General features: G+C 52.1%; 105 protein-coding genes and 1 pseudogene (2 of these 106 only partly in view). 54 read left to right on the top strand and 52 right to left on the bottom strand.

The annotated features are described in order from the left end of the window. The 3 genes from IAE30_RS09610 to IAE30_RS09600 form a co-directional block, all read right to left on the bottom strand. Positions 1–1,909 carry the 5' portion of a carbon starvation CstA family protein gene (locus IAE30_RS09610; RefSeq protein WP_200679399.1) on the bottom strand. The gene continues 158 nt to the left of window position 1, outside the view, so the window shows 1,909 of its 2,067 coding nt (coding positions 1–1,909); it begins with the start codon at positions 1,907–1,909; its stop codon lies off the left edge, out of view. Between the two features lie 184 nt (positions 1,910–2,093). Then, entirely contained in the window at positions 2,094–4,028 is a 1,935-nt protein-coding gene (locus IAE30_RS09605) for an exoribonuclease II (RefSeq protein ID WP_200679397.1), read from the bottom strand. A 126-nt stretch (positions 4,029–4,154) separates the two neighbouring features. Next, positions 4,155–6,464 carry an FdhF/YdeP family oxidoreductase gene (locus IAE30_RS09600; RefSeq protein ID WP_200679395.1) on the bottom strand — a complete coding sequence of 770 codons (2,310 nt, stop codon included), beginning with the start codon at positions 6,462–6,464 and terminating at the stop codon, positions 4,155–4,157. Between the two features lie 248 nt (positions 6,465–6,712). On the opposite strand from IAE30_RS09600, the gene IAE30_RS09595 reads away from it, so the two are divergent. Further along, on the top strand, positions 6,713–8,302 hold the full coding sequence (locus IAE30_RS09595) for a PTS transporter subunit EIIC (protein ID WP_200536836.1): 1,590 nt from the start codon (positions 6,713–6,715) through the stop codon (positions 8,300–8,302). A 252-nt stretch (positions 8,303–8,554) separates the two neighbouring features. Further along, positions 8,555–9,451 carry a LysR family transcriptional regulator gene (locus tag IAE30_RS09590; protein WP_045832185.1) on the top strand — a complete coding sequence of 299 codons (897 nt, stop codon included), beginning with the start codon at positions 8,555–8,557 and terminating at the stop codon, positions 9,449–9,451. On the opposite strand, the gene IAE30_RS09585 is transcribed toward IAE30_RS09590, so the two are convergent. The 8 genes from IAE30_RS09585 to pspF form a co-directional block, all read right to left on the bottom strand. Continuing rightward, a complete protein-coding gene (locus tag IAE30_RS09585) occupies positions 9,448–10,569 on the bottom strand; it encodes an oxidoreductase (protein WP_200679393.1) in 1,122 nt (373 codons plus the stop codon). The genes IAE30_RS09590 and IAE30_RS09585 overlap by 4 nt on opposite strands. Positions 10,570–10,856: 287 nt before the next feature. Then, entirely contained in the window at positions 10,857–11,645 is a 789-nt protein-coding gene (gene fabI, locus IAE30_RS09580) for an enoyl-ACP reductase FabI (protein ID WP_007892455.1), read from the bottom strand. Positions 11,646–11,785: 140 nt separating this feature from the next. After that, positions 11,786–12,589 carry a putrescine export ABC transporter ATP-binding protein SapF gene (gene sapF, locus IAE30_RS09575; RefSeq protein WP_038650074.1) on the bottom strand — a complete coding sequence of 268 codons (804 nt, stop codon included), beginning with the start codon at positions 12,587–12,589 and terminating at the stop codon, positions 11,786–11,788. Positions 12,590–12,591: 2 nt separating this feature from the next. Next, positions 12,592–13,587 (bottom strand): putrescine export ABC transporter ATP-binding protein SapD, encoded by a 996-nt coding sequence (gene sapD / locus IAE30_RS09570; protein ID WP_045814412.1) that lies wholly within the window; start codon positions 13,585–13,587, stop codon positions 12,592–12,594. After that, positions 13,587–14,477, bottom strand: a complete 891-nt coding sequence (gene sapC, locus IAE30_RS09565; RefSeq protein WP_200536838.1) for a putrescine export ABC transporter permease SapC — start codon at positions 14,475–14,477, stop codon at positions 13,587–13,589. Before sapC ends, sapD begins: the two co-directional genes overlap by 1 nt. Continuing rightward, complete coding sequence (gene sapB / locus IAE30_RS09560) at positions 14,464–15,429, bottom strand: putrescine export ABC transporter permease SapB (RefSeq protein ID WP_038646729.1); 966 nt, start codon at positions 15,427–15,429, stop codon at positions 14,464–14,466. Before sapB ends, sapC begins: the two co-directional genes overlap by 14 nt. Positions 15,430–15,431: 2 nt before the next feature. Then, positions 15,432–17,054: an ABC transporter substrate-binding protein SapA gene (gene sapA, locus IAE30_RS09555; protein WP_200679390.1), complete on the bottom strand. Its 1,623-nt coding sequence runs from the start codon at positions 17,052–17,054 to the stop codon at positions 15,432–15,434. Between the two features lie 672 nt (positions 17,055–17,726). Beyond that, the gene (gene pspF / locus IAE30_RS09550; RefSeq protein ID WP_200537134.1) at positions 17,727–18,725 is read right to left on the bottom strand and encodes a phage shock protein operon transcriptional activator; all 999 of its coding nucleotides are present in this window, start codon (positions 18,723–18,725) and stop codon (positions 17,727–17,729) included. A gap of 163 nt (positions 18,726–18,888) precedes the next feature. Here pspF and pspA point away from each other — a divergent pair, with 163 nt between their 5' ends. The 7 genes from pspA to tyrR all read left to right on the top strand — a co-directional run bounded on the left by pspA (position 18,889) and on the right by tyrR (position 24,719). Then, complete coding sequence (gene pspA, locus IAE30_RS09545; RefSeq protein WP_038646734.1) at positions 18,889–19,554, top strand: phage shock protein PspA; 666 nt, start codon at positions 18,889–18,891, stop codon at positions 19,552–19,554. A gap of 60 nt (positions 19,555–19,614) precedes the next feature. Beyond that, complete coding sequence (gene pspB / locus IAE30_RS09540) at positions 19,615–19,842, top strand: envelope stress response membrane protein PspB (RefSeq protein ID WP_034821383.1); 228 nt, start codon at positions 19,615–19,617, stop codon at positions 19,840–19,842. Next, positions 19,839–20,186: an envelope stress response membrane protein PspC gene (pspC, locus tag IAE30_RS09535; RefSeq protein ID WP_045814418.1), complete on the top strand. Its 348-nt coding sequence runs from the start codon at positions 19,839–19,841 to the stop codon at positions 20,184–20,186. The genes pspB and pspC overlap by 4 nt, the downstream gene beginning before the upstream one ends. Before the next feature lie 57 nt (positions 20,187–20,243). Continuing rightward, the gene (gene pspD / locus IAE30_RS09530) at positions 20,244–20,492 is read left to right on the top strand and encodes a phage shock protein PspD (RefSeq protein WP_038646738.1); all 249 of its coding nucleotides are present in this window, start codon (positions 20,244–20,246) and stop codon (positions 20,490–20,492) included. Beyond that, complete coding sequence (locus IAE30_RS09525; RefSeq protein WP_038646740.1) at positions 20,473–21,870, top strand: YcjX family protein; 1,398 nt, start codon at positions 20,473–20,475, stop codon at positions 21,868–21,870. The genes pspD and IAE30_RS09525 overlap by 20 nt, the downstream gene beginning before the upstream one ends. Continuing rightward, positions 21,867–22,940: a YcjF family protein gene (locus IAE30_RS09520; protein WP_200679388.1), complete on the top strand. Its 1,074-nt coding sequence runs from the start codon at positions 21,867–21,869 to the stop codon at positions 22,938–22,940. Before IAE30_RS09525 ends, IAE30_RS09520 begins: the two co-directional genes overlap by 4 nt. A gap of 213 nt (positions 22,941–23,153) precedes the next feature. Next, the gene (gene tyrR, locus IAE30_RS09515; protein ID WP_034821366.1) at positions 23,154–24,719 is read left to right on the top strand and encodes a transcriptional regulator TyrR; all 1,566 of its coding nucleotides are present in this window, start codon (positions 23,154–23,156) and stop codon (positions 24,717–24,719) included. A 76-nt stretch (positions 24,720–24,795) separates the two neighbouring features. Here tyrR and tpx read toward each other — a convergent pair whose 3' ends face one another. After that, a complete protein-coding gene (gene tpx, locus IAE30_RS09510) occupies positions 24,796–25,299 on the bottom strand; it encodes a thiol peroxidase (protein ID WP_038646744.1) in 504 nt (167 codons plus the stop codon). 153 nt (positions 25,300–25,452) lie between these two features. Here tpx and ycjG point away from each other — a divergent pair, with 153 nt between their 5' ends. Next, on the top strand, positions 25,453–26,439 hold the full coding sequence (ycjG, locus tag IAE30_RS09505; RefSeq protein ID WP_200679386.1) for an L-Ala-D/L-Glu epimerase: 987 nt from the start codon (positions 25,453–25,455) through the stop codon (positions 26,437–26,439). Here ycjG and mpaA read toward each other — a convergent pair. Continuing rightward, positions 26,408–27,121: a murein tripeptide amidase MpaA gene (gene mpaA / locus IAE30_RS09500; protein ID WP_045814423.1), complete on the bottom strand. Its 714-nt coding sequence runs from the start codon at positions 27,119–27,121 to the stop codon at positions 26,408–26,410. The genes ycjG and mpaA overlap by 32 nt on opposite strands. A 210-nt stretch (positions 27,122–27,331) precedes the next feature. Here mpaA and IAE30_RS09495 point away from each other — a divergent pair, with 210 nt between their 5' ends. Together IAE30_RS09495 and zntB are read left to right on the top strand one after the other, a co-directional pair. Further along, on the top strand, positions 27,332–28,951 hold the full coding sequence (locus IAE30_RS09495) for an ABC transporter substrate-binding protein (RefSeq protein WP_038646750.1): 1,620 nt from the start codon (positions 27,332–27,334) through the stop codon (positions 28,949–28,951). A gap of 213 nt (positions 28,952–29,164) precedes the next feature. After that, entirely contained in the window at positions 29,165–30,148 is a 984-nt protein-coding gene (zntB, locus tag IAE30_RS09490) for a zinc transporter ZntB (RefSeq protein ID WP_038646752.1), read from the top strand. 22 nt (positions 30,149–30,170) lie between these two features. On the opposite strand, the gene IAE30_RS09485 is transcribed toward zntB, so the two are convergent. Beyond that, positions 30,171–30,308: a hypothetical protein gene (locus IAE30_RS09485; RefSeq protein WP_200679384.1), complete on the bottom strand. Its 138-nt coding sequence runs from the start codon at positions 30,306–30,308 to the stop codon at positions 30,171–30,173. Between the two features lie 146 nt (positions 30,309–30,454). On the opposite strand from IAE30_RS09485, the gene IAE30_RS09480 reads away from it, so the two are divergent. Further along, positions 30,455–30,601 (top strand): hypothetical protein, encoded by a 147-nt coding sequence (locus IAE30_RS09480; protein ID WP_200679382.1) that lies wholly within the window; start codon positions 30,455–30,457, stop codon positions 30,599–30,601. A 52-nt stretch (positions 30,602–30,653) separates the two neighbouring features. Here IAE30_RS09480 and ttcA read toward each other — a convergent pair whose 3' ends face one another. Both ttcA and IAE30_RS09470 read right to left on the bottom strand, forming a co-directional pair. Then, complete coding sequence (gene ttcA, locus IAE30_RS09475; protein ID WP_038646755.1) at positions 30,654–31,589, bottom strand: tRNA 2-thiocytidine(32) synthetase TtcA; 936 nt, start codon at positions 31,587–31,589, stop codon at positions 30,654–30,656. A 48-nt stretch (positions 31,590–31,637) separates the two neighbouring features. After that, entirely contained in the window at positions 31,638–31,868 is a 231-nt protein-coding gene (locus tag IAE30_RS09470) for a tyrosine-type recombinase/integrase (RefSeq protein WP_234465297.1), read from the bottom strand. Positions 31,869–31,974: 106 nt separating this feature from the next. On the opposite strand from IAE30_RS09470, the gene IAE30_RS09465 reads away from it, so the two are divergent. Next, positions 31,975–32,346 carry a cupin domain-containing protein gene (locus IAE30_RS09465; RefSeq protein ID WP_200679380.1) on the top strand — a complete coding sequence of 124 codons (372 nt, stop codon included), beginning with the start codon at positions 31,975–31,977 and terminating at the stop codon, positions 32,344–32,346. A 171-nt stretch (positions 32,347–32,517) separates the two neighbouring features. On the opposite strand, the gene IAE30_RS09460 is transcribed toward IAE30_RS09465, so the two are convergent. After that, positions 32,518–32,856, bottom strand: a complete 339-nt coding sequence (locus tag IAE30_RS09460) for a DUF4440 domain-containing protein (RefSeq protein WP_370585540.1) — start codon at positions 32,854–32,856, stop codon at positions 32,518–32,520. A 152-nt stretch (positions 32,857–33,008) separates the two neighbouring features. Between IAE30_RS09460 and IAE30_RS09455 the strand changes: the two genes are divergently transcribed. The 4 genes from IAE30_RS09455 (at position 33,009) to IAE30_RS09440 (ending at position 35,468) form a co-directional block, all read left to right on the top strand. Further along, positions 33,009–33,548, top strand: coding sequence for a VOC family protein (locus IAE30_RS09455; RefSeq protein WP_200679378.1), 540 nt, complete (start codon positions 33,009–33,011; stop codon positions 33,546–33,548). A 684-nt stretch (positions 33,549–34,232) separates the two neighbouring features. Continuing rightward, positions 34,233–34,541 (top strand): hypothetical protein, encoded by a 309-nt coding sequence (locus IAE30_RS09450; RefSeq protein ID WP_200679376.1) that lies wholly within the window; start codon positions 34,233–34,235, stop codon positions 34,539–34,541. A 248-nt stretch (positions 34,542–34,789) separates the two neighbouring features. Continuing rightward, positions 34,790–35,044 carry a biofilm development regulator YmgB/AriR family protein gene (locus IAE30_RS09445; protein ID WP_200536849.1) on the top strand — a complete coding sequence of 85 codons (255 nt, stop codon included), beginning with the start codon at positions 34,790–34,792 and terminating at the stop codon, positions 35,042–35,044. Between the two features lie 133 nt (positions 35,045–35,177). Next, complete coding sequence (locus tag IAE30_RS09440) at positions 35,178–35,468, top strand: hypothetical protein (protein ID WP_200679374.1); 291 nt, start codon at positions 35,178–35,180, stop codon at positions 35,466–35,468. Between the two features lie 534 nt (positions 35,469–36,002). On the opposite strand, the gene IAE30_RS09435 is transcribed toward IAE30_RS09440, so the two are convergent. Continuing rightward, positions 36,003–36,263, bottom strand: coding sequence for a hypothetical protein (locus IAE30_RS09435; protein ID WP_200679373.1), 261 nt, complete (start codon positions 36,261–36,263; stop codon positions 36,003–36,005). Positions 36,264–36,834: 571 nt separating this feature from the next. On the opposite strand from IAE30_RS09435, the gene IAE30_RS09430 reads away from it, so the two are divergent. Beyond that, complete coding sequence (locus tag IAE30_RS09430; RefSeq protein WP_200679371.1) at positions 36,835–37,995, top strand: diguanylate phosphodiesterase; 1,161 nt, start codon at positions 36,835–36,837, stop codon at positions 37,993–37,995. Positions 37,996–38,089: 94 nt separating this feature from the next. On the opposite strand, the gene IAE30_RS09425 is transcribed toward IAE30_RS09430, so the two are convergent. Further along, the gene (locus IAE30_RS09425; protein ID WP_052059404.1) at positions 38,090–38,335 is read right to left on the bottom strand and encodes a hypothetical protein; all 246 of its coding nucleotides are present in this window, start codon (positions 38,333–38,335) and stop codon (positions 38,090–38,092) included. Between the two features lie 240 nt (positions 38,336–38,575). Between IAE30_RS09425 and IAE30_RS09420 the strand changes: the two genes are divergently transcribed. The 3 genes from IAE30_RS09420 (at position 38,576) to IAE30_RS09410 (ending at position 39,561) form a co-directional block, all read left to right on the top strand. Beyond that, positions 38,576–38,881, top strand: a complete 306-nt coding sequence (locus IAE30_RS09420) for a hypothetical protein (RefSeq protein ID WP_200679369.1) — start codon at positions 38,576–38,578, stop codon at positions 38,879–38,881. A gap of 142 nt (positions 38,882–39,023) precedes the next feature. Next, complete coding sequence (locus IAE30_RS09415; RefSeq protein ID WP_038646771.1) at positions 39,024–39,284, top strand: hypothetical protein; 261 nt, start codon at positions 39,024–39,026, stop codon at positions 39,282–39,284. Between the two features lie 79 nt (positions 39,285–39,363). Beyond that, positions 39,364–39,561, top strand: coding sequence for a hypothetical protein (locus tag IAE30_RS09410; RefSeq protein ID WP_200679367.1), 198 nt, complete (start codon positions 39,364–39,366; stop codon positions 39,559–39,561). A gap of 216 nt (positions 39,562–39,777) precedes the next feature. Here IAE30_RS09410 and IAE30_RS09405 read toward each other — a convergent pair whose 3' ends face one another. From IAE30_RS09405 to IAE30_RS09395, 3 genes are all read right to left on the bottom strand, one after another. Further along, entirely contained in the window at positions 39,778–40,044 is a 267-nt protein-coding gene (locus IAE30_RS09405; RefSeq protein ID WP_200679365.1) for a biofilm development regulator YmgB/AriR family protein, read from the bottom strand. Positions 40,045–40,565: 521 nt separating this feature from the next. Then, a complete protein-coding gene (gene ycgZ, locus IAE30_RS09400; protein WP_039328007.1) occupies positions 40,566–40,808 on the bottom strand; it encodes a regulatory protein YcgZ in 243 nt (80 codons plus the stop codon). Between the two features lie 269 nt (positions 40,809–41,077). After that, positions 41,078–41,332 carry a hypothetical protein gene (locus IAE30_RS09395; RefSeq protein WP_038646781.1) on the bottom strand — a complete coding sequence of 85 codons (255 nt, stop codon included), beginning with the start codon at positions 41,330–41,332 and terminating at the stop codon, positions 41,078–41,080. A gap of 1,680 nt (positions 41,333–43,012) precedes the next feature. On the opposite strand from IAE30_RS09395, the gene IAE30_RS09390 reads away from it, so the two are divergent. Beyond that, positions 43,013–43,252 carry a biofilm development regulator YmgB/AriR family protein gene (locus IAE30_RS09390; protein ID WP_071845612.1) on the top strand — a complete coding sequence of 80 codons (240 nt, stop codon included), beginning with the start codon at positions 43,013–43,015 and terminating at the stop codon, positions 43,250–43,252. Here IAE30_RS09390 and IAE30_RS30025 read toward each other — a convergent pair. After that, positions 43,242–43,553: pseudogene (locus IAE30_RS30025) on the bottom strand (hypothetical protein). The gene IAE30_RS09390 and the pseudogene IAE30_RS30025 overlap by 11 nt on opposite strands. 333 nt (positions 43,554–43,886) lie before the next feature. On the opposite strand from IAE30_RS30025, the gene IAE30_RS09385 reads away from it, so the two are divergent. The 5 genes from IAE30_RS09385 (at position 43,887) to IAE30_RS09365 (ending at position 46,787) form a co-directional block, all read left to right on the top strand. Next, entirely contained in the window at positions 43,887–44,093 is a 207-nt protein-coding gene (locus IAE30_RS09385) for a hypothetical protein (RefSeq protein WP_038646785.1), read from the top strand. Positions 44,094–44,747: 654 nt separating this feature from the next. After that, complete coding sequence (locus IAE30_RS09380; protein WP_200538628.1) at positions 44,748–45,071, top strand: hypothetical protein; 324 nt, start codon at positions 44,748–44,750, stop codon at positions 45,069–45,071. 521 nt (positions 45,072–45,592) lie between these two features. Continuing rightward, positions 45,593–45,826 carry a YgdI/YgdR family lipoprotein gene (locus IAE30_RS09375; protein WP_039334005.1) on the top strand — a complete coding sequence of 78 codons (234 nt, stop codon included), beginning with the start codon at positions 45,593–45,595 and terminating at the stop codon, positions 45,824–45,826. Between the two features lie 13 nt (positions 45,827–45,839). Then, on the top strand, positions 45,840–46,067 hold the full coding sequence (locus tag IAE30_RS09370; protein ID WP_038646791.1) for a YgdI/YgdR family lipoprotein: 228 nt from the start codon (positions 45,840–45,842) through the stop codon (positions 46,065–46,067). 495 nt (positions 46,068–46,562) lie between these two features. Next, positions 46,563–46,787 (top strand): hypothetical protein, encoded by a 225-nt coding sequence (locus IAE30_RS09365; RefSeq protein WP_156102794.1) that lies wholly within the window; start codon positions 46,563–46,565, stop codon positions 46,785–46,787. Between the two features lie 146 nt (positions 46,788–46,933). Here the strand turns inward: IAE30_RS09365 and IAE30_RS09360 are convergent, their stop codons facing one another. Both IAE30_RS09360 and IAE30_RS09355 read right to left on the bottom strand, forming a co-directional pair. Next, a complete protein-coding gene (locus IAE30_RS09360; RefSeq protein WP_156102795.1) occupies positions 46,934–47,203 on the bottom strand; it encodes a hypothetical protein in 270 nt (89 codons plus the stop codon). Positions 47,204–47,697: 494 nt separating this feature from the next. After that, complete coding sequence (locus IAE30_RS09355) at positions 47,698–49,473, bottom strand: GGDEF domain-containing phosphodiesterase (RefSeq protein WP_038646795.1); 1,776 nt, start codon at positions 49,471–49,473, stop codon at positions 47,698–47,700. A gap of 333 nt (positions 49,474–49,806) precedes the next feature. Here IAE30_RS09355 and IAE30_RS09350 point away from each other — a divergent pair, with 333 nt between their 5' ends. Further along, positions 49,807–51,180 carry a methyl-accepting chemotaxis protein gene (locus IAE30_RS09350; RefSeq protein WP_038646797.1) on the top strand — a complete coding sequence of 458 codons (1,374 nt, stop codon included), beginning with the start codon at positions 49,807–49,809 and terminating at the stop codon, positions 51,178–51,180. A gap of 68 nt (positions 51,181–51,248) precedes the next feature. Here IAE30_RS09350 and IAE30_RS09345 read toward each other — a convergent pair whose 3' ends face one another. Then, the gene (locus tag IAE30_RS09345) at positions 51,249–51,458 is read right to left on the bottom strand and encodes a DUF3606 domain-containing protein (protein WP_045814373.1); all 210 of its coding nucleotides are present in this window, start codon (positions 51,456–51,458) and stop codon (positions 51,249–51,251) included. 292 nt (positions 51,459–51,750) lie between these two features. On the opposite strand from IAE30_RS09345, the gene IAE30_RS09340 reads away from it, so the two are divergent. After that, the gene (locus tag IAE30_RS09340) at positions 51,751–51,978 is read left to right on the top strand and encodes a hypothetical protein (RefSeq protein WP_038650089.1); all 228 of its coding nucleotides are present in this window, start codon (positions 51,751–51,753) and stop codon (positions 51,976–51,978) included. A gap of 56 nt (positions 51,979–52,034) precedes the next feature. On the opposite strand, the gene amyA is transcribed toward IAE30_RS09340, so the two are convergent. Both amyA and IAE30_RS09330 read right to left on the bottom strand, forming a co-directional pair. Continuing rightward, a complete protein-coding gene (gene amyA / locus IAE30_RS09335; RefSeq protein WP_200679363.1) occupies positions 52,035–53,525 on the bottom strand; it encodes an alpha-amylase in 1,491 nt (496 codons plus the stop codon). 2,779 nt (positions 53,526–56,304) lie between these two features. Then, entirely contained in the window at positions 56,305–56,517 is a 213-nt protein-coding gene (locus IAE30_RS09330) for a DUF2116 family Zn-ribbon domain-containing protein (RefSeq protein WP_038646805.1), read from the bottom strand. A 379-nt stretch (positions 56,518–56,896) separates the two neighbouring features. Here IAE30_RS09330 and IAE30_RS09325 point away from each other — a divergent pair, with 379 nt between their 5' ends. The 3 genes from IAE30_RS09325 (at position 56,897) to IAE30_RS09315 (ending at position 59,324) form a co-directional block, all read left to right on the top strand. Next, the gene (locus IAE30_RS09325; protein WP_200679361.1) at positions 56,897–57,130 is read left to right on the top strand and encodes a DNA polymerase V; all 234 of its coding nucleotides are present in this window, start codon (positions 56,897–56,899) and stop codon (positions 57,128–57,130) included. Between the two features lie 1,241 nt (positions 57,131–58,371). Next, entirely contained in the window at positions 58,372–58,743 is a 372-nt protein-coding gene (gene umuD / locus IAE30_RS09320; protein WP_200679359.1) for a translesion error-prone DNA polymerase V autoproteolytic subunit, read from the top strand. Between the two features lie 50 nt (positions 58,744–58,793). Continuing rightward, positions 58,794–59,324 (top strand): DUF4113 domain-containing protein, encoded by a 531-nt coding sequence (locus tag IAE30_RS09315; RefSeq protein ID WP_200679358.1) that lies wholly within the window; start codon positions 58,794–58,796, stop codon positions 59,322–59,324. Positions 59,325–61,211: 1,887 nt separating this feature from the next. Here IAE30_RS09315 and IAE30_RS09310 read toward each other — a convergent pair. Beyond that, entirely contained in the window at positions 61,212–61,604 is a 393-nt protein-coding gene (locus tag IAE30_RS09310) for a YgiW/YdeI family stress tolerance OB fold protein (RefSeq protein ID WP_038646813.1), read from the bottom strand. Between the two features lie 615 nt (positions 61,605–62,219). Between IAE30_RS09310 and IAE30_RS09305 the strand changes: the two genes are divergently transcribed. Then, positions 62,220–62,420, top strand: coding sequence for a DUF2767 family protein (locus IAE30_RS09305; RefSeq protein ID WP_034821329.1), 201 nt, complete (start codon positions 62,220–62,222; stop codon positions 62,418–62,420). 37 nt (positions 62,421–62,457) lie between these two features. On the opposite strand, the gene nifJ is transcribed toward IAE30_RS09305, so the two are convergent. Both nifJ and IAE30_RS09295 read right to left on the bottom strand, forming a co-directional pair. Continuing rightward, a complete protein-coding gene (gene nifJ, locus IAE30_RS09300) occupies positions 62,458–65,985 on the bottom strand; it encodes a pyruvate:ferredoxin (flavodoxin) oxidoreductase (RefSeq protein ID WP_200679356.1) in 3,528 nt (1,175 codons plus the stop codon). A 136-nt stretch (positions 65,986–66,121) separates the two neighbouring features. Then, positions 66,122–66,778 (bottom strand): MgtC/SapB family protein, encoded by a 657-nt coding sequence (locus IAE30_RS09295; RefSeq protein ID WP_045833339.1) that lies wholly within the window; start codon positions 66,776–66,778, stop codon positions 66,122–66,124. A gap of 188 nt (positions 66,779–66,966) precedes the next feature. Between IAE30_RS09295 and IAE30_RS09290 the strand changes: the two genes are divergently transcribed. Continuing rightward, positions 66,967–67,239 (top strand): DUF333 domain-containing protein, encoded by a 273-nt coding sequence (locus IAE30_RS09290; protein ID WP_200679354.1) that lies wholly within the window; start codon positions 66,967–66,969, stop codon positions 67,237–67,239. A 16-nt stretch (positions 67,240–67,255) separates the two neighbouring features. Here the strand turns inward: IAE30_RS09290 and IAE30_RS09285 are convergent, their stop codons facing one another. Further along, positions 67,256–68,248 carry a 2-hydroxyacid dehydrogenase gene (locus IAE30_RS09285; protein ID WP_200538635.1) on the bottom strand — a complete coding sequence of 331 codons (993 nt, stop codon included), beginning with the start codon at positions 68,246–68,248 and terminating at the stop codon, positions 67,256–67,258. Positions 68,249–68,413: 165 nt separating this feature from the next. Between IAE30_RS09285 and IAE30_RS09280 the strand changes: the two genes are divergently transcribed. From IAE30_RS09280 to IAE30_RS09270, 3 genes are read left to right on the top strand one after another with little or no spacing between them, the layout of a single operon-like run. Beyond that, a complete protein-coding gene (locus IAE30_RS09280) occupies positions 68,414–71,032 on the top strand; it encodes a YdbH family protein (RefSeq protein ID WP_200679352.1) in 2,619 nt (872 codons plus the stop codon). Continuing rightward, positions 71,029–71,217 (top strand): YnbE family lipoprotein, encoded by a 189-nt coding sequence (locus IAE30_RS09275; protein WP_013509194.1) that lies wholly within the window; start codon positions 71,029–71,031, stop codon positions 71,215–71,217. The genes IAE30_RS09280 and IAE30_RS09275 overlap by 4 nt, the downstream gene beginning before the upstream one ends. Before the next feature lie 11 nt (positions 71,218–71,228). Continuing rightward, positions 71,229–71,549, top strand: coding sequence for a YdbL family protein (locus tag IAE30_RS09270; protein ID WP_200679483.1), 321 nt, complete (start codon positions 71,229–71,231; stop codon positions 71,547–71,549). 102 nt (positions 71,550–71,651) lie between these two features. Here the strand turns inward: IAE30_RS09270 and azoR are convergent, their stop codons facing one another. Beyond that, a complete protein-coding gene (gene azoR, locus IAE30_RS09265) occupies positions 71,652–72,251 on the bottom strand; it encodes an FMN-dependent NADH-azoreductase (protein WP_200679351.1) in 600 nt (199 codons plus the stop codon). A gap of 255 nt (positions 72,252–72,506) precedes the next feature. Here azoR and hrpA point away from each other — a divergent pair, with 255 nt between their 5' ends. Beyond that, a complete protein-coding gene (gene hrpA, locus IAE30_RS09260; protein ID WP_200679349.1) occupies positions 72,507–76,403 on the top strand; it encodes an ATP-dependent RNA helicase HrpA in 3,897 nt (1,298 codons plus the stop codon). A gap of 109 nt (positions 76,404–76,512) precedes the next feature. Here hrpA and IAE30_RS09255 read toward each other — a convergent pair whose 3' ends face one another. The 5 genes from IAE30_RS09255 to rstA all read right to left on the bottom strand — a co-directional run bounded on the left by IAE30_RS09255 (position 76,513) and on the right by rstA (position 81,669). Continuing rightward, complete coding sequence (locus IAE30_RS09255) at positions 76,513–77,319, bottom strand: serine protease (protein ID WP_038646829.1); 807 nt, start codon at positions 77,317–77,319, stop codon at positions 76,513–76,515. A gap of 278 nt (positions 77,320–77,597) precedes the next feature. Then, positions 77,598–77,966 carry an acid resistance repetitive basic protein Asr gene (gene asr / locus IAE30_RS09250; RefSeq protein ID WP_200679348.1) on the bottom strand — a complete coding sequence of 123 codons (369 nt, stop codon included), beginning with the start codon at positions 77,964–77,966 and terminating at the stop codon, positions 77,598–77,600. Positions 77,967–78,136: 170 nt separating this feature from the next. Next, positions 78,137–79,624, bottom strand: a complete 1,488-nt coding sequence (locus IAE30_RS09245; protein WP_038650095.1) for a carboxypeptidase M32 — start codon at positions 79,622–79,624, stop codon at positions 78,137–78,139. Positions 79,625–79,636: 12 nt separating this feature from the next. Further along, positions 79,637–80,947 carry a two-component system sensor histidine kinase RstB gene (gene rstB, locus IAE30_RS09240; RefSeq protein ID WP_045833346.1) on the bottom strand — a complete coding sequence of 437 codons (1,311 nt, stop codon included), beginning with the start codon at positions 80,945–80,947 and terminating at the stop codon, positions 79,637–79,639. After that, on the bottom strand, positions 80,944–81,669 hold the full coding sequence (rstA, locus tag IAE30_RS09235) for a two-component system response regulator RstA (RefSeq protein ID WP_038646832.1): 726 nt from the start codon (positions 81,667–81,669) through the stop codon (positions 80,944–80,946). The genes rstB and rstA overlap by 4 nt, the downstream gene beginning before the upstream one ends. A gap of 176 nt (positions 81,670–81,845) precedes the next feature. Here rstA and IAE30_RS09230 point away from each other — a divergent pair, with 176 nt between their 5' ends. Beyond that, complete coding sequence (locus IAE30_RS09230) at positions 81,846–82,259, top strand: hypothetical protein (protein WP_038646835.1); 414 nt, start codon at positions 81,846–81,848, stop codon at positions 82,257–82,259. Here the strand turns inward: IAE30_RS09230 and IAE30_RS09225 are convergent, their stop codons facing one another. Together IAE30_RS09225 and ydgH are read right to left on the bottom strand one after the other, a co-directional pair. Beyond that, positions 82,260–83,651 (bottom strand): basic amino acid/polyamine antiporter, encoded by a 1,392-nt coding sequence (locus IAE30_RS09225; protein WP_200679346.1) that lies wholly within the window; start codon positions 83,649–83,651, stop codon positions 82,260–82,262. A 211-nt stretch (positions 83,652–83,862) separates the two neighbouring features. Next, entirely contained in the window at positions 83,863–84,819 is a 957-nt protein-coding gene (gene ydgH, locus IAE30_RS09220) for a DUF1471 family protein YdgH (RefSeq protein ID WP_038646839.1), read from the bottom strand. Positions 84,820–85,358: 539 nt separating this feature from the next. Between ydgH and pntA the strand changes: the two genes are divergently transcribed. Both pntA and pntB read left to right on the top strand, forming a co-directional pair. Next, complete coding sequence (gene pntA, locus IAE30_RS09215) at positions 85,359–86,891, top strand: Re/Si-specific NAD(P)(+) transhydrogenase subunit alpha (protein WP_038646842.1); 1,533 nt, start codon at positions 85,359–85,361, stop codon at positions 86,889–86,891. Positions 86,892–86,902: 11 nt separating this feature from the next. Continuing rightward, entirely contained in the window at positions 86,903–88,291 is a 1,389-nt protein-coding gene (gene pntB, locus IAE30_RS09210; protein ID WP_038646844.1) for a Re/Si-specific NAD(P)(+) transhydrogenase subunit beta, read from the top strand. 47 nt (positions 88,292–88,338) lie between these two features. Here the strand turns inward: pntB and uspE are convergent, their stop codons facing one another. Together uspE and IAE30_RS09200 are read right to left on the bottom strand one after the other, a co-directional pair. Next, positions 88,339–89,295 (bottom strand): universal stress protein UspE, encoded by a 957-nt coding sequence (gene uspE / locus IAE30_RS09205; RefSeq protein WP_034830915.1) that lies wholly within the window; start codon positions 89,293–89,295, stop codon positions 88,339–88,341. A 118-nt stretch (positions 89,296–89,413) separates the two neighbouring features. Continuing rightward, positions 89,414–90,166 (bottom strand): FNR family transcription factor, encoded by a 753-nt coding sequence (locus tag IAE30_RS09200; protein WP_034830913.1) that lies wholly within the window; start codon positions 90,164–90,166, stop codon positions 89,414–89,416. A gap of 296 nt (positions 90,167–90,462) precedes the next feature. Between IAE30_RS09200 and smrA the strand changes: the two genes are divergently transcribed. Further along, complete coding sequence (gene smrA, locus IAE30_RS09195; RefSeq protein ID WP_045814206.1) at positions 90,463–91,029, top strand: DNA endonuclease SmrA; 567 nt, start codon at positions 90,463–90,465, stop codon at positions 91,027–91,029. Here smrA and IAE30_RS09190 read toward each other — a convergent pair whose 3' ends face one another. Then, on the bottom strand, positions 91,030–91,950 hold the full coding sequence (locus tag IAE30_RS09190; protein WP_038650097.1) for a LysR substrate-binding domain-containing protein: 921 nt from the start codon (positions 91,948–91,950) through the stop codon (positions 91,030–91,032). Between the two features lie 310 nt (positions 91,951–92,260). Between IAE30_RS09190 and IAE30_RS09185 the strand changes: the two genes are divergently transcribed. Both IAE30_RS09185 and IAE30_RS09180 read left to right on the top strand, forming a co-directional pair. Beyond that, the gene (locus IAE30_RS09185) at positions 92,261–93,595 is read left to right on the top strand and encodes an aromatic acid/H+ symport family MFS transporter (protein ID WP_200679344.1); all 1,335 of its coding nucleotides are present in this window, start codon (positions 92,261–92,263) and stop codon (positions 93,593–93,595) included. Between the two features lie 88 nt (positions 93,596–93,683). Beyond that, on the top strand, positions 93,684–95,021 hold the full coding sequence (locus tag IAE30_RS09180) for a VOC family protein (RefSeq protein WP_038646850.1): 1,338 nt from the start codon (positions 93,684–93,686) through the stop codon (positions 95,019–95,021). Positions 95,022–95,090: 69 nt separating this feature from the next. Here the strand turns inward: IAE30_RS09180 and IAE30_RS09175 are convergent, their stop codons facing one another. Further along, entirely contained in the window at positions 95,091–95,525 is a 435-nt protein-coding gene (locus IAE30_RS09175; protein ID WP_200538640.1) for a DoxX family protein, read from the bottom strand. A gap of 192 nt (positions 95,526–95,717) precedes the next feature. Here IAE30_RS09175 and IAE30_RS09170 point away from each other — a divergent pair, with 192 nt between their 5' ends. Both IAE30_RS09170 and IAE30_RS09165 read left to right on the top strand, forming a co-directional pair. Further along, complete coding sequence (locus IAE30_RS09170; protein ID WP_200679342.1) at positions 95,718–97,235, top strand: carboxylesterase/lipase family protein; 1,518 nt, start codon at positions 95,718–95,720, stop codon at positions 97,233–97,235. A 213-nt stretch (positions 97,236–97,448) separates the two neighbouring features. Beyond that, positions 97,449–99,125, top strand: a complete 1,677-nt coding sequence (locus IAE30_RS09165) for a methyl-accepting chemotaxis protein (RefSeq protein WP_200679340.1) — start codon at positions 97,449–97,451, stop codon at positions 99,123–99,125. Here the strand turns inward: IAE30_RS09165 and IAE30_RS09160 are convergent. Continuing rightward, positions 99,083–99,964, bottom strand: a complete 882-nt coding sequence (locus tag IAE30_RS09160; protein ID WP_200679338.1) for a LysR substrate-binding domain-containing protein — start codon at positions 99,962–99,964, stop codon at positions 99,083–99,085. The two genes, IAE30_RS09165 and IAE30_RS09160, sit on opposite strands and share 43 nt — an antisense overlap. A 126-nt stretch (positions 99,965–100,090) precedes the next feature. On the opposite strand from IAE30_RS09160, the gene IAE30_RS09155 reads away from it, so the two are divergent. After that, positions 100,091–101,257, top strand: coding sequence for a methionine aminotransferase (locus IAE30_RS09155; RefSeq protein ID WP_200679336.1), 1,167 nt, complete (start codon positions 100,091–100,093; stop codon positions 101,255–101,257). 14 nt (positions 101,258–101,271) lie between these two features. Next, a complete protein-coding gene (locus IAE30_RS09150) occupies positions 101,272–102,051 on the top strand; it encodes a transporter substrate-binding domain-containing protein (RefSeq protein WP_200538641.1) in 780 nt (259 codons plus the stop codon). Positions 102,052–102,216: 165 nt separating this feature from the next. Here IAE30_RS09150 and pepT read toward each other — a convergent pair whose 3' ends face one another. Next, on the bottom strand, positions 102,217–103,443 hold the full coding sequence (gene pepT / locus IAE30_RS09145) for a peptidase T (RefSeq protein ID WP_200679334.1): 1,227 nt from the start codon (positions 103,441–103,443) through the stop codon (positions 102,217–102,219). A 113-nt stretch (positions 103,444–103,556) separates the two neighbouring features. On the opposite strand from pepT, the gene IAE30_RS09140 reads away from it, so the two are divergent. Then, positions 103,557–105,152: an ABC transporter substrate-binding protein gene (locus IAE30_RS09140; RefSeq protein ID WP_200679332.1), complete on the top strand. Its 1,596-nt coding sequence runs from the start codon at positions 103,557–103,559 to the stop codon at positions 105,150–105,152. A gap of 54 nt (positions 105,153–105,206) precedes the next feature. On the opposite strand, the gene IAE30_RS09135 is transcribed toward IAE30_RS09140, so the two are convergent. Continuing rightward, positions 105,207–106,133, bottom strand: a complete 927-nt coding sequence (locus tag IAE30_RS09135; protein ID WP_038646865.1) for a LysR family transcriptional regulator — start codon at positions 106,131–106,133, stop codon at positions 105,207–105,209. A 148-nt stretch (positions 106,134–106,281) separates the two neighbouring features. Here IAE30_RS09135 and IAE30_RS09130 point away from each other — a divergent pair, with 148 nt between their 5' ends. Together IAE30_RS09130 and IAE30_RS09125 are read left to right on the top strand one after the other, a co-directional pair. Continuing rightward, positions 106,282–107,703 carry a M20 family metallopeptidase gene (locus IAE30_RS09130; protein WP_200679330.1) on the top strand — a complete coding sequence of 474 codons (1,422 nt, stop codon included), beginning with the start codon at positions 106,282–106,284 and terminating at the stop codon, positions 107,701–107,703. Continuing rightward, on the top strand, positions 107,700–108,974 hold the full coding sequence (locus IAE30_RS09125; RefSeq protein ID WP_200538645.1) for an MFS transporter: 1,275 nt from the start codon (positions 107,700–107,702) through the stop codon (positions 108,972–108,974). Before IAE30_RS09130 ends, IAE30_RS09125 begins: the two co-directional genes overlap by 4 nt. Positions 108,975–109,132: 158 nt before the next feature. Here IAE30_RS09125 and aldA read toward each other — a convergent pair whose 3' ends face one another. The 3 genes from aldA to IAE30_RS09110 all read right to left on the bottom strand — a co-directional run bounded on the left by aldA (position 109,133) and on the right by IAE30_RS09110 (position 111,203). Then, positions 109,133–110,569, bottom strand: coding sequence for an aldehyde dehydrogenase (gene aldA / locus IAE30_RS09120; protein WP_200538646.1), 1,437 nt, complete (start codon positions 110,567–110,569; stop codon positions 109,133–109,135). Positions 110,570–110,766: 197 nt separating this feature from the next. Continuing rightward, positions 110,767–110,865 (bottom strand): YoaK family small membrane protein, encoded by a 99-nt coding sequence (locus tag IAE30_RS09115; RefSeq protein ID WP_141399000.1) that lies wholly within the window; start codon positions 110,863–110,865, stop codon positions 110,767–110,769. 14 nt (positions 110,866–110,879) lie between these two features. Then, the gene (locus tag IAE30_RS09110) at positions 110,880–111,203 is read right to left on the bottom strand and encodes a hypothetical protein (RefSeq protein WP_038646873.1); all 324 of its coding nucleotides are present in this window, start codon (positions 111,201–111,203) and stop codon (positions 110,880–110,882) included. Positions 111,204–111,569: 366 nt separating this feature from the next. On the opposite strand from IAE30_RS09110, the gene rhaT reads away from it, so the two are divergent. Continuing rightward, a complete protein-coding gene (rhaT, locus tag IAE30_RS09105; protein ID WP_038646875.1) occupies positions 111,570–112,607 on the top strand; it encodes an L-rhamnose/proton symporter RhaT in 1,038 nt (345 codons plus the stop codon). Between the two features lie 43 nt (positions 112,608–112,650). Here rhaT and rhaR read toward each other — a convergent pair whose 3' ends face one another. Further along, complete coding sequence (gene rhaR / locus IAE30_RS09100) at positions 112,651–113,517, bottom strand: HTH-type transcriptional activator RhaR (protein ID WP_200538647.1); 867 nt, start codon at positions 113,515–113,517, stop codon at positions 112,651–112,653. Positions 113,518–113,531: 14 nt separating this feature from the next. Next, positions 113,532–114,353, bottom strand: a complete 822-nt coding sequence (rhaS, locus tag IAE30_RS09095; protein ID WP_200679328.1) for an HTH-type transcriptional activator RhaS — start codon at positions 114,351–114,353, stop codon at positions 113,532–113,534. A gap of 289 nt (positions 114,354–114,642) precedes the next feature. Here rhaS and rhaB point away from each other — a divergent pair, with 289 nt between their 5' ends. Further along, on the top strand, positions 114,643–115,343 hold the beginning of the coding sequence (gene rhaB / locus IAE30_RS09090; RefSeq protein ID WP_200538648.1) for a rhamnulokinase. It continues 781 nt past the right edge of the window; 701 of the gene's 1,482 nt are visible here — the first part of the coding sequence; its start codon is at positions 114,643–114,645; its stop codon lies off the right edge, out of view.

Raw genomic sequence — 115,343 nt, 5'->3', positions numbered from 1 at the left:
TAAACACGATAGTTTGCATGTCCGACACGGTTTTCGCCGGGGCGATAATCACACCCTCATCAATTCCTTTACGGAACTTGTTGGCTTGCGCAAGGAAGCCAATGGAGGGCTTCTCGTGGAAAATCTTCTGCCAACCTGCGGTCATGGAGGTCACAAACAGCCAGGCGGTCGGTAAAATCGTCACCCACGCGTAACGCTGCTTCTTCATTTTAAACAGCACTACGGTGCCGAGTATCAACGCCATCGAGGCCAGCATCTGGTTGCCAATGCCAAACAGCGGCCAAAGGGTATTGATGCCGCCCAGCGGATCGACCACACCCTGGTAGACAAAGAAGCCCCATCCGGCAACGGCCACCGTGGTGCCCGCCATATTGCCCAGCCATGAACGGTTGTTGGCCATGGAAGGCACCACGGTGCCGACCAAATCCTGCACCATAAAGCGACAGGCGCGGGTACCGGCATCGACCGCCGTCAGGATAAACAGCGCTTCAAACAGGATGGCGAAGTGATACCAGAACGCCATCATTACCCGGCTGTTAAATACCTCGGTGATGATGTGCGCCATCCCCACGGCAAAGGTCGGTGCGCCTCCGGCTCGGGAAAGTACGGTACTTTCACCCACATCGCGCGCGATGCCGCTCAACATCTCCGGCGTGACGACAAAGCCCCAGCCGTTAATCACCTGCGAAGCGCTCTCAACGGTGGTGCCGATCAGTGCTGCGGGTGAGTTCATCGCAAAATAGACGCCCGGATCGAGCACTGAGGCGCAAATCAGCGCCATGATCGCCACAAAAGATTCCATCAGCATCGCGCCATAGCCGATAAAGCGGATGTGACTTTCGCGCTCAACCAGTTTTGGCGTAGTGCCGCTGGAGACCAGCGCGTGGAAGCCAGAGATGGCGCCGCAGGCGATCGTGATAAACAGGAACGGGAACAGTGCACCGGAGAACACCGGCCCGCTACCGTCGATAAATTTGGTCACCGCCGGCATTTTCAGTTCCGGCATGGCGAACAGAATCCCAACCGCCAGCCCGATAATGACACCGATTTTCAGGAAGGTTGACAGGTAGTCACGCGGAGCCAGCAGCAGCCACACAGGCAGCGACGAGGCGACAAAGCCATAGATCACCAGCACCCAGGTGAGTTCAGTGCCTTTTAGCGTGAACAGTGGTCCCCAATAGGGATCGGCTGCCACATCGCCACCGTAAATAATCGCCGCCATCATCAGCACAAAGCCGATAATCGACACTTCAGCAATCTTGCCGGGGCGCAGATAGCGCATATAGACGCCCATAAACAGCGCGATCGGAATGGTGGCGGCGATGGTAAACAGCCCCCACGGACTGTTGGCTAGTGCTTTCACCACCACCAGCGCCAGCGCCGACAGGATGATGATCATCACGCCGAGTGCACCGAGCATGGTGACCACGCCCGCAAACGACCCCAGCTCCTGACGTGCCATTTCGCCGAGCGAGCGACCATCACGACGCGTAGAGATGAACAGGATCAGGAAATCCTGCACCGCACCGGCCATCATCACGCCGACCAGAATCCAGATGGTGCCGGGCAGGAAGCCCATCTGCGCCGCGAGGATCGGCCCAACTAAGGGACCAGCACCGGCAATCGCCGCAAAGTGGTGACCGAACAGTACCCATTTATTGGTCGGCACATAATCGAGACCATCATTGAGCCGCTCAGCAGGCGTGAGGCGACGGTCATCCAGTTCGAAAATACGTTTAGCGATAAACAGGCTGTAGAAGCGATAAGCAATGCTGTAGCAGGCAACGGACGCAATAACCAGCCAGACGGCGTTGACGTGTTCGCCACGGCTGAGGGCCAGCATGGCAAACGCACCCGCACCAATTAACGCCACCGCTAACCAGATCAATCCGGTTTTGACGTTGTTCATGAGTTAACTCCTTGTAGAGACCGGGAAAATAGGCGATCGGATACAACAAGTTAAAAGTAATGTAATGAATTGTTAACGACAGGGAATCGAATCAGAAGTGTGAAGCGGAAGGCAAATTTAACATCAGATAAAACGTAGAAGGAAAAATGCGGGATAACGGCTGTTATCCCGCAGATATTCATGCTCAGGCAGCAGGGCGCGCCACAACGCTACGGGTTTCCATACGCACTTCGGCAATGGTCACGTCGATAATGTCGGTCACACGATAAACGACTTCGCCTTTAATCTGCACGGTGCCGCTCTCTTGTGAGCACACCAGCTCATCACGCACCGCGTGGATGAACGGGGCAGGGATAAAGGCAACGGCGCCGTTCTCCAGCAGACGTACGCGCATACCACCACGAGACACATCGATGATCTCGGCGCTGAATTTGCGATCGGTCCCGGCAGATGGCGCGAGGAAGCGCGCATACAGCCAGTCACCAACATCACGTTCAGCCATGCGGTTCAGACGACGGCGCTCACTCATAATGGTGGTGAACTCGTCTTTTGGACGCGCAATGCTGTCGCCGCGCACAATGGCTTTCAACAGGCGATGGTTGATCATATCGCCGAATTTACGAATCGGCGATGTCCAGGTCGCATAGGCTTCGAGACCCAGACCAAAGTGTGGACCCGGTTCGGTGCCGACTTCAGCGAAGCTCTGGAAGCGACGAATACGGCTGTCGAGGCACTGAGTTGGCTGGGCATCCAGCTCACGACGCAGCTGGCGGAAACCTTCCAGCGTGGTGATCGCCTGTGGATCAACGTTGATACCGTGACCAGCAAGCACGCCAGCGGCTTGCTCCGCGTTGGCCAGATCGAAACCGGTATGCAAGTTATAGATACCGAAGCCCAGCTTCTCCTGCAGCACTTTGGCCGCGCAGACGTTAGCCAGAATCATCGATTCTTCAACGATGCGGTTGGCGATGCGACGTGGCTCAGAAATGATATCCAGCACTTCGCCTTTGTCACCCAGCACAAAGCGGTAATCAGGGCGATCTTTAAACACCAGCGCATGAGTTTGACGCCACTCGCTGCGCGCCAGGCACACACGATGCAACAAGCGAATCTGCCCGGCAATCGCCTCATTCTCAGGCTGCCAGCTCCCGGCGTTTTCCAGCCAGTCTGACACTTCGTCGTAAACCAGCTTGGCTTTGGATTCGATCCAGGCCGCGAAGAACTCCACTTCTCCCGCTACGCTGCCATCTGGCGTGAGCGAAACGCGGCAGGCCAACGCCGGACGACGCACGTTTGGACGCAGTGAACAGATGTCATCAGACAGTTCGCGCGGCAGCATCGGGATGTTGAAGCCAGGTAAATAGTTAGTGAAGGCGCGTTTAGAAGCCAGTTTATCCAGCTCGCTGCCTTCTGCCACGTAAGCGGTCGGATCGGCAATAGCGATGGTCAGCTGCAGATTGCCGTCAGCCTGCTCTTCAACATATAGCGCATCATCCATATCTTCGGTGCTGGCGCTGTCGATGGTGACGAAGTTGAGCGCGGTAAGGTCTTCGCGCTGCAAGTGCTCATCCAGCATGTCGCCGAAGCCCACTTTCGGGGCTTCGCGCTCCAGATTATGGCGCGACAGGGTGACCCACCACGGCGCAAGATGATCGTCGGCCGTGACAATGAATTCGGTCAGTTCAGCGTAGAATCCGCGATCGCCTTTCAGCGGATGACGGCGCATTTCAGCCACGGCCCAGTCGCCATTCTGAAAATCATGGGTCACATCACGGGCAGCGCGGCACTGAATCGCCTCTTTCAGCAGTGGATGGTCAGGCACAATCGACAAACGATCGTCCTTCTTCTGCACGCGGCCGACAAAGCGGCTCAGGAATGGCTCAATCAGGGTTTCCGGCTCGGCGCTCTCGCGATCTTTATCAGTGTGGATCACCGCAGAAATACGGTCACCGTGCATCACTTTTTTCATCTGCGGAGGGGGAATGAAGTAGCTTTTTTGAGCATCGACTTCAAGGAAGCCAAAGCCTTTTTCCGTGCCTTTCACAACACCTTCGGCGCGCGGGGTTTGCGCGTGAAGCTTCTCTTTCAGCTGCGCGAGCAGCGGGTTATCCTGGAACATAATATATTTAGTTTCGTGGCCTAAGAGCGGTGGACAGTTTTACGCGAATCAGGGGCGCGCGGCAAGGCCAAAACAGGCTAAAAAGCCGCATTACGCGGCTTTTTACCTTCTGATAACGCTGAGGACTCAGGCGATACGTTGGGTCGGTACGGCGGCGGTTAACGCCAGTTTGACCGGTACCGATTTCGAGGTCGGTGTCCCGCTGCCATCACCGTAGCTGGAGAGCGGCACCAGTGGGTTGGTTTCCGGATAATAGGCCGCGAGATTTCCACGCGGAATGTTATACGGCACCAGCTTAAAGCCACTGACACGGCGCGTCAGGCCATCATTCCACAGCGTTTCGATATCCACTAACTGGCCTTCACTGAAGCCAAGTGACGCCATATCATCCGGGTGGATAAACACCACTTCACGCTGGCCATAGACACCGCGATAACGGTCATCGAGGCCGTAAATCGTGGTGTTGTACTGGTCATGTGAACGCAGGGTCTGCAGTGTGAACGGCACTTCAACATCATTACCCAACTGCGGGAACAGTGAAGCTGGCAAGGCCGCCGCGCTGAATTCCGCCCGTTGACTTGGCGTATTGAAACGCAACTCTGCCGCCGCGCTACCGAGATAGAACCCGCCCGGAATATCGCATTTGTTATTGAAGTCGGCAAAGCCTGGAATGGTGGCGCCGATGTGATCGCGGATCACATTGTAATCATCGGCCATGCCCAGCCAGTCAATCTTGTCGCTGCCCAGCGTGGCGTGTGCAATGCCTGCCACAATCGCCGTTTCGGAGCGTTGGGTGTCTGCCAGTGGAATGCCCACACCTTCTGAGGCATGCACCATGCTGAAAGAGTCCTCAACGGTGATGAACTGGTTACCGCTGGCCTGACGATCGCGCTCTGTACGGCCCAGCGTTGGCAGAATCAACCCCTCGTGGCCCGGCACTAAATGGCTGCGATTGAGTTTGGTGCTGATGTGAACGGTCAGACCGCAATGCTGCAATGCTTCCTCTGTCACCGGTGAGTCGGGTGCAGCAGCAGCAAGATTGCCACCCAGGGAGATCAGCACTTTCACTTCATCACGCAACATCGCGCTGAGTGCTTCAACGGTGTTATGGCCGTGTTCACGCGGCGGTTCAAAACCGAAATGCGCGCCCAGAGCATCGAGGAATGGCTTATTGGGTTTCTCATCGATACCCATGGTGCGGTTACCCTGCACGTTACTGTGGCCGCGCACCGGACACAGGCCGGCGCCTTTTTTACCCAGCTGGCCAAACAGCAGTTGCAGGTTGGTGATTTCGCGTACGGTATCAACAGAATGCTTATGCTGGGTCACACCCATCGCCCAGGTAATGATGACGCGCTCAGCACTTTGGTAGATCGCTGCCGCTTCCCGAATCTGCGCTTCGCTCAATCCGGATTGACGCACGATGTCTTCCCAGCGCGTGTTATCCACGGCAGCCAGATACCCCTCAATGCCATGGGTATTGGCATCAATAAACGCCTGGTCGAAGATCCCCGGTTCACCGACCGCCAGACGCTCACGCTGGACTTCCAGCAGGGTTTTCACCATGCCGCGAATGGCCGCCATGTCACCGCCAAGATTGGGCTGGTAATAGGCAGAGCTAATCGTACCTGCTTTAGAGGTAACGATTTCCAGCGGTTTTTGCGGATCGGCAAAACGTTCCAACCCGCGCTCGCGCAGCGTGTTGAATGTCACGATTTTCGCCCCGTGATCGGCCGCGTGGCGCAGGCTGTGCAGCATACGTGGATGGTTAGTTCCCGGATTTTGACCGATAACGAAAATCGCATTGGCGTGGTCAAAATCATCGAGACGAATGGTGCCTTTCCCGACGCCGATACTGCGCTTCAAGCCGGTGCCGCTGGCTTCATGGCACATGTTGGAACAGTCAGGGAAGTTATTGGTGCCCATCACGCGGCCAAACAGCTGATAGAGCCATGAGGCTTCGTTACTGGCGCGCCCGGAAGTATAGAGCTCCATCTGGTCGGGATGATCCATCGCCTTGAGATGACGAGCAATCATCGCTAGCGCATCGTCCCAGCTGATCGGTTCATAGTGATCGGTGGTGCTGTTATAGCGCATCGGATGGGTCAGGCGACCCTGATACTCCAGGAAATAGTCGCTCTGTTGATACAGGGTGCTCACGCTGTGTTGGGCAAAGAATTCAGGTTCCACTACGCGGCGGGTCGCTTCCCAGGTCACCGCTTTGGCGCCGTTCTCACAGAAGCTGAAGGTACTTTTATTGTCATCACCCCACGCACAACCTGGGCAGTCAAAGCCACGCGCTTTGTTCATGCGCATCAAATTGCGCATGTTTTTCAGCGCGGCTTTACTATCAAGGACGAAACGAGTGGTGGCTTCCAAAGAGCCCCAGCCGCCAGCAGCGGCACGATAAGGCTGAATTTTACGTTTAAATTTCATAGTCGTTGCAGGCTTATTGTTTATGAATTGTTATCAGAATATGACTTCTGTTGTGGGAAAGTGTGCGACTGACAGCAAAAGTTGTCTAATTGATTGGTTTAATGGTGCGATAGGCGGCGTTTATCGCGCTCAAGCTGGCAGAAGCGTGATGCAGTTCAAATTTTACCCGCTGGCAGGACCGGGCTGCGACGTGAGAATCCAATAACTGGCTAATAATTGCTCTTTCCATCGATGAAAGGGCGCGCACCATGAAGAATCTTGCCAGCCAAATTCATGCCTTCGGTAAAGCATTAATGATGCCGATCTCCGTTATTGCCGCTGCCGGTATCTTTCTCGGCTTGGCTGCCGCGATGCAGAATCCCGCGGTCACCGGCGATGCCTTTGCCCATCTGCAGGTACCACAACTGATTATTGGCTTTATCCGCAAAGTGGCGGCGGCCTTATTTGCCAATCTGCCCGTGTTCTTCGCCGTTGCCAGCGCCATTGGTCTGGCGAAAGCGGAGAAGCCTACTGCGGCTTTTGCGGCAGTCATTGGCTATGTCGTGATGAATGTGGGCATCAGTGCTACGCTGGCGGCCAAAGGGCTGACGGCGGCTACCACTACCCCAGAAGCCTTGCAGCAAGCAGGCCTGGATCAAACCACGGCGATGATGACCTCGGCAGAGTACATCGAAATGCTGGGCATCTTTACTTACAACATGAGTGTGCTTGGCGGCGTGATTGCCGGGCTGGTCACCGTGGCACTGCATAATCGCTTTTACACGCAACAATTGCCGACGGCGATTAGCTTTTTCGGCGGGCGGCGCTTTGTACCCATCGTCACCGTTATCGTCTTGCCGCTGATTGGCGTGCTGCTGGCGCTGATCTGGCCCACGATCGGCGAAGGCATTGCCTGGGTCGGCAAGATGATTGGGAAAAGCGGCCAGTACGGCGCGTTTCTGCTGGGAACCGGCGAACGCCTGCTTATCCCCACGGGTTTGCACCATATCCTCAATGAAACGGTGCGTTTCACCCCCATCGGTGGCATGGCGACGGTAGACGGGCAAACCATTGTCGGTGCACTGAATATCTTCAACACTTCGCTCACCAATCCGGGCGCTATACCTGATGAGACGGTGCGCAGCGCCACCCAATTCCTGGCTCAGGGTAAAATCCCGGTGATGATGTTCGGCTTGCCTGCGGCTGCACTGGCGATCTACCACACCGCGCGCCCGGAGCATAAACAGCGGGTTAAAGCGCTGGTGATGGCAGGTGCGTTGACCTCCTTCACCACCGGCATCACTGAACCGCTGGAGTTCTGTTTTATCTTTGTGTCACCGGTGCTTTATATCCTGCATGCGTTGTTGACCGGCCTGTCATTTATGCTGATGTCGATGCTGCATTTAATGATCGGTAACGTGCAGGGCGGCGCGATCGATCTGGTGGTGTTCGGTATTCTCGGCGGCAGTAAAACCCAATGGTGGTGGACGGTAGCGCTGGGGGTGATTTATGCACCGATCTATTACTACGGCTTCCGTTTTGTCATCACGCGCATGCGAGTGGAAACGCCTGGACGAGAATCGGATGAGGAGCCGCAAAATGCGCAGGTGACAGCGGATGAACGCACTCAGGTGATCATCAGCGGGTTGGGCGGCGAGGCCAATATAGAGGACGTCGATTGCTGTTTCACACGCCTGCGGGTGCGCGTGAAAGAGATGAAAGAGGTGGTGGATCAAACGCTGCTGACCACCGGCGCTAACGGGATTAACCGCGTCAGCGAGCACGATGTGCAGGTGATTTATGGTCCGCAGGTAGAGAAAATTGCTAACGAAGTGAAAAGCGCACTAGGCGTGGCGTAATACATTTAGTTACCAGGCTAATAATAAAATGAGCAATCAATGTTAAATGCCGTTTGCCATAATTTGCGAAGATGCATTTGCCCCTTCAAGAGCTAAGCCATTAAGAGTGCCGGAGATAAGCGCCGGGTGGGGCATTAACTTTCAATCGAAGGCTGCCGCAGGGCGGCCTTGGTGCTTTTTGCGCCGTGAACAAGATAAAGCGGTGCGGGTTTGCTACCATAGCGCGATCGTGACTTTAAGGTGGATGCCAAAATCGACATCAAGCAATTGATATATCTCTGTAATTTAGAGCGTGAGCGCCATTTTGGCCGCGCGGCAGAGGCCAGTTTTGTCAGTCAGCCGACCTTATCCATGCGGTTAAAAAACCTTGAGCGTGAGCTGGGTTTATCGCTGATTAACCGCAGCAACAACTTTGACGGCTTTACGCCAGAAGGGGAACGCGTGTTGACCTGGGCGCGAGAGATCGTTTCGGTCTACTCGGGCCTGAAGCTGGAAGTCGAATCGCTGAAGCATGGCGTCAACGGCACGCTGCGCCTGGGCGTGATGCCGCAGTGCAGTGTCGCCTTGCCGGCGTTATTAAAAGCGGTTGAAACGCGTTATCCGCAGCTGGATTATCGCGTCTCCGCCATGAGTGCGGACCAACTGCTGGAAGCACTGAATAGCCATACTGTGGACGGTGGCATTGGCTTCTTCGAACTCACCGCTCTGCGAGAATTACACTTTCAGACCGCGCTGTTAAAAGACCCCGGCGTGGAGGCGATTTTTAATCCTCAGCACTTCCCGGATTTACTTCAACACGAAACGGTTTCACTTTCGCAACTGGCGCAGCAACCGCTGTGTCTTGCCGAACCCACGCGCTATTTCCGTCGTTACGTGGATAGCCAACTACGCGAAACTGGTTTGTTACCGCGAGTGATTGTGGAAAGTGCCTCGATTATGCAGCTATTACAGAGCGCGCAGGTGGGATTAGGCGTGATGGTGTCGCCGCGCGGACATTTACTGCCGGAGATGCTGCAAAATCTGGCGCGGAGGCCGATAGAGATGGCGCCCATGGGACGCCAGGCCGCGTTAGTGATTGCTGAGCCGGGCAGGGCATCGCCGCTGGCTCAACATTTCTTTGACGAAGCGCGGCGCCATCTGCCGGATTAACGTGTTTCACCCAGCGCCATCCATAACCGATCCTGCCAGCTGGCAAACGCCACTGTCTGCAATAGCGTAAAAATGCGCTCGGTTCCCCATCCCGCATTCAGCAATGGCTGCAGGTGTGCTGCGCTAAAGCGCTCTGGCATGCGAACCAGCTGAGCGCTAACGCCAATCACCGGCTGCACTTCTCCCGCTTTATCAACATCTGCAAGCAACGCGTCGCGCTGGCTAGCGGCATGGCGCGTGAACGGACGCTGACAACCCAGGATGCGCGCGCTGGTTGCCAGCGCCAACGCGGATTGCTCGTCATGATGTTCGCCGATGCGCTGTTGCAAAGTCGCCCAGCCATACAGCGCCTGCGCGTCATGCACCAGCAACCAAATCGCGTCCTCTAATCCTTCGATGCCCTGACAAAAGGTTATCGCCGCCAGTTGATCGGCACTGGCATAGCGCAACTCAACCGGTTTGAGCGCGTGCTGCCATGCGGTGTCGCGGTCAAAAAGCGCCGGATCGGCATCCGAGGGTGGTGATACGCCGGGTATCCAGCGTACCGGCAAGCCCATCATGGCCTGCAGTGCCGCGACGACTCGCGCCTGATAGCTGACGAATCCCACCAGTTGGTTGAGAGTGACGATATCTGGTTCTGTGAGCCCGACGGCATCCAGGGCGCTGATACCCGTGGCATTGATCAGTGCCGGTTGCATCGCCAACTGACGCGCGTACTGGGTGATTTGCGTCAGGCGGTTGTTACTCTCGCGGGAGGAATCCGGGCCCGGCAGCGGATTGAGGCGCGCGGAGTAGTGATTGCACAGGCGCTGCACACCGGCAACCTGCGCCACCGTCAGCGCGGTACTGAGACGATCGTAGAGCGTTAAGGTATGCGTGAGCGAGTTGCTCAGCGTATCCGGCAGCAAAATCTGGCTCAGATCGCGCGCGGCCAGTAACGCCGGCTGGAAGCGAGTAAACAGGGGCTGAAGAGCAGTGGCTTCCTGTTGCAGACCTAATAAAAACCGATCTTCGAGATAGGCGGCTTCGGGCACTAATGGCGCGGTGGCCTGGGTGTGCGGGCGAGTCTGGCTTTCATAAAACCAGTGGTCATGGCCGGGAGAACGGCGTTGTTCCATGGTCATTCCTTGCGCAAAAAACGGTCTGGGTACGCGACGGGCAAATCTGAAAAGCGCATCGCCACCAAAAGGCTAGCTTATCGTCGCTGAAGCACTGGCTGTGGCAAAAGAATGAAGGGGAATAATTAAGATCGAATGAATCTATACGCCTGAAATTTCAAGCGGTAGCTAGCAGGGAGAGGTGAGTTTGCGGGAGCAGTCAGGCGAAAGTGAACAGGGCGAAAATCGGTCAGGACAGCCGAGACTTCGCTGAGAAAAAAGGCGAGCACCAGGCTCGCCTTCAGAACTTATTTCAGTTCCAGCTCGTTCATCGCGGCAATGCTGAAGCCGCCATCAACATGTACCACTTCACCGGTGATACCACCCGCCAGATCAGAGCACAGGAAGGCCGCAGAGTTACCTACGTCTTCGATGGTGACAGTACGGCGAATCGGGGTAACGGCTTCACAGTGAGCCAGCATCTTACGGAAATCTTTGATGCCTGAAGCTGCCAGGGTACGGATTGGACCCGCGGATACGGCGTTAACACGCGTACCTTCAGGACCCATCGCGTTCGCCATGTAACGCACGTTGGCTTCCAGAGACGCTTTAGCCAGACCCATCACGTTGTAGTTCGGGATCGCGCGCTCTGCACCCAGATAAGACAGGGTCAACAGGGCTGAATTCGGGTTCAGCATCGCACGGCACTCTTTCGCCATCGCAACGAAGCTGTAGGCAGAGATGTCGTGAGCGATTTTGAAGCCTTCACGGGTCACGGCGTTCACGTAGTCACCATCCAGCTGATCGCCAGGTGCGAAACCAATTGAGTGAACAAAACCGTCAAATTTTGGCCAGGTTTTTGCCAGTTCGGTGAACAGCGCAGTGATGCTCTCGTCTTCTGCCACATCGCAAGGCAGAACAATGTCAGAACCCAAATCTTTAGCGAACTCTTCCACACGACTTTTCAATTTGTCGTTCTGGTAGGTGAAAGCCAGTTCTGCGCCCTGTTTGTGCATCGCCTGTGCAATACCGTAGGCAATGGAGAGTTTACTGGCAACGCCAGTAATCAGAATGCGCTTACCGGAAAGAAAACCCATAGCTGTAATCCTTATGGTCATTGTTGTTGGCGGTCGCAATGATTAAATAGTAGGCGACCGACGTTAATCGACGTGCGGATTCTAGCACGTCTGTCTCAAATGCGGTAAATCGCACCGCGTTTTCGCGATGTGATGAACAATCAACGAACTTTGCGCCAGGCTTCGGCGGTTAAGGCTTCGCCAAAATGGCTGGTGATCAGCCGTTTAGTGAGGTCATGCAGTGGTGAGGCCAGCACATCCGCTGTGCCGCCGCGTTCCACCACTTCACCCTGATGCATCACCAGTACCTGATCGCTAATGTGCTTCATCATGCCGATATGTTGCGTCACATAAATATAGGCGATGCCGTGCTTCTCCTGCAGTTCCAGCATCAGATTCACCAGCTGCGAACGCATCGTCATATCCAGTGAGGCGAGCGCTTCATCCGCGACAATGACCTTCGGTTGCAAGATGAGTGCACGAGCCAGTGCCAGACGTTGTTTCTGGCCGGGGGCCAGCATATGCGGATAGTAACCGGCGTGATCGCGCAGCAAGCCCACCTGACGCAGCGTGGCAATAATGCGCTTCTCCCGCGCTTCATCATCCAGATCGGTATTCAGGCGCAGCGGAAAGTCGAGAATCTGACTGACGCGCTGACGCGGGTTGAGTGAGGTCGATGGATCCTGAAAAATCATGCGAATACGCTGACTGCGATAACCGTAATCGCCATACTCCAGCGGATGATCGTCAATCAGCATCTCACCTTCCGTCGGGGCCACCATGCCGCTCAACATTTTCGCCAGCGTGGATTTCCCTGAGCCGTTCTCACCAATGACCGCCAGGGTCTGCTTCTCACGCAAGGTGAAGCTTACCCCTTTCACCGCCTCAACATGCTGTCGGCGAAACAGGCCGGTGCGATAGCGATAGGTTTTACTCAGGTTGCGCACTTCCAGCAGGGTTTCCATGCTCATTGCCCCTCCACATTTAACGGGAAGTGACAGGCAAACAGATGCGATTTGGTACCGGTGAGACGCGGCGTCTCAATACACTTACGCTGCGCATAGGGACAGCGTGGCCCTAGTCGGCAGCCAATCGGCAGATGTTCAAGCGAAGGAATGGCACCGGACAGTGTATTCAGGCGGCTTTTATGCGGCAGTGCACTGCCAAAGTCGGGCATTGCGCGGATCAGCGCCTGGGTATAGGGATGATGCGGCGTATCCATTAAATCTTCACTCTGCGCGGTTTCAACGGTCTGTCCGCAGTACATCACGTTAATGCGATCCGCCCACTGGCTCATGGTGCGCAGGTCATGACTGATCAGCAAAATCGTGGTGTTGTTATTTTGGTTGAGGCGGCTCAACAAGCGGAATATTTGTGCCTGCGTGGTCGGTTCCATAGCATTGGTCGGCTCATCGGCGATCAGCAGACGCGGCTGATTGGCCAGCGCAATGGCGATCATCACTTTCTGGCATTCACCTTCCGTCAGTTCATACGGGAAACTGCGCATGATGTCTTTGTGGTCTTTAATGCCCACGCGGTGCAACAGCTCGATGGCCCGCGCTTTGCGCCAGAACCACAAACGCTGATACCAGCGCCCTTTAAAAGTCCAGCGTGGGATCGCCTGCATCAACTGGCGGCCGATGCTTTCAGAGGGATCCAGACAGGATTGCGGTTCCTGGAAAATCATCGACACGTTATGGCCGACAATGCGGCGTCGTTCGCGCGGCGACAAACGCAGCAAATCGATATCATCGAACACCATACGATCGGCGGTGACGCGCCAGTTATCTTTGGTTACGCCGCAAATCGCTTTCGCAATCAGGCTTTTGCCAGAGCCGGATTCACCCACCAGCCCACGCACTTCACCTTCACTGAGCGTCAGGTTAATGCGATCAACGGCTTTCACCGGACCTTCTGAGGTCATGAACTCGATAGTGAGATTACGAATATCCAGTAACGGCATTATTCAGCTCCCGCTTCTACGGCGCGACGGATGCCATCGCCCAGCAGGTTAACGATCAACACACTGACCATCAGCGCGACGCCGGGCAGCATCACGGTCCAGGGCGCGACATAAATCAGCTCCAGCGCATCGCCCAACATCGCTCCCCATTCAGGTGAGGGCAGCTGTGCCCCTAAATCGAGGAAACCGAGTGCGGCAATGTCGAGAATGGCCATGGAGAGTGAACGCGTAAATTCCCCGACCAGCAGCGGCAGGACATTGGGCAGCACGGCGTTCCACAGAATATTCAGATTGCGCGCGCCATCCAGACGCAGCGCCACCACATACTCTTTTTCCATCTCGTTATGTACCGCAGTATAGATCTCCCGCACCAGGCGCGGAATGATCGCCAGCAATACCGCCAGCATGGCGTGTTCAAGGCGTGGGCCTAAAAAGGCCACCACAATGATTGCCAGCAGCAGCGAAGGGATGGAGAGCAAGGTATCCAGCACGTGGTTCATGACCGCAGAGCGCAAACCGTGGGTAATGCCAGCCAGCACACCCAGGATCAGAGCACAAATCGCAGCTAAAACCGTCACCATGATGGCCGAACCGACAGTAGGCGCGACGCCGCTCAGCAGGCGGCTCAATACATCGCGGCCCAAATCATCGGTACCGAGGAAGAAGGAGACATCCCCGTAACGCGACCATGAAGGGGGTAACAGCTGATAGCCGAGGAACTGCTGATCGATGCCATAGGGCGACAATAAGCCGCCAAACAGGCACAAGAATAGCAGGGTACCAAAGCCGTACAATCCGATCATGCCACTGGTATCACGATAAAAACGCTGCCAGAACAGACGAAACGGGCTGGGCAGCCGCTTCTCTGCATAGATATCATCGTAAGGCATACCATTCCTTGTGTTTCAACGGATTAAGCGCCGCACCCAGAATATCTGACAGCACGCTGACCAGAATCACCAAACCGCCTACCACCATCACACCGGCAGAGATGGCCGCATAATCCTGCTGACGAATGGCGTTGATCAACCAGCGGCCAATGCCCGGCCAGTTGAACACCACTTCCGTAATCATCGCCAGCGTCAGCATGGTGGAAAACTGTAAACCCAGACGCGGGATGACGGGCGGCAGCGCGTTGTGCAGCACATGGCGGCGAATCACGGTGAAGCGAGATAACCCGCGCGTGGCCGCCGCTTTCACATAGTTTTTATCCATCACATCGCTGGTGCTGCTGCGCAGTAAACGAATCACCTCAGTGGTCGGTGCGACGGCCAGTACCACCACCGGCAAAATCATATGAGTCAGGGCACTCATCAACATCTCATGGCGCCACGGTGAAGGACTCAGCCAGGCATCAATCAGTGCAAAGCCAGTCACGTTTTGTACCGGGTAGAGCAGATCAAAGCGTCCGGAAACCGGCAGCCAGCCCAGCGTCAGGGAGAAGAACAGGGTGAACAGCAGTGCCAGCCAGAACACGGGCATCGAGAAGCCGAGCAGAGCCAGTGCGCTGATGGCTTTATCCTGCCATTTTTTGCGCATCACACCCGCGCAAATTCCCAGCGGAATACCCACCAGCAGCGCCAGCATGAAGGCCAGTATGCATAGCTCCAGCGTGGCGGGGAACACCTCGCGCAGTTGCAGGTCGATCAGCTGGCCGTTGGTGCTGGAAACACCGAAGTCGAATTGCAGCAGGCCTCTAAACCAGAACCACCAGGCATCGAACAGCGAGGCACCTTCCAGCGGCGCATTCGGCGTAAAGTAGCTCAGACTGAAACTCACCAGCGACAATAAAAACAGGGTGATCAGCAGCAACAGCAGGCGACGCAGTATATAGATGATCATGCTTATTCCTCGCTGCTCTCATCACGGTAAACCCCGGCAAACGAGGCATTCCCAAACGGACTGAGCACCAGACCTTTAATATCATGGCGATATGCCTGTAAACGCAACGATGACGCCAGCGGCAATACCGGTAATTCCTGCGCCAGAATTTGCTGTGCCTGATCGTAGCTGTCGATGCGCGCCGAAAGCTGCTGCGACAACAACGCCCGTTGCAATGATTCATCAAAGGCCGGTGAACACCAGTGCGCAAAGTTGGTCTGCGAGCGGATGGCTGCACAGCTCAACAGCGGCCGGAAGAAGCTATCCGGGTCGTTACTGTCTGTCGCCCAGCCGGTCAGCGTCAGATCATGATTCATCGCCATCAACTGCGCTTCCTGGAAACGGCCCTCCACCGGAGCGATGGTGACGCGCACGCCAACCTGAGCCAAATCGGCTTGCAGCAGTTCAGCGGTTTTCAGTGGGCTGGGGTTCCAGGATTGTGAGGTGGTAGGCACCACCAGTCGCAAGTGCAGATCTTCCAGCCCGAGCGCTTTCAGCGCTGCACGGGCTTTCGCCGGATTGTATTCGGTGACCCGTGCATCATTATCATACGCCCAGGACGCTCGCGGTAAAATGGAGGCGGCGGTTTCAGCGGTGCCGTAATAGATCGATTCCATCAGGCGTTCGTTATTAATGGCCAGTGCCAGCGCGTGACGCACTTCGGGGCGATTCAGTGGCGGTTTACGCGTATTGAACGCTAAATAGGCGATATTCATGCCAGGACGCAGCGTCATGCGCAGACGGGGGTCATCACGCAAAATCGAGAGCTGGCTGGCCGCCGGATAAGCCAGCACATCGCATTCACCTGTGAGTAACTTCGAAAGACGTCCTGTTCCACCAACGCCAAGATCGATCACCACCTGTTGCAGACGCGGCACACCTTTCCAGTATTGCGGATTACGTGCCAGGCGCAGATATTGCCCGGTACGGTACTCGCTCAACTGAAACGGCCCGGTGCCCACCGGCTCGCGATCCAGGCGCTCCTGCTGGCCTTTCGCCGTCAGCTTGTCGGCGTATTCCTGCGACAGTATCGGCGCGTAATGCGTAGCAATGTGCCAGAGGAAAGAGGCATCCGGACTGTTGAGACGGATTTCTACCGTATCGTTGTCCAGTTTTTTAACGCTTTGTACCGAGTCAGAGAACTGCAAACTATCGAAATAGGGGTAGCTGCCGCCGTTGACGTTATGCCACGGATGCTGACGATCAAACATGCGCGCAAAGCTGAACACCACGTCATCGGCATTCATTTTGCGTGTGGGTTTAAACCAGTTGGTGTGCTGGAAAGAGACATCTTTGCGCAGATGAAAACGGTAAGTGGCGCCGTTATCGCGTACTTCCCAACTCTGTGCCAGGTCAGGAATCAGGCGATAAGTGTAAGGATCCACATCCAGCAGGCGGTCATAGAGCTGTGCCGCCAGCGTATCCACCACAAGGCCGCTGCTGACCATTTGTGGGTTAAAGGTATTGACCGTGCCATTGACGCAATAAACAAAACCGCTATTACGGATGTTATTGGTTGGCGCGGCCAGCGCAGACGCACTCAATACGCTGAGACCGAGCAGCAGCGAGGAGAATAATTTTGGCATAGAACTCAACGATTCTGAGGCAATAGCGTGAGTGTATCGCAAACGTCACGCACTCCCCAAATTCATGATGGTTCTGCGTTGTTTTTCGCCAATCTGGCGAGGAGGTAATCACAATTTTAGTGTGGAAATGAGAAAAATTCTCAATTAGGGCTTTACAGATGATAATAAGAATGATTATTATTCTTCTGCGCTTCGACGGTGGCTCTACCGAAGAAGAGCACGACATTGCTCACATTGCTTCCAGTATTAAGTTGCCCGCATCTAATGCGGGCTTTTTTTTGTGTGTCGTTTTTCCCGTCATCTTTTGCGCTGCTGCTGCGTTGGCTGCGCGCGCTAACCCCGGTCACATACTGATGTATGCTCCCGGGGATTAGCGCACTTGCCGCCTTGCATCAGCACAAAAGCTATAGGGAAAACCGACCCACACCTGAGCTGTCTTTAAAAGCACTTCGATAGGTAAAACGATGATGTGGTGAGTAACTGTTAGCAGCGAAGCAACAAAGCAACGAAGTGCTCCCAGATAATCACCAGGCTACGCTTTTTCATCTCATGTAGCTCAGGCTAATCCTCATCACGTGCCGGATGCGGTGTTTTTTCATGATGGCGCTCAATTGATGGTAGGAAATGCGCAGTCACTCTGCGGCACGGCGTTTGCAGCTCTCGCTTTGTCGTTCAATCCTCATCCCGTGCCTGGATGCCGTGCTTTTTCATCATGGCGCGTAACTGATGGTAGGTGACCCGCAGTAACTCGGCGGCACGGCGTTGGTTGTATTTTGCCTGTTGCAAGCTGGCTTCGACCAAATCTCGCTCCTGCTGGTTTTGCCACTGGCGCAGATCGAGTGGTAGGGCGGGTAAGCCGCTGGTGCTGGGTTCGGGGGGGATTTCAGGCGCGGCGCTGCGCGGGGCGAACGGGTTGATGATGATATTATCCAGTTCCTGCTCTGCGCTGTGATGGCGATACACCGAGCGTTCCACCACATTCTTCAATTCACGTACATTACCGGGCCAACTGTGGGTGAGTAGCGTGAGCTGAGCACGCTCGCTGAAGCCGGGAAACAGCGGCAGGCCGAGTTCGCGGCACATCTGGATAGCAAAATGCTCGGCCATCACCAGAATATCGCTGCGACGTTCGCGTAACGGTGGGAGTTGCACCACATCAAAGGCGAGACGATCGAGTAGATCCGCGCGGAATTTTCCTGCCGCAGCCAGTGCGGGTAAATCTTCATTGGTGGCACACACCAGACGCACATTGACCTGCAAGGACTGATTGCCCCCCACACGCTCCAGCTGACCGTACTCGATGACGCGTAGCAATTTCTCCTGCACCAGCATCGGCGCGGTCGCCAGCTCATCGAGGAATAAAGTGCCGGCGTCAGCACGCTCAAAGCGGCCAAGATGACGTTTTTGCGCGCCGGTAAACGCACCGGCCTCGTGGCCAAACAGTTCAGAATCCAGCAGGTTTTCATTCAGTGCCGCGCAGTTAAGCGACACAAAGGGCCCTTGCCAGCGATCGGAGAGATAGTGCAAGCGGCTGGCAATCAACTCCTTGCCGGTACCTCGCTCGCCTATCACCAATACCGGTTTTTCCAGCGGCGCGAGACGGGAAACCTGCTCCAGCACCTCCAGAAAGTTGTTTGATTCGCCCAACAGGTTGTCACTGCCATTTGCCATGATGAATTTCGCCACTGGTTAATCAATTTCACTACATTAATGGATGCTTACTCGAATGTAAAATATGCAAACTCTGTAAAATCAATAAATTAAAAGTTGGCACGCCATTTGTATTAAGAAACCGTGCACCGCACAACCACATGACAATCAGAGGAACATCATTATGGGTATTTTTTCTCGTTTCGCCGACATCGTGAACGCTAACATCAATTCCCTGCTGGAACGCGCCGAAGATCCGCAGAAACTGGTACGCCTGATGATTCAGGAAATGGAAGACACGCTGGTGGAAGTTCGCTCCACGTCAGCGCGCGCGCTGGCAGAAAGGAAACAGTTGCTGCGCCGAATTGAGCAGGCCGAAGTTCAGCAGGCTGAATGGCAGGAAAAAGCCGAGTTGGCCATCAGCAAAGAAAAAGAAGATTTGGCGCGCTCTGCGCTGATTGAAAAACAGAAACTGACCGATCTGATTGCAGCACTCAAGCAAGAAGCCATTCAGGTTGAAGAAACATTAGATCGCATGAAAGGTGAGATCGGTGAGCTGGAGAAAAAACTCAGCGAAACCCGCGCACGTCAGCAGGCATTGATGCTGCGTCATCAGGCCGCGTCTTCTTCCCGCGATGTGCGCCGTCAGTTGGACAGCGGCAAGCTGGATGAAGCCATGGCGCGCTTCGAATCGTTTGAACGCCGCATTGATCACATGGAAGCAGAAGCGGAAAGCCAGCGTTTTGGTAAGCCAAAAGGCCTTGACCAGGAGTTTGCCGAGCTGAAAGCTGACGACGAAATCAGCCAGCAGCTGGCGGCGCTGAAAGCCAAAATGAACCGCAGCGAGTAAATGGGCGTGGGGCTCTACGCTGAGCCCCGTGACCAGGGTGTTAATGATTAAGGAGAGTCAATGAGCGCACTTTTTCTCGCCATACCCCTGACGATCTTCGTGCTCTTTGTAGCGCCGATCTGGTTATGGCTGCACTACAGCAACAAACGCAACGGTGGCGCGGAATTGTCATCAGGCGATATGCAACGTCTGCAACAGTTGACCCAGGACGCGCGCCGCATGCGTGAACGCGTGGAAGCACTCGAAGCGATTCTGGATGCAGAACATCCGAACTGGAGGCAACCATGATGAATGGCCGCAAATTGTGGCGCATCCCGCAGCAGGGGAAAATTCGCGGTGTTTGCGCCGGTCTGGCCGAGTATCTCGATATTCCGGTGCGCCTGTTGCGTGTGATTGTGGTGCTGTCACTGTTCTTCGGGCTGTTTATGTTTACCGTGCTGGCGTACTTCATCCTGGGCTTTGTGCTGGATGAAAAGCCCGCGGATGCGCCCGATCAACACACGCCAACGGCACGTGATTTGCTGGATGAGCTGGAAACATCGTTGAAAAGTGATGAGCGCAACGTGCGAGATATCGAGCGTTACGTCACTTCCGAGACCTTCAGCGTGCGCAGTCGCTTCCGCCAAATCTGATTATTTCCGCCGGGCCCACAGCGGGTCCGCTTCATCGCATATTCTTAAGGAGTGGAGATGTACAATCCGCGTATGACTGCTCTGCGCCGCCGCGCAACACCTGCGTTGAAGTCGGCGGGGAAATTCATCATCATCAGTGCAGTAACCTATGGTCCCGGCGGGTTAGCTGGCTGGGCAGTGAAATCGGTGGCGCGTCGCCCGTTGCGCCTGCTTCTGGCGGCCGCCCTGGAACCGTTGCTGAGTAAGGCATTCAAACGCCTGTCCTCACGTTTCGTCAGGGAGATGGATGAAAAGACTGCAAAATGAACTGGCCGCGTTGATGAACCGCGGTGTTGACCGTCACTTACGCCTTGCCGTAACCGGCCTGAGCCGCAGCGGGAAAACCGCGTTTATCACCTCGCTGGTGAACCAACTTCTCAATGTACACAGCGGCGCCCGTTTGCCGCTGTTTTCCGTGGTGCGTGAAGAGCGCCTGCTCGGCGTCAAACGTGTGCCGCAGCGGGAACTGGGCACGCCGCGTTTTACCTATGACGAAGGGCTGGCGCAACTCTACGGTACGCCTCCCGTCTGGCCAACGCCGACGCGTGGTGTCAGCGAAATGCGTCTGGCGCTGCGCTATCGGCCTGAACAATCGCTTTTGCGCCATTTCAAAGATACCGCCACGCTGTATCTGGAAATCGTCGATTACCCTGGTGAATGGTTGCTCGATCTGCCGATGCTGGCGCAGGATTATCTCAGCTGGTCACGACAGATGATGGGGTTGCTGCAGGGCGATCGTCAGCAGTGGGCGTCATACTGGCACAGCTTGTCACAGGATCTCGACCCCTTTGCCCCCGCGGATGAAAATCGTCTGGCGGAGATCGCTGCTGCCTGGACTGATTATCTGCATCAGTGCAAAACCGAGGGATTGCACTTTATCCAGCCAGGTCGCTTTGTGCTGCCGGGCGATATGGCAGGCGCCCCGGCGCTGCAATTCTTCCCGTGGCCACAGGTCGATGAGATTCACGCCAGCAAGCTATTGCAGGCTCCTGCAGGCAGTAACTTTGCCGTGCTGCAACAACGTTTTAACTACTACTGCCAGCACGTGGTGAAAGGTTTCTATAAAAATTATTTTCTGCGCTTTGACCGCCAGATTGTGCTGGTGGATTGTCTGCAACCGTTAAACAGCGGACCGCAGGCGTTCAATGATATGCGTCTGGCGTTAACCCAATTGATGCAGAGCTTCCATTACGGGCAGCGCACGCTATTCCGTCGTCTGTTTTCCCCGGTCATCGACAAACTCTTGTTTGCTGCCACCAAAGCTGACCATATCACGGCCGATCAGCACGCCAATATGGTGTCTCTGTTACAACAGTTGGTTCAGGATGCCTGGCAAAACGCGGCGTTTGAAGGGATCAGCATGGATTGTCTTGGGCTGGCGTCAGTGCAGGCCACCGAAAGTGGGCTGGTGGATCATCGTGGTGAAAAGCTGCCCGCGCTGCGCGGTCATCGTCTTCATGACGGCGAAGCGCTGACCTTCTATCCCGGCGAAGTGCCGCCACGTTTGCCCGGACATCAGTTCTGGCAACAGCAAGGATTTCAGTTTGAACAGTTCCGGCCGCAGCAGTTTGATGTCGATCGGCCGCTGCCGCACATTCGCATGGATGCCGCGCTGGAATTTTTACTTGGAGATAAATTGCGATGAGCGACGAAACCCCTTTAAAACCGCGCATTGATTTTGCACGACCGCTCGAAGCGGAGGCGCAGCAACCGCTGCGGGCGGCACACACTTTCAGTGAGGAAAGCGAGGGCGCGTTTCATGCTACCCAAGAGTCGGAGCCGCTGGCAGAGGGCGAAGGTGAAAAAGTGGTTGAGGCCGCGCTGCGCCCCAAACGCAGTTTATGGCGCAAGTTGGTAGGTGCGGGTCTGGGGATTTTTGGCATCAGCGTAGTCGCGCAGGGCGCTCAGTGGATGCATGATGCCTGGATCACGCGCGATTGGTTTTCGCTCGGCACCGGTGTGGCAGGAAGTCTGATTGTGGTCGCCGGAGCCGGGGCATTGATCGGCGAATGGCGTCGACTTTACCGGCTGCGCCAGCGAGCAGAAGAAAGGGATATTGGACGAGAGTTGCTACACAGCCACGGTATCGGTAAAGGGCGCGCTTTTTGCGAAAAGCTGGCCCAACAGGCGCAGCTCGATCAGGCGCATCCGGCACTGCAGCGCTGGCATGCGGCGCTGCATGAAACCCACAATGACCGTGAAATCGTGATGCTTTACGCGCAACTGGTGCAACCGGTGCTGGATCGTCAGGCGCATCGTGAGATCAGCCGCCACGCTGCGGAATCCACGTTGATGATTGCGGTGAGTCCACTGGCGCTGGTGGATATGGCATTTATCGCCTGGCGCAACCTGCGACTGGTCAATCGCATTGCGGCTATTTATGGCATCGAGTTGGGGTACTTCAGCCGCATCCGCCTGTTTCGTTTAGTGTTGCTGAATATGGCCTTTGCCGGCGCCTCAGAGTTGGTGCGTGAAGTGGGGATGGATTGGATGTCGCAAGACATCGCCGCACGGCTCTCAGCCCGCGCCGCTCAGGGCATTGGCGCCGGTTTGCTGACCGCACGTCTGGGTATCAAAGCCATGGAACTGTGTCGCCCGCTGCCATGGCTGGAAGATGATAAGCCGCGTCTCGGAAATTTCCGTCGGGAACTATTGGTTCAGTTAAAAGAATCCCTGTCTAAGAGTGGGGGTGAAGCAGGGCAGACTGCTAAATAATGTCCTGTTGCTCACCTTTCACGCTGTCAATCAGGTGGAAGGTGAAATTATCTTTGTTAAATGTGATATTTGGCGGGATTATTGTGGGTTGTTCCGCTACACTTCTTCGCGTCACCTGCCTCAAGCTGTCAACTTTTCATGACAGGCCTCTTCTGAGGCGCTGCAAGTTAGCGTATTATCTCTAAAATCAAAACCTGACTAAGGCTCATCGCAATGCGTTTGGAAGTTTTCTGCCAGGACCGCATCGGTCTGGCGCGCGAGCTACTCGACCTGCTGGTTGCGCGCAACATCGACCTGCGCGGTATTGAAATTGCGCCACTCGGTCGCATCTATCTCAACTTTTCTGCCCTTGAATTCGAACCCTTCAGTACGCTGATGGCGGAAATCCGTCGTACACCGGGCGTAACAGATGTGCGCACCGTAAGCTACATGCCCTCTGAACGTGAACATCGCGCGTTGAGTGCACTGCTGATTGCTATGCCGGAGCCGGTGTTCTCTATCGACCTTAAATGCAAGGTGGAACTCGCCAACCCGGCAGCGCAGAACCTGTTTAATCTCGATGAACAGAAGCTGCGTAATCAGAACGCCGCAACCCTGATCACCGGTTTCAATTTCCAGCGCTGGATCGAGAATGAGCGTGTGGAAGCCCAGGCACATCACGTTGTTATTCAGGGACGTGATTTCCTGATGGAAGCCCGACCGATTTATCTGGCAGAAGAAGAGGGGCAGAGCGATCAGCCCGTCGGCGCAATGATCACGCTGAAATCCACCGCCCGCATGGGCCGCCAGCTGCAAAATCTCACCGTGACGGATGAGTCGGAATTTGACCACATCGTGGCAGTGACGCCGAAAATGCGTCAGGTGATCGATCAGGCACGTAAACTGGCGATGCATGATGCGCCGCTGCTGATTGTCGGCGATACCGGCACCGGCAAAGATATGCTGGCACGCGCCTGCCATCTGCGCAGCGCACGCGGTAAAAAACCCTTCCTGGCCCTTAATTGTGCGTCTCTGCCGGATGATGTGGCCGAGAGCGAGCTTTTTGGTCACGCGGCGGGCGCTTATCCGAACGCGCTGGAAGGCAAGAAAGGCTTCTTTGAACAGGCCAACGGCGGCTCGGTGCTGCTGGATGAGATTGGTGAGATGTCACCGCGCATGCAGACAAAACTGCTGCGCTTCCTCAACGATGGGACTTTCCGTCGCGTGGGTGAAGAACATGAAGTGCATGTGGATGTGCGCGTCATTTGTGCCACGCAGAAGAACCTGATCGAGCTGGTGCAACGGGGTGAGTTCCGTGAAGACCTGTTTTACCGCCTTAATGTACTGACGCTCAATTTGCCGCCGTTGCGAGAGCGTCCGCTGGACATCCTGCCGCTGACGGAGATGTTTGTGGCGCGCTTTGCCGATGAGCAGGGGCTGCCGCGTCCGCGTTTGTCACCGCAGCTCGCGCCGTTCCTGACGCGCTATAACTGGCCAGGTAATGTGCGGCAGCTGAAAAATGCGCTGTATCGCGCACTGACGCAACTGGAAGGCTACGAGTTGCGTCCTCAGGACATCATTCTGCCTGAGCAGGCATTAGATGTGACGTTGGGCGAAGAAGCGATGGAAGGTTCGCTGGATGAGATCACCAGCCGTTTCGAGCGTTCGGTGCTGACGCGTCTCTATTTGTCTTATCCCAGCACGCGCAAACTGGCAAAACGCCTGGGGGTGTCGCATACCGCGATAGCCAACAAATTGCGCGAATACGGTTTAGGGCAAAAACGTGGCGAAAGTGAATGACCTGCTAGCGCATAGCTCGCAGCGATAAAAAAGGGCGCACTTCACAAAGTGCGCCCTTATCACATCATCTTAATACTTACTTCAGTGCAGCCAGTGCCGCATCATAGTTTGGCTCTTCGGTGATTTCGTTCACCAATTCGCTATAAATCACTTTGTCGTTTTCATCCAGCACCACCACAGCACGTGCAGTCAGGCCTTTCAGTGGGCCATCAGCGATTGCCACACCGTAATCTTCTTTAAATTCTGCACCGCGCAGCGCTGACAGGGTCACGACGTTGCTCACGTTTTCTGCACCGCAGAAACGAGACTGGGCAAACGGCAGATCGGCAGAGATGCAGAGCACCACAGTGTTGTCGGATTCGCCGGAACGCTCGTTGAACTTGCGCACTGATGCCGCGCAGACGCCGGTATCAATACTTGGGAAAATGTTCAGAACTTTGCGTTTACCTGCATACTGAGAAAGGGAGACGTCACTCAGGTCCTTTGCGACCAGACTAAAAGCTTTAGCCTGTTCGCCAGCCTGCGGGAAGTGACCTGCAACCGGGACCGGATTACCCTGAAAGTGAACATTCTGAGACATACGATTTCCTTTTAGCGATGAAAAAGTCTGGCATTAAGCCTGCCAGAGCAGATATAGCGTTTGTTTATGACATAATTTTGAAGGGTTTACGAGCGCATTTCGTCGCGATAGCAGAAGCACATCGCAATTAAGCCACGGATTTAAGGAGAATTAATGAGAACAGTGAAGAGTTATCCAGAGGCCTGGCCGTTGCATTCGCCGTTTGTTATTTCACGCGGGAGCAGGACGGAAGCGCATGTTGTAGTGGTCGAGATTGAACAGGATGGTCTGAAAGGCGTGGGTGAAGCCACGCCTTACGCACGCTATGGCGAAAGTGAAGACTCGGTGCTGCAACAAATCGCCACGCTGTTGCCCGCTATTCAGGACGGTATGACACGTGGCGAATTGCAACAGGCATTAGCGGCGGGTTCCGCGCGTAATGCCCTCGATTGCGCCTTATGGGATCTGGAACGCCAGCAACAGAATAAAAGTTTGCAGGCGATGTGTTGTGTTGAGTTGGCAGAGGAAATCATCACTGCACATACGGTGAGTATCGATACGCCGGAAGCGATGGCCAGCAGCGCGTTAGCCTTGTGGCAGCATGGTGCGCGTTTGCTGAAGATCAAACTCGATCATCATTTAATCAGTGAGCGCCTGGTGGCAATTCGCACTGCCGTACCAGAAGCGACGCTGATTGTGGATGCCAATGAATCCTGGCAGGCCGAAGGGCTGGCGGCGCGCTGCCAGTTACTGGCAGACCTGAACGTCGCGATGCTGGAGCAACCGCTTCCGGCGGCGGAAGATGCTGCGCTGGCAAACTTTGTGCACCCACTTCCCATCTGCGCAGATGAAAGCTGCCACACACGGGAGAATCTGGCGCAGCTGAAAGGGCGCTATGAGATGGTCAATATCAAGCTGGATAAAACCGGAGGATTGACCGAGGCGCTGGCGTTGGCTACCGCGGCGCGTCAGCAGGGTTTTACGGTGATGTTAGGCTGTATGTTATGCACCTCACGGGCGATTCGCGCCGCGCTGCCGCTCACGCCACTGGCAAAATTCGCCGATCTTGACGGCCCAACCTGGCTGGCTGCGGATGTTGAGCCGTCGCTGCATTTCTCACACGGCGTGCTTAAACCTGCGGCTGCCAGCGAAGCAGGTTAATCATCGCATCAAGATAAACCTCGGTGGCTTCATCTACCGAAATAGGCGGCATCTCGGCGGTTATGCACAACAAGCCGAGATCGTCGCACCAGCTGCCAAAGGATCCCGGCGTGGCATAGCCCACGCTACTCACCACCGGTAATTGCGTTTGTTCAGCCAGCCACTGCGCGAGGTGACTGTGGTGTGGATCATCAATACAAGCCAGTGGCTCATGCCAGGACACCACCCAACGCGGCTTAATCTGATGAATCAACTGGCAGAGTGCGCGTGTTTCCGGTTCAGAAGCGGGGCTGCTGCCCGTCGACAGCACCACATCACGTTCGTCCGCTGCGCTGTTCCAGCGATAGACCGTGTCGCCATTTTGCCAGTTGGCGGCCGGGAAATTGCGGTTGAGATCGACCCCGTTCGCATTGGCACGCAGCCCCAACTGGCAACCATCCGGATTCACCGCCAGCACCACATGATGACGGCGCAGTGGCTCCGGCAGCGTGCGCATTGCACCGGATAGCGTCGCGACGGCGGCATTTTCATCACCGTGCGTGCCGGCAATGATCAACCCACTGTCGGCATCGGCCGCCGGGGCCGGGAACCACAGCAGCGGTGCACCGAGCACCGATTGTCCATATTGTTGCCAGACCGCGTCGAGTTTGCCGCGCAGCGGGCGGGGATGATGTGACGACATGACATTCCTCTCTGAAATCGTGCAATGAGCGCCAGGATGGCCAGGCGCTTCAGGATTAAAAATGTGACCGACAATTCAGCCTCAACATAACGGTAAACAGCAGACAGGGAAATAGCTATATATCAATCAGCAATTTGCGATAGAGTCACCAAAGACGCTGGCGACGCAGACCTCTTCGCAGTCGCCATTTTTTTGGGTAAAGGAGTGGTGATGAAATTAACTTTCCGCAAGACGCTGGCCGCCGTAATGATTGCTGGTGTTTTCTCACCGGTGTTTGCCGCTAATGTGCCAGCGGGCGCACAGTTAGCGCCAACACAGGAAATTGTTCGCCATATTAAAGACGAACCTGCTTCGCTGGATCCAATGAAAGCCGTGGGTCTGCCAGAAATTCAGGTCATGCGTGATCTGTTCGAAGGGCTGACCAATCAGGACGCACACGGAAAAATCGTGCCGGGCGTGGCCGAAAGCTGGCACAGCAACGACAACAAAACCTGGATTTTCACGCTGCGTAAAGATGCGCGCTGGTCAAATGGCGAACCGGTGACAGCGCAGGACTTCGTCTACAGCTGGCAGCGCCTGGTGGAGCCGAAAAACAGTTCTCCCTTTGCATGGTTTGCCGCGCTGAGCGGCATCGAAAACGCGGATGCCATTACCAAAGGGCAGATGAGTGCCGATAAGCTGGGCGTGACAGCCACTGATGCTAATCATCTTAAGGTGACATTGTCACGTCCTGTGCCATGGTTCCCGAGCATGGTCGCGAATGCCGCGATGTATCCCGTCCCGCAAAAGGTGATTGAGCAAAACCCTGATAGCTGGACGGCCCCGGGAAAACTGGTGGGCAACGGCGCCTATCAATTGCAGGACCGCGTGGTGAACGAAAAAATCGTGTTGGTGCGTAATCAACACTACTGGGATAATAGCCACTCTGTCCTGACCAAAGTGACCTTCATCCCTATTAACGAAGAGTCCAGCGCCACCAAGCGTTACCGCGCGGGCGATATCGATATCACCGAATCCTTCCCGAAAAATATGTATGCGCTGCTGAAAAAAGAGCTGCCAGGCCAGGTGTATACGCCGGATCAGTTGGGCACCTATTACTACGCCTTTAACACGGAAAAGGGCCCGACCGCAGATGTGCGCGTGCGTAAAGCGCTGTCATGGAGTATCGATCGCCGCATCATCGCCGAGAAAGTGTTAGGAACGGGGGAGAAACCGGCCTGGCACTTTACACCGGACGTCACCGCAGGGTTTACGCCACAGCAAAGTTATCTGCAACAGCACAGCCAGCAGGAGTTGAACGCACAGGCAAAAGCGCTGCTGACCTCCGCTGGCTACGGTCCCGGCAAACCCTTGCATTTGACGCTGCTGTATAACACCTCGGAAAGCCATCAGAAGATCGCCATCGCCGTGGCGTCAATGTGGAAAAAGAACCTTGGAGTGGACGTTACGCTGCAAAACCAGGAGTGGAAAACCTACATCGACAGCCGCAACAGCGGTAACTTTGACGTGATTCGTGCGTCATGGGTCGGGGATTACAATGAACCTTCCACGTTCCTGAGTTTGCTGACTTCAACGCACACCGGCAATATCGCCCGTTTCCACAGCGCGGATTATGATGCGGTGCTGACCAAAGCCAGCATGGAAACCAGCGTGGCTGCACGCAATACCGACTACAACAAAGCGGAGCAGATCATTGCCGATCAGGCGCCGATCGCCCCGATCTATCAATATACCAACGGGCGCTTGATCAAACCGTGGGTCAAAGGTTATCCGATCACCAATCCCGAAGATGTCGCATACAGCCGCGAACTGTGGATCGAAAAGCACTGATTTAACGACGCTAATCAGCAGAGTGGCGTGATGGTGTGCGTCTCCTTAACCGGTGCAACGGATTAGGGAGGCGCATCCAGTGACGTTGTTGCCGCTCTCGCTTTCAGCGGATGCTCACCTCTGCCTTGTCATCTTTGCTCACAGCCTGATGATTGCAACTCGTCGCCGCCACGCTAGACTGTATCGTATTGATTTTGATAGTGAGGCGAGTCAGTGAACGTCATTGAAGGAAAAGCGCTAAAAGTATCGGATGCGATTATCTCCTGCCAGCTGGACGGCAAAGGCGGGATGATTCCGATTGAAGATAAAGATGTGATCAACTGTGAGCGCCCGTGCTGGTTGCATCTGAACTACACGCAACGGCAAAGTGCCGAGTGGCTGCAAAATACCCCCTTGATCCCCGATTCCGTGCGTGATGCGCTCGCGGGCGACAGCATGCGTCCACGTGTCACTCGCTTAGGCGATGGCTTTATGATTGTGCTGCGCAGCGTGAACCACAATGCCGATTCACGCCCCGATCAACTCGTCGCCATGCGCGTGTTTATCAACGATAAAGTGATTGTTTCCACGCGCCGGAGAAAGGTGTATGCCATTGATGAAGTGCTGGCCGATTTGCAAAACGGTAACGGCCCGGTGGATGGCGGCAGCTGGTTAGTGGATGTCTGCGATGCGCTGACCGATCACGCCAGCGAATTTATCGAAGAGATGCACGACAAAATCATCGAGCTGGAAGATGCGCTGATGGATCAACAGGTCCCGGCGCGCGGTGAGCTAGCGCTGCTGCGTAAGCAACTGATTGTGATGCGTCGTTATATGGCGCCGCAGCGTGATGTTTATGCCCGTCTGGCGAGTGAAAAACTGCCATGGATGAATGATGACGATCGCCGTCGTATGCAGGACGTTGCCGATCGTCTGGGACGCGGCCTGGATGACCTCAATGCAGGCGTAGCGCGAACGGGGATACTGGCCGATGAAGTGGCGTCTTTGCTGGCAGAATCAATGAACCGCCGCACCTATACCATGTCGCTGATGGCGATGATTTTCCTGCCTGCGACATTCCTGACAGGATTGTTTGGCGTCAACCTTGGCGGTATTCCGGGTGGTAGTTGGCCGCTGGGCTTTACCGCGTTCTGCGTACTACTGCTGGTGATGGTGGTGGGCGTGGCGATATGGCTCAAACGACGCAACTGGTTGTAATGTAAGGCTCAGGTTATAAGCGTTAACCCGCTGTTAAATAAAGTGCTGCAAGCAAAAAAGCGGAAAAAACCTGATCGATATCAATAAGTGGATCGCCTAACAGGGGCAAACTCTCTCTCGCAGGTGAATGCAACGTCAAGCGATGGGCGTTGCGCTCCATATTGTCTTACTTCCTTTTTTAGAATTACTGCATAGCACATTTGATTCGTACAACGCCGGCTAATCCGCCGGCTTTTTTTTGCCCGCTTGGCTTGGCCGCGCTTCATTACCTATGCTTTAAGGACATTCAGCAATAAGGAGCAGGGCATGCAAGAACTCATTGCGAGCGATCCCATTCCAACCGATCCGCCACCGATTCCAGAACCGATTCCTCATCCGCAGCCGATTCCGGAACCTGATCCTCCCTACGACCCCGAGTTTCCACCTATCACCGATCCGCCACCCCATCGGTAACAAAAAAGGCGCAGAGCCGAAGCGCTGCGCCTGTTTTTAATTCGTCTGTCAATTACTTAATTTCTAATACATCCAGACGAACGCTCATTTCCGGCGCGTCTTCTTCGTCCGGCTGCCAGCCCGCAGGTTTCACCGGCAGTGTTTCGCGATCAAAGCCAATATCGCCGCCGTCGACCACTTCATCGCCGTGCTGGATGCCTTTAAAGTCGAACAAATTAATGTCCGCCATGTGCGAAGGCACAATGTTCTGCATCGCACTGAACATGGTTTCGATACGGCCAGGATAGCGTTTATCCCAGTCACGCAGCATATCCGCAACGACCTGACGCTGGAGGTTCGGTTGTGAACCGCACAGATTGCAGGGAATGATCGGATACTGGCGCGCTTCAGCAAAGCGGATGATGTCTTTTTCGCGGCAATAGGCCAGCGGACGGATGACAATATGTTTGCCATCATCACTCATCAGTTTTGGTGGCATGCCTTTCATTTTGCCGCCGTAGAACATGTTCAGGAACAGGGTCTGCAGGATATCGTCGCGATGATGGCCTAGCGCAATCTTGGTACAACCCAGTTCAGTGGCGGTGCGGTAAAGAATCCCGCGACGCAGTCGTGAACAGAGCGAACAGGTGGTCTTGCCTTCCGGAATTTTCTCTTTAACGATCGAGTAAGTGTCTTCATCAACGATTTTATACTCAACACCCTGTTCTTCCAGATACGCGGGCAGAATATGCGCCGGGAATCCTGGCTGTTTCTGGTCGAGATTAACCGCTACCAGTGAGAAGTTAACCGGCGCGCTCTTCTGCAAATTGCGCAAAATTTCCAGCATGGTATAGCTGTCTTTACCGCCAGACAGGCAGACCATGATGCGATCGCCTTCTTCAATCATGTTGAAATCAGCAATGGCCTCACCCACGTTGCGACGCAGACGCTTCTGAAGCTTGTTGAGATTGTATTGTTCTTTCTTTGTTACTTCTTGATTTTCTTGCATTATTAACTGTCTCAGAAAACAAAAGGGGCATGCAATGGGCAAGTCATTTCAGATCGCCAGTTTGCTGTTGAGCATATCTACCTGCTCGCCATTCATCTCTTCAATCCATGTCGCGTAGATTTTACACACCATCTGCGCGTTCTCATGTCCCATCTGATTCGCTATGAAAGACGGGTTTACGCCTGCCGTCAAAAGCCAGCAGGCAAAAGTATGTCGCGTATGGTACGGATTACGGCGACGAATTCCAGTTCCAATCTGATTATTAATATGAATTTTCAATGTCCGGCTCTGGAGCTGTTTTGGCGTTGAGCTTAAAAAGCAATCTTTCTGCCTCTGCTAAACTTTTGTCTGAAAACATGAAAATACACGATTAAAAGGATAGACAATGGCAAACGCAGAGCTGATCCCAAATAAAGGTTCGGATAAGATCGAACATAAACTTGTTCTACAGAGTGGGGCAGCATGGAATAAGCAGTCTTATGAAGCGTATCCCAAAGGCAAGCCACTCATATCGGTTATGCGTATGTCTCTACCTCCTGATACCGAACTGCCCTGGCATACACATGCCATACCTAACACGGCCTACGTTCTGTCGGGACAGTTGACGATTGAAAACAAGAATACAGGCGTCACATATCGCGCTAAAGCGGGTGAGGCGATTAATGAAACGGTAAATAGCGCACATCGCGGGTATACGTCCGAACTGGGGGCTGAACTGGTAATTTTTTACGCAGGAGTTGAAGGTCAGGAGCTTTAAGAACCTCTGCCTGGAGAGAAACCTGAATATTAGGCCCTGATTTAAAAGACCACAGTATTCAGAATGTTATCCTACATTTTGGTGAGGGTTGTGTTGCACCGACCCGTCGAACTCATTTCATATTCGAACGTGCCGGGCATCACACCAGAACATAACAGTGCTGTTAATTCACTAAGCACCAGTTGCTATAGGCGTACCCTGATGGAAAACCAGAGACCACTGGCCCTCTTTCGAAATTAGCCAGTAAGAGGAACGTAATGCGGGTCGGCTCCCGTCAGCATCAGACGTATGGTAAAGAAGTATTACGCAACTTTCACTTATTTCGATTAGCCGGAAATTGCTGCTTATGATTGGACTTGAAGTTTTCTCGCTCTTCAGCGACATGATCGTGTCTGAGCGATCGACCATCATGCCTGAACGTGTAATCTCCAGGAATTCAGGATGAAGAAGATGCTCGAGCCAATTCCGGTCGTTGCGTTTTTCACCGTGAAGGCTGCATTCAAGCAACATGAGCTTTTCAAGGAGCATTGTAATTGACCTCTAATGATTTGGCAGGACGTTTTTTTGAATTGAGAGGGTGCCAATGAGTTATGGCGCCGCTCACTGGGCAGAAAAGTACTACTCTTTGTAGAAGTTATCATAATTTTAACTGGAGAGTATGTATGGAAAATATACCGACGCGCGCGCCAAGCAGGGGCATAAACCATGTAGGGCTTACCGTTCCTGACCTGCAAAAGGCAACTGAATTTTTACAGAAGGCGCTGGACGCGAGGTTTGTCTATGACGGCCTAACAGACCATGATCATCCACGACAGGGGGCAGATACAGAGAAACAATTAGGCCTAAGTTCTGGGTCAATGATTATCAAGCAGCGCTTGTTACGGATTGGTAATGGTCCAAATCTTGAGCTTTTTGAGATAAAAAGTGAAGAACAGGAGCAACCTTTAAGGCTGCAGGATATTGGCTGGAATCACATCTCTCTTTACGTGGACGATATAAATTATGCGGTGGAAAGGGTCAGAGCAGCGGGAGGAAGGCTTCTTTCAGAAATACATGGGAACTCCCGTCATGAAGATACAGAAAATAATGCCAGCGTATACTTTCAGGCTCCGTGGGGCAGCCTGATTGAACTTCAATCAATACCGAATGGTTACTATTATCCCGATGATAGCGAAGCAGAGACATGGATACCTACACCGTAGTTATCATCTCAGGTAAGGGTGCTTGACTAAACCGGCTCCCACTCCCGCAGTTCGTGTCTGAAAACTAGCAAACACTTAACCATAGCTGGCTTATGCACTGCGTCAGCTATGTAGTCAGCCCCTCTTTCTCTCACCATCAGATGTCTCTTCTGAGTTATTCTCAGATTAAACAGACTATTGACTCACTTTCCCAGAACCGGTAATTAAAGTGAAGACTGGATTTCTTTCACAGAACTTTAGTACCAATAAGGGAATATTAAGTACGAGGAGGGGCAGTTAACCTTGCATTGCTATTACAACGCGTTATTAACTTGCTTTTGCTTATGCTAGTTAAGACTTTATTAGGGTAGTCACCTCATCATTAATGATGCCAGGCATTTATTTAAGTTGTTTACATATGAGTTGAGAGGTTTCGGTCCCTTAACGTCATAAATGATTGTTATAAAATAGAAAGATCTCAATTACCGCCTATCTACCATTATTATAAATAAATGATGACATTGTTACATGCAACAATAATAATTCATATATTTCACCTATTTAAAGAAATTAAGAAAAGTTCCTTCATGAGTTGCATCTTTAAATAGGCGTAACCTATCGGGTAAATAATATAATTAGGGAGGTTAATGCTATAATAATAGTGTAGTTAATAATGTTCTTTAATTTATTAAGCGAGGTGTAAACGTGTTGTACAGCGAAGACATGACCGGTCACGCAATTATTGGTGAAGCAGCAGTCAATCTAGCCGTGCGTGACCAGGATATAACCGTCGATGCGCTTATCTCAGAATTGGCCGCGATGCTTAAGGCGGACAGTATTCACTCGAGAGACCAGGCAATCAGGGGAGCCATTAAGTGGTTGCGAGGACACCGTAGTATGAGCGCTAAATCAACTGGCGAAGATAGCTGGCTTTTACCAGATGCAGGCCATTCAGGCACTACATCGCAGGAAAGTACCATCCGCTTGATGGCAGATGACGATGACTTAAGATAACTACACACTGTGGCGGCAGGTACGGTTATGCCTGTCGCTTTCGTAAGTGTCAGTGCCAGGATTTTACTTACCCATATAGCCGCTTATTCTGAATCTGTGCTTGCTGGTTCCGCAATACATTTACTGCCATATACTTAACCTTAGCGGCAGTATTTGTGACTGCAAGGCTATAATCTTTAACTTTTTATCCAGACAATGCGTAATTTAAACCAACGCGAATCGCGCGAGCATTCAGGGATCATCACAGCATGAGAGAAACCAATACGGTTGCACACATACAGGCATGCCTTATGGTTAAAGGTGACCGTTATGCATTACAGAAAGAAGCGCTGGATAACATGATCCGCAGCCTAATTTACATAGGGGTACCGGTGAATAACAGAACCATTATGCGGCGTATCATGAATCAGCTCTTGGTTGAAACTAACGCCGAAAGGCAGGAAACTCTGCGCGTCCTGCTCCAATTGGTCGTGAGATTTACGCCGGACGATCCCGGTGTCTGAAAGCGGCTGGCGCCGCATAATTTCAATTGAGTTTTTTTGCCAGTAACCTGATGGCCCGCTCACAGGAGTCGCGCGTTATTTTGTCCGGGGTGGACTCCTTCAGGCGCCAGAGGGCAGCGATGAGTTCATGCACATGTACGGCCCCGTTTGGACGCAGAAGTTGTTTCAGCGCGACCGCCACAGCCTGATGCATAAGATCATCTATTTCATTTCCGTTTTTCAGATGCGCTCCGCTTATTGGGGATATATACAGTATATCGCGATAAGCGGTGCTGATAAACATGCGGGAAAAAAACAGCCTGATGGCAGTTCAATTAGTAAGGGGATATACGGTCAGGTGGAATATCATGATTGCCGCCAGGTGCTTCGTCTTCATGACCTGGCAGCGGTATGGCGACATCATGAATACAATGTTCTGACATGATTATTCCCGTCATCTTTAAATACACGACATTAAGTTTAGCTGCGTTACTTTACCGAGCGTGAATCATTATCGGGAATGTGACTTAGGATTAAAAGAGTTCAACGCGCATGAAGTGTGAGCGAAGAGTCCCGCGTATCGGACATACTGTCATCGATGCACAAACGACAGATGGAGGCCCATACATTCAGACGTTGCGATGCAATCTGATAGGCGTGCCTATAGGTGAGCGCAGACCCCAGAAATTGACGCTCCGGATGATCTTCCAGGCATACGCATCCTCTGGCGTGTAACTGGTAATGCTGTCCTGCATTGAGAAGGTAATAAAACTGGGGCATACGTTTTTCCTTCCGGTTAAAAGAGATACTGTATGCTGGGATGTCAGGTAGTTAAATTCATTTTTTAAAGCGATATAAGTCGGAACTACCGGAGGGTGTCGTCCTTGACAGGTTCTCCGGCCGGTGCACGCCTTGGCGAGACCGGTGAGGTCATCTTCATCGTCGTCTTCCGGCCAGAGCCGGACTACGTCCTTTGGCGTCAGTTCTTCTCGTCGTTCAGGTCTGCAGAAGTCTGCAGGTACGGCAGATACCGGACGGCCTGATCAGGCTCATGGAAGCTTTTCAGCCAAGTTCTGGCTTCCGATATTTCCGTGAGCCGTTTATCGCTGCCGCCGGCTTGTGCCATGCTTCCAAGCTCAGCAATAAGCGATTGTACGCTTATCTCTTTTTCACCCAGCGCAAGGCTCAATGCCGCTTCGCCAATAATGACGTGCCCTTTCCCGTCGTGATGATTAGACAAATTAACTACCTCCATTTCACGTTGATGACAGCCTCACGTCACACTGTAGTCGCAGATGGTGAAAGTGCCCGTAGGTAATTCTGAAAAAAGCTATATTCGTAATAATTTGTATCAATTGCTGAGTTTATTGGACCCTTCATGCAAAAAATCTACTTACGTAATCCACTAAGAATTAACCGTGGCCTGATGAATTGATTCGCTGATAATTAAATCAGGCTGTTCTGTCCATCAGATTTTGTCTGCATGAATGTGGGGGGTGTGCTGCCCGTAACCTTGAGTCTTTCGCGGCGCGCAGATTCAGTACTGTTGATTAGGATTTGAGGTAAACGCATGCCGGAGGCGCTCAAATCGAAAGATATTACTTTGTGTACATATGCTTTGCTGTTGTACGTACTGGCTTTGCGAAGCGCGGCACCCTCATGAATTAATGCCGGTGTTGAGGACAAACAGGCTTAATGATGTCTAGGTCGTTGAAGTCGCGGTGTGGTGAGGGTGACTACCGGTCCGGTTTGAGAATGGTCAGCCAACTGCTATGGTGCCTGTGACAATCTGCGGTAATATGGAGCCAGAAATGCTTACAACAATTATTTACCGAAGCCATCTCGCCGATGAGGTACCCATCAACATCCTGCCGGGTATGGTTGAGAAAGCCAGCCTGCTCAACGCACGGCATCAGGTCACGGGGATCCTGCTCTTTAACGGCACGCACTTCTTTCAGATTCTTGAGGGCCCGGAGGAGGGCGTGCAGGACATCTATGGTCGTATCTGCGCCGACCGGCGTCACCACAATGTGGTTGAGCTGATGCGCGACTATTCACCGTCGCGCCGCTTCGGCAACCATGGTATGGAGCTGTTTGACCTGCGCCGCCATGACAGCGGCAGTGTGCTGCAGGCGGTGCTTGACCGCGGCACGTCTAAATATCGTCTGACATACGACGATCGGGGCCTGCAGTTCTTACGCACCTTCGTGGAAGCCCGTGAGAAAGAAAACTACTTCGAGGTTTTGCCCGCTGACTACTGGGACTTTGTACCGGATGAGAACGGTCCTTCGTTCCCGGCTGTGGGCGTCACCTTCCTCCCGGTGGTTGATCCTCTGGGTCGTGAAGTCACAGCCATCGAGGCCATACCCGATGACGCCCCGGATGGACTAACCGGCGAAGCGCTGTATGCGTATAACCTAAGCGTCGTCACAGAGGCACTGAACAAGGCAGGCAGATCGTGTCCCGACGACATCATGTTATACGTCAGCATATTGCCCATGACGCTGGTTAACCTTCCAGATGCCGTCAGCCGGCTCATTAACGCAATTGACCGTGCTGAGCTGGTGCCGCAGCAAATAATACTCGGCGTCAGTGAAACAGAGGTTATCTCTCAGCTGGAATCATTCACTCAGGCGGTACGCCAACTGAAGCAAGCGGGTATCAGTATCTCTATCGACAACTTTGGTGACGGTTCGGCAGGACTGTCTCTGCTGGCGCACGTCCAGCCGGACCGCGTGCGCATCGGCGCAGCGATCGTGCGCAATATTCACCGCAGCGGTCCCCGTCAGGCGGTGGTACACGCGGTGCTTCGCTGTTGTTCAGCGCTGGAGATAAACGTCATTGCTGCGGGTATCGAACAGCCGGAGGAGTGGATGTGGCTGGAGGCAGCTGGTGTCACTGATTTCCAGGGTGCCCTGTTCACTGCAGAAGGCGCGGCTGTTGCCTGGCCGGAGACCCGAGAGGCTGTTTGAGATACAGGAAAGAAAAGGGCCCAAAGCGGGCCCAACAGGATTAGGAGGATGCGGTAAGGTTGGTTGCTGGCTGCTCTGCCATTACAGCCGGTATTTAAGCCTTTTCATACCGCAGAGTTCTGCCACGATTCGCTTTTTCAAGCCAGGTAATGAAATGCGTCATCATTGCGGACGCGTGTTGTGTATCGGGCGTGCGGTAAATAAGCAGCCGGCTTTTGGTCTGGTTTGTGCAGTCGATGGCATAAATCTCAATACCGGTATCACGTTGCTCGCTTTCAATTGCTGTGAAATGCATGCGAGGCCAGCGGTTTAACCTCAACATAAACTCACTAAGAATCATCTTTTTCGCCTTTGTTGTTTTAGAGTTGGAAGACTTTTTTCACTGGTCTGCCCAGCGTAGAACTGGTTGCGGACTCTGCAAGCTATCGGCACATTATTATTCGTAAAAATTTCGTAAAGGCAGCGGGTTAGAACACTTATCAGCACCGCAGATGTCTTTAGCATGAACCTGTGGTGCGTATCCGACAATCCGCTGGCAGGCTATCAGTGCAAGAGGGAATAACTGAGAGGGGAGTCAATAATGCTCAGTGAAGATCGTTTGAATCAAATCGCAGAAAATCCGGGCAACTATGAAGCGGAAGCTGTGGCCATGGCGCTGGAGATCCTACAGCTGCGGCGTATGCTGGGGGCGCCCTGGGCCGTGGTGCAACCGCTGGGCGAGCTTTACGTTGAGGACGGGAACGCGGCGATGATCTGGCCGGCAAGCCTGGCGGAGCGCGGCGACATCTGCCTGTACCGCCTGGATAAGCCTTCACAGGTGGCGGCAGCCTCATCGCCCGCAGCAAAGCAGCGCGTCCGCAGAAACAAATCACCGGCGCTGGAGTAAGCTACCTTCAGCACAACATCCCTAACGTGACCCGTATTAACACTGCCGTGTAAATGTTTTCTATAGGTATCCTTCCCGTTAATGTTCGGGCCAGCTGCGCTGTGGTAAGCTCTGCGCCCAAAACCTGCTGCCGGATAACCCCATGAAAAATGATTTTGAAGATAAAATGGCCGACATTATGCTTGGCGAGGCCGTCACGGCGCTGCTGGATGAGGACGTGGCCATTAGCTGGGCGGCACTGACGGATCGCTTACGGTCGGCCATTGAAACTGAAACCGACGAAGATCGGATTCGCGCAGGTCTGCGCGCTATTGAAGAAGTAAGGCGGGAAATGCGTATTCGCAACGGTGAAAAGACCGGAGGGAAAAGGGTCACAGGACTAACAGAGCAGAAGCTTCACTGACTGCCTAAGGGGCTGCGGTATCTGACACTGCCCCTTTCTGTTATACTGTACACTCATCCACCTTACGGACGGAGGTCATATGAATGATGACACCACCGCCGAAGATATCTACGCCGTTATTGGAACGGTCGTGGCTCGCCTTCTTAAGCCGGACCAGCACCTCTCTCTTCACGAGATTACCAGCGCCCTGCACAGCATGAGTGAATCAGTCGACAATGCCGGAATGCGCGTAAGCTGCGAACGCGCCATCAGGCTTCTGGCTGAGCAGATGCACTGACTTTCGGATTCCCCCTGTTCTGACATACACCCTGGCGCACTGACGGTGACGTGCCACACTAAGAAGTGTTGAACTTTTAAGCCGGGAGAAACCTGTGAAATTCTGGATTGCTGTAAGTCTTACCGCCGCCATCAGCTGCTCCGTGTGGGCTTCGCGGGGCGGATTTGATTCCCCAGCAGCAATGGCCGCCGCGCACGTCACGCAGCAGAATTAGTCTCAAAAACCTTCGTCGTCAGGCGTTTTGCCCACCACAATTTCCAGCACGCTGCGTAGTATGTCAAGCTCAACCACATCTGTCGTGCTCTCCAGCTCGGCGATCAGGTAAAGTATGATCGCTTTGCTGGTTACCTTTTTACCATGAATGACGATGTCGCGGATAACAGCGTCTAGCACGGCAGTTTCTGCGGCCAGCTTGTCGCCGCCGCTGCGAAAGTGCTGAATGATGCTTGCTTCTGTAGAGGTGTTTTGTTCATTAAGCTGCATAGTGTTATCCGTCAGGCCCTACGGGCTAAAGTGACCAGGCTCATAGCCTGAAAAAAACGGCTACCCCCTAGGTAGCCGCGTCCTGCGGGCGTCCTGCCGCTCTCCGGTAAATACGGAGATTCGTCCTGAGGTTAATCAGCGACTACTATTTCTTTGTGCTACTACTCGGTCCATTAAGGGCACCCAATGCCAGCACTGCTGCATCAAGGCCTTCCCGGGACTGTATAAATTCCGTCTGCACCTCACCCAGCGCCAGGACTATAGCTTCTCGCCTGTCCTTAGTAGTCTCACTGCTACCCATAGCCCTGAGCTGTCGAGCCACGCTATCTGCGCTAATTCCGTCATCGATGCTCAGCAGGGCTACCACGGCCTCACCCAGGACGACGTCGGCGAGGCGTTTTAAATCGTTATTTTTCATACCCGCATCTTCAGGTTAATGCCCTCCAGGCAGGGTGGCAGGACAACTATTCCGGGCGGTCCTGAATGCACGCTGCGGGCATCAACTGCTTACAGCGAAAAACTCAGCGTTCAAACAGCATGCCGATTAGTGTTTGATAATGACGCTCTTCTTCCTGATTCGCCGCCACTTCAAGGCGGCGCAGCAGTTTAGTACAGATAGCCTTACGGTTAAGGTTCTTGCCTGCGCGCAGGATTTCAACGACAATCTGTCCCAGCGTTTCCTGCTGGGTCGGCGCCGATGCTTTACTGAAGTAATGCGCAATATCGCTGGCGGAGTCCGGGAATTTCGTAACGTTCTGACGCATGGTGAACCTCTCAATGGTTAAAATGTAGTCGGCTCTGTCTGACGATAAAGTTATACAACCAAATCAAACTTGTACAGCAATTGTGTTGTTGTACAACTTTTCTTTTTGTGCAAAAAATGCTTACATCTATTATTCAGTAAGTTAGGTTGATACCTGTGCGCAAATAGTGAGTGAGTAATTCAATGGAATGGTTGTACAACAGGCTGGCTATTTAGTTAAGAGGTCAGGGAAGATGCCTACCCGGTTTGTCCCGGACAGGCTTAAACTATTCAGTGCACTGAGCTGCGGCCCGCTCCGGTGACCCATCTCAGCTCGTCCCGGTTACCCGGTAATGATTTAAACCCGCGAAGCCAGCGCTTTGCCCCTCTTATCTGCACGCAGCGCAAAGGATCTTTTTCAGCTGCGGCCATATCAGCCAGTTCCCGGATAAGTGAATTAACGGTAATATCCGTATTATTCATCGCCAGGTGAACCGCAGCCTCGCCAATAATCAGCTGGTTTCCGTTATGAAAATCTTCAGACATGTTCAGCTCACTCTCAGTCTCGTTACGGTGTTTCAGTGTAGTGGTTTAATGAAATCAAGTCCGCTTCCATATCATTATTTTCAGCGCATTATCCCCTCAGCCTGAAATAAAAGTTTCCGTCAGAAGATAAAAACAACCTGAATTCAGATGCCTGGCAGCTTATAGGGGTTAAGCATCGGAAAATACTGAATAATCCTTAAGTGTAAAATGAAATCGATTTCAGCTTAGGAATCGGGCTGAGAAGAGATTTAATCTCAAACGAGGATTTAACACATTACGAAAAGTTCTCCCCGGTCAGTCTGTGAGGTAACACTGTGAAAGTGCGAATCGGGCGGGTAAATCACGGAGTAAAACGTGAAGATTATTGTGCAGCAGAATCGAAAATATTTAGGAAATGTAAATTCCCTAATTGAGCACTCCGGGATGAAATATTACCTTCGGCGCGCGTCCGTAAAGCTTAATTAAATTCAGGTTTTGGACCCCGGGCGGCCACGCGTGCGCGGTCGGGACAGTTTTTAAAGTTGCCGTCACTGGCGGCGGCGCCTTTGCTGCTCGCTTCAGAGGCTAGTGACGGGTCGGCCGCAAAGTTTCCGGCACCACCGCGTCTTGATGTTGTCGTGATGTGTTCCTCAGTTAAAAGATGTCCTGTATTTCAGGCAGTTAAATTATGACCCGTCCGCACAGGACTACCCGCGTTCGGCACAATTTTTCAGAGAAATGACGGCGGACGCGTGTTACAGGACGGCTGAATCTGAAACGCGGGCCTAACAGCACTTGCGGCTTGCCATTTCATTGGGATGCGTCAGGATTTATGCGCGGAACGGCACGTGACAACCCTCCGGTGGAGAGCTGTTCTGCGGCCGTGCCGTTCCGCAACTGCGTCAGTTCTGCGCAGCGTTAGGGGCTGTGAGCTAATAACACCCGTCTCCGCAGATGACTTTAAGGCTCGACGCCCCCAGTAGAAGGCGGGTCAGTGGACTCAAAATGCCAGCCAGCTGCGCATCGGGTGCAGGCAGCCTGATTCACCTGTGCCGTCCCACTCGTACACGCGGTGCTTCGGGTCGCGCAGCGCACAGGCTACAATTCCCACCCACATCCCTTTTGCCGCGTTGGTCTGCGCGCTGTCGATAATGATGAACGATCAGTGATGCAGCAAATAGCAGAAAATCGTCGCGTCAGGCCGTACACCGCATTCTAATGCAGCGGCTGGCGTGTGCGTCATACCTCACCTGTATGCTGGCTTGCTACGGCGAGGTGTAGTCTTCAGTGTCATCCAGTCACCGCATAGACGGTTTCCAGCAAGGGCACCTGTGCGAACAGCCTGAACTGCCGTTCTGCTGCGTACTGCCATAGGGTGTAGCCGAACGGCATTAATAGGGCAGCGTAAAGGCTTTGCATCGCCGGCAAGAAATACCCGGGTATTGGCCCGGATAGTGTCTTTCGGATTGAGTAACTGACTGAAGATGTTATCGGGCAGGATAATGGGCATGCTGTCGTCCGCCGCTATTATGCTGATCAACGAGCTTCCCTTATAACCGAAGCGTTAATTTAACTTTATGAATTTAATGAAGTAATGCCAAATTTTGCTTAAAGAATTTAGCGCCGCCGGATTACTGCTGTACACGCGCCATTACATCGGTTATTTTGCGCCCGAACTTATTCACTCCACACGGGTATTTCATGCGACAGGACGGACTACCACCTGAAAAAGATGCCGGGCTCACCGGTTACTTTAGCCAGGTTACCCACCCCTGCCAGATTGCGCTGCTGGGCCGCATTACCGTTGAAATCCTGCGAAAGGAGCGCCGGCTGACGCGGACTGCTGTGTGCCTGAAACTGATAGCGCGGCTCGACGCGACCAGCGATGAAACCGAGGCGGCACACCTGATGGATCTGCTCAGGATGCTTTTTAATCGCTGAGTCTGGGGGCTGCCGACAGGGTGTTTGTATAGATAAGTTCGCCCAAAAAGGAGAGTGGCAACCGGAATGCCGTACAGTCCCGGCGCATAACAACAGTTCTAAGATGCCGGTTTCAAACACACCAGACTTCATCGCGACCGTTGGAAAGAATGAAATGGGCGTCCGACGTTTCCGACGGGTTAAAGCACCCTAGCGCCCGACAGGCGGTAGTTAGGCTGAACCCGCCCAGCATCGGCAGCGGCCGCGGGCCGCCCGGCAACTCTTCCCCCCTCAGATACAGACCCTGTTCCTTCCAGAGCATGGCCACCTTCGTAGCGCAATCCCATTCTTCAATAATAGGTAATTTCCCTGATGCCTCCCGGTGACCCCAAAAGCCGCAATCCGAATCGCTTAAGCCCGTCAAATGCGTTTAGCGGGGCGCCTTAGTCAAACGGATTCACGATATTATGATCATCACACCCATGGCGACTTTGTTTTTGCAGTGAACGAGATTTCCCTACACGATCTGGTCGGCCAACATCTGCCGAAACCACGAAAATCAGACCTCAGTTTTCCGTTTATCTTAAAATTGACTTTGGCTTTGCGGTAAGGCGAAAAGCAGTCCATATTTTAAGCCAGCAAAAATGGAGAATGTATGAGCTGGATTGATTATGAAGTTGAAAAGCCCGCAGACGGTCAGGTAGTTGCAATATGTACGGATGAAGGGGTAGGTAGCGGAAAATATGAGGCATCATTTGAAAATTTTACCCATATTCTTATGCCGGGGGACGCTACATTCAGGCAATATCGCGTATCTCACTGGTTTCCTTTACCAGACAGCTATGGAGTGGGTAAAAAATAGCCACTTTTTAAGTGCAAAAAAAATCCCGGGACAATTCCCGGGAAAAAATTCAGCTTCCATTTCACCCCAAGCCGTAACAATTCCAAGCCCGATTAAGCTAGACCAAAATACTGGTTTGTCCAAAAAATATTTGTCCTGATTGGCATTTATCTTTAAAAGTAAGCGAGAGCACTCCATTCACATATTATTTGTATAATCCTCATATAGTCTGCATAAGAATCACCCTAATCTGCCGGGCCATAATCATTGCGGGCATTTAGATTATAAAAAATGGGTGTGGAATGAAGCAGTTATAGGGCTTAACTCTTTCAGGTAAAATTCACGATTCAGCGCTTATCAGAAGTGCGTCATAGACGCCGAGATTAGTGGGTTATGACTAGAGTTGGGATGTGCACAATAGTTTTTTAACCCTTTCAAAAAGGACTGTATGCTTACAACGAATGAGATTTTACACACTTATTAGAGTGGGTAGGGCAAGTGTTTAATACAAGTGATTGATTAAAAAAACACCATAAAGAAGAATAGGGGTGGATAGAATCAAAAAAATATTCTAAACATATAGTTAAACATATCGTGCCGGGTGAATACTCGTCAACGAGTTCATAAATATTACTATTCGCACCTGAGTGATTGATACAAATGAACGTTATTCCTATGTCTTACAGCACCAGTACGGTTTACCGTCGTTTTGAAATGCTTGGCAACATTGAGCATGAACCGGGTCATATGTGGATCCTGTTTGATGAGAAGCTCTATTTTTCTGCAGTCGTATGTTCTGTACCTACGATGCAGGGTAACGTCGCCCGGCACAAAATTATAGCAACGATGGATTGTACATGTGATCTGACAGGCAGGCTCACACTCGAACGCTATTGGCAGTCTGAAAAACTGTCCAGCGAAGTCGATCTTTCTGAACCAATCATCAGGGCTCTTTCAGAAAAGAAAGGTCTGTGGATGAAGCCAGTGAGCGCAGCCTGAATTACATCACTGAAGACTGGTTGCTCCTCGTTTTTACTAATCTACACTATTAGTCCCTAAACCCTAGCGTAGGTTAATTTTTTTGCATTCTAAAATTCGACATCTTCATCCTGAGATCCAAACAATATGAGAATGATCACCCATTAGCACATGAATCAGGATATAAATATGCTCATAATGGAAAAATCAAATTTTCGAACAGGTTAGTGTCACGACTTGCCCTCTAACTCAACTCTGGTAGTCTCTTACTCAACCAACAGCTAACGTCCGGCGTATCAGACCTGCTTAAAGCTCACTAAGACGAACCACCGCCAGATGCAAGTTAAAGTACTATCAGAATTTGATGGTACTTTAATGTATTGAATGCAGACCGGATCGTGAAAAAGATAAAAAACGGACACCATAGTCTGCATATCTCTTTTGCATATCGTGGGGTATGAGCACAATACTGACGCAGATTGCTGAAAACCATCTATTATTGAACAGTTAGAATCAACTTTTTTCAAAAAGAGGGATAAGTAATGAATAAAAAAGGCATAGGTTTCCTGTTAATTGCTTCAGCTTTCGCAGTTTCAGTTACGGGCTGTTCTTCAAATCAGGCTATTAAGACTACAGACGGTCGTACCATCGTGACAGATGGTAAGCCTCAAATCGACAGTGATACGGGCTTAGTATCTTACAAAGATGCCCAGTCAGGACGAACTGAACAAATCAACCGCGATAAAATCACCAACATGAGTGAATTAGATAATTGATAAGGAACAGTCTATGAAAAAAATCACTTTCTCAATGTTAGCCGCGCTTATCGCGCTGTCGGCTTTAACTGGCTGTACCCGGACAAGTTATGCCATTCATACTAATGATGGTAGAACAATTGTCAGCGATGGTAAGCCTAAAGAGACTGAAGCAGGATTGCTAGGTTACACTGATGCTAACGGCGTTAAGCAACAGATTAATAAGCAGGAAGTCAAAGAAGTATCAGAAATACCACATTAATCAAAAACACCGCCAGAAGTGGCGGTGTTTTTACATTCCAGGTTACAACGTTAAAGCACTTCTTAGGTTATAAAAAAATTAAGCCTTTCCGACAAAGGATTTAGTTCAAAGCTGAATAAGGTATTAATGTTGCTAAAGATGCTTTAAAGCAATGCATAGAGGAGATTTGTAGGAGTTAGCTCAACTGGAACTTGCTAAAGTTACTTAAAAAAGATTTGAAGTGAAACTAGCATTGTAATGTTAAGTTCAGATAATAATTTTTGTGGGCGAATACTAAATTTAATCAATTAAGCATTCATGTTTCGATTATTCAGTGGTTAAATAAGAGGTGGCTTTTGTTTGATTGGTGTAGGATGAATTTAATTAATCAATCGAAAATCTGTGAGGTATGTCAATTATTTAAAATTTAATTAAATATGACCTGATTTCAGTAAGGCCACTCTGGGCATATGAACTATAGTATATGAACTATTAATTAAGTTTCTTGGAGGTGAGATGAATATTCATTATCTTGATGAAAGCGATAAAAATAGTCAAAAGGTAGTGTTGCCCTCTACAGAAATTATGGTTGGTGAACTGGTGCATGAATTGCTACGTGAGCGCCGTTGTGTCAACAGACGTGCCATGATATCGCGACTATTGTTAAGGCTTGAAAATGTCACATGTCCAATGGAAGCAATATATTATGCAGAAATTCTTAATATGTTTGAGCAAAAATAGCTTGTTGTTATTCTCGATAGTTTTTAGTTAGTATGATTTCTGGAGACGTGTTTACGATAATCGGTACTACCTTACTGGTATTTAACTATTAAGGGGAGTGTATGACTATCTTTGAATACTTGATGAAATACATTGATCAATAACTTTTAACTGGACTTACGTTTTCCCTGACAGGTACTTTTAAACGCATTTTCAGCCAGACTAAGGTCATAATCATCCAGTATTTCTCTCCCGCGCGAAGTAAGTTTGTATCGCTTTTTTTCACGCATCCATTCATCGCCCAAAAGAAACTCAACAAGCCCCATATCTGACAACTCTTTTCTCACAACGGGTTTGACAGAAGAGGGGACTGATCCTCTCTCTTTGATTATTGATAACAATCTAAAGTGTTTCTGAGCAAGTTTCATATCAGCCATCCTTCGCAATAAATCCTTAATAATTTAACCAGTGCTTTGGTTACATGCAATGAAATTTTTCATTGTGTCGCACCTTCAAGCAACAAAGGAGGGTAAAAATAACAGCTATATGCAAACTCGAATTTTCATGCTGTTAAATAATATTTTAATTTCTTTTGTTCTTTCAGTCGTCAATCATAAGATTCAGTTAAAAAATACGAATTGTGTGATTAAGTTAAAATTATCTTGAAGTTTTTTACGACCAAGAAAAAACCCGCAATAGCGGGTTGAAAGCTGGATTTAAAAGTTGGTTTGATGACCGATCCTTAAAGTTTACTCATCCCCCTGGGGGGTGCTTAATTATCTGTATTAAGCGATAAAATTATAGTGCGCTTCGGTGATGAAAACGATTAGGATGAATCTCATAATCTCTCAAAATGAACATTAGCAACACTGTTAATGGAGTCACGCGCTGCTAAGTCGGAGCAGGCGCATTGTTAACTGGACTTGTGCTTTCAGTTCCTCAAGCGTCTGTGAAGCCATATGTCCAGTTCAGGATCAGATAGCGGCTTAGCAAAAAAATACCCCTGAGCCTGGTCGCAACCGAAATCACTAAGAAGAGTGGCTACTTCAGCGTCCTCTACACCCTCCGCGAGCACCGTATAATCAAGTTCTTTTAACATTTTGATAATACTGCGCGCTATGATGAGCGATGAGGCATCTTTGAGTACACCTGATATGAGTGAGCGATCAAGTTTTATTACATCTAGCGGCATACGTCGCAGGTAACTGATGTTACTGTAACCTGTCCCAAAATCATCCAGAGATATGTTAAACCCTTTTTCATAAAGTCTATGCAAGCCGGATAGTGCCTGTGCATTTTCAATAATTCGCTCAGTTTCAAGGCATTCAATTCCCAGTAGGTTATTAGGTAATCGGGCCTCAAGCATTTTCGATTCCAGTAGATCTGCAAAATTGCTTTTTGCGAAATCGTTCAGGCTGACGTTTATTGTGACGGGCAATTGAATATTTTGTCGATTGAGTCGCTTAAGGCAGGCTATCGTCGTGTCAATCACCCATTCTGTCATCTCATGCAGTAGGTCCGTTTGTTCAGCCATTGGTACAAATGCCGCGGGTGAGAGTTCACCTCTGACAGGATGTGTCCAACGTATCAGCGCCTCAAGGCCGACGGGCTGACCCGATTTGAGGCAAGTTTTAGGCTGATATACAAGGTACAGGCCCTTATCAAAACGTATTGCATCAGAAAGCTCATTCATAAGCGTAAAATCATTCGAACGTTTTATTTCTTCTGACTCTTTATAAATGACTGAAGGTAAGTTTTTATCGATCGCTTCCTCAAGTGCAGCCGAAGCACGGCGAACGACATCATAGGCTTTGGATGAAATTGCCGTAAAATCCGTTTGGCCCGCATGGGAAGTGAGGGTAATTGATATCCCATTACCTAATTCTGCACAGATGCCTTCCATACGCCCGGCAATCCACGAGGCGTCCAGGCGGCTTTCGTCGCGAACCAGAATGGCGAAGCGTCCCGTGGAAATCGCATAAATCATCTCACCGTTTTGAGGACTTAACCGGCGAGGCAATTTTATAGCTATATCCCTGAGAAGTTCTTCAACCGGCATCATTCCAACTGTTTTAGCTAAGTCATAAGCATGTGCCATTTTCAGGCAATCAATAATAATCAGACGACGCTTGAACTTATCTCCCTCTGCAGCGAGCGACTGCATATCGCTGATTAATCGTGAGCGGTTAGGCAAGTGAGTAACAGGGTCATTAAAACCGGTGGCATGCCAGGCTTCCAGAAATGACATTACTAACTCAGCAAGCTGTTTAAGCGTTGCGAGCTGCGTATCGCTGAAGGGATGTGGTTCCCGATCAGTCACACAAAAAGTACCTAATACTTGGCCTTCTCGATCTTTAAGCGGAACGCCAGCATAAAAACGAATGTAAGGTTCACCAGTAACAAAGCGGTGGGTTAAGAAACGAGCATCAAGCCATGTATCTGAAACGATGAGTGCACTGTCGCCATCAACAACATGTTGGCATAAAGACTCTTCTCTTTTTGAGTGTTTCAGTGAGAAATTATGCGAGGCCCGTATGTATTGAAATTCCTCATCTAAAACTGAAATGAAGCTCCCAGGGATACCCAGCGCCTGATTGGCTAAATGTACAAATTTCCTCAGGACATTGTCCCTTTCTTCATCAGGGGCGAGAAGGGCTTCAAGCGCACGCTTATGACGTTCATTAATAGCATTTAAATTTTTATTCATAAATCCCCCGTGCCGGGTCTAATAACCGGAACGTAAAAGTGAAAGAAAAAAACCGACCGGAAGGAGAAGCTATAAACTGAGTGAAGATTAAGCATTTTGTTGTCTCTTTCACCATCATAAGACGGTCACTCGAGTACGTCCTGTTTTTTTTAGTTTAATTAAAAGGGTCTATCTGTTAGAGAAAAATATTTCTTGCTGGAATATTTCCTTTTTTTTAAATGCCTGCCAGACTCTAACTGAGAACGCACTTGCGCGCAATCTAATAGCACGCTACGAAAATAATTTTTATGGTTACTATTTTTTCCTAAATTAATCACAACACCAGGTAATTAAATGAAATTTCTTACAAACTTTACTATTCGCCGGGTAGTGCAGTGCATTCTTGTTGCCGCTTTTATTGTTGTTGCTCTTGCTGGTTTATATGGTTCAGAAATCTTAAGAGATCTACATAAACAAACGCAGCGTGAAGGAAAGTTGGTAGCTGAACTTATCTTTCTGACCCGAGCAGGTAATGTGATGAATTCAGGTGACGATTCCTTGAAGAGAACCCTGGCAGGAGAAGTTCCTGCTACACCAGACTGGAATGAATTTCGAACAGCCTTGACAGGTTCTGATATAAATTTTAATTCAGTATCAAAAGAGCGTTTGGAATTCCTCCGGGAGAAACTGGCTGATAAAGAGAATGCATTCAATGATGATCGTCAAAAACTCGAGTTAGCTTTCACCGTTGCCTCATTATTTATCATTGTGTTACTGGTGTTCTGCGACCGTTTTCTGGTCGTGCACCTCGTTGAGCCTCTGACAACCTTAAGGGAACATTTCAGAGGAATTGCTTCCGGCGAACTGACTAATCCATTGCAAGATTTGGGTAGAAATTGTGTAGGGCAGCTGGTACCACTTGTGAAAACCATGCAAGACAGTCTTTTGTTAACTGTACTTTCCATCAAGAAAAATACGGACCTGCTGAAGCGTGAGGCTGAAGACATCGAAGCGGGCAATACTGACCTCTCTGGCAGGACTACTCAACAGGCATCTTCCTTAGAGCAGACAGCCCATAGTATTACCCAATTGAGTGCAAACGTTCAGCAAAATGCATTAAGTGCTGATGAAGCAAGCAGTCTTGCAGAGAAAGCGGCATACATAACCGGAGAAGGCGAAACGCTGGTGAACTCAGTTGGGCTCATGATGAATGGTATTACCGAGGAAGCCGAAAAAATACGGCAGTTTACCGCCACAGTTAACAGTATCGCATTTCAGACAAATATACTGGCGTTAAACGCTGCCGTTGAAGCAGCACGGGCAGGAGAACAGGGCAGAGGATTCGCTGTTGTTGCTACAGAAGTTCGTACACTTGCTCAGCGCAGCGCAAGTGCAGCCAAAGAAATTGAAGGGTTAATCAATGCAACTCTCTCTCGTGTGAATGAAGGCAAAGAGGTCGCAGATCGTGCCGGGAACACTATGGAAGCGTTGACCCAATGCGTTTTTTCAGTTGATGAACTCATCAGGAAAATATCTTATGCTTCAAATGAACAGAGCAAAGGGATCATTCAGGTGACGCAGGCAGTAACCGATCTCGAACGGGTCACACAGCAAAATTCCACATTGGTCAGGCATGTTGCCAGCTCAGCCGTAAGGCTCAATAGCAGAACCGAAGACATGGCTAAGACCATCATTCATTTCGCATTACCGGCAACCAATCAAGTGTAAGACACATTAACCTACGCCATGGGATAACTGATTTAATTGCTAATAAAATCTCATTTAATTACAGATAATTAAATCATGGTCTTGGGTGTTATGAGAGGGGGATGATCCCTGAGCCATGCACGTATCTGTTCTGTATTTGAACCTACTTCCCTGATAGCTCTGGTCAGCCTTTCCTGAGTGGTTTGGAGCGTAAGAGTCCAGTAGGTTATTTGCCAGTGCTCGTTAATTATTACCTGCGTCAAATCATGGGGGATGCGACGTTGAATCGGGTCTTTCATGACTAACCTCATATGAAAAAAATTTTCTGATTTAATTGGGGCCAATTGGGGGTCAGATTCTGAATGATTTGATTAAACTAAAAAGCAGAATATTCCCTAATAAATGTCTAAAACTATTTATGGGATGTTTCTGATATAGAGACGGGAAGTAAGCGAGGCGGGTGAAAATATAAGCGAAGCGTTAATTTTCCATAACTAGATTTATGAGCATTAAATATTTGAAAGTGGAGTTTTTTATAAAGTTTCTTTGACCATTACACACACCAAAGACCAACGCCAGAGATAAGTTATGATGAAAAACAACTTTGTACCGGTAATGTCCGTCCAGCATGATATTCGAAGCTTACGCATTGAAGCGGGTATGACACAGGCTAATGCAGCCGAAAGATTTAATCTGAGTCTGAGAGTGTGGCAAATGAAGGAGTCGCTTTCGAAACCTGCTCAACTCAGTCAGGGAGAATACGAATTTTTACTACTGCTGGCAGGAAAACACCCTGAATATCAGCTTTCTACCAAATAAATTTTGCCGGCAGTATGAATTCTGCCGGCACATTAATTAAGGGTGTAAACAGCGTATCAGGAAGTAAATTCTTCGAGTACCCAAACACTTACACTACCCGCTTTACATCTAAACACGCCTTCTCCCGATTCATTAGTATTAACAACTTCACCGGAATTACAAAGATAATCTCGCCAGACCCGATTAGCCAAGGATTCACCAAGATTAAGCGTTTTCTCCCCGTCATCACCATTTGACATTATCACAACGCATCCTGGTTGTTCCGCCGTACCACTCCGGCTGAATGCAATGCAGTTTGGATGATCAAACCAGGACGTCTGAACACCATGCGCGAATTGCTGACGTGCCAGCAGTAGCTTATCGAGTTTATCTATGACTGGCATGTCAACACGATGGGTTTCACCATCATTACCCGTATCTTCATAGTCTGCTCCAAAGAGGTCCGGGTAAAATACTGAGGGAACGCCATTTTCTCTCAATAAGATAAGCGCATACGCCAGTGGCTTAAACCAGGCTTCAACCGGGGCTTCTAGAGACTGAAGGGGCTGAGTATCATGATTCGCAACCAATGTGACCGCATGAAAAGGGTCGGCTTCAACTAATGTGCCTTCAAAGATTCGACTCAAATCATAATCACTACCTTGTTTAGATGCCTCATGAAATTTCATATGAAGAGGTGCATCGAAGAGCATTGTTTTCCCTTCAACCTGCTCAATATACTGTTGTAATTTATTTAATTCAAAAGACCAGTATTCTGCCACAATGAACAGAGGGGTGTCTGAAACAGCCTGCACATGCTCGATCCATTCTTTATAAAACCAGGCGGGAATATGTTTAACTGCATCAAGTCTGAAACCGTTGCAACCCGTTTGTTCCATAACCCAGCGTGCCCAGTATTTGATTTCTTCAGTTACTGCGTGGTTTCTAAAATCGATGTTTGAGCCCATAAGGTAATCAAAATTACCCATTTCTTCATCAACCTGCTGATTCCAACCTTCTCCCGTATAATCATTAACTATCTTAAATACCCCATCCTCTGAGGGGTTTTCAATGTGATCTACACCATTAAAACACTTAAAATCCCACATAAATTGAGAGTATTTTCCCGCTCTGGCCGGAAAGGTATAGCGTGTCCAGGCTTCGCAGCTAACAACTTCTTCATCAATTTTCGTGCGGTCGTTTTCGTCCACTCTGTTGACCTGAACTGCCTCCTTTTCATCAGCCCCCATTTTATGATTAACAACAACATCTAATAAAACGGCAATATCATTATTTTTCAATGAGCTGATAGCTCTGAGTAAATCTTCTTTATTACCATACTTTGTTGAAATACTACCTTTCTGGTCGAATTCTCCCAAATCGAACAGATCATAAGTGTCGTATCCCACAGAAGTTGCACCCCCGGCGCCTTTGTAGGCAGGAGGTAGCCAGACCATGTTTATTCCAGATTCATTCAAGCCTGACGCTCGCTCGGTGAGTTCGGGCCAGAGTTTACCACCATCAGGGTAATACCAGTGGAATGCCTGTAACAGAGTTGGATTCTTCATTTGTTTCTCCATGTTTAGACATTTTAATTATGGAGTGAAAAATGATTTTTGCAGCGCGGAAGGTTTTTTATATTTTACTTTTTTTCATTGACAACTCTTAAGAAAGAAAAAATGATTTGTCGTGAGGAAAACGACAGGACCTTTTCAAGCTGTATAAGCAGAATTCCGTAAGGGGAATCTTTTTTCTTTACTTAAATTCCTTTAATGTATCGCTGAATGTAGATCAATAAAAATTATCTTATTGTAACGATTTCTAAATTATTGGGTGATATGCGACATAACGAAAAGATGATGAGGCGTGGTCGAAATCTCAGTGAGGTAAAAGAAGTGGCAATCGATTGACGCGTTATTAACGACTTCTTGCCAAGCCGTTCTAATGAAAATTTGGGATGGGAAATTTTCATGTAGCGAATTTAAGATTGAAAGCTGAGCTTGTTTATATTGACTAACACTGTTAATTCAGGGATGCTTCCAAAATTTTGCATATCCAGATGTTAATTCTGAATGTAATTAAAATAATCACATTGAGTGCAAAATTTGCTCTGCCATTTATTAACCTTGGCATTAAGGTTAATTATAGGCGTCCATACAAATAACGGTCAATACACCAAAGAATGTTATACACGCAAGGGACTGCCTGAAGCCAATCCTATTACGGGTCATGCCTATGAAGAAGACAACCATACCGCAAAGAATAATCCTAATGAACACGGTGAAATTCGACGCACGCGCGACGATAGTGAAGACCATAAGCATGACCCGTACGGGGGCAAATGAACCAGTAATTAGAGAAAGTAAGCGGTTTTGATTAACACTAAAAAAAACCTCTATAAGTGGAAATCCGTAAACACTTACAGAGGTGATGCAATGCACCATTCGTTACATGCGGCGATAGCCGCGGCCCAAAGTTATACAAGTTGACATCAATTGTACATTTCTTTTTCATTGCTAATGAACTCTCCCTTATATAGCAGCATGATTTCACAAAAATTCTTCGATGAATTGAGTATTAATGATTCAAATTATTTATGATTAAATCAATCTCGTGAGGTTTGAGTGATTGGTCGTTAATGCTGAACTAATTGATTACTATCAAGTAAAGCGTAAAGATAAATAAAGTGCGCATCTAATAGTTTATCCAGAAGCTAAACTTTTAAATTCACGGCTTCGCTTTATATTTTGATTTTTTCTGCTATTAAATATTCAAATAATTAGCAGTGAGTGGTGAAGTCAATGAGAGAAAACGGATTTGATCTGCAACTTTACGTTGTTGAGATTAGAAAAATAGCCGCGGCACATCAGTCGGGTTTGAGTCTTTTAGAAGCCAAAAGGCAGGTAGATTCTACCGTACAGCATATGCGAATTAACCTGAGAGATGACAAACCTTACCAGGCCCGCCAGTGGAGTATCTTGCTGGATGCTCTTAAAGCTTATAATAGGAACACCGTTGACCCCCGATGGGCAAAAGTGATAAACCACGCCAATTTCAGAATAAAGAGCCGACTAAACACAGTCATTTACTATCGAAAAAGACTCAGCGGGCAGCAGTAATGCCAAATGGATTTTTAAAGTCATTTCAAATCAGGTTAATCGAATTTAAAAGCCAGATTCAATAGAATTTATTGCGTCCGTCTCAATTAAAAAATGATGTTTTTTCGATCATTTTAAAATTGATTCGTCCTGATGCTATGGAGTAGGTTTTTTCAAAAGTGTGAAAAAGTATTTTTGATAAAATTCAAACGTCCTTTGATATTGCCACCATCACTTATCAGCAACTCGAAGATGATCATGCAGACACTGAATTTCCAAGTTAGGAACCTACCCGGCCCTGGTGTTTGAAACCTCCTCATTACGTATTGAAGTGCTTTGATACGTTCTGAAAGTATGATTGAAATCAAATTATTTTTTAAGTGGATAGGCTCAGAATGCCACTCACAGAAAACAAGATATGTTTTGTGCCAAGATTTTAAAAAGCCCAGTAGTGCCCAAGAGTATCAAGGTCTTGATTAGCCATGCGCGGAGAAATAAAAAAGCCCGGATGAATTTCCGGGCAGCAGAAGTTTTGCCTTAAATTGATGGCGTCCCGTTGGGGACGGGACCCGTTTAGTATGTAACTGAAAAATTGCTGATCTTAAAATTAAAAAAACACAGATTGCTTATATCTGCAGTCGCTGCGGAGTGTATCAGATAATCTTTTATAACCATTTCAGGCCTGCTGTGACGCATCGAGTCACCACTGCAGGCAAATACGCTTTTCCTGCATAACAAAAGCATTCATGCAGTTAAGCATTGTAGTCTAGAGTTTTTATTAACTCTGTGGTTGTCCGACGGGGCCTTTACCTAATGGCCCACCGGGCACCGACTCATTACTTGGGGCATGTGGGCGGCCATCGTTACCCACCGCAGGGCTTTCATGCTGGCATCCCGCCAATGTAACCAAACTCGCTATAATGAACATCCCGCCTAATAAATTTTTCATAATTTCCTGCCCATGGTAAAGCAACGATATGTTGCTAATTAAGCGTAGGGTTTTTATTTAATCTGTCAAAGTTCAGGAGCTAAATTTATTTTTTGATTTGAAATTTGGGTAAGGCCATTTAAACCCGTTCCATACGGGCATAAATTCGCTTTTCAGAATAAGTACCGTTCAATATGATATCATTCCTGTTGGCATTGCTCCATCGCCTTAACGAAAGAGCTTTTTAACCGCATGGCAGATAATTTGAGATAAGCAACGTATATGAGTGTTTGAGTTTCTGGTGAATGCTTATCAAGATATTCAATCACCAGTAATTCTCTGCTTCATCTCGCGCTGATGCTTGTGATAGTCCTCGCCACACTCTGCAGAACAAAAAGCGGTGTTAGCCACAATTGCCTCATAAGTGCACCAGATGCAGTTACCATTTCGGCTTACCAGGCGCGGCTTACGGGCAGACAAAGAGGCCGCTAAATGCGCTTCTTCACGTTCCTGAGCCAGATCCACATCATCCATTAATTAAAATCCTTATCATCAATATGTTGTATTACTAAGCGCTTTTCGGCCTGAATCATCAGATGCCATTCACTGCGCAGACGTTCAGCTTAGTTCAATTGTTGAGAATAAGCGGTTCTACGCTTTAAATAATCTGAATTTGGTGATTTTTCATATAAACTCCCGACATTTAACATTCCTTCCCGGTTACGGATTTACCCACCGCCGAAAGGGGCTATTGAGATCCTTTCCATACCGTATATCCATTATCAAAGGCCCTACACGTCTAAATTCCTATAGCATTCAATCAGCTTACAAAGTCTCAAGCGGTACGGCTTGAACAGCATCACCAACTCATCAATGCTGTATGTAAATACAGTGGTAACAGGAGGGTTTCGACATGCCTCGCGACTACGAGATTATGATTGCTTTCAGGCAGGCGGTTAAACGCGATGCCGCTGGCCGTTATATCATCAGGACACTCGATTTTGTCGAAGAACTCAATCGTCTGAACTGGCGCTACTCGCTACGCGCCGCCAACAATTGGATCGAGATGCACACAACGACCTTCAGGGATATTTCCCTTCGGGAGGGGGAGGAGAGGGCTTTCCAGGTGTTCAATCCCAACGGATGAACCGGTTACAGGCTGAAACCCGCCAACATATCGGTGGTATTTTTGTTTACATAAAAAAAAGCATGAACCAGCCTTGAATCCGGTTCATGCAGAGTGCTGACTACTAAATTTTAGTTTTTATTTGCCCGCTCTGATGCGTCGAGTCACCAGGGCGTGGGTCCCTACCGGGTTTACAACAGAAAGATAACCATCAGAACCAGCACGGAGGTGACAGCCGGTATAATCAGGTATCGCATGTTCAATCTCCTATGTGTCATAACACGAGAATTTGAATCGATGAAAACCTGCCTGCATCCACCACGAACCGCTAAATTGATAATGTCAGCCTGATGCAAACTCCTGAATTTTACTGCCTGCAGAGCGCAGGGGCAGGTATTTCAAAAACCGTTCAGAAACTTTGACAAGCCTATCGTGAGCACGGTGATGGCCACAATATTCAGTATGACAACGGATCCTGGTGAAAAATCTATAAGTCACCTCAGCCAACCAGACGGTACACAGTCAAAATACGAAGCCAGGCCGGTAGCATGTCGGTCATCACTGAAATCACCAAGGCTGCGTACTGATGATTCACCTACTGAGCACGCTCCATTTTCTCCCAGCGTTCCCGCACAGGCATTTTGCTCACTAAGCGTAGTGCACATTTCAGAGACTAAAAGCGTAGTTGAAGAACGAAGTCAGGGGTTTTACATGGTGTTGAAATAGACGGTAAGCCTCCATGCCGAAACGCCACTCCTGTGGGCTGCCCGTTATCAACCGCGTGGTGCAGGGGGGAGTAAGCTAAAAAAAGCCCGCACAAGGCGGGCCAAAAAGCAGTGGATAAGGAATGTCTCTCTCGTATGAAACGCATCCTGTGTGCAGTGCTGCCAGTCAACGACTGGCCCTCATACCATAGTCCATTAATTTGCGGGTGGTAGGATGTGTTAACAAAAGCGTTAAAATTCCAGTAATTTCCAATAAGGCATACTGATTAACAATCAAAAAACTTAATTTCAGAGATTTAACCGAAGCGGCCAGCGCTTATTGCTGATTATCTTTTGTCTAAGACGGCCTGAAATGTGCTCAAAAACTATCATTTTCGCGCTCATGATTTCCGCCTCAGCAGACAGAAACACTCCGCACACCTGACATTAAATCCCCTTTACCCACAACACCATTGAAAAAGTATTCATGCCCGCCTTGATCGAGTCTGCTGTTTACGATTACTGTTTATATATACAGCTCTTATCAGGGCGATTTTTATGGCGTTTTTTAGACTAGCGGAAATTCGCGCCATACTGGAGTTACCGCTTTTTATTGCCAGAGTCCCGTGTGGCTTTCCTTCGCCGGCTCAGGACTATGTCGAACAGCGGTTAGACCTTAATAATCTGCTGGGCAGCCATCCCAGTTCGACCTACTTCATCCGGGTCAGTGGTGATTCTATGATCGAGGGTGGTATTAACGATGGTGACATGCTGGTGGTAGACAGCTCCGTCAGCGCGGAGCATGGGGATATCATCGTGGCAGCGATTGCCGGCGAGTTCACCGTGAAGCAACTGATGACCCGGCCATTCCTGCATCACAAACCCATGAATGCTGCACTCGCCATTATCCCGATCCCCGATGCTGATTAGTTTGAGATCTCCGGTGTGGTCAGTCACTCCATTAAGGCGATGGGCTGTTAATGTTTGCCCTGGTGGATGTGAACTCCTTCTACGCCAGTTGCGAGACGGTGTTCAGGCCTGATCTGCGTGGTAAGCCGGTGGTGATGCTGTCGAATAACGATAGCTGCGTCATCGCGCGATCGGCAGAAGCGAAAGCTCTGCAACAGCCTATGGGGGCACCGTACTTCAAGCTCAAGGATGAGTTCAGACGTCATAAGGTCCATGTGTTTAGCTCGAATTATGCGCTGTATGCGGACATGAGCAACAGGGTGATGACGACGCTGGAAGACATGGCGCCGTCCGTCGAAATTTACTCGATCGACGAAGCATTTATGAACCTGACCGGGGACCGTAACTGCCGCGTACTGGAGGACTACAAACCACAGGCCAACAGTGATGCGCTGATGCGAGTTGTTGACGGCCTTAACCAGAGCGGGAAGGGGAAATTAGGGTTTGCAGGACAGGGAATGCAGAAAACATGGGCCATGAAGCGGGAAATGTTGTCCCCGGCGTACACAACCCGCTTTTCGGACCTGCCCGTTGCGAGGTGACATTTTGACTAAATCCTCTGCAGCAGCTGCTACCCACAAGCTCAACATGTTATTTGTTTAAGTTTCAGGGGCGGACCTGCATCATTGATGAACGACTCCGGCCCGAGATGGGGATATGGTTTTGCTGGATATGTCACTGATGTATGAGTGGGGAAACCTATACACACATCCACACCGGGTAATAACGGATGAAGGAATGATTCTGGAAGAAAATTTACTGGAAGATATGGCTATCCTTGGCGTTGTAACGCATGAGGTCACGGCCATAAAAGGGCAAGATGGATCGCCAATCTGGTGCAGTAAATAAAAAGCCCGGGAGAATCCAGTCACCCGGGCGGCATCAATGTATGCCAAACATTTCCAATAAGAGTTGTGTCGTCTAAACAGGGAAGTAAAAGGCGACCTATTGAAAATAGACTGGAACTGATTAAACGCTAGCGAAGCGGCAATAAAGAGTGAGAAAAGTTGATGTTTTGACATTTGATGGTGGCTGGAAGAAGGTGATTCGGTTAGGGGGGCAGTGCAAAAAAGTCAAAAGAAAGACACTCAAAGCGCTAGATAAGATAATTCGGATAGAGAATCCTTTGACTTTAACTGAAGTAATCTTGTGCGAACATTAACAGCATGAAAATTGACTTTTCATTGAGGTTTACAGGCTTTGACGCAAAAAAACACAGAATGCCCTTGAGTTCAGCCTGTGCGGAGAGTGTCTGGTATTCATTTATCTTATTTTTTGTTCTGCCAAGATAAGACGTTTTACCACATCATGGGAATCCATTGTGCCTGGATCAGAAAAATTATTGCAAGCAAAAGCACCGTCGTTAACGCAGGAATCGTCAGGTATCTCATACGGACCTGTTTTCTCATTCAGGAGGAATTTTATTTACCGACAACTGTAGACCATGCAGGAAGAAAGATCGCACTACGGGTGAGTTCAATAGCGGGCAAATTTTGGGATAATGATTGTACTCTCGGATATCACGCATCTTACATTTTATTGCATGTAGTGATGCAATCATTCCCAGTTGAGTACAAAAAACACCCGTCAGGGGCAGGTGAACGTGTAGTGAATAGGGTTATTGTGCACCACTGTAATTGCCTGAAAGTAAAAAACACATAATACTTGCATCGGCTGACAGTCATTAAAAAAGCACAATTCAAGCCGGAAGAATCGCATTGAACCGGGCAGAAATGCATTCAAATGCTAAATCCTCATCAAGTGGTAAAGCGCGCTTGGTTTATGTACAGCGTCTCTGTTTTGATTCTATCTTTCAAAATGCTCCGTGAATGCTCGTTTTAGAATCATTGAAAGATTCAAAAACAGAAGTGTATGAGAATCTTCATTTAAAAGAAAAGCCCGGAGCTGGTGGCGAGCCGGGCCTGCACAAAGAGTGCGAATCATGATCAAACGGAGTTTTATCGATATCACAGGAAAGTGGTAGCGATAAACACAGTTTAGACCGAGATAATGGGATTGCATGCGAAGCGGGAAGATTGAGTCATGACTAAATAATTTTATTAAGATAATGCCTATTATGACACAGATAAATCTAAGCGATGTTAATGGCCTAACGCAATGAAATAATTAGCTTAACCGAGTGAAGCTTACCCCTTCCCCAAGATCAAAGTTAAACAATCAAAAATCCTGTAATCAAATTGCTATAGTCAGATTCGCAATCATTAAAAACCAGGTTTGCCATAATGTAATCTAAGCGTGAGGGATGGATGTTTATTGAAAGTAATATTGAACTTATTCGGTGTGTGCTGGCGAAGTCATGCTTTGAACGACGGGATATTATGGATGCACACTCTAGCCATTTGAGATAGCGCATGTTCTTAATGGGTTCAGGCCCCTGCCCGGAATGAGCAGGAGCATGCGGGTAATTTTCAGGGTTCGTCTATGCGTGAAACTTTTAAATGCGCATTTTTACCTTTGCCAAACACCTTGCCACTGACGCGAATTTTATCTTCAGAATTGAAGGTTTTGCTTTTGAAGGTAGCTACTGGGGCGTCAATATTCACCGTGCCCGTGCTGTCACGAAACTGATAAATGTCGCCTTTCACTTTTTTAACGATGTAACCCTCAAGAGTGACATAACCGCCCTGGCGGAAATCTTTGATCAGTGTGACCGGTGTTTCCGAGGTGTCTTCGGATCCTTTGTAACCTGCATCTTCTTTGCTCTGAGGGGGTGGGGTTTTACCCGCTTCAAATCCGCCAGATTCAGCATAAGTGCCAAAACTGAGAGGTAACATTACTGCGATCCAGGCAACTTTATTCATTTTAATCTCCATTTATGAGGAATCGACTTTAAGCCTGGCACAACATGATAAAAGTGACGGATGCGCACGTAGTTTTAATGTTACATAAAGAGTAATGATTCAGCGATCGGGGGAGCTAACGATCCATCCTGGGAGTTAAACGGGGGCAGAATCAGGGGCAAAGATCTATTTCAGAGCACTAAATGGGGCATTGTCATTGGTGTTTAGTATAGAACGGCTTACTTACACGATATTTTAACCGACTTAGATATCATCAATATCCAATACTGCTAAGAACTTGCAGTAACTGTCTAATTTGTTCAGATTAAATAGTTATTTCATCATTACTTATTGATTTATGACATCATTTTCACGCTTGAGAATGAACGCAAGGGCCGTTGGCGGCTGAATGGAGCTTCAGCGGCAATAAACCCCTTTCACATGAGTGCGTATGGTACGGATTGCGCAGGCGAATGCCAGTCTGATGTGATCTCTTTTCACGGTTTCCTGCGATAAAACCGCACACGTTGCCAGAACAATCTGCCCATTTATTGATCTGGGTAAAGATTGTGCGCATCGCTGCCTGACAGGATGGATGAAGTGTTTTCTTTAGTTTCTAAAGGTGAGGAGAGGCAGATGCAAACGTACGACATGGTTTTTGAAGAAGCGTGCCGGCTAGTCGGGCAATGTTATCTCGAGCTGGCGCAGCGCGGATCAGCAACAGAAAAAGAGGTGGTAGCGACGGAATTGCGCAATCTGCAACTGCGCTATCGGGAACTCACCGGCTCGCCAAATCGCGCGGTTGAAATGGCGATCATTCAGCTTCAACCCTGTTGAAATATCAAGCCCGGCCAGCGCGCCGGGCTTAATTCATTTAGTCACTTTTCTCTGCTTTACCGGCCATTTCCGCCAGTCGCTGATAGCGTTGATTGGCGGCTTCGGTTGCTTCCTGCCATAGCTGCGCAGCGGCTTCCGGTTCACGGGTTTGCAACTGGCGGAAACGCTGCTCGTTCATCAACGCCTCTTCCAGCACCGAGGTAGGCGGGCGAGAGTCCAGCGCCAGTGCCGCTTTGCCTTGCTCGGCCCGACGCGGATCAAAACGATACAGCGGCCAGAATCCACTGGTGGTCAACAATCGCATCTGCTCATGGCTGTAGGCGAGATCGTAGCCGTGCTCTTCACACGGACTGTAGGCGATGATCAGCGATGGGCCGGGCCAGGCTTCAGCTTCCTGAATCGCTTTCACCGTCTGATTCAACTGCGCGCCCAGCGAGATTTGGGCCACATACACATGCCCATAAAGCATGGTGGCAACGCCTAAATCCTTACGTGCTTTGCGCTTGCCTTGCTCGCCAAACTTGGTCACTGCGCCGAGCGGCGTGGCTTTGGAGGCTTGCCCGCCGGTATTGGAGTAGCACTGGGTATCGAGCACCAGCACATTGACGTTTTCGCTCAGGCTCATTACATGATCAAGACCGCCATAACCGATGTCATAGGCCCATCCATCACCGCCAATCAGCCAGACCGATTTCTCAACCAGCGCATCGGCGATCACCTGCAATTCGCCAGCGTGCGCAGATGATGAGGCAGACAACTGCTGGCGCAGTTGCGCAATTTGCTCACGACGTAGCGATGTCAGCACATTCTCTTGTTTAAGTGCCGCCACTAAGTCATCAGGCAACAGCGGCGCGCACTGATCTAACAAACGGAGCGCGCGCTGTTTTTGCTGATCGACACTCAAGCGGAAGCCGAGTCCGAACTCAGCGTTATCTTCAAACAGAGAATTTGCCCACGCTGGGCCGCGTCCTTCTGCGTTGGTGGTGTAAGGCGTGGAAGGGAGATTGCCGCCATAAATGGATGAGCAGCCGGTGGCATTGGCAATCAACAGGCGATCGCCATACAACTGCGTCAGCAATTTAATGTACGGCGTCTCCCCGCAGCCGGAGCAGGCACCTGAGTATTCGAACAGGGGGGTGATCAGCTGCGATGTTCGAATATCAATACGCTCCAGCTGTTCCGCAGTGATTTCCGGCAGCGCAAGAAACGCATCGTAATTCGCCTTTTCAGTTTCGACATGCTCGAGGCGGGACTGCATGTTGATGGCTTTAATTTCCGGATGCTGACGATCGCTGGCTGGGCACACTTCCACACAGAGATTACAGCCGGTGCAATCCTCAGGCGCCACCTGCAACACGTATTTCTGGCCGCGCATATCGCGCGATTTGACGTCCAGTGAGGCGAGGGAATCCGGTGCGGAATCCAGTGCCTCAGGCGCGACGACTTTGGCACGAATCGCCGCGTGTGGGCAGGCTGCTACACAGTGGTTACACTGCGTACAAAGGTCGGGTTGCCAGATGGGGATCGCTTCCGCAATGTTGCGTTTTTCCCACTGTGTGGTGCCGACGGGCCAGGTGCCATCCGGCGGCAGTGCTGACACCGGGAGTTTATTGCCTAAGCCCGCCAGCATGGCAGCGGTGACGGTTTTGACAAAATCCGGTGCGCTGTCGCATACCACCGGCGGGCGGTGCGGGCTGTGCTGATCAACCGCCTGCAGCGGCACCGCTTCCAGCGCTTGCTGTGTCATTGCCAGGGCCTGCCAGTTACGCTGCACCAGCTCCTCGCCTTTACTGCTGTAGCTGCGTGCAATAGCATTTTGCAGTTCCGTTAAGGCACTGTCGCCGGGCAGGATCTGCGTCAACTGGAAGAATGCCATTTGCATCACGGTATTGATGCGCGCGCCAAGCTGGCATTCACGCGCGATGCGCGCCGCGTTGATGACAAAGAAACGTGCCTGTTTGTCATTGAGCTGGCTCTGTACTTCCTGCGGCAAGCGTGACCAGACTTCATCGGCGGCATAGGGCGTGTTCAGCAGAAAAATGCCGCCCGGTTTTAGCTGATCAAGCATCGAATACTTGTCGATAAATTGCAGTTGATGGCAGCCAATAAAATCCGCCTGCTGCACCAGATAGGCTGACTGGATCGGATGCTCACTGACGCGCAGATGGGAAACGGTCAGGCCGCCGGCTTTTTTCGAGTCATAGACGAAATAGCCTTGCACATGCCACGGCGTGGCATTGCCGATGATCTTCAGATTGTTTTTGCTGGCGCTCACGCTGCCATCACTGCCGAGGCCGTAAAACAGCGCTTCCAGTCGTGCCTGGTTTGGCACGATGTTAGCTTCCATCGGCAGCGATAAGTGCGTGACATCATCATAAATACCCACGGTGAAACGCGCAGGCGGCTGTTCACGTTGTAGCGCACGGAACACGGCGAGCACAGCATCAGGAGCAAACTCTTTCGATGATAGACCGTAGCGTCCGCCAATCACCTTCGGCAGCGTCGCGCGTTCGCCCCGGCTAAAGGCTTCAGCCAGCGCGGTCATCACATCCAGAAACAGCGGTTCACCCAGTGCGCCAGGTTCTTTGGTGCGATCCAGCACCGCCACGCGCTGAACGGAAGCAGGCAGCGCGTTGATCAAATGTGCCGCAGAGAAGGGGCGATAGAGGCGCACTTTTACCAATCCCACTTTTTCGCCGCGCTGTAACAGGACGTCAATCGCCTCTTCGGCGGTGCCGCAACCCGATCCCATCATCACTATCACGCGCTCAGCCTGCGGATGGCCATAATACTCAAACGGCTGATAGCGGCGGCCTGTCTCAGCAGCAAACGCGTCCATAGCGGCTTCAACATGGCCGGTGCAGGCGTCATACCAGCGGTTGGTGGCTTCGCGCGACTGGAAATAGGTGTCAGGGTTGGCAGAGGTGCCGCGGATCGTTGGGTGATCCGGCGTCAGTGCGCGTGCACGATGCGCGGCAATCGCGGTTTTCGGCATTAATGCCTGCAGCGTTTCATCGCTGATCGGCACGATTTTGTTGATTTCATGTGAGGTGCGGAAGCCGTCGAAGAAGTGAATAAAGGGCACGCGGCTATTCAGTGAAGCCATCTGTGAAATCAGTGCGAAATCCTGGGCTTCCTGCACGCTGGAGGCACACAACTGCGCGCAACCGGTCTGGCGAACGGACATCACATCGGAGTGATCGCCAAATATCGACAGCGCATGCGTGGCAACAGTGCGCGCTGCGACATGCAGAACAAACGGCGTTAACTGTCCGGCCAGTTTATACAGGGTTGGGATCATCAGCAGCAGGCCCTGTGATGACGTGAACGTGGTGGAAAGGGCGCCGGTTTGCAATGCTCCGTGCACGGTAGCGATCGCACCGCCTTCTGATTGCATCTCCACCACGCGGGGGATATCACCCCAGATATTGCGGCGACCTTCGCCAGACCAACTGTCGGCCAGTTCAGCCATGGTGGAACTGGGTGTGATGGGATAAATGGCGATCACTTCACTGGTGCGGAAAGCCACCGAAGCCACCGCACCGTTGCCGTCGACGGTAATCATAAATCGTCCTTTGCTACGCTGAGAAACCCGAAACTTTACGGGGGTAATGATTCAGTTTAGCAAAGGGGGTTAACAGGACTTTTTCATCTGTGTGGTGACGACAGGTGAAGGCACTGCCATCTAAAGTTGTCGGTTTTTACATCATTTCCAGTGACTGAACGCCTTTGATCTCCATCACTTTATCGTAAATAGCGTGAATTGCGGCATTGCGTGACAATGTCACCTCTACGCTGAGTTCACACAGGCCATTTTCTTCATCCCGATTCACCACGGCGATATGACCATAGCGAATATTTTCGCGTTGCAGCACCAGCAACACCAGCGGCACACTTTTGGGTTTTAGGTGCACCATCAAGGTATGATGGCGGCCGATTAACCAATGGCTGATGCGGCGGAAGGTCTCTAACACCACCAGCGCTAACACCGTGCCATAGATACCAATTTCATACATGCCGCTACCAATCACCAGGCCAATCGCTGCGGTGACCCATAAGCCTGCGGCGGTGGTTAGACCCTTGACCACTTGTTTTTGAATGATGATGGTCCCGGCACCCAGGAAGCCCATCCCGCTCACGACTTGCGCCGCAATTCGGCTGGGATCGAGCGCCACGTGATCACTATCAAGCATGTCGGCGAAGCCATATTTCGATACCAGCATAAACATGGCACTACCGATACCCACCAAAATATGGGTGCGTAAACCGGCCTCTTTGGCGCGCATCTGACGTTCGAGACCAATCAGTCCACCCAAAATGCCGGCGAGCGCAATACGGATCAACATGTCCGTTAGCATGATTCCTCCTTACGCATTGAAAAATAGGATTGTTTCGGTGAAAAAAGGCTAATCAGGTCCAATCAGGATAATTCTGCTTGCAAAAGGCGATAAAAAAATTTGTAAAAAGCTGTGTCGCCTATCGATCCCTTAACCTACCTGACATATGCTGGTGGCTCTTTTACGCCCAACTCCCCGGAGCCCGACCGATGAAAGCCGCTACCTTACTGCTGGCCGGTGCAGCACTGTTACTTTCTGCCTGCAGCTGCAACAGTGATGACGAACCACCGCAACAGGCTACCGCAGCACACGTTCAACCACATGTTGTGATGGCCTCCATGGCCGAAGTGAATTGCAGTAATGCCGGGGGAACGTTGGCGTTTTCACGCCAGCTGGATGGATCGCGTATTGGCATGTGCCAGTTAGCCAACGGCCGTCGTTGTGACGAGCAGGCGCTGATGGGTGGACAGTGCGCCCGCTGAGGCAGGCGCAGCATCTTTACGCTTTCACCTGATTCGGGCAGGTTTCGCCACGTTCAAGCTGACTTAAATTGCTGAGCGTGGTTTCGGAAATCGCGGTCAGGGCTTCGGCGGTCAAAAATGCCTGATGGCCGGTGAACAACACGTTATGGCAGGCTGACAGGCGACGGAACACATCGTCCTGAATCACATCATTCGATTTATCTTCAAAGAACAGATCGCGCTCATTTTCATACACGTCCATACCTAGCGAACCTATCTTTTGCTGCTTCAGTGCATCAATGGCTGCCTGTGAGTCGATCAGGCCACCACGACTGGTGTTGATGATCATCACGCCATCTTTCATCTGGTTAAAGGCTTGCGCGTTCAACAGATGATGATTTTCCGGCGTCATTGGGCAATGCAACGTAATCACATCGGATTCGGCAAACAGCGTTTTGAGGTCGACATACTCGACACCCAGTTCGAGTGCCGCAGCGTTTGGATAAGGGTCAAACGCCAGTAAACGCATGCCAAAGCCTTTCAGGATGCGCAAGGTTGCCACGCCGATTTTACCGGTGCCAACGACACCCGCCGTTTTGCCGTGCATATTAAAGCCGGTCAGCCCATCCAGTGAGAAGTTAGCATCACGTGTGCGTTGATAGGCGCGGTGAATGCGGCGATTCAGCGTCATCATTAATCCCACCGCATGTTCCGCCACGGCTTCCGGCGAGTAGGCCGGTACACGCACCACCTGCAGGCCCAGACTTTCGGCTGCGGCAAGATCGACATTATTGAACCCGGCACAGCGTAATGCGATCGTTTTCACGCCCAGTGCTGCCAGTTCCTCCAGCACCCCTTTACTGCCATCATCATTAACGAAAATGCACACGGCATCGCAGCCGGCGGCATTTTTGGCGGTGGTTTCGCTGAGCAGGAAGTCAAAAAATTGCAGCTCAAATCCAAAGCTGGCATTGACGTGTTCGAGGTATTTCTGGTCGTAATGTTTGGTACTGTAAACCGCAACTTTCATTATTTCGCTCCTGAAAAATGCAACGTCGGTATCCTCACAGAATAACGTTTTCTACATCATTTTGCTGATCTTCAGCCAGGCTATATAGGTAACACCTTCATTTGCCGGGCATAACATGACATCATCTCCGTCAGGATTGCGTAAAGAACAGGATAGTTAACTGCCATGTCGCGGGGCCTCCGTCGAACACTTGCTGCGCTACTGGCGCTGATACTGCTGCTGTTGGGATTATTGCTGACGCTAACGCAATGGTTGCCGCGTCTGGCGGGGATCTGGCTGCCGGAAAATACCCGCGTGGAGCTCAATGGCTCACCGCGCTGGCATCACGGCGGCGTGCATTTTCCGGCGGTACGCTATCTGGCCGGTGATTGCAAACTGGCGACGGTAAAAGATGTGGCGCTGGGTTGGCAAGATAAACGCTGGCAGCTCAGTGCACAGGCTGTGCAGCTTAATAGTGATTGCCTGCAAGCCCTGCCACAGAGCGAAGCCAGCGGTGCACCACGCAGTCTGGCCGAATGGCAACAGATGCTGCCGGGCGCCGATATCCATCTGGAGCAACTGAGTATTTTACCCTGGCAGCAATATGCCGGTCGTTTTGATCTCAGCCTCGATAAAACCGTCCAGCAGTTGCACTATCAGGGCGATAACCTCCAGGTTGATGCACGTTTGCAAGGGCAGCAACTGCAGATCGCACAACTCCAGCTCAGCCATCCTCTGCTGCCAAAACCGCTCGATTTGCACGGAGAGTTAACGCTGCCCACCTTTGCCAATGGGTTACCGATTGCGGGCGAACTCAGCGGCGACGTCAATCTGGCGCAGTGGCCGCAGCCACTGGCAGTGACGCTTAACTGGCAGCAGCAGCAGGGCACGCTGGTGATAAATCAACAGGGCGACGATCAGCCTTTGTTACAGTTACCCTGGCAGGTCGATGCACAGCAGATTCGTATCACCCAGGGACATTGGCGCTGGCCGCAAGCCGATCAGCCGCTGTCAGGCGGTCTGGCGCTCACGCTGGAGCACTGGCAGCAGGGGCTGGAAAACACTCAAGTCAGCGGACGGTTTAACCTGCTCACCGCGGGGCGCGGAGGTAAGGGAAACCTGGTGCTGAGTGTCGGGCCGGGAAAATTGAGCCTGACTGACAGCGCGTTACCGTTCCAGCTGACCGGCGAAAGTAAGTTTGCCGATCTGCAGTTATTCGGCAGTATGCCGGGAATGCTACACGGCATGCTGACTGACCCGCAAATCACGTTCAAACAAGGCGCACTGCTGCGCCTGCGTGGACGCTTGCTGTCGACGCTGGAAGTGGACGAAGCGCGCTGGCCGCTGGCGGGTGTCACGCTGGCTTCGCGCGGCATTAATGGCCGTCTGCAGGCCATTTTAAAGGCACACGATCCCAACTTTGGTCGCTTCACGCTGCATCTTGATGGCCGCGCCAGCGATTTTTGGCCAGACAGCGGACGCTGGAACTGGCGATACTGGGGCGATGGATTGATGCAGCCACTCAATGCCAAATGGGATGTGAAGGGCACGGGCAGCTGGCAGGATACGTTAATCAGCCTGGACACACTCAACACCGGTTTTGATCAACTGGCTTATGGCATGGTGCAGGTTGATAAACCGCGCCTGACCTTGACCGCACCGGTGCGCTGGCAGCGAGACGTTGCGCATCCGGCTTTCAACGGTGGTTTTACTCTAAAATCCGGTCAGACGCAGTTTAGCTATGGTGGTTGGTTGCCGCCTTCAGAACTGCGCTTTGAGGCCAAAGGCAGCGATCCGAGTCGCTTTATCTGGCGTGGACAACTGACTGCTGAGGATATCGGCCCGGTGCGGGTTCACGGTCGCTGGGATGGTGAACGTCTGCGTGGTGAAGCCTGGTGGCCCGCGCAGTCATTAGCCGTGTTCCAGCCGCTGCTCAGCAGCGATTTGAAGATGCGCATTCAGTCAGGTGAACTGCGGGCACAAATGGCGTTTTCTGCGGCCACCCAACAGGGCTTCGAAGCCGGTGGTTTCTGGGCAGTGAAACAAGGCAGCGTGTGGATGCCGGACAGCGAAATCAATGGCATCGACTTCACGCTGCCATTCCGCCTCAAGGATCACCAATGGCAGTTAGGGCGGCGCGGTCCGGTTTCACTGCGCATCGCCGAAGTCAAAAATCAGTTTGCCTTGCAGAACATTACCGCCGATCTGCAGGGTCACTATCCATGGCAGGAGCGCCAGCCGCTCACGCTGAGCAACGTCAATCTCGATCTGCTGGGCGGTCATGTCAGCATGCCAGAGCTGAGGATGCCGCAGCATGAGCCCGCGCGCGTCTCACTGCGCGAGATTGACCTCAGCAGGCTGATCACGGCAATCAAACCGAAGCAGTTTGCCATGTCGGGCAAAGTGAATGGCGAGCTGCCGCTGTGGGTGAATAATCCACAATGGTTGATTGAGAAAGGCTGGATTGCCAATAGCGGCCCGCTGACGTTCCGAATGGACAAAGATATGGCCGATGCCATCGTCAGCAATAATTTTGCTGCGGGAGCCGCCATGGACTGGCTGCGCTACATGGAGATTTCCCGTTCGTGGGCAACATTAGATCTCGATAATTTCGGCAATCTTACGATGCAGTCCGAAGTGAAAGGCACCAGTCAGTTTAGTAATCGCCGACAATCAATCAATCTCAACTATCGGCATCAGGAAAATCTGTTCCAGCTGTGGCGCAGCCTGCGCTTTGGCGATAATTTGCAATCCTGGGTGGAACAAAATGCCACCCTGCCATCGAAGAAGGATCCCCAACCATGAGCCTCAGGGCATTGCTGGTGTTGGCAGCTGGGCTGCCGCTGATCGGTTGCGTGCCGCGCATTGAAGTGGCGGCACCAAAAGAGCCGATCACCATCAATATGAACGTGAAGATCGAACATGAAATCCACATCAAGGTCGATAAAGATGTGGAAGCGTTGCTGAAAAACCAAAGCGGCCTGTTTTGAGGAGCGGCATGATGAAATCAAAAGCGATGGCATGGTTGCTGGCGCTGCTGCTGGTGCCTTCAGCCTGGGCACTGACGCTGGATGAAGCGCGGCAGCAGGGCCGCGTCGGTGAAACACTCAGTGGCTATGTGGCGGCGCGTCAGCAAGACGATGAAACGCTGGCGCTAGTGAAACGGATTAACGATGGCCGTACGCAGCAATATCAGCGCGTCGCGCAGCAGAATAATCTCACTACCGGCGAAGTGGCACGTATCGCAGGAGAGAAACTGGTGAGTCGCGCGGGCAGCGGGGAATATGTGCGCGGCATCAACGGGCAGTGGTTACGTAAGTAAAGCCAAAATGGGTAATAAACAGCCATAAAAAAGCCGGGCACTCAGGCCCGGCAAAGATGGCATCATACCCATTATTCTCGGGTATTCATCACGTTCTTAAGATTACGCAGCAACAATTTGCTTGATGGCATCTTTAGCGTCGTTAGCCGCTTTCGTTGCCACCTCTGGACCATAAGCAGTACCTTCCGCGAACACGAAGTTCACTTCGGTGATGCCGATGAAGCCCAGGAACAATTTCACGTATGGGGTCAGCAGATCGGTTGGGGTATCTTTGTGGATACCGCCACGGCTGGACAGGATCACGGCACGTTTACCGGTGACCAGACCTTCCGGGCCCGCTTCGGTGTAACGGAAGGTGACGCCAGCACGTGCGATCAGGTCGAAGTAGTTTTTCAACTGAGTCGGGATGTTGAAGTTGTACATTGGCGCGGCGATAACCACAGTGTCATGCGCTTGCAGTTCTGCAATCAGCTCATCAGACAGCGCCAGGGCTTCCTGCTGACGTGGAGACAGCGGAGCATCGGAAGGACGCAGTGCGCCAACCAACTCGCCATCCAGAACCGGAATTGGCTGAGCAGCCAGATCGCGAACGGTCACTTCATTGCCTTTGGCGCGTGCTTCTTCAGCGTAGAAGTCAGCCAGTTGGTTTGACTGAGAATAACCGGCCAGAATGCTTGATTTCAGAACTAAAACTTTGCTCATGGTATTTTCCTGTGCGTTACGCGGTTGGCTTACCGCTCAATGCGTTACACTCTACGGAGTTCCTCCGCGAGGTAAAAGCGCAATATTTCGAGACCTATGTTCGAAATTATTGAATAAGGTCGCACGTCCGGTCAGGTGAGGTTTTCCAGAGTGTGCTATCATGCCGGGCAATAATTGATTGAATCCGCCGGGAAATTTCAGCCGGTATAGAGCGCACTTTGCCAGGCTCGCCGCGACAACAGGTAACGCATCACTATGTCATCATCCCAAACGTCCCCTTTGGCGCCGCTCTGGTCGCGGCTCGATAATCTGACGCTGCGCGATCGCCAGCGTTTGCAACGTCGCCTGCATGGCGCAGCGAAGGTGAAAAATCCAGCCGCGCAGCAAGGTATTGCGACAGAATTAGAGGCTGAATTTGCTGCCGCTGAACAGCGCATTGCCCAGCGCACGGCGGCCACGCCACGCATCACTTTCCCGGAAAACCTGCCGGTCAGTCAAAAGCAGCAAGAAATTGCTGAGGCGATTCGCGATCATCAGGTGGTGATTGTGGCCGGGGAAACCGGTTCAGGGAAAACCACCCAGCTGCCGAAGATTTGCCTGGCGCTCGGACGAGGTGTGAAAGGGTTGATTGGTCATACGCAGCCACGCCGGCTGGCCGCGCGTACGGTCGCCAACCGTATTGCCGATGAGTTAGAAACCTCGCTCGGCGGCACTATCGGCTACAAAGTGCGCTTCAACGATCAAGTCAGCGACACCACCCAGGTGAAGCTGATGACCGACGGTATTCTGCTGGCGGAAATCCAGCAGGATCGTCAGTTGTTGCAATATGACACCATCATCATCGATGAAGCGCACGAACGCAGTCTGAACATCGATTTTCTGCTGGGGTATTTGCGTGAGCTGCTGCCGCGCCGTCCCGATTTGAAAGTGATCATCACCTCGGCGACCATCGACCCGCAACGTTTCTCGCGCCACTTCAATAATGCGCCGGTGATTGAAGTCTCAGGCCGAACCTATCCAGTCGAAGTGCGCTACCGCCCAATGGTAGAAGACGCTGACGATACCGACCGCGATCAGCTGCAGGCGATTTTTGACGCCGTAGATGAGTTAGGTCAGGAAAGCCGCGGTGATATTCTAATCTTTATGAGTGGCGAGCGTGAAATTCGCGATACCGCCGATGCGCTGATGAAGCGCGATATCCCGCATACCGAAATCCTACCGCTGTATGCGCGTCTGTCGAATGCCGAGCAGAACCGTGTATTCCAGTCGCACAGCGGTCGCCGTATCGTGCTGGCCACTAACGTGGCGGAAACGTCACTGACGGTGCCGGGGATTAAGTACGTTATCGATCCCGGTACGGCGCGCATTAGCCGCTACAGCTATCGTACTAAGGTGCAGCGTCTGCCGATCGAGCCAATTTCTCAGGCTTCCGCCAATCAACGTAAAGGACGTTGCGGACGTGTGTCGGAAGGGATCTGTATTCGTCTCTATTCTGAAGACGATTTCCTCAGTCGCCCGGCGTTTACCGATCCGGAAATTCTGCGTACTAATCTGGCGTCTGTTATCCTGCAAATGACCGCGCTTGGCCTGGGTGATATCGGCGCGTTCCCGTTTGTTGAAGCGCCCGATAAGCGCAATATTCAGGATGGCGTGCGACTGCTGGAAGAGTTAGGTGCCATCACGCTGAGTGAAGATGAAACCTATAAGCTGACGACGTCTGGCCGCCAGTTGGCGCAATTACCGGTAGATCCGCGTCTGGCACGCATGGTGCTGGAAGCACAAAAGTTCGGTTGCGTGCGTGAAGCGATGATCATTACTGCGGCCTTATCGATTCAGGATCCGCGCGAGCGCCCGAGTGATAAACAGCAGGCATCCGATGAAAAACACCGGCGCTTTGCTGACAAAGAGTCGGATTTCCTCTCATTTGTGAATCTGTGGAATTACCTGCAGGAGCAGCAAAAAGCCCTGTCGGGCAATCACTTCCGTCGCCAGTGTAAAACCGATTTCCTCAATTATCTGCGGGTGCGTGAATGGCAGGATATTTACACGCAGTTGCGTCAGGTGGTACGCGAACAAGGCATGCCGGTTAACAGCGAACCCGCGCCATATCGTGAAGTGCACTGCGCCTTACTGACCGGATTGCTGTCGCACATTGGTCAGAAAGATAATGAGAAGCAGGAATTCACCGGCGCGCGTAACGCCCGCTTCTCCATCTTCCCTGGCTCCGGCCTGTTTAAGAAGCCGCCGAAGTGGGCGATGGTCGCGGAACTGGTGGAGACCAGCCGCTTGTGGGGCCGCGTGGCCGCACGTATCGATCCCGAATGGATTGAACCACTGGCCCAACATCTGATTAAACGTAGCTACAGCGAACCGCACTGGGAGAAAGCTCAGGGAGCGGTGATGGCGACAGAGAAAGTCACGCTTTACGGGCTGACAATCGTGCCGGCGCGTAAGGTCAACTATAGCAGCATCGATGCGCCACTCAGTCGTGAGCTGTTTATCCGCCACGCGCTAGTGGAAGGCGACTGGCAAACGCGCCATGCGTTCTTGCGTAACAACCTAAAATTACGCAGTGAAGTGGAAGATCTGGAGCACAAATCACGTCGGCGTGACATTCTGGTGGATGATGAAACGCTGTTTGCTTTCTACGACCGTCGCATTGGCGCTGATGTGGTCTCCGCACGCCACTTTGATAGCTGGTGGAAACAGGCGAGCAAGGACAATCCTGACCTGCTGAGTTTTGATAAGCAGATGCTGATCAAAGATGGCGCGGATAAAGTCAGCCAGCTTGATTACCCGAACTTCTGGCATCAGGGCAATCTGAAGCTGAAACTGAGCTATCAGTTTGAACCCGGCGCGGATGCCGATGGTGTTACCGTTCACATTCCGTTGCCGTTGCTGAATCAGGTTGAAGAGGGTGGTTTTGAATGGCAGATCCCCGGTGTGCGCCGTGAGTTGGTGATTGCACTGATTAAATCGTTGCCAAAACCGACGCGCCGTAATCTGGTGCCCGCACCGAACTACGCAGAAGCTTTCCTCGGTCGTGTGAAAGCGATGGAGTTACCGCTGCTCGATGCGCTGGAGCGCGAGTTCCGCCGCATGACCGGGGTGACCATTGATCGTGAAGCCTGGCAGTGGGATCAGGTGCCCGATCACCTGAAAATGACCTTCCGCATTGTGGATGAACACAATCGCAAGCTGCAGGAAGGCAAAGACCTGCATCAGCTTAAGCAGGTGTTGAAAGGGAAAGTGCAGGAAACGCTGTCGAAAGTCGCGGACGATGGGCTGGAGCAGAGCGGGCTGCACATCTGGAGCTTTGGAGATTTGCCGCAAAGTTACGAGCAGAAACGCGGCAGCTATCAGGTTAAAGCCTGGCCCGCACTGGTCGACGAGAAAGACAGTGTCGCCATTCGCCTGTTCGACAACGAGCTTGAGCAGCAAAAGATGATGTGGCGAGGTCAGCGTCGCTTGTTGTTACTGAACATCCCGTCGCCAATCAAGTATCTGCACGAGAAACTGCCCAACAAAGCTAAACTCGGCTTGTACTTCAATCCTTACGGCAAAGTGCTGGATCTGATTGATGATTGCATCGCTTGTGGTGTCGACAAACTGATGGCGGAAGCGGGCGGTCCGGCATGGCAACAGGAGAACTTCGAGCAGCTGCGCGACAAAGTGCGTGCTGAATTGAACGAAACTGTGGTCACTATCGCCAAACAGGTCGAGCAGATTCTGACCAGCGTGTTCAATATCAACAAATTCCTGAAAGGTCGTGTCGACATGACGCTGGCGCTGGCACTGTCTGATATTAAAGCGCAAATGAGCGGACTGGTTTACCGAGGCTTTGTCACCGGGAATGGCTACCAGCACCTGGGCGATACGTTGCGCTATTTACAGGGTATCGAGCGCCGCCTTGAAAAACTGCCGACCGACCCTTACAGCGACCGTGCGCGCATGTTGAAAGTACAAGCCACAGAGCAGGCTTGGCAGACATGGCGCAATAAACTGCCCCCGCAGCGTCAGGATGATGCTGAAGTTCAGGCGATTCGCTGGATGCTTGAGGAGTTGCGGATTAGCTATTTTGCTCAGCAGTTGGGCACACCTTATCCCATCTCTGATAAGCGCATTCTGCAGGCGATGGAGCAAATTAGCTGAGTCAACAAAAGCACAGAGGCGCTATTTCTGCGCCTCTGTGAGTGAAATATCGCTGACTGCGCATGAAACACCCTGGCGCGATGAAGGTGAGCGATTCAGTGGCAAAATCTTATTTCGCCAGCGCTTCCAGACTGTCTTTAAACGACGTAACCGCGATGGCACGGTTATCCGCGCGATAACGGTCCGCCGGAGCGGGTGCAGAGCTTTGCACGGCAATCAGTTTCCAGCCATCACCACTTTTCAGTAGTAGCGGCGATCCGCTGTCACCGGGCAACGTATCACATTGATGCGACAGCACGGCACGTTGCGCCCAGCCGGTAATCAGGCAGTCGCTGTGAGAATAGAGCGTGTCGAGGTGATCAGCCGGGTAACCGGCTTGTGTTACTTTGCGTTCGGTGGTTTTCAACGCATCGGTTAAATCGCTGCGTGAGCCGTCAAATAAGGGAATGGGTACGATACCCGACGGCGGATTATGCAAAATAACCAGCCCGTAATCGTAAGGTGCCGCGCCCGGTGGCACGATCCAGCCCTCACCATCGGCCTGTAGCCTGCGCGCCAGTGAAGGTTCTACACGCGCATCAATATCATGTATTTCGTAACGCCAGCCTTTAGCACCTGACATAAAACGCAGCGCCACCGGTTTATCAAATTTACCCGGAGGGGCGAGCAGGCAGTGTCCAGCGGTTAATGCCAGATGCGCAGATATCAGGGTTGCCGTGCAGAGGTTGCCACTTTCGGTCTCCAGCTGGCCAATGGCATCCCAGGGAGCGGCACTCACATCCGTGATGGCTTTGCGGTGGTCTTTACCAAAAAATAGCGTCTTGATGTCTTCCGGGCTTGGCCCATCTTCATCATCGGCATGTGCTGCGAGGTTAAAACTGAAAATTCCAACAAGTAACAGGATAGCCAGGCGCATAGTTCTCTCAATGGCGAGAATAAGAAGAGGTTATTGTCATCACGCTTGAGCGATAACTATAGTCGGAGAGCGGGAAAAAAGGGAGAAATATTGGAGTAATCAGCACGCTACAACGACTAGATAAAAAAGCTGGCTGCAACAATGCCGCACAGGATCATCACAATCAGGATAATTTCGAAGCGATAGCGACGCACCATTTTTCGCTACTCCAGTAAATAAACACCCGGCATAACCGGGTGTTTTAGATATTAATGCGGTGTTGGCGCTAAGGGGCCGAATTATTTAGCCGCTTTTTTCGCTTTGTGGTGCTTTTTAGCAGCCTGAGCTTTCTGAACTGGTTTGGTTACTTTTTTGTGATGCTTTTTAGCAGCCTGGGCTTTCTGTGCAGCTGGCTTGGTTGCTTTTTTGTGGTGCTTTTTAGCAGCCTGAGCTTTCTGAGCAGCTGGTGCTTTCTTCGCTACTTTTTTGTGTTTCTTAGCTGCCTGAGCTTTCTGGGCAACTTTCTTATGATGAACTGCTTTGTGCTTAACAGGTGCTGCGGTAGTGGTAGCGGCAGCAGCCGGAGCAGCTGTAGTGGTCTCAGCAGCGAAAGCAACAGAAGACATACCCATAGCAGCGGCGATCACCAGTGCAACTAATTTTTTCATCGCAAAATCCTCGAACTATTTTTTCATGTGTAGCCCACTGCGGGGCCGGTGAAAGAACTATATGAAAAACAATTCGGTCTTTCCGTGAGGCATTGGTATCGGCGTGTAACGGAATGTACAAAGGCGGGTAAAGGAAGTGAAAAGGGCGGCCCATCAGGCCGCCGCGCAGTTTACTCAGAGAGATAGCGTTGTTCAAGGTGCTGACGGAAATAGTGCGGATTCAGCGTTTCACCCGTGGCATTCACCAACAGTTGCTGCGTCGGGAAGCGGCTGCCGTGCTGCCAGATGTTCTGCTGTAACCAATCAAACACCGGCTGCAACTCTCCGTTACGGATCAGATCATCCACTTGTGGGATAGCGCGCTTCACTGCCTGGAACAGCTGGGCGGCGTACATGGCACCCAGCGTGTACGTCGGGAAGTACCCAAAGGCGCCATCGGTCCAGTGAATGTCTTGCATGCAGCCATCGCGGTAGTTGCCACGCGTATCCATTCCCAGAGACTGCTGCATTTTCTCATCCCACAGCGCGGGGATGTCATCAACTTCAATCTCGCCTTCAATCAACGCACGTTCGATTTCGTAACGCAGAATCACATGTGCTGGATAGCTCAGTTCATCGGCATCCACGCGGATAAAGCCCGGCTTCACGCGTTGTGTCTGACGAACAAAGTTATCCAGCGCTAATGCAGGCTGGTCACCCATCAGGGCGACGACCTGCGGATGAATATGCTGCAGGAACGCCTTGCTGCGGCCCAACTGCATCTCCATGAACAGGCTTTGTGATTCATGCATGGCGGTCGATCGCGCATGTGCCACCGGTTGTCCACGCCATTGCTGCGGTAAATTCTGCTCGTAACGTGCGTGGCCGGTTTCGTGGATCACGCCCATCATCGCACTCAGGAAATCGTTCTCATTGTAACGTGTGGTAATGCGCACATCTTCTGGCACGCCACCACAGAAGGGGTGAGCGCTGACATCCAGGCGGCCATGGTTGAAATCGAAGCCCAGCGTTTTCATCACACTCAAACCGAGTTGCTTTTGCGCTTCAATGGCAAAGGGACCCACCGGCGCCGCGATAGCAGTTTTCTGCTGTTTCTCGACGGCTTTTTGCAGCAGTGCGGGCAGCCAGCTTTTCAACTCGCCAAAGGTACTGTCGAGTTGCGCACTGGTCATGCCGGGTTCGAACACATCCAGCAGCGCGTCATACCGAGACACACCCAGTGCATCGGCGCGCAGTTGTGCTTCTTCACGGCTGAGTTTCACCACTTCTTTCAGGTTAGCCGAGAAGCCTTGCCAGTCATTGGCGGGGCGTTGTTGACGCCAGGCATGCTCACAACGCGAACCGGCCAGCGATTTGGCTTCGACTAATGAAGCGGGCAGAATCGTTGCCTGTTGCCAGGCACGCTGCATTTCGCTCAGGTTAGCTTGCTCAACATCGTTCAACGATTCTTGCTGAGCGGCATCGAACAGGCCGCCGAGGCGTTTATCGGTCAACAGTTCATGCATAAACACGCTGAGTTCCGCCATGGCTTCACCGCGCGCCTGGCTGCCGCCGGGTGGCATCGTGGTTTGCATATCGACACCGGCGATAGCCCCAAGATGGCCAAAGCGCGCCAGGCGCTGGAAAGTTTTGCTAAGTTCCTGATAAGCAGAAGTCACCATTAAAGCTCCTTATGACGGTAAACGGGGCGAAATATCTCGCAAGGGTAGATCAACCGGCCAGCAGAAGCGAACGCAGGCGCCACCAAGCGGACTGCTCTCAATAGTGACATGTCCCTGCAGTGCCTGAGCAATGGAGTGGACAATTGCCAGCCCAAGGCCGCAGCCACCGGTCGCGCGATCCCGACTAGGATCGAGACGAACAAAAGGTTCGAACACGCGCGCGCGTTCTTCGGGGGGGATACCCGGCCCATCATCTTCGACCTGTAAATTACCAATGGCGCCGTCAAACCACAGGCTAACGCGCAGCCGCTGCTGGGCATAACGCAGCGCATTGTTCACCAGATTGTCCAGAACGCGTTCCATCAGACGGGTATCGGCGGATCCCACATTCTCAAGTTGCGGAATATCCAGGGCGATATGTGCCTGCGGATTCATGGTTTGTACATCTTCGATATGCACTCGCAGCCACTGCGCCAAATCAAACGATTGAAGGTTGAGATCGACACGCGGGCGGTCAAGGCGCGCATAGGTTAACAGCTCTTCTATCAGACTCTCTAACTGGCCGACATCGCGGTTCAACGCAGCGGACTCGGCGTCACTGAGGTTATCGCTCATTTCCAGGCGATAGCGCAGTCGAACCAGCGGTGTCCTTAACTCGTGGGCGATGCCATCAATCAGCTGTTTTTTGCTGGCGACCAGCGTATTGATATTGTCCGCCATCTGGTTAAACGCCACGCCCAGGCTGTGCAGACTCGAGGTACTTTCAAAATGGGTACGCACATCCAACTCACCGCGACCAAAACGTTGCGCGGCTTTTTCCAGCCGCTGCATCTCTTGCCAGTGCGGTCGTAGCCAGATAAACACCGGCAGCGCCAAAGACATGCCGATAAACGCCAGCAGCGCGATATCCAGAATGCGCATTTGATGCAGATAAAACAGATAAGGGATCGGGCCGACCGACAGCACATAATGGCTGCGCGGTATGTGCTGCAGGAAGGTGTATTGATCGTCAAGTGCGACGATCTCACCGGCGCGCAGGCGGCGCATATCAGGCTCATCCAGCTGATATTTACTCATCGGTTCGATATGCAGCTCAAACGACAAGTCGAGATCGAGATTGCGGATGGTTTTATTCCAGTCACGCGGGGGGATCTCGCGCAATTCACTGCGCATTAAAAACAGCGAACTCGCCATCAAATCGTTCATTGACTGGCGGCCCGCACGCTCAGCGGTAAACTTGTAGACCAGCCCCACCAGCAAGGTCATCACCAGAAAGCAGACGAACAGCAGTAGATAGAACTGGATAAAGAGTTTTCTCATGCGGAGCGGGTATCCCAGGCCTGAGGCGCGAACAGGTAACCTTTATTGCGGATGGTTTTGATACGAAACGGCTCGGTGGCACTGTCATACAGTTTTTTGCGCAGGCGAGAGATCGCCACATCAATACTGCGATCCATGCCGTCATAGCTCACCCCTCGCAAGGTTTTCAGCAACGCATCACGATTCAGAATCTGGCCTGCATGCGTGGCCAGCTCCCACAGCAGATCAAAATCGGCGGTGGAGAGGGTGATGTTTTCATCAAACAGCGTGACCTGGCGATTGAGGGAGTCGATAGTCAGCGAACCAAAACGCAGTACCCGTTGCGAACTCTGAATGGCTGGCGCGACTTCGGGCTGGGAACCCTGCGCCTGACGCAAATGCAGACGCAAACGTGCCAGCAAAACAGCGGGCGGTGTAGTTTTCAGAATGTAGTCATTGGCACCCATTTCCAGCGCCAGAATGTGGTTCATGTCGCTGTCCAGCGATGTCAGCAGCACAATCGGCCCAGACCAGTGCGCACGCAAATCGCGACAGACTGTCATGCCATCTTTGCCAGGCAACATGATATCCAGCAGCACCAGGTCGGGATCGGCATTGAGAATAGTGGCTTCAGCGCGGTCACCGCGCGTTTCTACAGTCACTTCAATATCGTGGCGGCCAAGGTAGGCGGCGATCAGTTCGCCGACTTCCGGCTCATCTTCCACATAGACAATTCTGTTCATATTTCACTGCGAGTGATGAGAATGGCATCAGCATAACTTTTCCTGGTCCTGAGCTCTACGCTATCGCACGAAATATCCCTGGCTGACTGGTATGTTTACCGTGAAATGTGCCATTATTAGCGGCGCGTTGTAGCGCAAGGTTCGGAACCGTAACGAAAACCAGGAGGAGTGCGAGGGTGTCTGATAAAGAGCTGGCTTCAGCCGGATACAGTGACCGCATCTGCTTCAATTACAGCGATTTTCTTTCTGCTTCCTGCAAAAAACGCTGGAGTTTCGTTGACGCTATTTACGGCGTGATGCCGATTTTTGGCATGGTCACGCGCAAGTCCGCTCACGGCTTAGCCGCAAGTGACGATCATTTGAAAGAATTAGCATTACAAATCATTTCAACGCAGGTCAGCGACGAGATAAATATCGCACGACTGATTACCCTCGCGGAACAACAGCACATCAGCCGTTTTGACATCCAACTGCCTTATCCGTTGTCAGAAGATCAGCTGGACGCGATTCATCAGGAATACCGTAAAGCGCTGAATCTGACACAGCAGGATGACCTGCTGTGCGTCTCAATCCCGGTTCAACCTCACTAATTACTGCGTAAGCTGCCACATCGCTGGCAGTGCTGCCGCAATCAGTAATCCAATCGCGATGCGCTCAAGTTGTGACAGCACTTTGTTGCCACGGCCGCCGCGTCGCGCATACAGGAACAGCAGTAATCCCGGCGCGTACAGCACCACAGACAGCAGCAGATGCAGCGGACCTGAAGCATAAAGCAGCCAGAATCCATAAGCACTGGCACCGACTCCGACCGACATCGCCAGCGGATTTTTTTGTCCGCGAACCACTTTAATTAAATACAGACCCACCAGCAGATATGGCACCAGAATCATCTCTGACGCGATGGTCAGCAGCGTATTGTAATCCGCGCCCGTGACCGCAATCAGGATCAGACAAACCTGCACGCTGCCGTTGGTGAGCCACAACGAAGCGGCTGGCGAATTGTGACGATTCTGTCGCGCAATGCTGCGGGGGAAAGCCCCTTGCTGTGCAGCGAGAAAAGGGACTTCTGCCGCCATAATTGTCCAGCTCAAATACGCGCCACACACGGAAATAATCAGACCCACCGCAATCACCGTATTACCCCAATGCCCCAACAGATGCTGCATCAAGCCGGCCATGGAGGGATTTCGCATTTGCGCCAGCTCTGCACGCGGCACCACGCCCAGTGCAAGCAGGGTCACCAGTAAGTAAACCAGCAGTGCCGCGATAACCGCCAGCATGGTGGCGCGTCCCACATCTTTCTTATGACGTGCCCGCGCGGAGACTACCACGGCGCCTTCCACACCAATGAAGACCCACAAGGTAATCAACATGGTCTGCTTGACTTGCTGCCACAGTGGCTGGCCTAGCGCGACGCCGCTGAAATCAAAGTGGAAGCGATGGTGGTTAAACGCGAGCAAAGCCAACACCACAAACAGCAGCAGCGGTACCAGTTTCCCCAGGGTAGCGAGCAGGTTGATGCTGGCAGCTGTTTGCACACCTCGTAACACCAGCCAGTGCACCAGCCATAAAAGTACCGATGCACCGAGCATCGCTTGCCAGGTATTGCCATCGCCAAATACCACGTGGTCAGGCGAATCGGTGAAGAAACTCAGCGCCGAAAAGACAATCACCAGATAAGAAACGTTGGCGATGACCGCACAGAGCCAGTAACCCCATGCGGAATAAAATCCGACTAACTCACCAAATCCGGCGCGTGCATAGGTAAAAATCCCGCCGTCCAGTTCGGGTTTTAAGCGCGTCAGCAGCAGCATGGCCAGCGCGAGAAACAGGATGCCGACACCGGTGATCAGCCAGCCAATCAGCAGTGCAGCGGGACCGGCGACGGCAGCCATATTTTGCGGCAGGCTAAATACACCCGCACCGAGCATGGAGCTGAGTACCAGCGCGGTGAGCGCGCTCAGACCTAATTTTTTATCCAAAACACCATTCCTGGACAGCAGAGTATGCTGGGTAGTGACGATTCCGCTGGAGTGTAACGTGGCAATTGGCCGGTTTTGAAACGGAATACCCTGAAAACAGGCGAAGGATTTTACGGAGAGCGAAAAGGGAAGGCAATGCAGGATTATGCAGATCTGCGCACAGACTATGCAAACAGATGAGCAGGGCGACGAAAGCCGCCCCGCAAACGAATTACTTGAACAGATCCGCGGTCACGGTCAGGTTGCCACCGCTTTGGTTCGACCACTGACGCGTGATGTGATAGTACTTCGCACCTTTTTCCACGGCACGTTTGCCCACAGCATCAGATATCTCTGTTGGCGTACCGAAGTGGTCAGAGAAGGTAATGGTATCAAACGGCTGCATCTGTGCCGCAGTAATCGCATTCACTTCCTGCACGCTACGGCCATCCGCCAGTTTCACCGTATAACGTTCACCGGTGGAGCTTTGCGTTTCAAAGAAACGGCCTACGCTACGACTTGGCGTATCAGAAGAGGCAACGCCAGGGATAGCCACTTTCTTCGCTTCTGCACCGCCCGCGGCTAAAGCGGCTTTACCGGCTTCAGAATCGGCTGGGATGGAATCGGAGACGCTCTGCACTTTGCGCTCTGGTGCATCGGCTTTATAAACATAAGCCGTCACGTACTGGTTGCCGCCGTTGTTAGCATCAACCTGACGCACAATAAAGAAAGAAGCTGCGCCTTTGTCTTTCGCTTTTTTAGCAATCGCTTCATTCACATCAGGCTGGCTGGAGAAAAAGCCATTGACGGAAACCGTGTCGAATGGCTCTAAACGATAGGCTTCCGCTTTCGGCAGTTCTTTAACACCGCTGAACTTACGGTATTGAGTGGACTCATCCGCTTTAGGGGCATTCGCTTTATACAAATCTGCGGTGACGCGCCAGTTGCCGCCGTTACCGTTAGTATCGTTGATACCCTGCACATAGAAGGAGTCAGCGCCTTTTTCATCGGCTGCTTTGGAGATGGCATCGGTGGCATCGCCAATAGCATTAAAGCGACCGTTGATATTAATACGTTTGAATGGCTTCAACGCGGCCGCTTGTTCTGGCGTCAACTCTTTGGCGGCAAATGCATTTGCTGCCAACAGTGATAACAAGGTGGTCGCCAGAATGGTGTTCTTCAGCTTCATAAAAATGATCCTTCGCCTTACGCAAAATGAGTACGAAAACGTGCTGGACTCTTGATGTATAACAGATTAGCCGCTGATTATTGCATGTAATAATCAACCTGTCTCAGCCAATTTATGCGCATAAGATTGACAATCTCCGCAAATTATTCATCGACATGTCATTTACCTATGCTATGGCTTTTTTTTGACCGCTTTACCACTTATTCTGGTAACACATAGCATCATAATGGTTAAAGTATTGTTAAATAAAGGTTTTTAAAAACACTAAATTCGACATGACACGATTTTGCGCAGCAGAATATTTTTTATTATGTCGCAAAACTAGTGGCAAAACGTGGCATTCAATCTTTGCATCTGAATATTAGTGTGAATGTCATAAGTGTGCGTTATCGCTGTGGATCACTTTTCACATTTTCAGTAGGTTATAAAGACTTTGTTACATTGCGCATTTTGCTCATAAAAAGCTGAAACGCTGTTTCAGCCTTATGGGCTTGTGCCACTTACAGAACCTCATCCTTTAATTGTTGAAAGGAAACAGTATGTTAATTGGGATACCCAAAGAGCGGTTAGCCAATGAGTCGCGCGTTGCTGCAACGCCAAAGACCGTTGAGCAACTGATCAAGCTGGGATTCAGCGTCACGGTCGAGCAGGGCGCTGGTATTCGCGCAAGTTTTGACGATGAGAGCTTTATCGCCGCTGGTGCCACTGTCAGTACCACCGAAAGTGTCTGGCAGTCTGACATTGTGTTGAAAGTGAATGCGCCAGACGATCAGGAGATCGAACTGACACGCGCGGGCAGCACCTTAGTGAGCTTTATCTGGCCAGCACAAAATCCGGCACTGCTGGAGAAACTGGCCGCGCGTAACGTCACCGTCATGGCGATGGATTCTGTACCCCGTATTTCCCGTGCCCAGGCGCTGGATGCACTGAGTTCCATGGCGAACATCGCCGGTTACCGTGCCATTGTTGAAGCTGCGCATGAATTTGGCCGTTTCTTTACCGGGCAAATCACCGCAGCCGGTAAAGTACCACCGGCGAAAGTGATGATTATCGGTGCGGGTGTGGCAGGTTTGGCAGCGATCGGCGCGGCGGGCAGTCTCGGTGCGATTGTGCGTGCGTTTGATACGCGTCCAGAAGTGAAAGAACAGGTGCAGAGTATGGGCGCCGAGTTCCTTGAGCTGGATTTCGAAGAAGAAGCTGGCAGTGGCGATGGATATGCCAAAGTGATGTCAGAAGCCTTTATTAAGGCGGAGATGGAACTGTTTGCCGCGCAGGCGAAAGAAGTCGATATCATCGTCACTACCGCGCTGATCCCAGGCAAACCGGCACCGAAACTGATTACCGCTGAAATGGTTGCCAGCATGAAGCCGGGTAGCGTGATTGTCGATCTGGCGGCAGCCACCGGCGGTAACTGTGATCTCACGGTAGCCGATCAGGTGACGTTGACCCGCAATGGTGTGAAGATCATCGGTTATACCGATCTGCCTAGCCGTCTGCCAACGCAATCTTCTCAGCTGTATGGCACCAACCTGGTTAACCTGCTGAAACTGCTGTGCAAAGAGAAGAACGGCGAAATCACCGTCGACTTCGATGACGTCGTCGTGCGCGGCGTCACGGTGATTCGTGAAGGCGAAGTCACCTGGCCAGCACCACCGATTCAGGTATCAGCGGCGCCGAAAGCCGCGCAGGCAGCCATTGAGCCAAAAGCAAAAGTGGAAGCCAAACCGGTTTCACCGTGGCGCAAATATCTGTTGCTGGCATTGGCTGTGGTGCTGTTCGCCTGTCTGGCCAATGTGGCACCGCCTGAATTCCTGTCCCACTTTACGGTCTTCGCGCTCTCCTGCGTCGTCGGTTACTACGTGGTGTGGAACGTCAGCCATGCATTGCATACGCCATTAATGTCCGTCACTAACGCCATTTCCGGCATTATTGTGGTGGGTGCGGTGCTGCAAATGGGCCACGGCGGTTGGGTGACTTTCCTTGCCTTCGTCGCTGTACTGATTGCCAGCATCAATATCTTCGGTGGATTCACCGTCACCCAGCGCATGCTGAAAATGTTTCGTAAGAATTAAGGGGTAACAACATGTCTGGCGGATTAGTGACTGCAGCATACATTGTTGCCGCAATTCTGTTTATTTTCAGCCTGGCCGGCCTCTCAAAACACGAGACGTCAAAGCAGGGTAACATCTTTGGTGTCAGTGGCATGGCGATTGCGCTGCTGGCGACCATCTTTGGTCCCAACAGCGGCAACGTGGCGTGGATTCTGTTGGCGATGGTGATCGGTGGCGCAATCGGTGTGCGTCTGGCGAAGAAAGTCGAGATGACTGAAATGCCAGAGCTGGTGGCAATTCTGCACAGCTTCGTGGGTCTGGCTGCCGTTCTGGTGGGCTTCAACAGCTACCTCGATCATGCACCCGGTCTGGCGCCGGTGATGGAAAATATCCATCTGACGGAAGTGTTCCTTGGCATCTTTATCGGTGCGGTGACCTTCACCGGTTCTATCGTGGCGTTTGGCAAACTGCGCGGCAAGATCTCTTCTAAAGCGTTGATGCTACCACATCGTCATAAGATGAATCTGGCTGCGCTGGTGGTTTCTTTCCTGCTGATGCTGTGGTTTGTGCAGACGAATAGCACCGGTTCACAAGTGGTTGCTTTACTGCTGATGACTGTCATTGCTCTGGTCTTCGGCTGGCACCTGGTCGCCTCCATTGGCGGTGCGGATATGCCGGTTGTGGTGTCGATGCTGAACTCTTACTCCGGTTGGGCAGCGGCGGCGGCGGGCTTTATGCTCAGCAATGACCTGCTGATTGTCACCGGTGCGTTAGTGGGTTCTTCGGGTGCGATTCTGTCCTACATTATGTGTAAGGCAATGAACCGCTCGTTCATTAGCGTTATTGCGGGGGGTTTTGGCACCGATGTGAGTGTCGGTGGCGAAAGCGAAGAAGAGGGTGAACACCGTGAAATCACGGCAGAAGACACTGCAGAACTGCTGAAAGGTTCAACGTCAGTGATCATCACGCCTGGCTACGGCATGGCGGTGGCGCAGGCGCAGTACCCGGTGGCGGAAATCACCGAGAAACTGCGTGCGCGTGGCATCAAAGTGCGTTTCGGGATCCATCCGGTTGCCGGTCGTTTGCCTGGCCACATGAACGTGTTGCTGGCTGAAGCCAAAGTGCCGTATGACGTGGTGCTGGAAATGGACGAGATTAACGATGATTTCAGCGATACCGATACCGTGCTGGTGATCGGTGCCAATGACACCGTGAACCCGGCGGCGCAGGAAGATCCGCGCAGCCCAATCGCGGGTATGCCTGTACTGGAAGTGTGGAAAGCGCAGAACGTTATCGTGTTTAAACGTTCAATGAATACCGGTTACGCCGGGGTACAGAACCCGCTGTTCTTCAAAGACAACACGCAAATGTTGTTTGGTGATGCGAAGGCGAGTGTAGAAGGCATCCTGCGCGCGTTGTAATCTGTATTGCGATTAAAAAAGGCGACCATCTGGTCGCCTTTGTTGTTTTAATCGTCTTCGTCTTCTTCATCGTCATAATCAATCGGCGATTTGAAATCGTCCGGTTTGATTGCCAGCAAATCACAACGCAGATGATCGATAACCTGCTCTGCGGTATTCCCGAGGAACGCGGCTGAAAGGCCAGTGCGGCCGATGGTGCCGAGTACCACAATCCCCGCCTCCAGATGAGAGGCGATATCCGGTATCACTTCCTCCGGCAAGCCTTTTGCCACATGCGTAAACTCTTCGCCGATGGAGAATTTCTGGCGTAGCGCTTTCATCGCCACCAGATGTTGTCCGCGAATCGCATCGTTATACACGCTGGGGTCAAAGTCGGGGAGTTCAATAGCGATATTGATTGGCGTGATGGGATAAGCACCGACAAGGTGCACTTCAGTATGATTGACCATATCAGCCAGCAGCACCGTTTCACGAATCAGTTTTTGGTTTAACTCATCGTGATGGGGCTCTTCACTGGCCAGATTGACCGCCACAACGGCTCTGCCTCCCTCTGGCCATGGCTGATCTTTCACCATCCACACCGGGCAGGGGCATTTACGCAGCAGATGCCAGTCAGTTGGGGTAAAAATCACCGCTTCGAGGCGATCGTGCTGGTGGGCCATTTTCAACACCAGGTCGTGCTGGTGCGCCATCACTTCCTGGATGATCGCTTCATAAGGGCGATTATGCCACACCACTTTAATTTCAATATCAACACCCGCCTCAAGATAGGCGTGGGCCTGTTGACGAATCCATTCAGTACGCTGACTGATGACGCCTTTACGCATGTTGGAACGTTCATCAGGCGACAACAAGGTGGTCATTTCATAGGAGAAGTCGTAGATGGGCAGAAAAGCTTTGATTTTTCCGCCGATACGTTGATTCAGATACACCGCACGACGTAACGCGGGTTGATCGTCCTGCTGGGCGTCAATCGCCACCAGAATATTTTGGTACCGGGACATAGGGCAATCTCCTCAAACCAAAGCAAGTTGGATTAAAGATAGCCTAAGTTGGCGCGGGGCAGAAGGGGAAAAGTTGTTGCCGGATCAATAAACTAACATTTATCGACCCGGCACAGAATCACGCAGCTTGTTCAGTTTGACCTGCCAGTTCTGCCAGCAATGCATGGTTCTCGATGGTGATATATTTGCCTTTCACTGCCAGCATGCCACTTTTCTGGAAGCGGCCCAGCAGACGGCTAATGGTTTCTACGGTTAGTCCCAGGTAGTTACCAATGTCACCACGCGTCATGGTCAGGCGGAACTCGCGTTGAGAAAAGCCTCGTTGACCAAAGCGGCGGGACAGATTCCAGACAAAGGCCGCCAGACGCTCTTCCGCGTTTTTCTTCGAGAGCAGCAGGATCATGTCCTGGTCGCCTTTAATCTCACCGCTCATCAGACGCATCATCTGCTGACGCAGTGCCGGCATTTTACCGGAGAGATCGTCAAGGGTTTCGAAAGGAATTTCACACACCATTGCCGTTTCCAGCGCCTGAGCAAAACTGGGGTGGTGCGCGCCGACAATCGCATCAAAGCCCACTAAATCCCCAGCCAGATGGAAACCGGTAATTTGCTCATCACCCTGTTCAGTAATGGTGTAGCTTTTAATGGTGCCGGAGCGGATAGCGTAAAGCGATTTCAGTTCATCACCGGCTTTGAACAACGTCTGACCTTTCTGAATCGGCTTTTTGCGCTCAATGATATTGTCCAGCTGATCCAGCTCATGCTCGTTCAGTGTGAAAGGGATACACAACTGGCTGATACTGCAATCCTGACAGTGAATGGCACAACCGCCAGACTGAATACGTCGAATGCTGCGTTTTTCCGGGATCATATAGGTACGCTCGATGATTATTGACTGCCGTCAATTTTAACATTTTTACGCGTTAAGGGAACTCATCCGAGCAGTAATTCCCCTTAAACCCCCACTAACGTAGGGTATACCTGAGTTTGCGCAAGGTTTGCCTGACATTATTTTTTGACCTGGAACGTTTTGTTGCCATATTTACATCTGGTCACAACTTGTCTTAGCGCAAAAAGTGACAGATGTGATGCCAAAAATCCTTTGCTACTATTTTGTTTTTGAGCGGCAACCTGCGCTCAGCAAACCACCAGGCGTGAGAAAACACCATGAACCTAGACGATGAAGACCTTTTCCGGGATGCCATGGGCGATGTGACGCCACTGAAAGATTGTGCCAATACCCAATGGTTGCGTTCCCCTTCAACCAAAGCGCCGCGCCCGACGCAAGCCGATGACGAACAGGAAAATTTCCTCACGCGGGGCTTTCTTGACATCATCCCGCTGACGACGCCGCTGGAATACAAAACAGAAGGGATTCAACAAGGTGTGCTGGATAAGTTGCGGCTGGGGAAATATTCCCTGGACGCCAGCCTGAACCTGCTGCGTCAGCCGGTAGAAACCTGTCGGAAGTCATTGTTCAGTTTCATGCTGCAGGCACGCAAGCAGGGGCTACGCAATCTGCTGATTATCCACGGCAAAGGCCGTGATGATGAAGCGCATGCCAATATCGTACGCAGTTATCTGGCACGCTGGCTGACGCAGTTTGACGAGGTGCAAAGCTTTTGCGTGGCGCAACCCCAGCACGGAGGTGCCGGGGCGTTGTATGTCAGTTTAAGAAAAACGGATCAGGCGCGGCTGGATAATCGAGAGCGCCACGCCAAACGCAGTCGCTAATCAGGTATGAAATTTGCGAATGGTCGCCAGCAGCACTTCGGCACTCAGGCTGAGATGACTGCCGCTGCGGGTGATAATCCCCACCGGCTCTCCCGGCCCTGGAGAGTTAATCGGCAGTGCAATCACGGCATTGTGGCTGAGATCTTCCTTGATGGCGCCCGAGGGGACAAACCACACATAGTCATAACGCAGGGCCAGTTGACGCGCCAGCGAAGTGGATGAGGTTTCAACACAATTAGCGGGAAGCGCACAACCTTGCTCGTCCAGCATATGTTGAGCGATACGGCGCGGGGCAGTGCCCTCCGGCGATATCACCACCGGCCACTGCATCGCACGGGATAACGTGACGTTGTCACTGAGAAGCGGGTGTTCCGGACGAACTACCAGTTTAAGCGACTCAAGGAATAGCAATTCATAACTCAGACCCGCCATCATTTCGCTGTCGGCCATGCGCCCAATGCCAATATCAAACTCACCCGCGCGCAACCCAGCCAGCAGAACATTATTGTGTAATGTCGCCACTTGTACCGTGGTGTTCGGCTGTTGCTCATGAAAGCGATCGAGAATCTGTGGCAGCATGCCCATTGCCGCGGTGGTGAGCGCGCCGAGGCGAATCACGACCGGTCGGCCTGGTTGTGGGGTGTTAAAGCTTTGGCCCGCATGGTTAAGTGCATCCAGCACTTTTACCGCATGGACCAGAAATTGCTCGCCGAGCGTCGTTAACTGAGCACCAAGACGGCCACGTTCAAACAGACGCGCGCCAGCCAGTTCTTCCAGCTCATTCAGGGTCTTTGAGAGCGCAGGCTGGCTGAGATTGAGTGTCTCTGCCGCGCGCCCCAGCGTGCCTTGCTGCGCCACCGCAACAAAGGTGTGTAAATGGCGCAAGCGAATGCGCTGATTGAAAAGGGAATTTTTGTCCATAGCCTCAAACATAATGACTTTTACCTGATGGCGGCAATGGGAAAACTGGAATTATGTTAACTTCACTGCAAAATTATATTAACAAAACCCCTAAAATTTCTAACCTGCTGTTTTAAATCGAATTAGTAAAAATCAGCGTCAGTGCAAAATTATCACCTATTGCAATATCAAGCGCTTAATCTCGCATAATTTGAATAATTCTCACTTACACCTAAAAATCCTGCCCGTTATTGTTAACGATGAGCTATCATTAGCGCCGTTTTTTTTACCAAAACTGATGATTAAACGATGAATGTGCAGGAGTTGATCCGTGACCACCGTTGAAGCCGTAGATGTTCGCCAGCTGATTAATCAGAGTGCGCTTAGCCGTTGGCAAAAACGCCTGATTGCGCTGTGCTTCATCGTTGTTGCGCTGGATGGCATGGACATCGCGCTGATGGGCTTTATCGCTCCGACATTGAAAGCCAGTTGGGGCGTCACTAATCATCAGCTTGGCATGGTGATCAGCGCCGCGCTGATTGGCCTGGCCTTAGGTGCCATGGTGGCGGGGCCATTGGCCGATCGCTACGGGCGGCGTGTGATGATACTGCTCAGCGTGGGTTTTTTTGGCTTGTGGACGCTGGCAACCGCCATGGCGCAAAACATCGATCAAATGATGTTATTCCGTTTTCTCACCGGCCTTGGCCTCGGTGCCGCCATGCCAAACGTTGGCACGCTGGTAGCAGAGTATGCACCGGAGCGTCGACGTTCCTTCATTATCACCGTGGTGTTCTGTGGTTTCACCTTTGGTGCCGCATCGGGCGGATTTGCGGCTTCCTGGCTGTTGCCTCGCTATGACTGGCACTCCGTGATGTTGATGGGTGGCGTCTTGCCGCTGATTGTTTTGCCTTTCCTGCTGCGTGGCTTACCGGAATCCGTGCGCTTCCTGATTAGCCGTCGCGCACCTGCTGCACGTATTCATGCCATTTTGGATCGCATGCTGCCTGGCGTCGTTGAGCCGAACAGCCATTACCAGTCCACTGAACAGGTTGTCGTGCGGCGTGGCGCAGTGGCGACGGTGGTGTCGCGGCGTTATCTCTTCGGCAGCCTGATGTTATGGGGCGGCTACTTTATGGGGCTGTTCCTCGTCTATCTGATTGGCAGCTGGATGCCCTCGCTGATCAACACGCTGGGAATGTCGGTGACGGAAGCCGCCATCGTTACGGCGATGTATCAGGCGGGCGGCACGTTAGGTTCGCTGTTTGCTGGCTGGCTGATGGATCGCATCAATGCCAATATCGCGCTGGCGGTGATCTACTTCTGTGGCGGTATTGCGATTGTCGCGCTCGGCTTCTCTCCGGCAGAAGTGGGATTAATGAGTGCCATCGCCTTCTTTAGCGGGTTCTGCTTTAACGGTGCCAACACCGGCATGAATGCGTTGTCGGCCAACTATTATCCCACGCATGCACGTGCGACCGGTTCCAGCTGGATGCACGGTGTGGGTCGCGTCGGCGCGATTATGAGTGCTTTTGTCGGCGCAGAACTCCTTTCGCTCGGGTGGTCGTTCAGCCAAATTTTCCTGTTGCTGGCGATTCCAGCGGTGCTCACCACGATCATGCTGGCCCTGAAATGCCGCTTTGGTGACCCGTCAGACCGGGCTGAGTGACAGGGCGATCACAGTTCCACGAAATTCCTCCACGGTGATAAAGGGTTGATCTACATTAGCAACAACCCTTAACGCCGAGGTGATGACCATGGAAAACTTTCTCACCAGTGATGCGATTCGCACGCTGTTCTCGCAAGCGATGTCCAGTATGTATCAGCAGGAAGTGCCGCAATATGGCACCCTGACGCAACTGGTCACGGCCGTGAATGAACGTACGCTGGAAGCACAACCCGCTTTAAAAAACCGTCTCGCCGCCGCCGATGAACTGGACCGACTCAGTGTGGAACGTCACGGTGCGATTCGCGTGGGAACGGCAGAAGAACTCAGCACACTGCGTCAGATGTTTGCGGTGATGGGGATGGAACCGGTGGGATATTACGATCTCTCGCAAGCGGGGGTGCCGGTTCACTCCACCGCGTTCCGTCCGGTCACCGACAGCGCATTGCGCCGCAATCCATTCCGCGTGTTTACCTCTCTGTTACGGCTGGAACTGATTGATGACGCCGCGCTAAGGGAAAAAGCCGCAACTATTTTGGCCGCGCGCGATATTTTCACGCCGGGTTGTCGCGCATTGATCGCTCAACATCAACAGCAGGGCGGTTTAAACGCTGCGGACGCGGCGCGTTTTGTCAAAGAGGCGCTGGAAACCTTCCGCTGGCATGCCCACACCACCGTGGACAGCCTGACCTATCGGGCACTGAGTCAGCAACATCGATTGATCGCCGATGTGGTGTGCTTCCAGGGGTGCCACATCAACCATCTGACGCCGCGTACGCTGGATATTGATCGCGTGCAAACCTTGATGCCCGCGCGCGGCATCGATCCCAAAACCCTCATTGAGGGGCCGCCACGGCGCGAAGTGCCGATCCTGTTACGTCAAACCAGCTTTAAAGCGCTGGAAGAGGCAGTGCATTTTAATGACGGCACTCCCGGCACCCATACTGCGCGCTTTGGCGAGATTGAGCAGCGCGGCGCGGCACTGACCCCCAAAGGACGTACACTGTACGACCGTCTGTTGGCGGAAGCAGGCACCGGCAGCGATAACCAGCATCATCAACAGCATCTGAGCGCAGTGTTTCGTGATTTCCCTGATGATGAAGAAGCCTTGCGTGAACAGGAACTGGCGTGGTTCCGCTATCGTTTGACCGCTAAGGGCATCCAGCATCCTCCGCAAATGGGGGAAACCCTGGCCCAACTTCTCGCTGAGGGACGGGTGCAGGCAGAACCGATTGTGTATGAAGATTTCCTGCCAGTGAGTGCAGCGGGGATATTCCAGTCTAATTTGGGCGACGAAACGCACGCACGCAGCGCGGGCAATGCCAGCAGGGCGGATTTTGAAGCCGCATTAGGCGCAGCGGTGCAGGATGAGATGGCGTTGTATCAACAGATGCAGCAGCGCAGCCTGGCACGTTGCGGTATCCGTTAGCGGCATAAGAAAACCGGTCTGTGAAGTGGCATCACCACTTCAGCAGACCGGCTTCATTTCTTTTGATTTCTATTGCAAGCGCGAATCACGCACCAGCGTGTACTTCCCGGCACCCAAAAACATGATGGCGAGTGCGCCAAGCAGATAAAGAGCCTCTGTTTCCAGAGACCAGGCGCCAACATCTGTGCGATGCCAGATTGCGCCCATTTTTACCAGTAAGGTCGCAACAACCATGTTCACCGCGATAATGAAGGCCGCAGGGCGCGTCATTAAACCGATGATCACCATAACAGGTGCCACTATTTCCCCGATGTAAGCACCGTAAGCGATGAAACCTGGCATGCCTTTAACGGCCAGCAGATGGGCGATCCAGTCGACGCCATGCATCACTTTGAATTCGCCATGAAACAGCAGCAGGCCGCCAAACGTCAGACGTAACAGCAGTTTACCGAAGTCCGGGTGATCGCTCATTCGATTGAACATCTGGTTGATACCACCAAACATCGCGCTTCTCCGTCTCGCCAGGTTAAATTGTAACCTTAAAACAATTCGCCATGCCAGGGTTAGCCAAAAAATTTGATGGAGATGTTCAATGGATCGAAAGCATATTCGGCTTAATCTGCAAATGCTTTCAGAACATGGACATTCGCTCAAGGCCTGCAAATAATGGAACCAAGCTTGATCTGGGAACCCGAGATGAAAAACGAACGACGTCTGAGGATCATGACCGCAGAGGGTGAGCTCAGAGGCCTGATTGACGATGATCTTTTTGTCTTCAAGGGAATACCTTACGCCGCACCGCCCGTGGGCGCACTGCGCTGGCGTCCGCCACAGCCGGTTGCGCCCTGGCAAGAAGTACGTGAAGCCACGCAATGGGGGGATGCCAGTTGGCAAAACCGGGATTATTGCATGGCAGTGGGTGGCGGCGATCCGGGTCGGTTCAATGAGGATTGTCTGTACCTGAATATCTGGACGCCAGACGTTGAGCCCTCCCGTCCCTTGCCGGTGATGGTGTGGCTGCACGGCGGGGGCTTTACCATCGGCGCAGGTAGTCTTGATCCCTATCGTGGCAAAGCCTTAGCCGCGCAGGGCGTCGTCGTGGTCACGCTCAATTATCGACTTGGCCACTTTGGCTTTTTCGCCCATCCGGCGCTGGATGCTGAATACCCGCAAGAAGCGGTGGTAAATAACTTTGCCTTGCTGGATCAAATCGCTGCGCTGCAATGGGTTCAACGCAATATTCCTGCCTTTGGCGGCGATCGCCACAATATCACGCTGTTTGGTGAATCATCGGGTGCGCGCAGCGTGTTGTCTTTGTGCTGTTCTCCGCTGGCTGAAGGGCTGTTCCACAAAGGCATTGTCCAGAGTGCATACAGCTTGCCGGATGTGCCGCGCAGGAGGGCGCAACAAATCGGTAAACAGGTTGCCGCGCATTTTGGCCTGCCGGCTCACGCCTCTGCTGAACAGCTTCGTCAGTTACCTGCCGATCAATTCTGGCCGCTGCAACGTCCACTGGGATTAGGTCCGGTGGCAATCAGCGGTGATGCGGTGCTTTCCAGGCCGATGCTCGAAACCTTTATAGCCGGTAAACAGCATCGGGTGCCGTTGATGGTGGGAAGTAACAGCGATGAAGCCAGCGTACTGGATTATTTTGGTGTGGATCCTGCAACGGTGTTACAGCAAATTCGTCGCAAAAATCGCCTCAGCTATGGCCTGATGAAATGGCTATACGATATTCACGACGATACCTTACTGGGCCGGTCAGTGGCGCGAGACATGGCGTTTACCGTGATCCCGTTACTGGTGGCGCAGTCTCAACACAGTATTGGCATGCCTGCCTGGCGATACTGGTTCGACTATGTGTCAGAGAATGCCCGCGACCTCTATCCACATGGCACCTGGCACGGCAACGAAATCCCCTATGTATTCAACACGCTGACCTCGCTTAAACCGCTGCCTGAGCGGGATTACACTGCCGCAGATAAGCGCTTTGCCGATATGGTCAGTACCTATTGGGTGACTTTCGCCCGGGATGCCAGTGAGTTTAGCTATCAGTTGCAGGGCCAAATCGACTGGCCGGTGTGGCGTCCCCGTGAAGATCTGACACTCGCCCTCGGTGATCAGGGTAAACCGCAAGCGGTGTTGAAGGCGCGTTTTATGCGTGGGCGTCTGCGTTTGTTCCGTCTCATGATGCGCAGCCACGTTAAGCTTTGATGAGCAGGCTAATAGTGAAATTGCGCAAATGAATCCTTAAGGCAAATGACGCGTTAACTTATTGATTAATCATAACAATGGCAGCCATTCCTCTTAAGCAGACAGCAATTAATTAGCTTATTAAACCGTTACATTTTCCCAATCCACTGCCGATAAACGCAATATGCCCGATTTTATCGGGCCTCCTACGCGTTTCACACCAAGGGATTATGTATGGGAATCTTAAAAAACTTCACTATTCGCGCCGTCATGCTGACTATTCTCGGGCTGTTTTGCCTGCTGTGGTGCGGTGTCGGATTATTTAGCGTGCATTCGCTCAATGCCCTCGGCGAAGGGAATGAGATAGACCGTGAGCTGGTTAATCAGATGACGGTACTGAGTAAAGGCAACGATCAATATTTTCGTGTGGTGACGCGTCTATCCCGCGTGATGGAAGGGCGTGCATCGGGCGCGGCAGTGAGCGCGGAGGCATTCGCACCGGTGCAACAGGCGCTGGAGAGTATGAAAGCGCAGCTGGTGCAATTCAAAGCGATGGCACCCGGCCCGATGGACAGTGAAACGGTTAACAGCGTTATCGCCAGCTGGCAGAAATTGCTGGATGAGGGGATTGCGCCGCAGGTGTCGCTGGCACAGCAGAGCACCGTTGAAGCTTACCGCACACAGGCCAATAACGTGACGCCCGCCCTGAGCCGCGCCTTTGGCACCAGCGCGGAAGCGTTCAACAAAGCCGCAGGCATTAAGCTGGATGAAACCCGTGTCACCGTCGATAAACTCACCAATATTACCAAGGTGATTATTCTGGTTGCCGTGGTGTTCGGCCTTGTCATTCTGTTGTTCACCGACCGTTATCTGGTGGCGATGCTGGTGAAACCGCTGGAGCGCGTGCGCAACCACTTCGCGGTCATTGCGCAGGGCGATCTCAGCCAGCCAGTAGAGGATTTTGGGCGCAACTGCGTCGGCAAACTGGTGCCGCTGTTGCGTGCGATGCAGGACAGCCTGCGTGAAGCAGTGAGCGCCATTCGCAGTGGAACAGAGAATATCTATCGCGGGGCGGCAGAAATTTCATCCGGTAATAACGATCTCTCCTCACGCACCGAAGAGCAAGCGGCCGCGCTGGAGCAAACGGCAGCCAGCATGGAGCAGCTCACGGCAACGGTGAAATTCAACGCCGACAACGCCCGTCAGGCCAGCTCGCTGGCAGAAACGGCCACCGGCACCGCACAGCAGGGCGGCCGTCTGGTGGGGGAAGTGGTCACCACCATGCAGGGCATTTCCGGCAGTTCGAAGAAAATCGCTGAGATCACCAACGTGATCAACAGCATTGCTTTCCAGACCAATATCCTGGCCCTTAACGCCGCCGTTGAAGCTGCGCGTGCGGGCGAACAAGGTCGTGGTTTTGCGGTAGTGGCCAGTGAAGTGCGTAATCTGGCACAGCGCAGTGCGGGTGCGGCGAAAGAGATCGCCACGCTGATTGAAGATTCCGTTCAGCGTGTTGATAAAGGCTCAGCGTTGGTCAGCAGCGCGGGCAGCACCATGAACGATATTCTGAAGTCGGTACAGGATGTGAATGAGATCATGAAGCATATCGCGGCCGCTTCCGAAGAGCAGAGCAAGGGCATTTCGCAGGTCGGCACCGCCGTTACGGAAATGGACAGCGTGACCCAGCAAAACGCCTCGCTGGTGGAGCAGGTTTCTGCGGCGGCCAGTGCGCTGGAGCGTCAAACGGAAGAGTTGCAGGCTTCTGTCGCGAAATTCCGTCTGTCGGACAGTGCGCCGTTAGGCAAAGCTCAGGCCGCGCCAGCCAGCACCGTTCTGCGCCGGCCGCTGCTAACCACTACGTCAGTCGCTCAATCGAAGTCGGCCAGCGCCGATGAATGGGTTTCATTCTGAGGCTGACACAACCACGCCACCAGATCCGGCAGGAACGGTGGCGCATCCTGTTCTGCACACTGTAAAAGGCTGTACGCTGCCCCGGTGGCCACGCTGTTGGCAAACGGGGCGATCAAGCGACCATTCGCCAAATCATTTTGCACCAGTGTCACATCCGCCACCGTGGCACCAAAGCCCTGAATCGCCGCGCTGATGGCAAGATCCATGGTGGCAAAGTGCTGATTGCGTGCCATCGGCACCTTCGCCGCCTGGTCCGCCAGCCACATTTGCCAGTCGCGAGCATCATTGGTGGGATGCAAAAAAGTAAACTTCGCCAAATCGCTGATGCTCACGGGCGGCGTGACGTTATTGCCCAAAACCGGCGTCAATCGCTCATCAAATAAACGAATGGAACCAGCAGGCGGCGTGCCAAACACAATCGCCGCATCAAAATTTTCCAATTGTGAAGCGTGATCCAGCGTGGTGGTGAGCGCCACATGGATTTCCGGCCGCTGTTGCTCCAGTGCCACCAAACGCGGCACCAGCCAGCGCATGGCACAGGTCGGTGCTTTCAAACGAATCGAGGCATTGCTGCGGCTGGCTTTCTCTGTCGCGTTTACCAGCATAGCGTAACCTTGCTGCAGTTCGGGCAACAATGCCGCACCTTGTTCGGTGAGATGCAGACCGCGCGCATGACGGGCAAACAACGGAAATCCCAGCCAGCTTTCCAGCGTGGCGATTTTACGGCTCACCGCCCCCTGTGTAATGCACAACTCACTGGCCGCGCGCGTCAGATTGAGATGACGTGCAGTGACCAGAAATGCATGGATGGCATTTAGCGGTAGTGCAGAGCGGGACATAATGACCTCAAGCTATGATTTTTAATCATGGCTATTATGACAACAATTCGCTTGTCGACTCAAGCGTCACGCCGTTGAATAGAAATCTACTTTCCTTACGTGGTTATGCAACCTTGTGGAGCAACGATGACCTTGAATAGCAGTGTTAACATCTCTTCCAAACAGCCCGATGTCGGCACGACGATTTTCAGCGTCATCGGCCAGCTATCGGCACAACATAAAGCCATCAACCTGTCGCAGGGCGCGCCGAATTTTCCATGCGATCCGCATCTGGTGGAGCTGGTCAGTAAAGCCATGCGCGAAGGTCACAACCAATATGCCTCTCTGACCGGTTTACCGGCGCTGCGTGAAGCGCTGGCCGAAAAAGTCGAGACGCTTTATGGCCAGCGCTACGATGCGGGTAGCGAAGTGTTGATCACCGGCAGCGCTAGCCAGGGAATTTACATGGCGATTTCCGCACTGGTGCACCCTGGCGACGAAGTGATCTTCTTCGAGCCCGCGTTCGACAGCTATGCGCCAGTGGTGCGTTTGCAGGGAGCAACGCCGATTGGCCTGAAATTGCAGGTGCCGGATTTTGCGATTAACTGGGATGAGCTGCGCGCCACCCTTACGCCGCGCACCCGCATGATCATCATCAATACCCCGCATAATCCGAGTGCACAGGTGCTGACGCCAGCCGATCTGGAGCAGTTGGCAGCCTTGACCCGCAACACGGATATCGTGGTACTGTCCGACGAAGTCTACGAACACATTCTGTTTGATGGTCGTGCCCACTGCGGCATGGCTACCCATCCGGAACTGGCGCAGCGCAGCGTGATCGTTTCCTCCTTTGGCAAAACGTTCCACGTCACTGGCTGGCGTGTGGGTTACGCGCTGGCACCGGCCGCGCTGATGGAAGAGATTGTGAAGGTGCATCAGTTCATGATGTACGCCGCCGATACACCGATGCAGGTGGGTTTTGCGCACTATTTGCAGAATCCGCAAAACTACCTGCAGCTGTCACCGTTCTATCAGGAAAAACGCGATCGGCTGCTGTCATTGATGCAAGATTCGCCGTTTAAGCTGCTGCCGAGCGCGGGCTCCTTCTTTATGTTGGCCAGTTACGGACATTTCAGTGACGAAAGCGACAGTGAAATGGTAAAACGTCTCATCGTCGATCACGGTGTGGCCACCATTCCGTTGTCGGCGTTTTATATGGACGGCACTGACAATAAATTAATTCGCCTGTCATTCGCGAAAGACGACGCAACACTGCAGGCAGGCGCGGAAGCGCTGTGCCGTGTTAAAGGGTAATTAGGGGAAGAATAATGAAAAAATTAAACGCACTGTTTGTGGCGCTGGGCATGCTGACCTCAGCACACGCACTGGCACAGGAAACCTTACGCTACGGTCTGGAGTCACAATATCCGCCGTTTGAAAGCCGCAACGCACAGGGCGAGCTGGAAGGTTTTGATATCGAACTGGGCAAAGCGATTTGCCAGGTCGGCAACTTTGACTGTAAGTGGGTGGAAAGCAGCTTTGATGCGCTAATACCGGCACTGCAGGCGAAAAAGTTTGATGCGATCAACTCGGCGATGAATATCACCGAAGCGCGTGCTAAAAGCATCGATTTCACCAAACCTATCTACCGCATTCCTACCATGCTGATCGTCAAAGCGGGTGAGAAGTTGCTGCCAACCGCCGAGTCGCTGAAAGGCAAAAACATCGGCGTGTTGCAGGGTTCTATCCAGGAAACTTACGCTAAGAAGCACTGGGAGCCGCAGGGTGTGACCGTGACCTCTTATCAGGACCAGAACCAGGTTTATAACGACATGGTCGCGGGCCGCCTTGATGGCACGCTGGTGATGTCTGCTGCAGGCCAGTCTGGTTTCCTTGATAAGCCTCAAGGTAAAGGTTTCGCCTTTGTCGGCAAGCCGGTTGAAGATGACACCATCCTCGGTTCAGGTATCGGTTTTGGTCTGCGTAAAGGTGATGCCAAGCTGAAGGGTGAACTGGATGCGGCTATCACGAAAGTGCAGTCTGACGGCACCATCACCAAGCTGGCGGCGAAATTCTTCCCTGGCATTGATGTGACCGCAGCGAAATAACTTCAAGCGCCATACTGGCGCGCTGCTCCGTTAAAACCGGATTGAATTAAGGCTGCCATTGTTCACCCATGGCAGCCTTTTTCGTTTACGTCGGAGTCGGTGACATCGTCTCTCAGCGGTTGCCGGGCCGCTGACAGCGTTAAGATCTGCCGGTAAGGATCGGGCTTATTTCGCCGCCAGATAACACAGCGCTTCGGCTACCTGATACGATTTCACAAACGACGGCACCGGTAAAAACTCGAAGCGTGAATGGAAATTGTGTGCGCCGGTAAAGAAGTTCGGTGTCAGCAATCCTTTTGCCGATAAAGCCGCACCGTCTGTGCCGCCGCGCATCGGGATAACTTTCGGCTCCACACCCACTTGTTCGAGCGCCGCAAATATCAAGTCAATTGCACGACGATCTTCCCCAATGGCATTACTGATATTGCTGTAGGTGTCGTTAATGGTGAGTGAAACATGCCCGGTGGGGTAAAGCGCGGCGATCTCATCTGCGACTTCCACCAACTGCTGTTTTTTCTGATCGAAACCCTGTAAATCAAAGTCGCGAATCGATGCCTTCAGCACCGCACGGCTGGCATTGGCATTGATATCATTAAACCAGATATAGCCTTCACGTCCTTCGGTATGCTCTGGCGTGGCCAGGCGATCGAAACGTGAAATGAAGTCGTGCGCCATCAGAAGTGGGTTAACCAGCACGCCTTTGCCGGACATCGGATGCGCCGGCACGCCGGTAAACACCAGTTCCGCCGCCGCCGCATTAAAGTTCTCATACACCACTTCGCCCAGCTCACAGCAATCGATAGTCCAGGCAAAATCGACGTTAAAGCGAGTGTCCAAATCCAGCGCTTTGGCACCGCGCAGCCCAATTTCCTCATCCGGTACAAATGCCACCACGATGTCGCCATGATCGCCTTTCAGATTCTCCATCAACGTCATCACCACCGTCACCGCTGCTTTATTGTCGGCGCCGAGCACGCTAGTGCCATCGCTAAAGATGATCTCCTGACCGTGATAGGGCGCAATCTCCGGGTGTTCCGCTACGCGCAGCCAAATATCCTGCTGCGTGTTCAGACACAAATCATCTCCGTTAAACGTCAGGGTTTGCGGGTGGATATCCGCTGACAAACCCACGTCCACCGTGTCGATATGGGTAATAAAGCCGATGCGTGGTGCATCTGGTCGATTGCCCGGTTTCACCGCCGTCACCGTCGCATGCTGATCGATGACGATATCCTGCAGCCCAAGCTCACGCAGTTCCTGCGCCAGCAACTCCGCCATCGCATGTTGTGAAGGGGTACTGGGCAGCGTGGTGGATTTGGCATCGCTCTGGCTGGAAACCGCCAGATAACGGTAAAAACGTTGAGTCAGTTGGCGAGCGAGTTGGTCTGTCATCACATTTCCTTATTAGCTTTGCGCGATGTGCATTACACACCTCGGATAAATCGTGTTATTTATCAATAAATACCGATGCGGGCTCATGGAAGTCAACAAAAACGAGGATCACAATGAAAAAGATGATGGCAAAGTTCACACTCAGTGCGTTGTGTTTAGCGGTGGCAGGCGGAGTATCGGCAAAAACGCTGGTTTACTGTTCTGAAGGTTCGCCTGAGAATTTCAATCCGCAACTTTACACTTCAGGTACCAGCGTTGATGCCAGCGCAGTGCCTATTTTCAACCGTTTGGTGGACTTCAAGCCCGGCACCACGGAACTGGTGCCAAGCCTGGCTGAAAGCTGGGATATCAGCCCGGACGGCACGGTTTACACGTTTCACTTACGCAAAGGGGTTAAATTCCAGAGCAACAAACTGTTTAAACCCTCGCGCAACCTGAATGCCGATGACGTGATCTTCTCGTTTATGCGTCAGATGGATGCCAAAAATCCCTACCACAACGTCTCCGGTGGCAACTACAGCAATTTCGATAGCCTGGAACTGGCGAAGCTGATCAAGAATATAGAGAAGGTGGATGACAATACGGTGCGCATCACGCTGGCGCATGCGGAAGCGCCGTTCCTCGCAGATTTGGCCTGGTACTTCGCCTCCATTCACTCTGCGGAATATGCCGATCAGATGCTAAAAGCGGGCACACCAGAGAAAGTCGACATGGAGCCGATCGGCACCGGTCCCTTTGAGCTGGTGCAATATCAAAAAGACTCACGCATCCTCTACAAAGCCTTCCCGGATTACTGGCAGGGCAAAGCGAAACTGGATCGCATTGTTTTCTCCATCACCCCGGACGCTTCGGTACGCTATGCCAAGCTGGAGAAAAACGAATGTCAGGTGATGCCGTTCCCGAATCCTGCCGATCTGGAAAAAATGCGCAGCAACCCGGATCTGACGCTGGAGCAGAAGTCGGGGCTCAACACCGGTTTCCTGTCGTTCAATACCACCAAAGCGCCGTTGGATAACGTGAAAGTCCGCCAGGCACTGGCGATGGCCATTAACAAGCAGGCGATTATTGACGCGATATTCAAAGGCACTGGCACGGTGGCGAAAAATATTCTGCCGCCGGATGTCTGGAGTGCAGATAAGGATCTGAAGGATTACGATTATGATCCGCAGAAAGCCAAAGCGCTGCTACAGGAAGCAGGCATTAAACCCGGCACTGAAATCGCGCTGTGGGCGATGCCGGTGCAGCGCCCTTATAATCCAAACGCGCGACGAATGGCGGAGATGATTCAGGCCGATTGGGCGCAGGTGGGCATTAAAGCCAATATCGTCAGTTATGAGTGGGGTGAATACCTGAAGCGCGTGAAGGGCGGCGAGCATCAGGCGGCGCTGATGGGCTGGACCACGGCGACGGGCGATCCGGATAACTTCTTTGGCCCGCTCTACAGCTGCACCTCGGCCAATGGCGGCTCCAACTCCTCCAAATGGTGCTATCAGCCGTTCGAGAAGGTCATCACTGAAGCGCGCGCGGAGCAAAATCGCGACAAGCGCGTCACGCTGTATCGTGAAGCACAGCAGATCATGCACGATCAAATGCCTGCCGTGATGATCGCCCATTCAACGATTTTCGAGCCGGTGCGCAAAACGGTGAGCGGATATACCGTCGATCCGTTTGGTAAACACATTTTCTATCCGGTCGATATTAAGAATTGATGACGGGCAAGTGCCGCTCAAAGGCGGCACGTTGTGTTGAGCGCGCGTGGCGTGTCAAGGCTTCCAGCGTTGACGCAATGGTTCCTCCAGCGCGTTCATTTGCTGCAGTAAAAACGTCATAAACACATTCAGGGCGGCACTGCGAGGTCGCCCTGATTGCGCCTGTAACTGCAAGTTGCGCTGACTCAATTGATCGATCCCCACCGAGCGCAATATCAAGCCGTGCGTTTCCGCTTCTTGTAATACGGTAAAGGCACTGCAAATCGTCAGAGCCAGCGGAGTGCGCAGCAGAAAGTGGAACAACGTTGAGAAGGTATCGCAGGTGATCACCGGTTCAATCAAATTACCGCTCATGTGGCTCGCCAGCTCAAACAATTGGCGCACGGTGGTGTTCTGCTGCGGCAAAGCCAGCGGATAGTGGCTGACATCGTTCAGGGTCACGTGTGCGGCGCTGGCCAGCGGATGGCTCTGATGCATCACCAGCAGCACCGGGGCGGGCCAGGAACCGATGACTTCCACGCCGCGTTCAGCGTGCAGGCTGAATTGCAGTGCCAGATCGCACTCGCCGCTGCGCAGCAGTTCAGCGACACCTTGCGTACTTGCCACTTTGATATCAAACAGCACGCCGGGATTATCCTCACGGAAGGCGGCAATCATGCGCGGCAGCAGCGTAAAGGCTAATCCATCGGTACAGGCCACGCGAATCAGGGTGCGTCGCACGGCCTTCAGCCCCTTAATTTCTGCCAGCGCGTACTCCATCTCCAGCATCGTTTTGCGTACGTGATGGGCGTAAATTTCGCCGGCTTCATTCAGCACCATCCCGCGCGCATGCCGGTCAAACAGGGGCACGCCCACCTGGTTTTCCAGTCGCTGAATTTGTCTGCTGATGGCAGACACCGCCACAAACAGCTGTTCACTGGCCGCGCTGAGCGAACCCGTATTGGCAACGGCCAGGAAATAGCGGATTTCATTGCTTATCATGCGGATGCCTCATACTGGTGCATGCCTCGAAATCGGGCAGCGGATCTTTGCCAAAAAAGCAAATCATACTCGATAAATTGATAATTGTGGCAAAGCAAGGTTTCCGCAAAGATGACAAAACCAAAATACCAATAAAAGACATGCAAACATGACAGCACAACAAGCGGTACAACAAGCCACCGCCTGGTTCGACAGCGGGGAATTTCAGGAAACATTGGCTCGACGTGTGGCGCAACGCACCGAAAGCCAGCGCCAGGATCGCGACAACGAATTACAGCGTTATCTGCAGGATGAAATTGGCCAACAGCTGATTGCGCTGGGGTTCACGCTGCACTTTATCGATAACCCTGAAGCCGCCCATCGCCCGTTCCTGGTGGCGGTACGCATCGAAGATCCGGCACTCCCGACCTTGTTGAGTTATGGACATGGCGATGTGGTGTTCGGTGACGACGAAAACTGGCGTGAGGGGTTATCGCCGTGGCAGTTAGTGGAAGAGGGCGACCGCTGGTACGCCCGTGGCAGCGCGGATAATAAAGGCCAGCACTGCGTGAACCTCGCGGCACTCGAACAGGTGTTCAAAGCACGCGGTGGACGACTCGGTTTCAACTGCAAAATGCTGTTTGAGATGGGTGAGGAGATCAGCTCGCCGGGCCTGGCTCAACTGTGCCAGCATCATGCTGAACTGCTGAAAGCCGATCTGTTTATCGCGTCTGACGGCCCGCGTCTCAATGCGGTGCGCCCAACCCTGTTCCTTGGCTCCCGGGGTGCGGTGAACTTCCGTCTCACCGTTACCGCGCGTGACAACGCCTATCACTCAGGTAACTGGGGCGGCTTATTGACTAATCCAGGCACACAGTTAGCCAACGCTATTGCTTGCCTCGTGAACGAAAAGGGCGTGCTGCAGGTTGAGGCGCTGAAACCTGACTCTCTCACTCAACAAGTGCGCGACATCCTCAGCGACATCGAAGTGGGCGGGATGCCAGGGGATCCCGAGATTGATACCACCTGGGGCGAGCCGACGCTCTCTCCGACAGAAAAACTCTACGGCTGGAATACGCTCGAAGTCCTCGCATTCCTGACGGGCAATCCGGCACGTCCGATGAATGCGATTCCCGGTGAAGCCACGGCGATGTGCCAACTGCGCTTTGTGGTCGGCACCGATTGGGAAAACCTGGCTCAGCATGTGAGCGAGCATCTGGCGCAGCACGGTTTTGACTACGTGAACGTGGAGTTTATGCGCGGGTCACCGGCCACGCGACTCGATCCTACCGATCCGCTGGTGGATTGGGTGCTGGCGAGCATGGCAGAGACCAGCGGCAAAAAACCGGCGTTGCTGCCGAATCTCGGCGGCTCACTGCCGAACGAAGTATTCTCTGACATTCTCGGACTGCCGACATTGTGGGTGCCGCACTCTTACCCGGCCTGCGGTCAGCATGGCGTCAACGAACATATGCTGAAGTCGATTGCGCGTGAAGGTCTGCAAATTATGACACGCCTGCTGTGGGATCTTGGCGAGCAAGGTAGCGAACTGGTGGCTAAACACCGTCAGCACGCAGGAGGTGCTGCATGAGTACGCTTAACACAGCTGCCCCATTGAGCAGCACCAAACCGAATCTGCATAAAACGCTGTTTGCCACCTGTATCGGCAATGCGCTGGAGTGGTTTGATATTGCGGTGTATGGCTTCTTTGCCAGCTACATTGCCCATGCTTTCTTCCCTACCAGCGATCCCTCCGTCTCCTTGCTGCTGACCTTTGGCAGCTTCGGCGTCTCGTTCCTGATCCGTCCACTGGGCGCGATTGTGCTCGGCAACTATGCCGATCGCCACGGGCGTAAAAAGGCGCTGCTACTGTCGATCAACCTGATGATGTTGGGCGGTGCGGTCATCACCTTTATGCCTGGTTACGCCAGCATTGGCCTGATAGCGCCGCTGCTGATTTTACTGGCGCGTCTGGTGCAGGGCTTCTCGGCGGGGGGTGAATTCGGTAGCTCGACAGCGTTTCTGGTCGAGCATTTCCCGGAGCGCAGGGCGTTTATCGCCAGCTGGCAGTTTGCCACCCAGGGCGCAAGTACCTTGCTGGCCTCGGCGTTTGGTCTGGGACTGACGCAAATCCTCACGGAAAGTCAGATTCAGGATTGGGGATGGCGTATCCCGTTTGCCTTCGGTCTGCTGATTGGCCCATTGGGCATCTATATCCGCCGTCATGTGCATGAGCCTGCCAGTTTTGAAGCGCAAGCGCCTGAGGCCGCTCCGCTCAAGCGCCTGTTTGGTCGTCAAAAAGAGCTGATGCTGCTGGCGATTGGCCTGATGGTGATCTCCACCGCCGTGAACTACATGCTCAACTACGTGCCAACTTACGCCACCAAAAACCTGCATCTGCCGGGTTCTGCCGCGTTCACCGCGACGTTGCTGGCAGGGGTGATCCTGACGGTGGTGACGCCGCTGATGGGGCTGTTGGCGGAGCGCGTGGGCCGCGTGCCGTTGATGTGGGGTTCGCTGATCATGCTAATCGTCACCATTTATCCGGCGTTTAAGCTGGTGGTGAATCACACCACGCCGACCACCTTGATCATTCTGGTGTGCTGGATGGCGTTGCTGAAATCGATCTATTTCTCGACGGTCCCGTCAGTGATGGCCGACCTGTTCCCCATTGGTACTCGCGCCAGCGGGATGGCGATCAGCTATAACGTCGCGGTGACGGTGTTTGGTGGTTTTGCACCGCTGATTTGTACGCTGTTGATCAGTGCCACTGGCACCAGCCTCGCGCCAGGCTATTACCTGATGGCGATGTCGGTACTGAGTGGCTTAGCCTTAATGCGCAGCCAGAAGCGCATCGCGTAATGACAGTTGAGTGAAACAGCTTTGCGCCGTACCTGAAGGCGAACAGCTTAGAGGCGTGGCTGCGCGTGCCATTGCGCAGCCTTTGAAAGGCGCCATTCCTGGTGCAGTTCACCTCATGGCAATGCCTGGTTGGCAGCTTATCCAGCCAGGTACTTCACTCAGGAAAACTGCAAATAGGCCACGTGGGTTTGCAGATACTCTTCCAGTCCATGACGTCCATCTGCACCACCGATACCCGATTTGCGCCAACCCGCATGGAACCCTTGCATCGCCTCGAAGTTCTCGCGGTTGATGTAGGTCTCACCAAACTTCAACTGGCGCAACGCAATCATCGCCGTGTTCAGATTTTGCGTGTAGATCGAAGAGGTCAGGCCATATTCACAATCGTTAGCCAGCGCGACGGCTTCATCGAGAGTTTTAAAGGTCATCACCGGTAATACCGGCCCAAAGATCTCTTCGCGCATGATCTCCATCTCCTGACGCACACCGGTAATGATCGTCGGTTCGAAGTAGAACCCTTTATCGCCCACGCGCTTGCCACCCAGAACCACTTTTCCGCCCTCAGACACCGCTTTGGCCACTTTCTGCTCCACGCGTTCCAGTGCGGCGGCGGTGATCAGCGGGCCCATGTCGATATCGGTTTGCTCGGCTGGGTTGCCAAACTTCACCTGTTTCATTGCTGCAGTCAGTGCGCTGATGAAGCGATCATAAATGCCTTCCTGGACGTACACGCGTTCCGCACAGTTGCACACTTGCCCGGTGTTGATTACGCGAGAGCTGACAATGGCCTTCACAGCGAGATCCAGGTCCGCATCATCCATCACAATGGCTGGCGCTTTACCGCCGAGTTCCAGCGACACCTTGGTGACGTTTTTCGCGGCGGCTTGCATCGTAGCAATCCCCGCACCCACGCTGCCGGTCAGGCTCACTAAACCGACCTTCGGGTTGGCGGCCATCTCCTGACCGACTTCGGGGCCATAGCCAAACACGAAATTGATCACGCCTTTCGGCAGGCCGATCTCATGAATGATCTGCGCAAAAATCGCTGCATTGTTAGGGGTGAGTTCACTGGGTTTGATGGCGATAGTGTTGCCGGTAATCAGCGCCGGAGCGGCTTTACGCGCAATCAGGAAGAAGGGGAAATTCCAGGGCAGGATGCCGGTGGTGACACCGATGGCTTTCTTGAACACGAAGATATTTTCATTTGGGCGATCGCTATTGACGATTTCACCTTCATAACGCCGCGCCCATTCGGCCATGTAGTCGAGGTAATCTGCGGTGAACAGCACTTCAGTCTGCGCCAGCCCCTGAGTTTTACCGCCTTCCGCCACGATGGTGGCCGTCAATTCGGGTTCACGCTGGCGGATACCAGCAGCAATTTTACGCAACCAGTTACCGCGCTCAATGGCGGGCAATGCTTCCCAGGCGGGTTGTGCTGTTTCTGCCGCTGCAATCGCCTGCGCTGCATCTTGCTGTGTGCCTTGTGGCACGCGTGACAGCAGCGCTTCAGTCGCTGGATTGATGACCTTAATCCACTTATCGTTCTGATCGTTTACAAACGCGCCATTAATGTAGTGTTGATGGTGTGTTGTCATCTGTAGGGTCTCCGCGATCGGTTTTGTTAGCATGGTGTGAATCGAGAGTGAAACAGATCAAGGTGTAGCACCTTTTTGTCAGTGCCAGAGCGGATGACGGGATGGCAGAGAAGGGAAGAACGAGACGACAGACGCAGCATTCCTGATGAAATGCCGCGTATTCAGCGTGTTAGTAAAAAAAAATTTATGCAGAAAGATCAGGAACCCGGCACCGCCGCGCCGCTGGCGATAAACCACGCGAGGAAACTGACGCCAGCAATGATGATGGCAATAGGGAAGAGCAATCCGATTTTCATAGATATCCTGATCGTTAAGCGAGTTGAACAATGGCGCGATGGGTTTTCATCATACTGAACAGCTGGAATTGGCTGGCGTCATCCACCTCGCGCAGATGTTCGCCTTTCTGATAACGAATGCGGTGAATATGACCGAGTTGACGCCACACCACGATGGCCGAAGCCAGCAAGGCGCAGTTCTCTTCGCTCTGGATGCAGTCAAGTGTGGCGTAACGCTCTTCATCCAATCCATTAATGAAAACGTTCAACGCCTGAGGCGGCACAATGGCGCGGATATCATCCAGCATCACGCGGCTCACCGGCTGCGACAACAGCAGCGTCAACCTTTTGCTATTCATCTCATTCCTTCGTTGCGATGATTTTTCCAACGTTATACGGAATTCGCCACGTCGGGGAAAGCTCATCGGGCGGCTTTGTGTGACTGCCATGTTAAACAGCAGGCTGGCAGTCAGTCAAAAACTGTGTCGATCAACACAACAAAAATAAAAAATATCCTCAATAATAAGTGACTTATAAAAACCAGCCCGATTGATGCCTGCAAATGCAATTTTGTGATCCTCATGTTGAAGACCCGCCGAATTTTGCCAGCACCGCGCGCTTTCCGGCAGCCATCCAAAGGCTGATGAAAAGCTGCGCACCGTAGACTGCTGCTAATCGGGAAACTGTCAGTTTCCTGTGGGCCTCAACCTTACGAAGGAATAACAATGAACAGTGCCATTCTTGCCGGTATTTTATGGCATCTGGTGGGTGCCGCCAGTGCCGCATGTTTTTATGCTCCGTTTAAGCAGGTAAAAAAGTGGTCATGGGAAACAATGTGGTCAGTCGGCGGCGTGATGTCATGGCTGATACTGCCCTGGGCGGTCAGCGCGGTGCTGCTGCCCAACTTCTGGGCGTATTACGGTAGTTTTAGCTTCTCGCAGCTGCTGCCGGTGTTTCTGTTTGGTGCCATGTGGGGCGTCGGGAATATTAACTATGGCCTGACCATGCGTTATCTCGGCATGTCGATGGGCATTGGTATCGCCATCGGTATCACGCTCGTGGTGGGCACCCTGATGACGCCGCTGTTGCAGGGACGCTTTGTTGAGCTGTTCAGCTCGCCGGGCGGACGAATGACGTTGTTAGGCGTACTGGTGGCGTTGGTGGGTGTGGCAATCGTTTCGCGTGCCGGTTTGTTAAAAGAGCGTGCACTCGGCATCAATGCAGAAGAGTTTAATCTGAAGAAAGGGCTGGTGCTGGCGGTACTGTGCGGCATCTTCTCAGCCGGAATGTCTTTCGCGATGGATGCGGCGAAACCGATGCATGAAGCGGCAGCCAATCTGGGTATCAATCCATTGTACGTGGCCTTACCCAGCTATGTGGTGATCATGGGCGGCGGCGCGTTAGTGAATCTGGCCTACTGCTTTATCCGCCTGGCGATCAAACCGGAACTGTCGGTACGCCGCGATTTTTCAGTGGCAAAACCGATGCTAATGGCCAACGTGGCATTCGCCGTGCTCGGTGGCACCATGTGGTATCTGCAGTTCTTCTTCTACGCCTGGGGCCACGCGAAAATCCCTGCGCAATATGACTTTGTCAGCTGGATGCTGCACATGAGCCTGTATGTGCTGTGTGGCGGTTTAGTCGGCCTGGTGCTGAAAGAGTGGAAAGCAGTAGGGCAGCGCCCGGTTCGCGTGCTGTCGTTGGGTTGTGTGGTGATCATCATCGCGGCCAACATCGTTGGATTAGGCATGGCCAACGGTTAATTAACTCGCCTTGCTATAAAAGCCTGACGCACGGCAAGGTGCATCAGGCTTTTATTTTATCGTTAAGGGAGGCTTGCTGAGGAAGAAAGCGCTGGCGCCAGGCACTCGGCGTCAAACCCGTATCCCGCGTAAATACGACCGAGAAGTAATTGCTGTCATCAAAGCCGCAGCGTGCGGCCACTTCACTGATTAAACAATCCTGCGTGCGCAGCAAATATTTTGCCTGGCACAGCTGTAGCTGCCGCAAATAGTGTCCCACCGTCATGCCGGTTTGCTGGCGAAACAGCTGCTTCAGTGCACGCTCATTTAATTCATTTTGTTGGCAAAAATCGGCTAAGTCGAACGGACGATGCAGTGCACCCTGTAAGGCAGACATCAGCAAATCAAGCTGTTCACCTTCCGGCAGCGCCCATGGACGGTCGGCGGCATAACCATGGCGACGCAAGATCAACGCCAGCTGCAGGAACAGGGCTTCAGAGAGCTGAATCGACAACGAATCGCTTTTACGGCTTTCCCGTTCCAGCTGGCTGATTACCCCTCGTGCCAGCGCCATGCCGCGCGTGGTTAAGCGCCAGCAACCTGGTGCATCATCGTCTTGCGGGGGCAGCAACTGGCTCCAGTCCAGACTCAGGCGAAAGCGATCGCGGCAATAGAGGATGTTATCCAGCGCCAGATCGTTGACGCTGTCATAGCTGTGGCAATCATTGTCACGGATATAGAACACATCGCCGCAGGTGATCAACCACGGGCGGTCATTGAGCACGTGCAAGCCGTTACCGCGCCAGACGATCACAATTTCACTGAATTCATGACGATGCGGTGGGAAGGAGGGCTGAGGCATGCGTTCGGCCACCGCAATCGGCAGATTGGTGGCCGGGAAATAGTCTTCGCGCGTCAAAATCAGCGACATGGTAACCACTCCAATTACAACATCTGCTGGCGCTCCGCTCGGGGCGCGCAGCCAAATTCCCGCCGAAACAGCGTGGAGAAGTGGTTGCTGTCACCGAATCCACACTGATAGGCGATGTCCGTTATGCGCATATCGCTATGACGCAATAAATGCCGGGCCTGCAATAAACGCAGCCGATTCAGGTAGCGCTGCGGGGTATTGCCGGTTTGCTGCTTCATCTGGCGATGCAGGGTGCGCAGCGAAAGCGAGAAGCGATCGGCCAGCGCATCCCATTCAATATCTTCACTGTAGTGCTCATTGAGCCAGTCAAGCAACCGATGCAGGCGTGCTTCCTGATCCTGCGCCTGATCGTTGTGACCGGCTTCGCGCAACAGCACCAGCAGTTGCAAAAACGACTGTTCCTGATGCGCCTGACGCTCCAGCGACCAGACCTCCTGCTGTTTCATCTGCGTCACAATCTGCAGCGCCTGCGCCATCACCTTGTGATTGATACGCCAGTGCGACAGATAGCTGCCGTTTTCATCTCCGGGCAGCAATGATTGTAAACCGGAGAGAAAACGAAACGCTGCCGGGCTGCGATACAGCACATTGGTCAGGCACAGATTCTCTGTTTGTTCATACAGATGGCGATCGTGATCGCGTACAAAGCACACGCAACCGGCGCACAGGGTCTGCGGCTGGCCGTTAAACACGTGAATACCGGAACCTTGCTCAACCAGTACGATTTCATGGAAATCATGATGATGCTCAGGAAAGGCCTGCTGCGGTACGCGCGGCTCAATGGCAATCGCGTAGTTTCCTTCCGGAAAGAAATCAGCACTGTGCAGAACGGTCATGATGCGCCTCTCGATTAACAATTTTGTAACCGAGTCTACGCAGGCGCTGTGCACCTTACCTTGAAATTTAAACCGCACAGCGCAGGAAAATGGCGAATTATTCAAGATCGGCCAAGTGATTGATGGAATTGCGGTAAAGCTCACAACTCTGTTGTTCCTCGGTTCTGTGAGCTTTCTCACGATCATCTTTGCCAGCCTGCCAGCGACTATCACGCGCTGGCAGTAAGGGGAAGGTGGCGAGGCGCCTGTATTTATACGCTAAAGCCATCTCATCACAGGAAGAAACGCCATGAGTATGCGTAACATTGTTGCCATTGATTTAGGCGCATCCAGCGGGCGCGTGATGCTCGCACAATGGACCTCGGCTAACCAGCGCATCACCCTGCGTGAAGTGTGCCGTTTTGCCAATCAGCGTATTCGTCGCGCCGGTTATGACTGCTGGGATCTCGACAGCCTGGAGCAGGCGATTCGCGCAGGATTGGCGCAATTAGATGATGAGGGCATCGTGCCGGATAGCATCGGCATTGATACCTGGGGCGTGGATCTGGTGCTACTGGATGCCAACGGAGAACGCATTGGCGAAACGGTCAGTTATCGTGACTCGCGCACCGATGGATTGATGGCGCAAGCGATCAATGAGCTGGGCAAAGCCGCCATTTACCAGCGCACAGGTATCCAGTTTCTGCCCTTCAATACCCTGTATCAGATGCGTGCGCTACACCAGCAACAGCCGGACTGGCAGGCACAGGTCAAACATGCACTGATGATCCCGGATTATCTGCATTATCGTCTGACCGGCAACATGAACTGGGAGTACACCAACGCCACCACTACGCAAATGCTGAACATTGAAACTGGCGAGTGGGATAGCGAGTTGCTGTCGTGGGCAGGGATCGAAGCCGACTGGTTTGGCAAACCGACTGCACCGGGCAATACCGTAGGCAACTGGAACAATGCCAGCGGTAAAAAAATTCCGGTCGTGGCCGTTGC

Source organism: Pantoea sp. S61 (assembly GCF_016625145.1).
GTDB lineage: Bacteria > Pseudomonadota > Gammaproteobacteria > Enterobacterales > Enterobacteriaceae > Pantoea > Pantoea rwandensis_B.
This window is presented reverse-complemented; position numbering and strand designations above follow the sequence as displayed.

Coding starts and splice junctions, on each gene's coding strand:
- IAE30_RS09605 (WP_200679397.1), bottom strand. CDS start 4,028: ATGTTCCAGGATAACCCGCTGCTCGCGCAGCTGAAAGAGAAGCTTCAC.
- IAE30_RS09200 (WP_034830913.1), bottom strand. CDS start 90,166: ATGATCCCGGAAAAACGCAGCATTCGACGTATTCAGTCTGGCGGTTGT.
- IAE30_RS09180 (WP_038646850.1), top strand. CDS start 93,684: ATGGAAAACTTTCTCACCAGTGATGCGATTCGCACGCTGTTCTCGCAA.
- IAE30_RS09485 (WP_200679384.1), bottom strand. CDS start 30,308: ATGGAGCGCAACGCCCATCGCTTGACGTTGCATTCACCTGCGAGAGAG.
- ttcA (WP_038646755.1), bottom strand. CDS start 31,589: ATGCAAGAAAATCAAGAAGTAACAAAGAAAGAACAATACAATCTCAAC.
- IAE30_RS09445 (WP_200536849.1), top strand. CDS start 34,790: ATGAGAGAAACCAATACGGTTGCACACATACAGGCATGCCTTATGGTT.
- amyA (WP_200679363.1), bottom strand. CDS start 53,525: ATGAAGAATCCAACTCTGTTACAGGCATTCCACTGGTATTACCCTGAT.
- IAE30_RS09405 (WP_200679365.1), bottom strand. CDS start 40,044: ATGCAGCTTAATGAACAAAACACCTCTACAGAAGCAAGCATCATTCAG.
- pepT (WP_200679334.1), bottom strand. CDS start 103,443: ATGACAGACCAACTCGCTCGCCAACTGACTCAACGTTTTTACCGTTAT.
- IAE30_RS09415 (WP_038646771.1), top strand. CDS start 39,024: ATGAAAAATGATTTTGAAGATAAAATGGCCGACATTATGCTTGGCGAG.
- IAE30_RS09330 (WP_038646805.1), bottom strand. CDS start 56,517: ATGGATGATGTGGATCTGGCTCAGGAACGTGAAGAAGCGCATTTAGCG.
- IAE30_RS09425 (WP_052059404.1), bottom strand. CDS start 38,335: ATGATTCTTAGTGAGTTTATGTTGAGGTTAAACCGCTGGCCTCGCATG.
- sapF (WP_038650074.1), bottom strand. CDS start 12,589: ATGGAAACCCTGCTGGAAGTGCGCAACCTGAGTAAAACCTATCGCTAT.
- IAE30_RS09420 (WP_200679369.1), top strand. CDS start 38,576: ATGCTCAGTGAAGATCGTTTGAATCAAATCGCAGAAAATCCGGGCAAC.
- IAE30_RS09170 (WP_200679342.1), top strand. CDS start 95,718: ATGAAAAACGAACGACGTCTGAGGATCATGACCGCAGAGGGTGAGCTC.
- IAE30_RS09155 (WP_200679336.1), top strand. CDS start 100,091: ATGACCTTGAATAGCAGTGTTAACATCTCTTCCAAACAGCCCGATGTC.
- IAE30_RS09340 (WP_038650089.1), top strand. CDS start 51,751: ATGAAAAACAACTTTGTACCGGTAATGTCCGTCCAGCATGATATTCGA.
- IAE30_RS09520 (WP_200679388.1), top strand. CDS start 21,867: ATGAGCGACGAAACCCCTTTAAAACCGCGCATTGATTTTGCACGACCG.
- IAE30_RS09495 (WP_038646750.1), top strand. CDS start 27,332: ATGAAATTAACTTTCCGCAAGACGCTGGCCGCCGTAATGATTGCTGGT.
- umuD (WP_200679359.1), top strand. CDS start 58,372: ATGGCGTTTTTTAGACTAGCGGAAATTCGCGCCATACTGGAGTTACCG.
- uspE (WP_034830915.1), bottom strand. CDS start 89,295: ATGTCCCGGTACCAAAATATTCTGGTGGCGATTGACGCCCAGCAGGAC.
- ydgH (WP_038646839.1), bottom strand. CDS start 84,819: ATGAAGCTGAAGAACACCATTCTGGCGACCACCTTGTTATCACTGTTG.
- IAE30_RS09275 (WP_013509194.1), top strand. CDS start 71,029: ATGAGCCTCAGGGCATTGCTGGTGTTGGCAGCTGGGCTGCCGCTGATC.
- IAE30_RS09350 (WP_038646797.1), top strand. CDS start 49,807: ATGAAATTTCTTACAAACTTTACTATTCGCCGGGTAGTGCAGTGCATT.
- pspB (WP_034821383.1), top strand. CDS start 19,615: ATGAGCGCACTTTTTCTCGCCATACCCCTGACGATCTTCGTGCTCTTT.
- IAE30_RS09325 (WP_200679361.1), top strand. CDS start 56,897: ATGCCTCGCGACTACGAGATTATGATTGCTTTCAGGCAGGCGGTTAAA.
- IAE30_RS09310 (WP_038646813.1), bottom strand. CDS start 61,604: ATGAATAAAGTTGCCTGGATCGCAGTAATGTTACCTCTCAGTTTTGGC.
- IAE30_RS09255 (WP_038646829.1), bottom strand. CDS start 77,319: ATGCGCCTGGCTATCCTGTTACTTGTTGGAATTTTCAGTTTTAACCTC.
- IAE30_RS09365 (WP_156102794.1), top strand. CDS start 46,563: ATGAATATTCATTATCTTGATGAAAGCGATAAAAATAGTCAAAAGGTA.
- rhaT (WP_038646875.1), top strand. CDS start 111,570: ATGAACAGTGCCATTCTTGCCGGTATTTTATGGCATCTGGTGGGTGCC.
- IAE30_RS09380 (WP_200538628.1), top strand. CDS start 44,748: ATGTCTTACAGCACCAGTACGGTTTACCGTCGTTTTGAAATGCTTGGC.
- rhaS (WP_200679328.1), bottom strand. CDS start 114,353: ATGACCGTTCTGCACAGTGCTGATTTCTTTCCGGAAGGAAACTACGCG.
- IAE30_RS09190 (WP_038650097.1), bottom strand. CDS start 91,950: ATGGACAAAAATTCCCTTTTCAATCAGCGCATTCGCTTGCGCCATTTA.
- pntB (WP_038646844.1), top strand. CDS start 86,903: ATGTCTGGCGGATTAGTGACTGCAGCATACATTGTTGCCGCAATTCTG.
- IAE30_RS09440 (WP_200679374.1), top strand. CDS start 35,178: ATGTACGGCCCCGTTTGGACGCAGAAGTTGTTTCAGCGCGACCGCCAC.
- azoR (WP_200679351.1), bottom strand. CDS start 72,251: ATGAGCAAAGTTTTAGTTCTGAAATCAAGCATTCTGGCCGGTTATTCT.
- aldA (WP_200538646.1), bottom strand. CDS start 110,569: ATGACAACACACCATCAACACTACATTAATGGCGCGTTTGTAAACGAT.
- sapC (WP_200536838.1), bottom strand. CDS start 14,477: ATGCCTTACGATGATATCTATGCAGAGAAGCGGCTGCCCAGCCCGTTT.
- IAE30_RS09465 (WP_200679380.1), top strand. CDS start 31,975: ATGGCAAACGCAGAGCTGATCCCAAATAAAGGTTCGGATAAGATCGAA.
- IAE30_RS09410 (WP_200679367.1), top strand. CDS start 39,364: ATGAATGATGACACCACCGCCGAAGATATCTACGCCGTTATTGGAACG.
- IAE30_RS09480 (WP_200679382.1), top strand. CDS start 30,455: ATGCAAGAACTCATTGCGAGCGATCCCATTCCAACCGATCCGCCACCG.
- IAE30_RS09280 (WP_200679352.1), top strand. CDS start 68,414: ATGTCGCGGGGCCTCCGTCGAACACTTGCTGCGCTACTGGCGCTGATA.
- IAE30_RS09370 (WP_038646791.1), top strand. CDS start 45,840: ATGAAAAAAATCACTTTCTCAATGTTAGCCGCGCTTATCGCGCTGTCG.
- IAE30_RS09165 (WP_200679340.1), top strand. CDS start 97,449: ATGGGAATCTTAAAAAACTTCACTATTCGCGCCGTCATGCTGACTATT.
- IAE30_RS09460 (WP_370585540.1), bottom strand. CDS start 32,856: ATGTTGCTTGAATGCAGCCTTCACGGTGAAAAACGCAACGACCGGAAT.
- IAE30_RS09600 (WP_200679395.1), bottom strand. CDS start 6,464: ATGAAATTTAAACGTAAAATTCAGCCTTATCGTGCCGCTGCTGGCGGC.
- IAE30_RS09270 (WP_200679483.1), top strand. CDS start 71,229: ATGAAATCAAAAGCGATGGCATGGTTGCTGGCGCTGCTGCTGGTGCCT.
- nifJ (WP_200679356.1), bottom strand. CDS start 65,985: ATGATTACCGTCGACGGCAACGGTGCGGTGGCTTCGGTGGCTTTCCGC.
- ycgZ (WP_039328007.1), bottom strand. CDS start 40,808: ATGCGTCAGAACGTTACGAAATTCCCGGACTCCGCCAGCGATATTGCG.
- IAE30_RS09315 (WP_200679358.1), top strand. CDS start 58,794: ATGTTTGCCCTGGTGGATGTGAACTCCTTCTACGCCAGTTGCGAGACG.
- pspF (WP_200537134.1), bottom strand. CDS start 18,725: ATGGCAAATGGCAGTGACAACCTGTTGGGCGAATCAAACAACTTTCTG.
- fabI (WP_007892455.1), bottom strand. CDS start 11,645: ATGGGTTTTCTTTCCGGTAAGCGCATTCTGATTACTGGCGTTGCCAGT.
- rstB (WP_045833346.1), bottom strand. CDS start 80,947: ATGAGAAAACTCTTTATCCAGTTCTATCTACTGCTGTTCGTCTGCTTT.
- IAE30_RS09295 (WP_045833339.1), bottom strand. CDS start 66,778: ATGCTAACGGACATGTTGATCCGTATTGCGCTCGCCGGCATTTTGGGT.
- IAE30_RS09390 (WP_071845612.1), top strand. CDS start 43,013: ATGCGACAGGACGGACTACCACCTGAAAAAGATGCCGGGCTCACCGGT.
- IAE30_RS09395 (WP_038646781.1), bottom strand. CDS start 41,332: ATGTCTGAAGATTTTCATAACGGAAACCAGCTGATTATTGGCGAGGCT.
- mpaA (WP_045814423.1), bottom strand. CDS start 27,121: ATGTCGTCACATCATCCCCGCCCGCTGCGCGGCAAACTCGACGCGGTC.
- sapA (WP_200679390.1), bottom strand. CDS start 17,054: ATGCCAAAATTATTCTCCTCGCTGCTGCTCGGTCTCAGCGTATTGAGT.
- IAE30_RS09285 (WP_200538635.1), bottom strand. CDS start 68,248: ATGAAAGTTGCGGTTTACAGTACCAAACATTACGACCAGAAATACCTC.
- IAE30_RS09430 (WP_200679371.1), top strand. CDS start 36,835: ATGCTTACAACAATTATTTACCGAAGCCATCTCGCCGATGAGGTACCC.
- IAE30_RS09345 (WP_045814373.1), bottom strand. CDS start 51,458: ATGAAAGACCCGATTCAACGTCGCATCCCCCATGATTTGACGCAGGTA.
- pspD (WP_038646738.1), top strand. CDS start 20,244: ATGTACAATCCGCGTATGACTGCTCTGCGCCGCCGCGCAACACCTGCG.
- rstA (WP_038646832.1), bottom strand. CDS start 81,669: ATGAACAGAATTGTCTATGTGGAAGATGAGCCGGAAGTCGGCGAACTG.
- pspC (WP_045814418.1), top strand. CDS start 19,839: ATGATGAATGGCCGCAAATTGTGGCGCATCCCGCAGCAGGGGAAAATT.
- sapD (WP_045814412.1), bottom strand. CDS start 13,587: ATGCCGTTACTGGATATTCGTAATCTCACTATCGAGTTCATGACCTCA.
- IAE30_RS09595 (WP_200536836.1), top strand. CDS start 6,713: ATGAAGAATCTTGCCAGCCAAATTCATGCCTTCGGTAAAGCATTAATG.
- IAE30_RS09525 (WP_038646740.1), top strand. CDS start 20,473: ATGAAAAGACTGCAAAATGAACTGGCCGCGTTGATGAACCGCGGTGTT.
- IAE30_RS09130 (WP_200679330.1), top strand. CDS start 106,282: ATGACAGCACAACAAGCGGTACAACAAGCCACCGCCTGGTTCGACAGC.
- pntA (WP_038646842.1), top strand. CDS start 85,359: ATGTTAATTGGGATACCCAAAGAGCGGTTAGCCAATGAGTCGCGCGTT.
- rhaR (WP_200538647.1), bottom strand. CDS start 113,517: ATGTCGCTGATTTTGACGCGCGAAGACTATTTCCCGGCCACCAATCTG.
- IAE30_RS09110 (WP_038646873.1), bottom strand. CDS start 111,203: ATGAATAGCAAAAGGTTGACGCTGCTGTTGTCGCAGCCGGTGAGCCGC.
- IAE30_RS09290 (WP_200679354.1), top strand. CDS start 66,967: ATGAAAGCCGCTACCTTACTGCTGGCCGGTGCAGCACTGTTACTTTCT.
- IAE30_RS09360 (WP_156102795.1), bottom strand. CDS start 47,203: ATGGCTGATATGAAACTTGCTCAGAAACACTTTAGATTGTTATCAATA.
- IAE30_RS09150 (WP_200538641.1), top strand. CDS start 101,272: ATGAAAAAATTAAACGCACTGTTTGTGGCGCTGGGCATGCTGACCTCA.
- asr (WP_200679348.1), bottom strand. CDS start 77,966: ATGAAAAAATTAGTTGCACTGGTGATCGCCGCTGCTATGGGTATGTCT.
- IAE30_RS09585 (WP_200679393.1), bottom strand. CDS start 10,569: ATGGAACAACGCCGTTCTCCCGGCCATGACCACTGGTTTTATGAAAGC.
- smrA (WP_045814206.1), top strand. CDS start 90,463: ATGAACCTAGACGATGAAGACCTTTTCCGGGATGCCATGGGCGATGTG.
- IAE30_RS09385 (WP_038646785.1), top strand. CDS start 43,887: ATGAGCTGGATTGATTATGAAGTTGAAAAGCCCGCAGACGGTCAGGTA.
- tyrR (WP_034821366.1), top strand. CDS start 23,154: ATGCGTTTGGAAGTTTTCTGCCAGGACCGCATCGGTCTGGCGCGCGAG.
- IAE30_RS09140 (WP_200679332.1), top strand. CDS start 103,557: ATGAAAAAGATGATGGCAAAGTTCACACTCAGTGCGTTGTGTTTAGCG.
- tpx (WP_038646744.1), bottom strand. CDS start 25,299: ATGTCTCAGAATGTTCACTTTCAGGGTAATCCGGTCCCGGTTGCAGGT.
- hrpA (WP_200679349.1), top strand. CDS start 72,507: ATGTCATCATCCCAAACGTCCCCTTTGGCGCCGCTCTGGTCGCGGCTC.
- ycjG (WP_200679386.1), top strand. CDS start 25,453: ATGAGAACAGTGAAGAGTTATCCAGAGGCCTGGCCGTTGCATTCGCCG.
- IAE30_RS09375 (WP_039334005.1), top strand. CDS start 45,593: ATGAATAAAAAAGGCATAGGTTTCCTGTTAATTGCTTCAGCTTTCGCA.
- IAE30_RS09135 (WP_038646865.1), bottom strand. CDS start 106,133: ATGATAAGCAATGAAATCCGCTATTTCCTGGCCGTTGCCAATACGGGT.
- IAE30_RS09355 (WP_038646795.1), bottom strand. CDS start 49,473: ATGAATAAAAATTTAAATGCTATTAATGAACGTCATAAGCGTGCGCTT.
- IAE30_RS09160 (WP_200679338.1), bottom strand. CDS start 99,964: ATGTCCCGCTCTGCACTACCGCTAAATGCCATCCATGCATTTCTGGTC.
- IAE30_RS09305 (WP_034821329.1), top strand. CDS start 62,220: ATGCAAACGTACGACATGGTTTTTGAAGAAGCGTGCCGGCTAGTCGGG.
- IAE30_RS09115 (WP_141399000.1), bottom strand. CDS start 110,865: ATGAAAATCGGATTGCTCTTCCCTATTGCCATCATCATTGCTGGCGTC.
- sapB (WP_038646729.1), bottom strand. CDS start 15,429: ATGATCATCTATATACTGCGTCGCCTGCTGTTGCTGCTGATCACCCTG.
- pspA (WP_038646734.1), top strand. CDS start 18,889: ATGGGTATTTTTTCTCGTTTCGCCGACATCGTGAACGCTAACATCAAT.
- IAE30_RS09455 (WP_200679378.1), top strand. CDS start 33,009: ATGGAAAATATACCGACGCGCGCGCCAAGCAGGGGCATAAACCATGTA.
- IAE30_RS09125 (WP_200538645.1), top strand. CDS start 107,700: ATGAGTACGCTTAACACAGCTGCCCCATTGAGCAGCACCAAACCGAAT.
- IAE30_RS09175 (WP_200538640.1), bottom strand. CDS start 95,525: ATGTTTGGTGGTATCAACCAGATGTTCAATCGAATGAGCGATCACCCG.